The following is a 110795-nucleotide window of genomic DNA, read 5'->3' as shown; positions in this document are numbered from 1 at the left end:
CGTGAATGTTTTCCCGTGATCGGGACAACACAACACGAGAGCGGAACGACCGGACGGAATAAGACCGGTCGTTCACAGCGTCCTCGCTGTGTAATTGCCCACCGGGTCAGTGACCCCGTGGGACTTTCAAAGGAACCTCCAACCTGCCGAAGCAGGCCGGGGTATCAACATATCTGGCGTTGACTTTTGGCACGCTGTTGAGTTCTCAAGGAACGGACGCTTTCTTTGTACTCACCCTCTCGGGCTTTCCTCCGGGCTTTCCCTTCGGTCTTGCGTTTCCGACTCTATCAGACTCTTTCGTGTCCGATTCCCGGTCGAAGCGGGTCCTGCTCCGCTTTTCAGTTCTTCGCTTTCGCGTTTCCCTTTCCGGCGGTTCCAACCTTACCAGACTCTCTTTCGTTCCGTTTCCGGTTCGAATTTAGATTCTGATGACCGCTGGAGTGGTCTTTGCCTTTCGGCTGATTCGACTTTACCAGAAACATTCGGCCGAAAAATCGGCTTCGCGATTCGGATTTAAGGAATCAATGGCTCTGCGGAAATTCAATTTCCGACGAGAGCGATACAGACAGTAACCGCTGGGCCCGGACTTGTCCAGTCCGAGGCAACCGTTAAAATCTACCTCCCCATGTCGGCCATGTCAATGGCTTTTTTGGGGCGAGGAGGAGACTAGCAGGTCAGCGGGGTCGTACGCACATCAGGCTGCGACCGGAAGCTCGGCGCTCCGTTCGGTGGCATCGACATCGCCGCCGTCACCGGCTCGCGCCGCTCGGCCGCCCAGGATGTAGACGTAGGCGAGGAAGGCCAGCTCGGCTGCGATGCCGATGGTGATGCGCCCCCATGTCGGGAGGTCGGAGGGGGTGACGAACCCTTCGATGACACCGGAGACGAACAGGACCAGCGCGAGGCCGATGGCCATGCCGATCGCGGCGCGGCCCTGCTGTGCGAGGGCGGAGCGCCGGCTCTGCGGGCCCGGGTCGATGACCGTCCAGCCCAGGCGCAGGCCCGTACCTGCGGCGACGAAGACGGCGGTGAGTTCGAGCATGCCGTGCGGGAGGATCAGCCCCAGGAAAGTGTCGAGCCGTCCGGCCGAGGACATCAGGCCGATGCCGACCGCCAGGTTGAGCACGTTGATGAACAGGATCCAGATCACCGGGATGCAGAGAAACGCTCCCAGGACCAGGCACATGGCTGCGGCCTGGGCGTTGTTCGTCCATACCTGGGCGGCGAACGAAGCGGCCGGGTGGCTGGAGTAGTAGGTCTCGTACTCCCCGCCCGGGCTGGTCATGCGGCGGAGGTCTTCCGGAGCCGCGATGGCGGACTGTACTTCCGGATGCGTGCCGATCCACCAGCCGATGACCGCTGCCAGCACGGTGGAGAGAACCGCTGTGGGTATCCACCAGTACCGGGACCGGTAGACAGCGGCGGGGAAACCCGCGGTGAGAAAGCGTGTGGCGTCGCGCCAGGATGCTCGGCGGGTGCCGGTGACCGTGGCCCGGGCGCGGGCCACGAGCTGGGTGAGGCGCGCCGTGAGCATCGGGTCCGGGGTGCTGGACTGGAGGAGCGAGAGATGGGTGGCCGTGCGCTGGTAGAGCTCGACGAGTTCGTCTGCTTCCGTGCCGGTGAGCCGGCGCCCGCGGTGCAGGAGATGGTCCAGGCGGTCCCACTCGGTGCGGTGGGCGGTCACGAAGACATCGAGATCCATGATCGGCTGCTGCTCCAGGCATGGGTGCGTACGGGTTCGTACTACGGCGGCGCGCTGCGGGTCAGCTTGGCAGACTGAGGCCCCGAGGGGCAGGGATGGTCGGCGAAGGGTGGGGCGGCGATGAGTGAGCTGGTGACCGGGGACGCGGTCGTGCTGGGGCTGCGGTCGGCGAAACTGCCGAGTCGGGCGCTGGCGCTGGCCATCGATCTTGCTGTGGTGGGGGCGGCGTTCGTCCTGGTGTCGATCGGTCTGGCCATCGCGACGGCGACGCTGGACGACGCGGCACTCGCGGCAGTGTCCGTGGCGGCCTTCCTGCTGGTGCTGGTGGGCGGGCCGATCGCGGTGGAGACGCTCAGCCACGGGCGTTCGCTGGGGAAGCTGGCGTGCGGGTTGCGGGTGGTCCGGGACGACGGGGGGCCGATCCGGTTCCGGCATGCGCTGGTGCGGGGGGCCATGGGGGTCGTCGAGATTCTGATGACGCTCGGGGTCGTCGCGTGCATCGCCTCGCTGGTGTCGGAGCGGGGGCGGCGTCTCGGGGATGTGTTCGCGGGGACGCTCGTCGTACGGGAACGGGTGCCCGCGGGGCGGGCGGCTGCCGTGCCGCCTCCGCCGCCTTGGCTGGTCGGGCGGTTCGCGGGGCTGGATCTGTCGGCGGTGCCGGACTCCCTGTGGCTGGCCGTACGGCAGTACCTGACCCGTATGCATCAGCTCGATGCTCAGGTGGGCTGGTCGATGGCGGAGCGGCTGGCCGGGGAGCTGGCGGCGCGGACCGGAGTGCCGGTGCCGGAGGGGGTGCCGGCCGGGGCGTATCTGGCGGCGGTGGTGAACGAGCGGCAGGCGCGGGATGCCCGGAAGGTGTTCGTCACCGCCCAGGACGGGGCTGCTCGCGGTGGTTCCGAGGGGCAGACCGGGCGGCCGGTGAGCGGGGCTCCGGTGACTGGGGCTGCTGCCGGCTGGGCGCCGGTCGGGGCTGTGCCTTCCGCGGGGACTGCCGAGGCGGGTACGCCTGTGCCGGCCCCGGGGGCGGAGGGCGGGCGGGTGCCGCCTGCCGCCACGGGGTTCGCACCGCCTGCCTAGAGCGGTGAGGGCGGGGACTCCAGGTCTTCGAGCTCGATGCCCGGGGCCGCGAGGACCACGTCGCCGGCGATGTGAACGGTGTGCTGCTCGCCGGTGTCCAGTGCGCTGACCTGGTATTCGTCCACGGTCAGGGGGCCGCTGTCAGTGGCGTGCGCTTCACTGTTCACCAGGGCCCAGGACTGGTCGACGGTGCGGGGTGCGAGGACCGGGTCGGTGAAGGCGACCAGGCGGACGCGCGTCGCGGGGGAATCGGGGGTGAGGCGCAGCAGTCGTGCGGTCGCGATGAGAAACGCGGGGGATGTGCCGGTGAAGGCGTGGGCGCGCACATTGCCTTCGGTGGCATGAGTGCCGGTCGGATCGGTGCGGACCCAGGTGACGCCTTCGAGGGCGGCGCCGCGGACCTGCCAGCTCGCGGCATGGAGTTCGAGGCGGATGGGACGGCCGAGCTCGTCGAGGGTGAGGTCGACGGAGCCGAGGTGGTCGCCCGAGGGGGTGGTGGTCCGGGAGAGGTAGCGCCAGCCGGAGGGTCCGGGTGCGCACTGGAAGTGTTCTTCGCCGAGGGGGGTGTGATCGTGGAGATCGTGGAGCGAATATCGGCCGCGGGGCATGGGGTCCTTCGGGGTTCCTCGGGCTGAGCCGACGCGGTACGGGGCAGGCCCCCGGCACGGGGGTGCGGGGGCCTGCGCTCGTACTGCTGCTGAGGCTGTTCCGTCTGTCAGCGGCCGGTCGTCACTGACCGGTGGTGACGACCGGCCGCTGACGGGCGGGATCAGTAGCGGTAGTGGTCGGGCTTGTACGGGCCGTCGACCTCGACACCGATGTACGCGGCCTGCTCGGGGCGGAGCGTCGTGAGCTTCACGCCGAGCGCGTCGAGGTGGAGACGGGCGACCTTCTCGTCCAGGTGCTTGGGCAGCACGTAGACATCGGTCGGGTACTCCTCGGGCTTGGTGAACAGCTCGATCTGGGCCAGGGTCTGGTCCGCGAACGAGTTGGACATGACGAACGAGGGGTGGCCGGTGGCGTTGCCCAGGTTCAGCAGGCGGCCCTCGGACAGCACGATGAGGACCTTGCCGTCGGGGAACGTCCAGGTGTGGACCTGCGGCTTGACCTCGTCCTTGACGATGCCTTCGATCTGCGCCAGGCCGGCCATGTCGATCTCGTTGTCGAAGTGGCCGATGTTCCCGACGATGGCCTGGTGCTTCATCTTGGCCATGTCGGCGGCCATGATGATGTCCTTGTTGCCCGTCGTGGTGACGAAGATGTCGGCCTGGCCGACGACGTCGTCGAGGGTGGCGACCTGGTAGCCGTCCATCGCCGCCTGCAGGGCGCAGATCGGGTCGATCTCCGTGACGATCACCCGGGCGCCCTGGCCGCGCAGGGACTCCGCGCAGCCCTTGCCCACGTCGCCGTAACCGCAGACGACGGCGGTCTTGCCGCCGATCAAAACGTCCGTGGCGCGGTTGATGCCGTCGATCAGCGAGTGGCGGCAGCCGTACTTGTTGTCGAACTTGGACTTGGTGACGGCGTCGTTGACGTTGATCGCCGGGAAGAGGAGGGTGCCGTCGCGGTGCATCTCGTACAGCCGGTGCACGCCGGTCGTGGTCTCTTCGGTGACACCGCGGATCTCGGACGCCAGCTGGGTCCACTTCTGCGGGGACTCGCCGAGGGTGCGGTTCAGCAGGGTGAGGATGTGGGCGTACTCCTCGCTGTCCGCGGTCGACGGGTCCGGGGCGGCGCCGGCCTTCTCGAACTCGACGCCCTTGTGGACGAGGAGGGTGGCGTCACCACCGTCGTCGAGGATCATGTTCGGGCCGCCGGTGGGGGTGTTCGGCCAGGTCAGGGCCTGCTCCGTGCACCACCAGTACTCCTCCAGCGTCTCGCCCTTCCAGGCGAAGACCGGGACGCCCGCCGGGGCCTCCGGGGTGCCGTTCGGGCCGACGGCGATGGCCGCGGCGGCGTGGTCCTGGGTGGAGAAGATGTTGCAGGAGGCCCAGCGGACCTCGGCGCCGAGGGCGACCAGGGTCTCGATCAGCACGGCCGTCTGCACGGTCATGTGCAGCGAGCCGGTGATGCGGGCGCCGGCCAGCGGCTGCGCTGCGGCGTACTCCTTGCGGATCGACATCAGGCCGGGCATCTCGTGCTCGGCGAGGGTGATCTCCTTGCGGCCGAACGCCGCGAGGGAGAGGTCGGCGACCTTGAAGTCCTGGCGATTGGCGACCGTCGTCATAACGGGCTGCTCCTCGTAATGGGGTCGAGGTGGGGCACGGATGGCTCTGCGGCGGCGGGCACACGAATGCCCGGGCGCTCGCAGCGCAGTCCGTCGGAGGCCCTCTCTCCCTCGGCCGGTCCGCGCGTACGGACCGATCGACCGCCATCAGCAGCGACGTCTGACACTGCCGTCGAATCTACACCGATCGGCCCAGCCGCTCCCAGTCCGCCCGGGGCTGGACGCGGCCGGTAGGCGATCGGGAAGCGGTCGGGACCACGTACCGGGAGCGGGAGGAAGGACGGGTGGAGGGGGTGGTCAGTGACCGGATTCCGTCGGGGTGTCCGGGGTCTCGCCGGGGGTTCCGCCCGGGGCCTTGCCGGGGTTGGTGCCGGCTGCGGCGGCGGCCTCGTTGAAGATGTCCGGTTCCAGATAGATGACCCGGGCGATCGGGACCGCGGCGCGGATCCGGCTCTCGGCGGCGTTGATGGCGTTGGCGACCTCGGTGGCCGTGTCGTCGTGCTGCACCGCGATCTTGGCGGCGACGAGCAGTTCCTCCGGGCCGAGGTGGAGCGTACGCATGTGGATGACGCGAGTGACCGTGTCGCCGTCGACGAGTGCGGCCTTGATCTTCTCGACCTGGTCGGTGCCGGCGGCCTCGCCGAGCAGGAGGGACTTCGTCTCGGCGGCGAGCACGATCGCGATGATGATCAGCAGGACGCCGATGCAGAGGGTTCCGATGCCGTCCCAGACGCCGTTGCCGGTCGCGAGGGCCAGGCCGACGCCCCCGAGAGCGAGCACCAGGCCGACCAGTGCGCCGAGGTCCTCCAGCAGGACGACGGGAAGCTCGGGGGCCTTCGCCCGGCGGACGAACTCCTTCCAGGAGAGCGAACCGCGGGTCTGGTTGGACTCCTTGATCGCCGTACGGAAGGAGAAGCCCTCGGCGATGATCGCGAAGACCAGCACCCCGACCGGCCAGTACCAGGCCTCGATCTCATGGGGGTCCTTGATCTTCTCGTAGCCCTCGTACACCGCGAACATGCCACCGACCGAGAAGAGCACGATGGAGACGAGGAACGCGTAGATGTAACGCTCGCGGCCGTAGCCGAAGGGGTGCTGGGGGGTGGCCTCGCGCTGGGCCTTCTTGCCGCCGAGCAGCAGCAGGCCCTGGTTACCCGAGTCGGCGACCGAGTGGACGCTCTCCGCGAGCATCGACGACGAGCCACTGAACAGGAACGCCACGAATTTGGCCACTGCGATCGCGAGGTTGGCGCCGAGTGCCGCCACGATCGCCTTGGTTCCGCCTGACGCACTCATGGGTGCCTGGTGTCCCTTCTTCGATGCCGCGGCCCTGGCGCCGCGGTACGGCCGGACATTGTTGCAGTCGCTGGTGCGGACGGTACGTCAGGCCACCACTGTGGCTCGGAACAGGGTTCCCGTACCGGACGCTTCGGCCCTTTCGCCTGAGGGTACGAACACGGAGGTGCCGGGTGCGAGGTCGAGCTCGCCCGCCCTCGGGGCTCCCCCGGTGCAGAGCAGGATCTGCGGGGTGTCCCTGGTCAGGTCGACGGGGGCGGCGCCGGGCGAGAGGTCGAAGCGCGAGAGCCGGAATTCGTCCACGGGCGTCTCGTACAGCTCCTCGCCGGACGGTGAGGCCTCGGGGCGCAGGATGCCGGGCTCGGTTGCCTCGAAGCGGACGATGCGCAGCAGTTCGGGTACGTCGATGTGCTTGGGCGTGAGTCCACAGCGCAGCACGTTGTCCGAGTTGGCCATGATCTCGACGCCGAGGCCGTCGAGGTACGCGTGCGGGACGCCCGCGCCGAGGAACAGGGCCTCGCCGGGCTGGAGTTCCACGTAGTTCAGCAGCATTGCCGCGATGACACCGGGGTCGCCGGGGAAGTGGTGGGCGATCCGGGCGTACGGGGCGTGGGCGCCGCCGAGGCGTTCGGCGGCGGCCGCGGCCAGGTGCACCGTTTCGGCCGTCTCCGCGGGGTCGGCGCCGAGGATCGCGGTGAGAACCTCGCGGAGGGCGGCCTCTTCGGGGTGGGCGCCGAGCAGGTCCACGTACGGCTTGAGGGAGTCGACGCCGAGTGCCGCCATCGCCTCGGCCGCCTCGGTGGGCGGGCGGAAGCCGCACAGGCCGGCGAAGGGGGTGAGCGCGCAGATCAGCTCGGGCTTGTGGTTGGCGTCCTTGTACGTGCGGTGGGGCGCGTCGATCGGGACGGACCGGCGCTCCTCGTCCTCGTACCCCCTCTTGGCCTGGGCGAGATCGGGGTGGACCTGGAGGGAGAGGGGGGCGCCCGCGGCGAGCAGTTTGAGGAGGAAGGGGAGGCGGGGGCCGAACTTCTCGACGGTGGCCCGGCCCAGTTCGCGCTCGGGGTCGGCGGCGATGACCTCGGTGAGGGGCTGTTCGGGGCCGGCCTCTCCGGCAGCGGTTGTGCGGGTGAGGAGGGAGGGGGCGCCGGGGTGGGCACCCATCCACATCTCGGCCTGGGGCTCGCCGGTGGGGGCGACGCCGAGCAGTTCGGGTATGGCGGTGATGGAGCCCCAGGCGTAAGGGCGCACGGTGTTGGAGAGCCGGTCCATGGTCTTCGTCCTTGTGAGATGCGTGGATCGGGGGTGCTGTGCTCTGTGCTCGGGTGTGGGGCGCTCTTGGTGCGGGGTGCGATGGGTGCGGTCGGCCGGGGGTTTGTGGGGTCAGGCGCCGGATGCGGAGGCGAGGGCCAGGTAGACGGCGGCGAAGTCGGTGACCGCGAGCAGTTCGGCGAGGGCTTCGAGCTCGGTGCCCTCGTCGGGTTCGAGCTCGCTGACCGCGGTGTCGTGGCCGAGGGCCAGTTCGCGGGCGGCGGGGGCCGCGCTCAGGCCGCCGGTGGGGCGGTCGCGGATCAGTACGACGCGGGCGTGCAGCGGCTCCGGCTCGTCGACCCGGTCGCGGAAGAAGTCGTCGGGGTCGGCACCGGCGGCGAAGGTGCCCGCCAGCAGCGTGCCGTGGGCCGGAAGCGCCTCGGGCAGTTCGGCGGCGAGGGCCGGGCGGCCGGACAGTTCGGCCAGGACGGCGGCGAATCTGCGGCCGACCGGGGCGGCGGAGTCGCCCTCCGTCCAGATGAGGGGCAGGCTCTCGGCGAGTTCGGCCGCGAGGGTCTTGGCGGGGTTGCTGTACGTGGCGATGGACGGGCCGCAGCGTTCTGCGGTGCGGTCCAGGCGGTCGGCGACGCTCTGCAGCGCCTCGGCGGGCGCGGTGAGCAGGCCGACCCGGTCCAGCAGCGCGAGCAGCGGGGTGAACAGGGCCCAGAGCGTGCCGGGGCCCGCGGCCGAGGTCTCGGCGTCGTACTCGCCGTGCGGGGCGGAGGCCATCGGTATGACGAGGCCGTGCGCCCCGTCGATCGCCTCGCGCAGCGGTGACTGGCGTGGGGCTACGGCGACGACGCTGCAGCCCCGGCGGTACGCCTGTTCGGCGAGGAGGGAGAGGCCCGGCTCGGAGCCGTCGGCCGTGACGATCAGCAGCAGGTCCACGGAGCCGGCCCAGCCGGGCAGCGTCCAGCGCATCGCGCCCGGGGCGGGGGCGACGCCGGTGGGGTGGATGCGGGTGACGGGCGCGGAGGCGCCTGCCAGGGCGGTGATCAGGTCGGCGACGCCGGACGCGGCGGTGCCGGAGCCCGCGACCAGTACGGCGCGGGGGCGGCCCTCCGGGTTCAGCTCGGCGATCCCCGCCTCGGCGGCGTGCAGGGCGGCGGTACGGACCCGGGCCCCGGCCTCGGCGGCGCCGCGGAGCAGGCCACGGCGATCGGCCCGGGCCAGGGCCTCCGGGGCGTCGAGCAGCGACTCGTCGAGCATGGGGACGGTCCTCCGATCACATGCTGATCACCGTGCGGGGTGCGGGGCGAGGCCGTCGCGGGCCCCGGTGCCGTTACGCGGGGCGGCGGGCCTCGTCGACGAGGAGGACGGGGATGCCGTCCCGTACCGGGTAGGCCAGGCCGCAGTCCTGGCCGGTGCAGATCAACTCGGGGCTGTCGGCTGCCGACCGATCGTCGAGCGGGGAGTGACAGGCCGGGCAGGCGAGGATCTCCAGGAGGCCGGCTTCGAGCGGCATGGGGTGGGTCCCTTCGGGCAGCGGATCAGGCGACGTCAGCCTACCGCTGGGGGCGGTGGGGTGCGGGGCGGGCCGGGGGCCCGCGGGTGGGGGCGGGGCGGTGCGGTGTGTGGGTGCGGTGCAGGTGGGGGTGGTGCGGGTGGGGGTGGTGCGCCTGCGGCGGGCTTGGCCCCTGCCCGCCCCTTCCCGTAACCGGGGGCTCCGCCCCCGGACCCCCGCTCCTCAAACGCCGGAGGGGCTGGAGGGGTCGCCGGAAGGGTCAGGAGTGCCCGGGGAGTCCGGGGCTCGGACCAGGGCCAGGACCTCGTCCCGTACCGCCCTCATCGTCCGTTCGTCGCGGGCCTCCACGTTCAGGCGCAGCAGGGGCTCCGTGTTGGAGGCGCGGAGGTTGAACCACCAGTCCGGGGACGTGACCGTCAGGCCGTCCAGGTCGTCGGCCGTGACGCCGTCGCGGGGTGCGAAGGCGGCGCGTACCGCTGCCGCGCGGCCCGGCTGGTCGGCGACCGTGGAGTTGATCTCGCCGGAGCCGGCGTAGCGGTCGTAGCGGGCCACCAGTTCGGACAGGGGGCCGGGCTGACCGCCCAGCGCGGCGAGGACGTGGAGCGCGGCGAGCATGCCCGTGTCGGCGTTCCAGAAGTCGCGGAAGTAGTAGTGCGCGGAGTGTTCGCCGCCGAAGATCGCGCCGTGCTCGGCCATCTCGGCCTTGATGAAGGAGTGGCCCACGCGGGTACGGACCGGGGTGCCGCCGTTCTCGCGGACGACCTCGGGGACCGAGAGGGACGTGATCAGGTTGTGGATGACGGTGCCCTTGCCGCCGTTGCGGGCGAGCTCCCGGGCCGCGACCAGGGCGGTGATCGCCGACGGTGAGATGCCCTCGCCCCGCTCGTCGACGACGAAGCAGCGGTCCGCGTCGCCGTCGAAGGCGAGGCCGAGGTCGGCCCCCTCGGCCACGACCCGGGCCTGGAGGTCGACGAGGTTCTTCGGGTCGAGGGGGTTGGCCTCGTGGTTGGGGAACGTGCCGTCGAGTTCGAAGTACATCGGTACGAGGTCGACGGGCAGGCCCGCGAAGACGGTGGGAACGGTGTGGCCGCCCATGCCGTTGCCCGCGTCGACGACGACCTTCAGCGGCCGGACGGACGTCAGGTCGACCAGGGACAGCAGGTGGGCCGCGTAGTCGGCGAGCGTGTCGCGCTCGGTGACGGTGCCGGGGACGGCGACCGGCTGCGGGGCGCCCGTTTCGGACCACTTCTCGACCAGGGCGCGGATCTCCAGGAGCCCGGTGTCCTGGCCCACGGGTGCGGCGCCCGCCCGGCAGAGCTTGATGCCGTTGTACTGCGCCGGGTTGTGCGAGGCGGTGAACATCGCGCCCGGGAGGCCCAGGCTGCCCGAGGCGAAGTACAGCTGGTCGGTCGAGCAGAGGCCGATGAGGGTGACGTCCGCGCCGCGCGCCGCGGCTCCCCGTGCGAAGGCTCCCGAGAGGCCGGGCGACGAGGGCCGCATGTCGTGGCCGATCACGATCGCGTCCGCGCCCGTCACCTCGACGAACGCCGCCCCGAACCGCTCGGCCAGCGGCTCGTCCCACTGATCGGGCACCACTCCGCGCACGTCGTACGCCTTCACGATCTGCGACAGATCAGCAGCCACGGGCCGGTCCTCCTGAGAATTCTACGGACCGCCCAAACTACCCGGAGGGCTCGTAGGCCGAGCTCAGGAGTCCGGGGAGCGCAGCACTCGCAGATGGCCGCGGCGGGCGACCTCCATCGGATCGGCGGCGTGCGGGCCGCCCCTCCTGTCGGCACCGCGGTCCTGCGGCCGCGCCGCTTCCCTTACGGCATTGGCGAGCGCTTCGAGGTCGTCGCCGCTGGGGCGGGTGGGTGCGGAGGGGTCGGAGAGCCGGACGACTTCCCAGCCGCGTGGTGCCGTCAGCCGCTCACTGTGCTCGGCGCAGAGGTCGTAGCAGTGGGGCTCGGCATAGGTGGCGAGCGGGCCGAGGACCGCAGTCGAGTCGGCATAGACGTACGTCAGTGTCGCGACGGCAGGGCGGCCGCACGCAGTGCGCGAACAGCGACGTACAGGGCTCACGATGTTGGACGGTACCGCACTCTTGAGCGGGCTGCGACGACTCTCCCTCAGGTCACCCCACCGTGTCGCCCCGTGAACTCCCGCACAAGCGCCTTCCGGACAGTTGTTCTGACCTGCGCGGGAACGGAGAAGTGCCAGCACTGCCGACAACGATTCCGGTCACCAATCGACACAAAATCCGTCATACAGCAAGGGATCAACAGTCAGGAGCAGGGCCAGAAACGGGCCCTGATTGGCCGGATCGTTCAGGATTGGAAAGGCGGGGAGCTCTGTCCCTGATATGCCGGTGCGCTGTCGCGGAAACGGCGATGCCCTGTCAGGGAGCAGCGTTCCACTTGCGCCTCGGAGAGTTACGCTGCGTCAGTGATGGACAGTCCCGTACCACCGCACGCGTCCGAACCGCGCCCGCGCCGTCGTGACCGCCATGGCCGCGGCATGCGCGGGCCCGTCGCCCCGCCCCAGGTGCCGCTCTCGGTCAGCAGGGCGGAGAATTTCCGCGATCTCGTGCAGGACTCGGTGGAACGGCTGGAGCGGCGCTGGCCGCAGCTGACCGATGTCGACTTCATGGTGCTCGACGTACCGGGGACGCAGGAGGAGACCGTGCCGCTGGGGCGCGCGATCTCCGCGGAGAAGGGCCGGCCTGCGCAGATCGTGATCTACCGGCGGCCGGTCGAGATCCGCACCAAGAGCCGCGACGAGCGCGCGCTGCTGGTGCACGAGGTCGTGGTGGAGCAGGTCGCGGAGCTGCTCGGGCTCGCGCCGGAGTCGGTGGATCCGCGGTACGGGCAGGAGTAGCGGACCTCCCGCGTCCCGCCCGTACCGACTGCTCAGTCGTCGAGGACCGACAGGTCCTGCTCGGCGGTGGGCACCTCGACCGTGCCGCGGTCGTCCGGCAGGGTCTGCACGGTGAACATCTGGATGCCGTTCTGCGTGAGGGTGAGCGTGCGCGCGGCGTGGACCGGGCCGCCCGACTCCGTCTCGACCGTCAGGGCGTAGCCGCCCTTGAGGCCGGACGGTACGGGCGGGGTGACCGCCAGCGTCGTACCGCCCTTGACCGTGTACTTCTTGACGGTCTGTTCGCCGCCCTCGCTGCCCGCCGACGCGGTGACCTTCACGGTGGCGGTGGCCCCCGGCGCGGTGAGCGAGAGGACCGATCCCTTGTCCCGGTTGTCGGCCACGGTCGCCCGCGCGCCCACCGGGCCGGTCGCCGGGATGTAGCCGACCTCCTGCTTGTCGCCGGTGCCGCGGACCACGCGCAGTGCGGCGACCACGGGGGCGTTCTTCTTCCCCTGGGCCGGGGTCAGCAGCAGGGAGCCGGCCTCGCCCTTGGTGATGTCCTTCAGGTCGACGCCCGCGGTCATCCGGGACTTGACGTGGAGACTCTCGTTGCCTACCGGGGAGATCGCGCCGGTCTTGCCGATCAGTTTCACCGTCAGATCGGCGTCGTCGTCGCCCGTCGCGAAGGCCACGAGACGGACCGAGGTGGCGTCCGCGGGGATGCCGGGGAGCACCAGGGTGCCCGTCGGGCCGGTGGAGGCGGCCAGCCAGTCGCTGCCGGTCTCCTCGTCCGCGGTCCTGACGACCGCGCCGACGCGTCCGGTGCGGGTGGTGACGTGGACGGTCACATCCTCGGCGACCTCGCTCGTCAGCGTGGAGATCAGCACCGGCACGCTGGAGCGGGCGGGCACCGTGATGCCCTCGCCGACATCGGACTTGAGGGAGCCGTCCGGACCGTACAGCTCGATGTCGGCGACGGCCGCGGTGTCGTCCGGGTTGGTCAGGTGGACGTAGTCCTCGCGGGACTTCGCGGTGCTCGCGGCCGGGAACCAGAAGTCCGTGTCGGGCCCGGTGCAGCTGACGCCGAGCAGGCCGCGGCCGCCGCCCGCCTCGACCGTGGTGGTCTGCTGGGCGGTCCAGCCGGAGGCCAGGCGGCCGGTGGCGGTGCCGACCAGCGCGGGGGCGTCGGCGCCCGATGCCTCGGCGGTGGCCGGTTTGCCGGGCTCCTTGAGCGCGACGACCGGCTTTCCGGGATCCGCCTTCTTCTTGTCCTTCTTGTCCTTCTTCTCGTCCTTCTTGCCGCCGTCGGACGTGGTGGCGGTGGACATCAGCAGTTCGGCCGTGCCGGCCTCGCCACCGCTGCCGCCCGCCGGGGAGAAGGAGGTGTAGGTCGTCTCCGCCAGGTCCGAGAGGCCGGGGGCCGGGCAGAGCAGGCTGGACCGTTCCACCGGCAGCCGTGCGGCGGTCTTCGCCGGTGCGGTGTCCCCGTCGCCGGGCGCGGTGAGCGCGGCGAATCCGGTGACGGCGGCGAGGGCGACGGTGCCCGCGATGAGGGACAGGCTGGTGGACTTCACTCGGACTCGCCTCGCGATGCGTTACCGGTCGGCCACGGGTTGTGGCCCGGGGCGGGGTTCTCGTCGGGGTTCTGCGGGTCGTACTGGCCCTGCGGTGCGACCTGCTGGCCGTAGGGGGCCTGGGGGTCGTACGGGGCCTGGGCCTGCGGGTCGTACTGCTGCTGCGCGGCGTAGCCGTACGGGTCGTAGGTGTTCTGCTGGTACGGGCCGGCGGCCAGGTGGTTCTGCTGCGGGGCGTACTGGCCGTCCTGCTGCGGGGCGTACCGGCCGTCCCCGTACTGCTCGCCCTGGTACTGCTGGTAGCCGGCGTCCTGGTACTGCTGCGCGTCCCATTCGCCGTACTGCTGCTGCGGCACCGCCGCGTACTGGCCGGTGTCGGCCTGCGGGGCGAAGGCGTCCTCGTCGCCGGTCTGCGGGGCGAAGATGCCCTGGTCGTCGCTTCCGTGCGGTTGCGGCTCGGCGGTCTGTTCGGCGGGGGTGTAGTCCCCCGTCTGCTGGGCCGGGATGTACTGCCCCGCCTCCTCGGCCGGCTCGGCCTCGGCCTCCGCTTCCGCCTGGGCGGCCGCGCGCAGCCTGCGGGCCCGGCGTCCCTCGCCGACGACCGGCTCCGCGGGGACCGTCACGGCCTCCTCGGGCAGGTCGTCGTCGATCTCCCGGCGGCGGCCGGGCAGGGCGAGTACCAGCAGGAAGACGGCCAGCGCGGACTGGACCCAGATCCAGGCGGTGTGGGTGAACGGGGTGTCGTACGTGAGGTCCAGCGTGCCGCCCTCGGCGGGGAGCTCGAAGCCCTGGGCCCAGCCGTCGACGGTCTTCGGGGTCAGCGCCCGGCCGTCGAGCGTGGCCTGCCAGCCGGGGTCGGCGGCGTCTGCGATCCGCAGCACGCGGCCGGAGCCGCCCGCCGGGACCTTGGTGTGCGCCTCGACGGGCAGCGAGCCGACGGGCAGCGGTTCCTCGTCGGCTCCGGACGGAATGATCATGACTCGGGCGACCTGGCGGTCGACCCGCCACAGCGCGCTGCCGTCCAGCTGGCTCAGCCGGCTGAGCCCCGGAGTCGCGTCCAGGACCCGGCTCATCGCCTTCGGAGCGCCGTCGCGGACCAGTACGTAACGGATCGCGAAGCCGCTGAGCTGTCGGCCCTGGTCGGCTCCGGAGCCCGCGACGAGGTTGGCCACGACCTTGTCGAGGTGGCTGTTGCTGCCGCCCGCCTCGACCAGCTCGGCGTCACCGAGCCGCGCGCCGGAGCCGCGTACCAGGGTGTACGAGACGGTGGCGGGCGAGGTGCCGCCGAGAACCAGGGTGCGCGGCTGGTCGCGGGTGGCGCTCTCCTCGGCGACGAACGCGGGCACCTGCACCGGGTCGCGCCGCTCCAGCGGACCCGCCGCACCACCGATCATCCAGCCCGCGGCGGCCAGCACCGGGGCGAGCGCCGCGGCGAGGGCGATCAGCACGGCGACCGGCTGCCGCCAGCCGAAGCTGAGCTCGGCGACGCGCACCCGGGCACCGTCCGCGCCGACCAGCGCGGCGGCGATCAGCGCGATGCCGTAGACGAGGGTGGCGGGACCGGCCCAGCCCGAGCCGTTGGCCAACGCGGCGAAGACCAGAGCCACGAGCGCGACCGCCCACGCGGTGCGTACCGCGAACTGCCGCTCCCCGCGCAGCAGCGCGGCGAGCGCGGCGAGCACGATGCCGAGCAGCAGCACGCCGCCCGCGGCCTTGGGGCCGCCGGGGCTGATGCCGAGCAGGTCGAGCGCGGAGGCCGTGCCCGTACCGATGTCCAGGCCCACCTCCTTCAGGAAGGCGGACGGACTGGTGAGGAGCGAGAGCGACCAGGGCGCGAGAACGAGCAGCGGGGTGCCGATCGCGGCGAGGAAGCGGAGCCCGTACGCGGTGATGTCGCCGCGGCGCAGTACGAGCACGCCGATGCCGAGGACCACGGCGAGCGGCCAGACGATCGGCGTGAACGCCATCACGAAGGTGAGGAGCAGGGTGTACGCCCAGGTCGCACGCCAGCTGCCGCGGGCGTCGCCGCCGGCCCGCATGCCGTGCGCGGAGACGGCGGCGCGGGCGATCAGCGGGAGCAGGACGGCCAGTACGGCGGTGCCGAGACGGCCGGTCGCCAGGGCGCCGGTCGCGGCGGGCAGGAAGGCGTACGCGACGCTCGCCCAGGCCCGCAGCAGCCTCGATTCGAGCAGCGGCCGGGAGGCGAAGTACGCGGTGAGTCCGGCGAGCGGTACGGAGCAGACCAGCAGCAGGGTGAGCGCGAAGCCGGTCGAGCCGAGGAACAGTGCGGACAGGGCGGAGAGCACGGCGAGGTAGGGCGGCGCGGTCTGCGTGCCGCCGGTGCCGACCGTGTGCCAGCCGTCCGCGTACTTGTTCCACAGGTCGGAGACGTCGCCGGGGGCGGGCAGCAGTGCGCCGCCGGTCAGCGCGCCGCCTCCGAGGAGGCCGCGGCAGGCGACGAGCGAGACCAGGAGCAGGACGGCGAAGAGCACCGGGCCAGGCTTGCGCCCGATCCGCTTGAGCCGTGCGAACTGCTCGATCTCCAGGAAGTCGGCGTCGTCACCACCGGGGCCGGACTCCACTGCGCCGTGCCGGGAGCCGCCCGGGTCGGCGTCGGAGCCGCTGCCGAAGTTTCCGGTGACCTGGTCCACGGTGGCGCGGACGGTGGCACCGGGCGGTGGGAAGAGGCCGCGCAGCTCGGTCTGGTCGACGGTGCCCTTGCCGCGGCTGCGCCGGGCCGCGAGGATCCGTCCGGGGCGCAGCAGGGTGCCGAAGAGCCCGGTGACCTCGTCGACGGCCTGGCCGGGCACCTTGCCGACGAGATAGGCGAGGGTGCGCAGCAGGGTGCCGACGACGAGCCTGAGCAGCACCCAGGGCAGCACCTTGGCGCGGGCGTTGACCAGCATCGTGTAGACGGCGCCGGCCTTGTCGACGCGGTGCGGGGAGGCGACCGAGCGGCCCGCGCAGTCGATCGGGCGGCGCTCGCGGGCCGAGGCCTCGGCATGCCTGAGGACGGCGTCGGGGGCGACGAGCACCCGGTGTCCCGCGACGTGCGCGCGCCAGCACAGGTCGACGTCGTCACGCATCAGGGGAAGGCTGCGGTCGAACCCGCCGAGCTCCTCCCAGACATCACGGCGGATCAGCATGCCGGCGGTGGAGACGGAGAGCACGGTACGGACCTGGTCGTGCTGGCCCTGGTCCTGCTCGCGGCGGTCGAGCCCGGTCCAGCGGCGTCCGCTGTTGGCGATGGAGACACCGACCTCCAGCAGCTGCTTGCGGTCGTACCAGCCGCGGAGCTTGGGGCCGACGATCGCGGCGTGCGGGTCGGTGTCGACGACGCGCAGCAGCTCGGCGAGCGCTTCGGGCTCGGGTGCGCAGTCGTCGTGGAGCAGCCAGAGCCACTGCACCGGTTCGCCGTGCGGCAGTTCGGGCAGGTCGTAGGCGTCTTCTCGCCAGGCCCTGCTGACGGGGTCCCAGCTGCTGGGGCGCTTCAGGTACGGCAGGTCCTCGGGGGTGAGGATGCCGGCCGTGCGGGTCGCCTCGTCGACGGCGGTGCCGAAGCTCGTACGGCGCGCGAGGTGCAGGACCCGTTCGGCACCGAGCGCCTCGGTGACCAGCTGCGCGGAGTCGTCGGCGCTGCCGGTGTCGGCGGCGACGGCGTTCTGTACGGGGCGTTCCTGCCCGAGCAGCCCGGCGAGCGCGTCGGGCAGCCAGCGTGCGCCGTCGTGGGAGACGAGCACGGCGGTGACGACATGCCGGGGGAACTCTGGGGCGGTGGCGGCCGCGTACGGCGCCGCCGATTGGCTGTGCACGGACATCGAGGTACGGGCCCTCCGGCCGGGTCCGGGGGGCGTCACCCCGGGGGCTGCATCGGTGTACACGCGCGCCCTGTCGGGGCGTTGGCGCGTCTCGGACGGGGCCCCACACTAACGGTACGGATAACCGCGGTGGCGCCGAGCGCTCGAACGGGGCCGCGGCCGGGCGGTGGTGGAGTCGCGGCGGGTACGGCGATGGCCCGTCGTCTGCGGGCAGGGCGCAGGCGGCGGGCCATGGTCGGTCGCGGTCCGGGTCTTCGGTTGTGGGAATGCTCGGTGGCCGGGGTGTCCGGCGGTGAGGCGTTCTCGTCGCCGCGGTGTTCCGCGGGCGGTTGTCGCGGTGTTCCGCGGTCAGATGGCGGCCTTCTTCAAGCGGCGCCGTTCACGTTCCGACAGACCGCCCCAGATTCCGAAGCGTTCGTCATTGGAAAGGGCATATTCGAGGCACTCGGACCGGACTTCACAGGCGAGACAGACCTTCTTGGCCTCGCGGGTGGATCCGCCCTTCTCGGGGAAGAAGGACTCGGGATCGGTCTGGGCGCACAGTGCGCGCTCCTGCCAGCCGAGTTCCTCGTCCGCGTCCTCGACCAGCAGTTGCTGGAACAGCTCGGTCATGTGCGCCCCTCGTCTGTCTCTTGCGTCCCGTCATGCAGCCGTTACTGATCACGGCCGAACGACACGAGTGAAATTACAAGTGTGTAGCTCCAGGCCAGTCAAGCGAAGATCTGCTATTGGCCCAGGTATTCACTCTGCGGAACCAAGCCTACGCGGAAAGTGTGCAAATCACCAAAAACCTGACATATGCCACGGGTCTCGCCGCGCCCCGGCTTCTCATTGAGTGAGACGGGCGGAGCCACCCCGATGTTTCGATTCGATCACCGAAGCGACCAAGATCACAGTCGGGTCACGGTGCGCCAATGACGTTTGAGGGCACGGCTGATGCGCCACATCTCCGTCACGGCGACTGCATAAACCCCCCTCCGGACCCAGTAGCCGGATGAGGTGAAACATTACCCCCAAATCGGGCATTGGGTTGACAGCGGCGGATCGAGCCGGTCTCCTTTAACGCATGCCAGCGACTGCCGCGATGTACGCCACCCACGTCCGTGGGTTCCGCACCGCTGTCCAGGCTCGCTGTTGCTGTTCCAGCTGTCACAGCTGTTGATGCCCCCAGGGCGCCGGCTCTGATCCAGCTCCTCTCGCAGAGGCTCTCCGCAGTACTTCCGCATCCGCGGGACGTCTTTCCCGACGTTCCCCGCGACCGAGGTTCTCCGGTCTCCGCGACACCCCGCACACGCCCCCCCCATGCCGAGGAACCACCTCACCCATGAACAGCGACAGCGACCTCCAGATCGCCGGCGACATCCTCGAGGTCCAGCACCTCCTCCAGCCGGCCCGCGAGCACCCCTCCACCGTCTCCGAGTTCGTCGGCCTCGCCCGCTCCATCGCCGCCGATCGCGCCCAGTGGGCGCCGCTCGTCCGTTACGACACCACCACCCGCTGGTACCACCGCCTGCGCACCGGACTCGGCTACGAGGTCTGGCTGCTCAGCTGGGTGCCCGGCCAGGGCAGCGGGCTCCACGACCACGGCCTGTCCTCCGGCGTGCTGACCGTCCTGGAGGGCCGGCTGACCGAGCGCACCGAGCGCGCCACCCGCGCGCTGGACCCGGGTGCGCAGCGGGTCTTCGCGCCCGGCTACGCGCACGAAGTGGTCAACGACTCCCTCGAACCGGCCGTCAGTCTGCACATCTACTACCCGGGTCTGACCGAGATGCCGATGCACGCGGCCCAATGCGCCCCGGCAGCCGTGGATGTCGTGCCCGCCTGACAGCCCACCCGTCGCCCGCCACCGCCCCGGCAAGGATCAGGCTTCGCCTGACAGACTGTCTGCATGCGCATTGTGGTTCTGGCCGGCGGTATCGGTGGTGCTCGTTTTCTGCGTGGCCTCAAGCAGGCCGCGCCCGACGCGGACATCACGGTGATCGGCAACACCGGTGACGACATCCATCTGTTCGGGCTGAAGGTCTGCCCCGACCTCGACACCGTGATGTACACCCTCGGCGGTGGCATCAACGAGGAGCAGGGCTGGGGACGTACGGACGAGAGCTTCCACGTCAAGGAGGAGCTCGCGGCGTACGGCGTGGGGCCGGAGTGGTTCGGGCTCGGCGACCGTGACTTCGCGACGCACATCGTCCGCACGCAGATGCTGGGCGCCGGCTATCCGCTGAGCGCCGTCACCGAAGCGCTCTGCGCGCGCTGGAAGCCCGGGGTGCGGCTGCTGCCGATGTCCGACGACCGGGTCGAGACCCATGTCGCGGTCGACATGGACGGCGAGCGCAGAGCGATCCACTTCCAGGAGTACTGGGTGAAGCTGCGCGCCTCGGTCCAGGCGCAGGCGATCGTGCCGGTCGGCGCCGAGCAGGCGAAGCCGGCCCCGGGAGTGCTGGAGGCCATCGCCGAGGCCGATGTGATCCTCTTCCCGCCGTCCAACCCCGTCGTGTCGGTGGGGACCATCCTCGCCGTGCCCGGGATCCGGGAGGCCATCGCCGAGGCCGGGGTGCCGGTCGTCGGCCTCTCCCCCATCGTCGGGGACGCGCCGGTGCGCGGCATGGCGGACAAGGTCCTCGCCGCGGTGGGCGTCGAGTCGACGGCGTCGGCCGTGGCCAGGCACTACGGCTCCGGGCTGCTCGACGGCTGGCTCGTCGACACGGTGGACGCCGGGGCGGTCGGCGAGGTGGAGGCCGCGGGCATCCGCTGCCGTCCCGTGCCTCTGATGATGACCGATGTCGACGCGACGGCGGAGATGGCCCGGCAGGCGCTGGTGCTGGCCGAGGAGGTACGGGCGTGAGCGCCGGCGCGGCGCCCTCGTACCGGGTCTGGGCGCTGCCCGGGATGCCCGAGGTGCGGGCCGGGGACGACCTGGCGAAGCTGATCGCCTCGACCGGGCCGGGTCTGGTCGACGGCGACGTCCTGCTGGTCACCTCGAAGATCGTCTCCAAGGCGGAGGGCCGGATCGTCGAGGCCACCGACCGCGAGGCGGCGATCGACGCCGAGACGGTACGGGTGGTGGCGCGGCGCGGCACGCTGCGGATCGTGGAGAACCGGCAGGGTCTGGTCATGGCCGCGGCCGGGGTCGACGCCTCGAACACCCCCGCCGGGACGGTGCTGTTGCTGCCCGAGGACCCGGACGCCTCGGCGCGGGCGATCCGCGACGGGCTGCGGGACACCCTCGGCGTGGAGGTCGGGGTCGTCGTCACGGACACCTTCGGGCGCCCGTGGCGCAACGGGCTGACCGATGTGGCGATCGGGGCGGCCGGGGTCCGGGTGCTGGACGATCTGCGCGGCGGCACGGACGCGTACGGCAATCCGCTGAGCGCCACCGTGGTCGCCACCGCCGACGAGCTGGCCTCGGCCGGTGACCTGGTCAAGGGCAAGGCGGACGGGCTGCCCGTCGCGGTCGTGCGGGGGCTCGGTCATGTGGTGGACCCGGCCGATGCCGGTGGTGCCCGCGCGATGGTGCGGGTCGCGGCCGACGACATGTTCCGGCTCGGTACGTCGGAGGCGGTGCGGGAGGCGGTGACCCTGCGGCGTACGGTGCGCGAGTTCACCGACGACCCGGTGGACCCGGGTGCGGTGCGGCGGGCCGTGGCCGCGGCGGTGACGGCGCCCGCGCCGCATCACACGACGCCGTGGCGGTTCGTCCTGCTGGAGTCCGAGGAGTCGCGGACCCGGCTGCTCGACGCGATGCGGGACGCGTGGATCGCGGATCTGCGGCGCGACGGCAGGAGCGAGGAGTCGGTCGCCAAGCGGGTGCGGCGGGGCGATGTGCTGCGCCGGGCGCCGTATCTGGTGGTGCCGTGTCTGGTGATGGACGGCTCCCACGCCTACGGGGACGAGCGGCGGGACACGGCGGAGCGCGAGATGTTCGTGGTCGCCGCGGGGGCCGGCATCCAGAACTTCCTGGTGGCGCTGGCCGGTGAGCGGCTGGGCTCGGCGTGGGTGTCGTCGACGATGTTCTGCCGCTCCGTGGTGCGCGAGGTGCTGGAGCTGCCGGAGAGCTGGGATCCGCTGGGGGCGGTGGCGGTGGGGCGCGCGGCGGCCGAGCCCGCGGCACGGCCGGGGCGGGACGCGGAAGGGTTCATCGAGGTGCGCTGAGGCCGGGCACGGGTTCTACAGGCGGGCGATGTCGCCGCGGGTCATGCGCGGGGCACGGCGGGCCGGGGTGTGGCCCGAGAGCAGGATGAGGCGGGTCGCCCGGTGGCGCTGGCCCTCGTACGGGGCCAGGAGGGCCAGCATCTCCTCGTCGTCGGCGTCCCGGTTGCCCGCCAGGGCGTGGCCGACGATGCCGGGGAGGTGGAGGTCGCCGACGGTGACCGCGTCCGGAGCGCCGTTCGAGCGCTGGAGCGTCTCGGCCGAGGTCCAGGGGCCGATGCCGGGGATCAGTTGCAGCCGGGCCATGGCCTCCGGGAGCTCCATGGCCGCCGCCTCCTCCAGGCGGCGGGCCACGCGTACCGCGCGCAGGATCGTGCCCGAGCGTTTGGCGTCGACGCCCGCGCGGTGCCATTCCCAGGACGGGATCAGGGACCAGGTGCGGGCGTCCGGCATGACGTGCAGCCCCAGCGCGTCGAACGCGGCGTGGTCCGTGGGGCCGGGCGCCGGAGTGCCGTGCCCCCGGACCAGGAGGCGCCAGGCGCGGTAGGCCTCGTCGGTGGTGACCTTCTGTTCCAGGATCGACGGGATCAGCGACTCCATGACCAGGCCGGTGCGCAGCAGCCGCAGGCCGGGGCGGCGGTGCCGGGTCAGGGCGAGCAGGCGGTGGCGCGGGCGGAAGGCGTCCGGGTCGTCCGTCGCGCCGAGCAGTGTCGGGAGCCGGTCCAGCAGCCACGGTGCGCCGGGGCCCCAGGCCGCCGCCTCGATCCGGCCGCCCCGGGGGGTGAGGCGGAGGGTGCCGGGGCCCGCGGGTGTGCGGCTGGCCCGCCAGGCCGTGCCGTCCGCGGTCATCCGGTACGTGGGGTCGGCGGGGCCTCGGCGCAGCGGGCCGACGACCAGGCGCAGGTCGAAGGGGCCGGGCGGGGTCCACTCACGGGTCAGCGCGTCCGGCGCCGGAGCCGCCGCCTGGTGCGGGACGGCCGCGCGGGGAGCGCTGCGGGGGGCGAATCGTCCTGCCACGGTGAGGTCCTCGGTCGTCGGGGTGCCTGTCGAGGGTAAGCGCTGCGGCCGCTGCCCGGTTGTTCGCCGTACCGCGCCCGGCTACTCGTCGGAGGAGAAGCGCACCGCCGCGTCCGGGAGGACCGCCCCGCACCGTCTAGCGGCCCTGGAGCTTGGCGGAGCTGGAGCGGGCCGAGCCGAGCTTCTTGTAGAGACGCGCTCCGGGGCATTCGGTTGCGAAGCCGTCCCGGTGGCCGGAGATGACGTTGAGTTTGACCTTCTTGCCCTTCTTGTACTTGTTCCCGCCGCCGGAGACGAGCGTGGCCTTGCCGCGCGGGTCGGCGCCGAACAGGCCGAGCTTCCAGGCGGTGAGCTTCGCTACGGCGTTCACCGCGGCGGCGGGCGGGTTCGACTTGGTGAAGGTGCCGAGCACCGCGATGCCCATGCTGTCGGTGTTGAAGCCGAGCGTGTGCGCTCCCAGGACGGCCTTCGTCACGCCTCCGGCCCGTCCTTCGTAGATGTTTCCGCACTTGTCGACGGCGAAGTTGTAGCCGATGTCGCGCCAGCCGCTGCTCTTGACGTGGTAGCGGTAGATGCCGCGCAGGACCGAGGCCGCCTGGGAGCACTTGTAGTTGTTTCCGGTGGCGCTGTGGTGGATGAAGGCCGCCTTGACCTTGCTGGTGTAGACGAACTTGCGCTCCCTGAGCTTCTCGTCGGCGCCCCAGCCCTTGCGGGTGACGATGCTCGGACGGGGGCCGATGTACGGCCGGGCGCCGGGTACGAGGCCGGCCTCGGCCTCGTACCGCACCTCGGACTCCGCCTTGCCCAGGGCGGGGAGCACGCTCGGGGCGAGGGATGAGGTACGGCCGTCCCCGGTGGCCTGGGTGCCTGCCGCGGCCTGGACATCCTCCTCGGTCCCGGCGTCCGTCGCGGGGGCCTGCTGCGGGTCCTTGCCGGGGTCGACGAGTTCGAGGCGCAGCCCGCCGGGCAGCGGTACGGCGGTGGCGGTCCGGTCCTGCGGGTCCGGGGCCTCGGGGCGTACGCGGACCGCGACGCCGTCCGAGTCGCCGACCCAGAGCGGGGCGGTGGAGCCCCGGACGGCGCCGGATTCGCGCTCGGCGGTGCCGGGGTCGGCGCCGTGCTCGGCGTTGTGGGTCTCCAGGTCCTGCCACTGCGACCACTCCCCGGTGCCGGTGGCACGGGTGCGGACCTGGACGGAGCCGTGGAGTTCGGTGTTCGCGTCGTCCCAGACGACGCCGACCAGGGAGAAGGGGCGGACCTCGCGTTCGGGCAGCCCCTGTTCGGGGGCGGCCGTGGCCCGGGTGGGTTCGTCGGTGGCCCGGTCGGAGGGTGCCGGCAGGGTCCGCATCGGCAGGGACTGCGTCGAGCCCGGCACATCGACGGGCTCGGCCGACTCGGCGGGGACGGTGCGGGTGTCGGGGGCGGCGCCCGCGGGCACGGCCGACGGCAGTACGAGAACGGCCGCGCAGGTGACACCGATCGAAGATGCTAGGAAGGCACGCATGCGAATAATCCTGGGCATACACGGGCAACTCCGGCCACCGGGGTGTCCCGACGCAATTGACGGCCCGTCTGCCGAACCGGTGCACCCGGCACCCTTCTCCTCCCGCCGGACCGGTCGCCGCCGCGTACTCTTGCGCGGATGAACGCCACCGACCGCACCCCTGCCGACCTGCTGCGTTCCGCGCTCGCCGCGGACCCGGCCCGCCCCTTGGTCACTTTCTACGACGACGCCACCGGAGAGCGCGTCGAACTGTCGGTGGCCACCTTCGCCAATTGGGTGGCCAAGACCGCGAATCTCCTGCAGGGCGACCTCGCCGCCGAGCCGGGCGACCGGCTCGCGCTCCTGCTGCCCGCGCACTGGCAGTCCGCGGTCTGGCTGCTCGCCTGTTCCTCGGTCGGCGTGGTCGCCGAGGTGCAGGGCGACCCGGCCGCGGCCGACCTCGTCGTCAGCGGCCCCGGCACCCTGGAGGCCGCGCGTGCCTGCCGGGGCGAGCGGGTCGCCCTGGCACTGCGCCCGCTGGGCGGCAGGTTCCCGCAGGCGCCCGAGGGCTTCGCGGACTACGCGGTCGAGGTGCCGAGCCAGGGCGACCGGTTCGCCCCCTTCGCCCCGGTGGACCCGGACGCCCCCGCGCTGGCGGTGGACGGCGTCGAGCTGACCTCGGCGCAACTGGTGGCACGGGCCCGCGAGGATGCCGCCGCACTCGGCCTGGCCGCCGGATCGCGGCTGCTCACGGGACGTACGTACGGCAGCTGGGAGGGGCTGAGCACGGGGCTGTTCGCGCCGCTGGCCGCCGGTGGGTCCGTGGTCCTCTGCCGTCACCTGGGGCAGTTGGGCGAGGAGGGGCTGGCGAAGCGCGTGGAGAGCGAGCGGGTCACCAACAGCGCGGTATGACAAGCACGCTGAGGACCACTCTTCCGGCCCACACCGCGTCGAGTCCTCGGGGGCTGCGCCTCAACTCCGGTACATGATCGGCGTTACGGACCACCGAGGACACAACCAAGCGTGAGGTTCAGCCGTCTACTCCTGCGACCGGCGGCCCGACGCGCCGCCGAACGTGAAGGATGGACGCAGACGTGAGCGAAAGCGCCGGCCCGCCGGACGACCCGGCGGCGGGCGGGGACAAGTCGCGGCCCGGGAGCGGATCCGGCGCCACGCCGGTGACCGGAGCCCGGCACCGGCGCCACTGGCTGCGCTGGACCGCGCTCGGCGCCTCGTTCGTCGTGCTGGTCGCGGCGGGCGTCGGCGCGTGGCTGTACCGGAAGCTCGACGGCAACATCAGGACCGACACGTCCGCCGCCGCCGAACTCAAGGCGTACGAGCGGGAGCGGCCCGCCTCCGTGGTGCACAACGCGGAGAACATCCTGCTCATCGGCTCGGACAGCCGGGCCGGCGACAACCGCAAGTACGGCCGTGACGACGGCGGCAGCCAGCGCTCGGACACCACGATCCTGCTCCACCTCCCCGCGGACCGGAAGAGCGCCACGGCGATGTCCCTGCCGCGCGATCTGATGGTGGACATCCCGGTCTGCCACAGCGCGGACGGTACGGCCACGAAGAAGCAATTCGCCCAGTTCAACTGGGCCTTCGAGCTCGGCGGCACCGCCTGCACGATCCGTACGGTCGAGAAGATGACCGGCGTCCGGATCGACCACCACATGGTCGTCGACTTCAACGGCTTCAAGGACATGGTCGACGCCGTGGACGGGGTCGAGGTCTGCCTGAAGAAGCCGGTCGACGACGCCGACGCCCATCTGAAGCTCCCCGCCGGCCGCCAGAAGCTCGACGGCGAGCAGGCGCTGGGGTACGTACGGGCCCGCAAGTCGATCGGCAACGGCAGCGACACCGAACGGATGGACCGCCAGCAGCAGTTCCTGGGCGCGCTGGTGAACAAGGTCCAGAGCGACGGCGTACTGCTCAATCCGACCCGTCTCTACCCGGTGCTGGACGCGGCCACCAAGGCGCTGACCACCGACCCGGGGCTCGACAGCCTCAAGGACCTGTACGAGCTGGTGCGCGGCATGCGCAACGTACCGACCGACAAGGTGCAGTTCCTGACCGTGCCCCGGCAGCCCTACGTCGCCAACCGGAACCGGGACGAACTCGTACAGCCCGATGCGAACCGGCTCTTCAAGCGGCTGCGTGAGGACGATCCGGTCGCCGTGGTCCCGGCGGACGAGCTCAAACGTGACGACGAGAAGAACAACGGGAAAAACAATGCCGCGACCGATCCCCCGGAAGCCTCGGGCCCCAGCCCCACGCCTACTTATTCGGGCAACAACGCGGCGGCGGACCTGTGCAAGCAGTAAAGCAATTCCCAAACAGAAGCCGGTGATCGGCGTGTAATGAGCAGTATGACCAGTTGTAAGGACCGTGGAATTTGTCACGCACGTCGCTCGACGCCGAACTGGGCCGATAGTGTGACGCGATCCGGTGCTGCCGGCCGCCAGGCCGTGCACTTCTGGAGCGAAAGATCGAGCGCCTGATCGGGGGAGGCGCCTCGCGTGGCACCGACGGAGGACTCAAGCAACCGTGGATGCGCAAAGCCGTGGGCGGGCGGACGGAATGGACCCCGCAGACCAGTGGGTCCTCAACCCGCACACCGGTGATTACGAACTGCGACTGAATCATTCCGGAGGGGATTCGGACGCCCCTTCCCGTACTTCCGGCGCGCGTGTTCCCCATAGCAGAGAGCCGGTCCGGGAAGATTCCGGCGGGCGCAGGGGCGACCGCCGGAATACCCCACGCGAGGGTCAGGGGTCCGGTCCGAGCCGCGAGGTACCTGGTCAGCGCAGCCGCCGTTCGGCCAACGGCGCGCGCGGCCAGGAGAGTTCCGGTCCGGCGGGCCGCCGCAGCCGCAAGGCCCCCAAAGCGCGCCGCAAGAAGGCGCTGCTGTGGACGGGCGGCACGATGGCCTTCGTGCTGGTCGGCCTGTCGGTGGGCGGGTACGCGTTGTACCAGCACTTCAACGGCAACCTGAACACGGTCGACGTGGGCGGGGCCGGCAACAAGAACGTCTTCGACACCGACGCCCCGATCAACATCCTGATCATCGGTACCGACAAGCGCACCGGCAAGGGCAACGAGGGCTACGGCGACAAGAACAGCGTGGGCCACGCCGACACCAACATCCTCTTCCACGTCTCCGAGGACCGCACCAACGCGACGGCGCTGAGCATCCCCCGCGACCTGATCACCGACATCCCGGCCTGCAGGACCAAGCAGCCGGACGGCTCGGAGAAGGTCATCCCCGGTACGCGGAACGTCCGCTTCAACCAGAGCCTCGGCCAGGAGGGCCGGAACGCCGGCTGCACCATGGAGACGGTCGAGAAGATCACCGGCCTGAAGGTCGACCACTTCATGATGGTCGACTTCAACGCGGTGAAGGAGCTGTCCACGGCGGTCGGCGGGGTCGAGATCTGCCTGGCCAAGCCGGTCAAGGACCCGGACTCGCACCTGGACCTGCCGGCCGGCGAGCACCGCATCCAGGGCGAGGAAGCCCTGGCGTTCGTACGGACCCGGCACAGCTTCGGCAACCATGGCGACCTGGACCGGATCAAGGTCCAGCAGCAGTTCATCGCGTCGATGATCCGGCAGATGCAGTCGGACGAGACCCTGACCAGCCTGCCCAAGCTGTACAAGCTGGCGGACGCCGCGACCAAGGCGCTCACCGTCGACACCGGCATCGGCACGGGGAAGAAGCTGGCATCGCTGGCCCAGGAGCTCGGCAAGGTCAACACGAAGAACATCACCTTCACCACGGTGCCGGTGAAGGACAACCCGGCCGAGAAGACACCGGTCACCGTCGTACTGAACCCGCCCAAGTCCGACCCGCTGTTCGCCATGATGCGCGACGACACCTCACTGACCGAGGTGAAGTCGAAGAAAAAGGCCGCGAAGAGCAAGCAGGACGCGCTCCTCAAGGGCCCCAAGGCGGCCTCGGGCGACGTACGCGTCGATGTGTACAACGGCGGCAAGGTGCCCGGCGCCGCGCAGGCGACGGTCACCTGGCTCCAGAACGAGCAGGGCGTACTCAAGTCCACCAACAAGGCCAACGCCCCGGCGAAGGCCGCGAAGACGACGCTGGAGTACGCGCCGAACCAGGCGGACCAGGCCCGCGCGCTGGCCGCCATGATGGGCCTGCCCGGCTCGGCCATGAAGAAGGGCACCACGGACGCCGAAGGGCTCCAGGCGATGGTGCTGACCCTGGGGGACGACTTCAAGGGCGCGGGTACTCCCATCACCGGGCCGGCAAAGGTGCCGACCGACATTCAGCAAGCAAACGCCGACAAGGCAGAGTGCGCCAAGTGACACCGGGTCACTGCGCGGAACCACGAGTCTGAGCAGCAGGGGGGTCTTGGTGGCACGGAGCAGTACGCCCGGGGAGGGGACGCGACCACGCGTCCGGCACGCCGGCCAACTCGGCTGGGACGACGGGCTGTACGAGGAGGGGCCGGAGGAGAGCGAGGACTCCGGCCCCGGGGAGCAGCGGGCCGCTTCCGGGGAGAGCGGTCACCGGCGCGGTGGCCCCAAGCCACGCGGCAAGAAGGGCAAACGCCGGGTGCTGCGCTGGGTCGCGTCGGTGACCGCGCTGCTCATAATCGGCGGCGCCGGCGCCGGATACCTCTACTACGAGCACCTCAACGGCAATCTCAAGAAGGCCGATCTGACCCTCGGCGACAAGAAGATGGCCGACCACAAGGCCAATGCCGCCGGTCAGACCCCGCTGAACATCCTGCTCATAGGCTCGGACGCGCGGGACTCCAAGGCGAACCAGAAGCTCGGCGGGGCCAAGAACACCTTCGGGGCGCCGCCCCTGGCCGACGTACAGATGCTGCTCCACCTCTCCGCCGACCGCAGCAACATGTCGGTGATCAGCATGCCGCGCGACACGATGCTGAAGATCCCGAAGTGCACCGACCCGGAGACGAAGCGCGTCTACCCCGCGACCACCGGCCTGGCGATGACCAATGAGACGCTCGGCCGCGGCGGCCCCGGTTGCTCCGTGGCCACCTGGTACGAGCTCACCGGCATCACCATCGACCACTTCATGATGATCGACTTCGCCGGTGTGGTCTCGATGGCGGACGCGATCGGCGGTGTCCCGGTCTGCGTCAAGGGCAACGTCTACTCGCACACGAGCGAGGGCAAGGGCTCCGGGCTGAAGCTGGAGAAGGGCACCACGAAGATCAAGGGCAAGCAGGCCCTCCAGTGGCTGCGCACCCGCTACGGCTTCGAGGACGGCACCGACCTCGGCCGTACCCACGCCCAGCACATGTACATGAACTCGATGGTCCGCGAGCTGCGCAAGGGCACCAAGCTCACCGACCCGGGCAAGCTGATGGGTCTCGCCGAGGCGGCGACGAACGCGCTGACGGTCGACAAGGGCCTCGACACGGTCAAGAAGCTCTACGACCTCGCGGAGGAGCTCAAGAAGGCGCCCACCAAGCGCATCACCATGACGACGATGCCGAACGTCTACGGGACGGGCACGCTCAAGGAGCGGGTGCTCCCCAAGCCCGGCGACGCCGACCAGCTCTTCCAGATGGTCCGCGACGACATCCCGCTCGACGGCAAGACGTCCAAGCGCAAGGCACCGGCCGCCGCCAAGAAGCCCACGGCTTCCCCGGCCGAGATCCCGGTGACCGTCCGCAACGGAACGCGTACCGAGATCGATTACCCGGCCAAGGGCCGCGCCTCGGCGGTCAAGGAGCTGCTGACCGGGAAGGGCTTCACCCAGGCCGCGATCGACGCGCAGAGCACCGAGCCGGCGAAGCGGACCGGGATCCTCTTCCCCACCGTGGACATGGAGGGCAACGCCCAGGCGGTCGCCAAGGCGCTCGGCATCCCGCTGTCGGCGGTGAAGAAGTCGACCGACGTCTCGGGCATCACGCTGACCGTGGGGGCCGACTGGCGCGAGGACGGCGACTACCACGCGCCCTCCGCCGAGAAGAAGACCCCGGACAGCGCACGGGCGCTCAACGGCGACGACGAGACGGCCTGCATGGACGTCCAGCCGGGCTTCGGCTGGTAGGCAGCGGGACACGACACACCGCGGGGGCCCTCCGGCACATCGGAGGGCCCCCGCGGTGTTCGTGGTGCTCGGGCCTGTCGGGTGACCTGCGACCGGGCGGCTCTCAGACGGTCATGGCCGGGCGGCGGCTGGCGATGACCTTCTTCGCGAGCGAGCGCGGGCTGGTCAGGAAGCCGTACCCCCACGACATGTGCATGGTCGCGAGGGCCACCGGGATCTGCGCCCGCGCCTTCAGCGACAGGCCCTTGCCCGCCGGTACGGAACCGGCCACGATCGCCGCGGCGTACCCGGCGGGGACGACGAAGGCCCACGGGGTGACGGCCGCGCCGGCCACGATGCCCGCCGCGATCGCGCAGACGGCGGTGGGCGGCGCCAGGTAGCGCAGGTTGATCGATCCGGAGTGGTAGCGGGCGACGACGTGCCGCCAGCGGCCGTAGTCCTTGTACTGCTTGGCCAGCGCCCGCACGGAGGGGCGCGGCCGGTACTGCACCTTCAGCTCGGGCGAGAACCAGATCAGGCCGCCGGCCTCGCGGATGCGGTAGTTCAGCTCCCAGTCCTGGGCCCGGATGAACTCCACGTTGTAGCCGTCGGCCTTCTCCAGCGCCTCGCGGCGGAAGACGCCGAGGTAGACGGTCTCCGCCGGGCCCGCCTGGCCGCCGGTGTGGAAGGCCGCGTTGCCGACGCCGATCTTCGACGTCATGGCGGCGGCGACGGCGTCCTCCCAGGCGTTCTCGCCCTCGGCGTGCATGATGCCGCCCACGTTCTGCGCGCCGGTCTCCTCCAGGAGGCGGACGGCGGTCGCGATGTAGTTCGGCGAGAGCATGCCGTGGCCGTCGACCCGCACGACTATCGGGTGGCGGGAGGCCTTGATCGCGGCGTTGAGGGCGGCCGGGGTGCGGCCGGTCGGGTTCGGGACGGTGTGGACCCGGGGGTCCTCGCGCACCAGCTCCGCGGCGATCTCGTCCGTACGGTCCGTGGAGGGACCCAGTGCGATGACCACCTCCATCTCACCTGCGTACTCCTGCTCCAGGATGTGCCGGACGGAGTTCCTGAGGTGACGTTCCTCATTGAGCACCGGCATGATCACGGAGACGGCGGGGTGCTGCGCGGCAGACATGGTGGTCCTCGGGTGGTCCTCGGGAGCGCCGGGGGTTCGCACCCCACCAGGCGGCATGATTCGGCCGCCACGTTACCGCGAATGGGGGACACCGGCGCGCCCCCGCCGAGTTGCGCACCGGGCCGTTGATCGTATGGACCTACTGTGCGAACGGTCCCCCTCGCACCGCGGAGGTCCCCCAAGTGCCCACGCCGCACCGCTCCCCCCGTCCGCCGCAGTCCCGCGCGGTTCCGCCGCAGCGCAGGTCCAGAAAGCAGGACGAGCGACCACGCTGGGGCATGCGGATGGTGACCGGTCTCTCCGTGCTGGTGCTGGGAGCCGGCGGGATCGGCCATGCGGTGGTGACCAATCTGGAGACCGGGATCGACCGGATCGATCCGTTCAAGGACATGAAGAACCGGCCACGCGCGGGCAACGGCACGAATCTGTTGCTCGTGGGCACCGACGGCCGCGACCGGATCACCCCGGAGGAGAAGCAGAAGTACCGGCTGGGCGGTGCGCCCTGCAACTGCACCGACACGGTCATGCTGGTGCATCTGTCGGCGGACAAGGAGCGCGCGAGCATCGTCTCGCTCCCCCGCGACAGCTACGCCGAGGTCCCCGAGCACACCGACCGGAACACCGGGAAGCAGCACTCCGCGCACCCGCTGAAGCTGAACGCGGCCTATGCCGAGGGCGGGCCGAATCTGACCGTACGGACCGTCGAGCACATGACGGGTGTCAAGGTCGACCACTATCTGGAGGTCGATTTCACCAGCTTCATGAAGACGGTGGACACCCTGGGCGGGGTGAAGATCTGCACGACCCGGCGGATGAAGGACTCGTACACCGGTCTCGACCTCGCCGCGGGCACCCATGAGCTGGACGGCGGCCAGGCCCTTCAGTACGTACGCTCCCGGCACATCGACGGGGCCGCCGACCTGGGCCGGATGCAGCGCCAGCAGAAGTTCCTCGCCTCGCTGATCAAGCAGGCGACCAGCAGCGGTGTGTTGCTCAATCCGGTGAAGTTCCGCGACGTCGCCTCGACGATGCTGAGCTCGGTCCGGGCGGACAAGGGGTTCGGTACGGAGCAGATGCTGGAGCTCGGCCAGGCGATGCGCGGCTTCTCCCCCACCTCGTCCGAGTTCGCCTCCGTGCCCGTGGGGAACGCCTCCTACCCGGTCAAGGGCATCGGCTCGACGGTCAAGTGGGACGCGGCGAAGTCGAAGAAGCTCTTCCAGGCACTGCGCGAGGACAAGCCGTTGGCCCCTGCGCGGCCCAAGCGGCCGAAGGCGGCGAAGGTCGACGTCGACCCCCGGCAGATCCGGGTCCAGGTCTACAACGGGACCCCGAAGGACGGGCTCGGCAAGACGGTCGACGACGCACTGCGCGCCACCGGCTTCGACACCACGCGCACCCCGTTGAACGGGGAGCTGCACGGTCTCAAGCACACGCTGATCACCTACGACCCGCGCTGGGACCGGTCCGCGAAGTCGCTGGCCGTCGCGCTGCCCGGGGCCGAGCTGCGGGCGGTGCCGGGGCAGGGCGCCACGATGCGGGTGACGGCGGGCGCGGAGTTCGAGACGGTGCAACGGGTTCGGGCCGAGGAGGCCGACAAGGGCGAGTTCGACACGGTCACGGGCGACCAGGTGGCCTGCCCGTGACCGCGGTGGCGCGGCTTGCGGGACTCAGTCCTCGATGCCTTCCGCCGCGCGCTTCTCGCGCAGCTCCCTGATCGCGCGGCGGCGGGCGAGGCGGTGGGTGCGCCGGATCTGCGCCTCCTGGTAGCGCCGCTTGTCGCGCTCCGTCTCCGGGATCACCGGCGGTACGGGGCGCGGCTTGCCGTCCGCGTCGACCGCGGCGAACACCAGATAGGCGCTGCCGACCTGCTGGGCGGGGGTGGATTCGTTCCAGCGCTCGGCCATGACCCGGACGCCGACCTCCATCGAGGAGCGGCCGGTCCAGTTCACCTGGGCGCGGACGTGCACGAGGTCACCGACGCGGACCGGCTCCAGGAAGACCATCTCGTCCATCGAGGCCGTCACGGCGGGGCCGCCGGAGTGCCGGCCGGCCACGGCGCCCGCCGCGTCGTCGACCAGTTTCATGATCACGCCACCGTGCACCGTGCCCAGCAGATTGGTGTCGTTGCCGGTCATGATGTGGCTGAGGGTGGTCCGGGAAGCGGCGGTCGGCTTGCCCGGAATGTCGCCCTCCGGGCGCGGGGCCTGATCTGTCATACCGTCCACCTTATGCGGGGGCTTCCGTCCGGCCGCAATGCATCAGCTTCGCAACAGCCCTGATGCGATTTCCCGCACCCCCTGTAATACCAGCACACCTGGCCTGCACACTGGACCGCATGAACGATTGGCCCGAGGGATCGTCCGACGACAACCGTGGCAACAACCGCTACGGGCAGGGCAGCTCCGGCGAGCGGCCCGAGGGCGCCCGCGTCATGCGGCACGTCCAGCGCCCTCCCGCCCCGCCCCGGCACCGCCCGGCCCCGCCCCGGCAGCGCCAGGGCGAGCCGCAGCAGTACGCCGGCGGCCATGACGACGCCGGAGCGTACGACAGCGGCTACAACACGGGCCAGGTCTACAGCGGCGGCCGGGGCAACGGCCATGGCGGCGGCCAGGGCGGCGGCCAGGGCGGCGGTTACGCCCAGGGACGCTCGGCGCCCGACTGGCGCCGCCGGATCAAGATAGGCTCGCTGACCCTGGTGGTCGTGGTCCTCGGGGTCTCCATAGGCACGTACTTCTGGGCCGACTCCAAGCTCAAGCGCGAGGTGGACCTCTCCAAGGTCATCGAGCGGCCGGAGAGCGGTGACGGCACCAACTACCTGATCGTCGGTTCCGACAGCCGCGAGGGCATGACGGCCGAGGACAAGAAGAAGCTCCACACGGGCTCCGCGGAGGGCAAGCGGACCGACTCGATGATGATCCTGCACGACGGATCCAACGGGCCGACGCTGATCTCCCTGCCGCGCGACTCGAACGTCGAGATCCCCTCGTTCAAGGGCTCCGACTCCGGCAAGCTCTACCCGGGCCGCGGCCGCTTCACCAAGCTGAACGCCGCGTACGCCATGGACGGCCCCGAACTCCTCGTCCGCACCGTCGAGTTCAACACCGGCCTGCACATCGACCACTATGTCGAGATCGGCTTCGGCGGCTTCGCGAAGATCGTGGACGCGATCGGCGGCGTGGAGCTGGACATCCCCAAGGCATTCAAGGACAAGAAGTCCGGCGCCGACTTCCAGGCGGGCAAGCAGACGCTGAACGGCGAGCAGTCGCTGGCCTTCGTCCGCACCCGGTACGCCTTCGCCGAGGCGGACCTGGCCCGTACGAAGAACCAGCAGAAGTTCCTCGCGGCGCTGGCGAGCCAGACGGCGACGCCCTCCACGATCCTCAACCCGTTCAAGCTGTACCCGACGATGGGCGCCGGCCTGGACACCCTGATCGTGGACGAGGACATGTCGATCTGGTCCCTGAGCCAGATGTTCTTCGCCATGAAGGACGTCACGGGCGGCGACGGCAAGTCGATGAACATGCCGGTCGCGGGCTTCAGGAACGGCAACGTGCTCTGGGACAAGACCAAGGTCAAGCAGCTGGTGGAGCAGCTCAACAACGACGAGAAGGTCACCGTCACCGAGAACTGACGACGCCTCGCAGCAGGGCCCGGACGGTTCGCCGTCCGGGCCCTGCTGCTGTTCGCTCATGCTGTCAGTGGCGGCGCCTACAGTCGCACGCATGATCCAGGAGCCCCAGCCCCCGAACCTCATGCTCGATCTCGACGCACTCACCGCGGCCACCGGAGAGCAGCCCGACAGACCGGCAGCATGGCGTTTCATCCGCGCCTTCGCCCGCGACTGGAGCCAACGCCCCCTCACCGGGACCGACGGCTACGCCCCCGCCGATCTCGACGCGGCACAGGCCCGGCTCGGCCTGCCCCTGCCCACGGCGCTGCGCGAGGCCCACCAACTGCTCGGACGACGCAAGGACCTGACTGACAATCAGGACACGTTGCTCGCCCCGCAGGACCTCTACCTGGACGAGGACCGCGGCGTGCTGGTCTTCCGCGTCGAGAACCAGTCCTGCGCCTACTGGGGCATACGCGTCACGGACCTCGACCAGGAGGACCCGCCGGTCGTCGTACGCGCCGACCTCGTCGGGCCCACCGCCGACGACTGGGCCGCGTGGCTGGGCCGGGTCAGCGTCGCGTTCGTCGAGATCGTCCTGTCCGAGGCCCTGTGCGCCGATGAAGACCTGATGGGATGGGTGACCCCCGACGACGACACCGGCCTGCCCGAGGACATCGCCGCCACCTTCCGGCGCCTGCCGTTCCCGGAGTACCCGATCAGCCAGCAGCCGGGCTCACGTTGGTACGCGCACGACGAGATCATCCTCCGCGACGATCGCGGGACCGCGATGTTCCGCGCCCGCACGGAGGCGGCCCTCGACCGCTTCGACGGGGAGAGCGAGGAGGACGCGGAGGACTGACGGGAGTCGTCCCGTCAGGGCCGGCGGCCGAGCGGGATCAGTGCTCGGCCGCGTACGAGACGAAGCCCGCCCAGGCGTTGGGGCCGAAGGCGAGGCGTGGGCCTTGGGCGTTCTTGGAGTCCCGGACGTGAACCGCACCGGGGGCCGCGGCGACCTCGACGCAGTCGGCCTCGCTGCTGTTGCTGCTGTAGCTGCTCTTGTGCCACTCCAGCTCGTGGCCGCCCCTGGCGGAGAGCTCGCTGATCATGTTTCTCCCAGAAGTTGCTCGATGAAGGCCAACGACTCACGCGGAGTAAGAGCCTGGGCCCGGATCATGCCATGCCGCAGCTCAAGGATTCGGAGCTGCTTCGGATCGGAGACCGCCCGACCGTTGAACGCCCCTTCCGACCGCCCCATGGCCGTACCGTCCTTGAACTTCAGCACCTGCGTCTCCCCTTGCATTCCGGCGTGCTCCTCTCGGGCAGTTGGCATGACCTGGATCGACACATTCCGCAACTGTCCGACCAACAGGAGGTGTTCGAGCTGCCGACGCAGAACCATTGTGCCCCCGAGCGGGCGCCTCAACGTCGTTTCCTCCTGCACAAAACTGAGCGCGGGAGCCGGGGCTCGCTCGAAGATCGCCTGCCTGGCCATACGTCCCGCAACGGCCCGCTCGATCTCGTCCGGCTCGTACGGCGGCAGTCGCATCTCGAACAACGCCCGTGCGTACTCTGCCGTCTGAAGCAGCCCGTGCAAATTGTGGTCCCCGTACGCCGACAGTTCGACGGCTCGCCCCTCCAGCTTCGCGAGGTCCCGGATCTTCTTCGGGTACCGGACCTCCGCCACGTCCTGCTTCATCGCCGCGATCTTCCCGCGCGCCCCGAGCACCTCGTCCGCCCTGTCCAGGAGCTCCGGGCGAGGGATGCGGCGACCGCCCTCCACCTTGTAGATCTGGTCCTCCCCGTACCCGATCGCGGCCCCGAACTCGCCGGCCCGCAGCCCCGCCGCCTCCCGCCACGCCTTGATCTGGCGGCCCACCGCCGCGACCACGGCCGCCCCCGACTCGTCATCGGGATCGACATCCCAGCCCGACTCGTCCGCCCCGGCGTCGCCGCGTTCCGTACCGGTCTCATCCACGCTCATCCGTGCCTCACTTCCGACGCGTTTTGCCGTTCTTGGCTCAACCCCCGGTCTCCCCGACACGTCACCCCGGACAGCCGGGACAGCACTGGACAAGCACGGGACAATCGCCGTACGTAAGGGGCTCGTTGCTGTTCACGGTATGCATGCGCAGCCACGCTGAGTGACGTGACCCAAGAAATCACCCGAACCGAACATTCCGCTCCCGTCCGGCAGTTCACCGTGTTGCTCTCCCCCACCCGCCGGGGTGCCAGGCTCGCCCGCCTCCTGGCCACAGCGCATCTGGGCGATTGGGGGATCGTCTGCGAACCGGCCGCGCACATCGTCGCCGAGCCGGCCGCCAACGCCGCCGTCCACGGCCGTGTACCGGGCCAGAACTTCCAACTCGGCCTCACCACCCACCGCGACGAGCTCCTGCGGATCGAGGTGACCGACACCCGGGGCGAGCAACTGCCCGCCGTGTCCACCCCCGACCAGCAGGCGGGAGCGGTCGCGGACTCCTCATCGTCGAGGCACTCGCCGACCGCTGGGGCATCGACGTCGGACCCGTCCCGCGCAAGACGATCTGGGCCGAACTCGACCTCGTACCACGACCGCTCCACCGGGTCGCGGAAACCCACGACCCGGTGCCCCACGTCCCCGCGCTCCACGACGCATAAAGCTTTTAAGGACCTGGGGAAATTACCCTCCCCACCCAAACCCGACCTCGTCACTCACTCGGGTGACATGGGGCAACTGGGCTGGATTTCATGCGGGTTCGCTGGCATATGCTCGCCGCGACAACTCCAGACATGCGACGGCCCCCGACCGAGATTCACAGTCTCAACCGGGGGCCTGACCACCGAGGAAGTAGAGGCTTCCCGATGGATACCCCGCAGATTACCGCGCCCCCGTGCGCCCCGCCCCCCGTACCCGGAGACATCACACCGTCACCCGGTGTCATCCACATCAACTTCCGGCACGCCGCAGGCTTCACCGTCATCGGCAACCACCTCACCCAGCACCGTGGACTCTCCCTCGCCGCGATCGGGCTCGCCGCGCACATCCAGTCGCTCCCCGCCGGAGCCAGGATCGGCATCAAGCGCCTCGCCGAACGCTTCCCCGAGAGCGAGACCCGCATCGCCGCCGCCCTGCGCGAACTCGAAGCCCACGGCTACCTCCACCGCAGCCGCGTACGCCTCGCCGACGGCCGCATCGTCACCCGCACCGTCTCGTACAACCAGCCCGGCGCGGTCACCCACCCCGTCGCAGTTCCCCGGCCCCGGACGGCCCCCAGCAAGCCGACCCCACAGACCGCCCCGCCACCACGCGCAACCACTCCCGAACCGCATCCGGCTCCGACCCCCGCACCACCCCCGGCACCCACGCCACAGCCCGCCCCCGCCCTCGTACCGGCCCCCACCGCGCGCACGACGCCGCCTCCGCCACTCCCCCAACCGCAGGAGCTCACGCCGGAGCTTCAGCGCGCGGCCACCGCACTCCTCGCCGACCTGCGCCGCCACGCACCTCGACTGGTCCTCTCCGAGAGCGACATCCGCACCCTCGCCCCCGGCGTCGCCACCTGGCTCGAACGCGACGCCCACCCCGACACCATCCGCCACGCCCTCACCACCGACCTCCCGAACCCCCTGAAACACCCCGCCAAGCTGCTGCGCCACCGGATCACGGCGCTCCTGCCACCACCGCTGCCGGGAGCCCAGGACGTCGTCGCACGCGCACGCCCCGGCGTCATCGTCATCCCGCTCCAGAACTGCGACCGCTGCGACCGCGCCTTCCGCTCCCGCCACCCCGGCCACTGCCGCGACTGCCGGACAGGCCTCCACACAGCCGCCTGACCGGAACATCACCACAACCCGAACGGATCTGCATGGTCAGCTCGCCCCACGAAGCAATGCACCGCATCTTCCAGCAGTACCCCGACCTCTTCTCCCGCGTCTCCGAAGTGCTCGGGGTCGACATCCCACCACCCACCTCGGCCACCGCGCTGCCCACCGACCTCACCGAAGCCCGTCCCGTCGAACGCCGGGTGGACACCCTCCTGCGCATCGAAACAGAGCACGACGGGCCCTTCGTCCTCGCCATCGAGGCCCAGGCAAAGAAGGACCCGCGCAAGACCGCCAGCTGGCCGTACTACGTCAGCTATCTCCACAACAGGTACGGGCTGCCCGTCCTGTTACTGGTCGTCTGCCAGGACCGCGCAACCGCCGAATGGGCCGCGCGACCCATCGCCATCGGCATCCGTCAATGGCAGACCCTCGCCCTGAACCCCCTCGTCGCGGGACCGCACAACATGCCGGTGATCACGGACGTGGCCGAAGCCCGCAAAGACCTCGCGCTCGCCACCCTGGCCGCCATCACACACGCCGACAATCCGGACGTCGGTGCCATACTGAAAACCCTGTCCGCCGCGCTGCGGGACACGCCGGAAGCAATCGCCGACCCCATCGTCGAACTCACCGCACAGGGCCTGGGCAACCGCCCGGCCGCACAACAGTGGAGGAACCTGGTGGCCGTGGACCTCTCTTTCTACAAGTCCTTCATGTCGGAGGAAATCCGGGACGAAGGCCGAGCCCAAGGCCGAGCACAAGGCCGTACACAAGGCCGTGCAGAAAGCCTGCGGCTGGTCCTCGAAGCACGCGGTATCACCATCACCGACGAGATCCGCGAGAAGATCGACAACTGCAATGACCCCCAGCTCCTGCACGTGTGGCTCAACCGCGCCGCCACCGCCGCCTCCGTCGAGGAGGTCTTCGCCGGGGAGTGATCCAGCTCCTGCCTCCCCGCCCGGACAAACGACCGGCCCCCGACGCGTGTGTCGGGGGCCGGACACCGAAGCAACAACCGCTACGGCAGGTTCCTCGCCATCACGATGCGCTGGACCTGGTTCGTGCCCTCGTAGATCTGGGTGATCTTCGCGTCGCGCATCATCCGCTCCACCGGGTAGTCCCGTGTGTAGCCGTAGCCGCCGAGCAGCTGGACCGCGTCCGTGGTGATCTCCATGGCGACGTCGGAGGCGAAGCACTTGGCCGCGGCGCCGAAGAAGGTGAGGTCGCCGTCGAGACGCTCGGACTTGGCGGCGGCCGAGTAGGTGAGCTGGCGGGCCGCCTCCAGCTTCATGGCCATGTCGGCGAGCATGAACTGGATGCCCTGGAAGTCGGCGATCGGCTTGCCGAACTGCTTGCGCTCCTGGACGTAGCCCTTGGCGTAGTCGAGGGCGCCCTGGGCGATGCCGAGGGCCTGGGCCGCGATGGTGATGCGGGTGTGGTCCAGGGTCTTCATCGCGGTGGCGAAGCCGGTGCCCTCCTCGCCGATCATGCGGTCGGCGGGGATGCGGACGTTGTCGAAGTAGACCTCGCGGGTCGGGGAGCCCTTGATGCCGAGCTTCTTCTCCGGGGCGCCGAAGGAGACGCCCTCGTCCGACTTCTCGACGACGAAGGCCGAGATGCCCTTGGAGCGCTTGGTCGGGTCGGTGACGGCCATGACCGTGTAGTACTCGGAGACGCCCGCGTTGGTGATCCAGCGCTTCACGCCGTTGAGCACCCAGAAGTCGCCGTCGCGCACGGCCCGGGTCTTCATACCTGCCGCGTCGGAACCCGCGTCGGGCTCGGAGAGGCAGTACGAGAACATGCCGTCGCCCTTGGCCAGCGGGCCCAGGTACTTCTTCTTCAGGTCCTCGGAGCCGGAGAGGATCACCGGGAGGGAGCCGAGCTTGTTCACGGCGGGGATGAGGGAGGAGGAGGCGCAGACACGGGCCACCTCCTCGATCACGATGACCGTGGCGAGGGCGTCGGCGCCCGCGCCGCCGTACTCCTCGGGTACGTGCACCGCGTGCAGGTCCGCCGCGGTCAGGGCGTCCAGCGCCTCCTGCGGGAAGCGCGCCTCCTCGTCGACCGCCGCCGCGTGCGGGGCGATCTTCGCCTCGGCGAGCGCACGCACCGTCTCCCGGAGCATCTCGTGCTCCTCGGCCGGACGGTACAGGTCGAAATCGGTCGAACCCGCCAAGACGCTCACTCCCCAAGACGCTAACTACCGTTAAGTAACCCAATTTTAGAGCGCGGCTCCCGAGATGGCCTACGCAATGCCCGCGTGAGCTTCACGACAGGGGTGGGCGAAAAGGGGGGAAAGGGGGCGGGGAAGGGGTGGGCAAGCTGTGCGGACGGGCGGAAAACCAGGTCTTCGGGGGCACGACTATGCTCGTTCACCGCACGTCTGTCCGCATCTCACAGGAGCACTTCATGGCCCTCAGGATCACTGTGATCGGCACCGGCTACCTCGGCGCCACCCACGCCGCGGCCATGGCGGAACTGGGCTTCGAGGTGCTCGGCCTCGATGTCGTGCCCGAGAAGGTCGAGATGCTGAGTGCCGGCCGGGTCCCGATGTACGAACCGGGCCTGGAGGAGCTGCTGAGCAAGCACGTCGAGGGCATCGAGGGGTCCACGGGACGGCTGCGGTTCACCACCTCTCCGGAGGAGGTGGCGGCCTTCGGCGATGTGCACTTCGTCTGTGTGAACACTCCGCAGAAGCATGGTGAGTACGCCTGCGACATGAGTTACGTGGACGCCGCGTTCGAGTCGCTGGCGCCCCACCTGACCCGTCCCGCGCTGGTCGTCGGGAAGTCGACCGTGCCGGTGGGCTCGGCGGCCCGGCTCGCGGCGCGGCTGGCGGAGCTGGCACCGGTGGGCGCCGACGCGGAGCTTGCCTGGAACCCGGAGTTCCTGCGCGAGGGCTTCGCCGTGAACGACACCCTGCACCCGGACCGGATCGTCGTCGGGGTGGCGAGCGAGCGGGCCGAGAAGCTGCTGCGCGAGGTGTACACGGTGCCGGTCGCCGAGGGGTCGCCGTTCGTGGTGACGGACTTCCCGACCGCCGAGCTGGTGAAGACCGCGGCCAACTCCTTCCTGGCCACGAAGATCTCGTTCATCAACGCCATGGCGGAGGTCTGCGAGGCCGCCGACGGCGATGTGAAGAAGCTGGCCGAGGCGATCGGGCACGACGAGCGGATCGGCTCAAAGTTCCTGCGGGCCGGCATCGGCTTCGGCGGCGGCTGCCTGCCGAAGGACATCCGGGCCTTCATGGCGCGCGCCGGTGAGCTGGGCGCGGACCAGGCGCTGACCTTCCTGCGCGAGGTCGACTCGATCAACATGCGGCGCCGCGGCCACATGGTGGAACTGGCCCGGGAGGCCGTGGGCGGCGATTCCTTCCTCGGCAAGCGGGTGGCGGTGCTGGGCGCGACGTTCAAGCCGGACTCGGACGACGTACGGGACTCGCCGGCGCTGAACGTGGCCGGGCAGATCCATCTGCAGGGCGGCCAGGTCACGGTCTTCGACCCCAAGGGCATGGACAACGCCCGGCGGCTCTTCCCGACCCTCGGTTACGCGGACACGGCGCTGGACGCGGTGCGCGGTGCCGATGTGGTGCTGCATCTGACGGAGTGGCGCGAGTTCCGCGAACTGGACCCGGCGGCGCTCGGCGAGGCCGCGTACCGCCGGATCATCCTGGACGGCCGCAACGCGCTCGACAGCGAGCTGTGGCGCGGGGCCGGCTGGACGTACCGGGCGATGGGCCGTCCGACGGCCTGAGCCGGGAAGAAGACCCTCAGCCCTCAGCCGCGCTTCGCGCGGTAGGTGCGCATTTTGGCGCGGGCGCCGCACACCGACATGGAGCACCAGCGGCGGCGCCCCGCCGGGCTGCGGTCGTAGTAGGCCCAGCGGCAGTCCTCCGCCTCGCAGGCCTTGAGCCGGGCCCAGGTGCCCTCGGCCGCCGCGGTGGCGATGGCCGACGCCACGCGTGCGGTCAGCCCGGCCGGTTCGGTGACGGGGCGCAGTGCGGCGGCGCCCGCCGCGTCCACGGTGACGCGCAGGGGCGCCTCGGCGAGGAGCCGGTCGAGCGTGGCCGCGGCGTCGTCCGGCGAGCGGTGGCCGGCGTGGGCGAGGCAGGCGGTACGGAGCGCCTCGCGCAGTTCGCGCGCGTCCGGGACCTCGGGTTCGGTGAGGCCGAAGGCGGCGCGTCCGTCCGCCGTGCCGAGAGTGTCCGCGCCCGTCTCGACGTCCAGCGTGTTGACCAGCGCCTCGATCAGGGCGAGTGCGCCGGGCGCGGGTTCCTTCTCACTCATGACTGCGACCTCACGATTGCGACCTCATGGTTGCGACGTTACTTCCTTTGCGGCAGCATGCAGTAACGGTTACCTGTTGAAGGCGTTTACAGGTAACCCCAGTGCATCCATCTGCCCGAGGAGGAATTGTCATGGCTGTCGCCACCCTGGGATCGGTCGTTCTGGACTGCCCCGACCCGGCCGCGCTCGCCGGTTTCTACGCGGGGCTGCTCGGCGGAGAGATCGTGCCCGGCGGGGAGGACTGGGTGGAGCTGACCGGAGTCGGGGGCACGCTCCTCGCGTTCCAGGCCGCACCCGGTTACGTACCGCCGCGGTGGCCGAGCGCGGACGCATCGCAGCAGGTCCACCTGGATCTGACCGTGGCGGATCTGGACGCGGCGGAGAAGGAGGCGCTCGCGCTGGGCGCGACCGTGCTGGAGGCGGAGGACCGGGAGCGGAGCTTCCGGGTGTACGCGGACCCGGCGGGGCACCCGTTCTGCCTCTGCGCGGGGTAGTGGACGACGTGTGGGGGCGCCCCGGAGGGCGCCCCCACACATGACGTGACGGGACCGGGTCAGCCGGTCCGGCCGTCCAGCTGCTCGATCGTGGCGTGCGACGGGCCGCGGCGGGTGCGCAGCTCGCGCGCGACGGCCTCGGCGTCGCGCAGCACCCGTACGGCGTTCTGCCAGGTGAGCTTGGCGAGATCGGCGGTGGACCAGCCGCGGCCGAGCAGCTCCGCGATCAGGTTCGGGTAACCGGCGACGTCCTGGAGGCCCTGAGGGAGAAAGGCCGTTCCGTCGTAGTCGCCGCCGATGCCGATGTGGTCGATGCCCGCGACCTCGCGCATGTGGTCGAGGTGGTCGGCGATGGTCGCCACGGTGGCCATCGGGCGCGGGTTGGCCGCCTCGAAGGAGGCGTGGATCTTCATGGCCTGCGCGGTGGTGTCGAGGTGGTGCAGACCGTGCGCGCGCAGGTTCTCGTCCGCGGCCCGGGTCCAGGCGACCGCCTCCGGCAGGACGAACTTCGGTACGAAGGTCGCCATGGCGATGCCGCCGTTGGCGGGGAGCCGGCCGAGGACGTCGTCGGGGATGTTGCGCGGATGGTCGCAGATCGCCCGCGACGAGGAGTGCGAGAAGATGACCGGCGCCGTGGAGGTGTCGAGCGCGTCGCGCATCGTGGTGGCCGCCACGTGGGAGAGGTCGACCAGCATGCCGGTGCGGTTCATCTCCCGTACGACCTCGTGGCCGAACGGCGAGAGGCCGCCGACGCCGGGCTCGTCGGTCGCCGAGTCCGCCCAGGCGATGTTGTCGTTGTGCGTGAGCGTCATGTAGCGGACGCCCAGGGTGTGCAGGGCGCGCAGGGTGCCCAGCGAGTTGTTGATGGAGTGGCCGCCCTCGGCGCCCATCAGGGAGGCGATACGGCCCTCGGCGCGGGCCGCCTCCATGTCGTCGGCGGTCAGCGCGCGCCGCAGGTCGGCGGGGTAGCGGCCGATCAGCTCGGCGACCACGTCGATCTGTTCCAGGGTGGCGCTGACGGCTTCGTCGCCCGCCATGTCGGTCCGTACGTAGACGGACCAGAACTGGGCGCCGACGCCGCCCGCGCGCAGCCGGGGGATGTCGGTGTGCAGATGGCCGGACTGGTCGGTGGCGATGTCGCGGGCGTCGAGGTCGTAGCCGACCTGTTCGCGCAGCGCCCACGGCAGGTCGTTGTGCCCGTCGACGACGGGGTACTCGGCGAGGAGTTCCCTCGCACGCTCCAGCTGCGCCACCGTCGCCTACTTCCCGAAGCCGAAGGAGTCGGCGCCCTGGACCTTGCTGCGGAGCCGCTTGCCCTTCTCCGTCGCCTGGTCGTTCAGCTCCTGCTGGAACTCCCGCATCCGGGCCAGCAGTTCGCCGTCGTGGGCGGCGAGGATGCGGGCGGCGAGCAGGCCCGCGTTGCGCGCGCCGCCGACCGAGACGGTCGCGACCGGCACACCGGCGGGCATCTGCACGATGGAGAGCAGGCTGTCCATGCCGTCGAGGTACTTCAGCGGGACCGGCACACCGATGACGGGCAGCGGGGTGACGGAGGCGAGCATGCCGGGCAGGTGGGCTGCGCCACCCGCGCCCGCGATGATCGCCTTGAGGCCGCGGTCCGCCGCGTGCTCGCCGTACGCGATCATCTCGCGCGGCATGCGGTGGGCGGAGACGACGTCGATCTCGTACGGGACCTCGAACTCGTCGAGGGCCTTGGCCGCCGCTTCCATGACGGGCCAGTCGGAGTCCGAGCCCATGACGATGCCGACGAGCGGCGCGGCGGTGCCGGGGGAAGTCATTCGGTGATCGTTCCTCGCAGGTAGTCGGCCGCGTGCCGGGCGCGCTCCCGCACGTCCGCCAGGTCGTCGCCGTAGGTGTTGACGTGTCCGACCTTGCGGCCGGGCTTCACGTCCTTGCCGTACATGTGGATCTTGAGCTGGGGGTCGCGGGCCATGCAGTGCAGGTACGCCTGGTACATGTCCGGGAAGTCGCCGCCGAGGACGTTGGACATGACCGTCCAGGTGGCGCGCGGGCGCGGGTCGCCGAGCGGCAGGTCGAGCACGGCGCGGACGTGGTTGGCGAACTGCGAGGTGATCGCGCCGTCCTGCGTCCAGTGGCCGGAGTTGTGCGGGCGCATGGCCAGCTCGTTGACGAGGACGCGCCCGTCACGGGTCTCGAAGAGTTCGACCGCGAGGTGGCCGACGACACCGAGCTCGGAGGCGATGCGCAGGGCCAGCTGCTGGGCCTCGCCGGCGAGCCGCTCGCCCAGCTCGGGGGCCGGGGCGATCACCGTGTCGCAGACCCCGTCGACCTGGATCGACTCGACGACCGGGTAGGCGACGGCCTGGCCGTGCGGCGAGCGGACGATGTTGGCCGCCAGCTCCCGTACGAAGTCGACCTTCTCCTCGGCCAGGACCGCGACGCCGGCCCGGAAGGGCTCCGCCGCGTCCGCCTCGGAGCGGACCACCCAGACGCCCTTGCCGTCGTAGCCGCCGCGGACCGTCTTGAGGACGACGGGAAAGCCCCCGGTCTCCTCGGCGAAGGCGGCGACATCGGCCGGGTCCTCCACGATGCGGTGGCGGGGGCAGGGCGCGCCGATCTCGGTGAGCTTCGCGCGCATCACCCCCTTGTCCTGGGCGTGCACCAGCGCGTCGGGTCCCGGGCGCACGGGGATGCCGTCCGCCTCCAGGGCCCGCAGGTGCTCGGTCGGTACGTGCTCGTGATCGAAGGTGATCACGTCACAGCCGCGCGCGAAGGCACGCAGCGTGTCCAGGTCGCGATAGTCGCCGACGACGACTTCGCTCACCACCTGGGCCGCCGAGTCCTGGGGGGTGTCGCTGAGGAGCTTGAACTTGATGCCGAGGGGGATGCCCGCCTCGTGGGTCATTCGGGCGAGCTGACCGCCACCGACCATGCCGACTACCGGGAACGTCACTCCTCCAGGGTATCCGCCGCCCCGGGGAGCTCCCGACGACGCCCTCCGGCTGCCCGCTCAGGCGCTCGTGTCACAGCACCGCCACACCACTCACCACATCCACGGGCGACGCGTGGACGGGCTGGTTAGCATGACCGGGTTGACGTAACCGACAGACGGGCTGAGCGATCACCATGAGCGAACGGGGCGCACTGCGGGCGCGGCTGGAGCTGCTGGCCCGGGAAGTCGCCAAGTTCGGCGCGGTCGGCGCGGTCGGCCTGGTGGTCAACCTCGCGGTGTCCAACCTGCTCTGGCGCTACACGGACATCCCGACGGTGCGGGCCGGTCTGCTGGCCACCGTCGTCGCCGCCCTCGGCAACTACCTGGGCTTCCGCTACTGGACGTACCGGGACCGCGACAAGAGCGGACGGACCCGCGAGCTGACGCTGTTCCTGCTGTTCACCGCGGTGGGCGCGGTCATCGAGACCAATGTGCTGTACGTGGCGACGTACGGCTTCGGCTGGGACAGCCCGGTCCAGAGCAATGTCTTCAAGATCCTCGGGATCGGCATCGCGACCCTGTTCCGCTTCTGGTCCTACCGGACGTGGGTGTTCAAGGCGCTGCCCGTCGAGAAGCCCGCGCCGGCCGCCGAGCAGCCCGTGGCCGGTGGGGCCGAGAGGTTTCTGAAGCAGGGGCGTACGGAGCCGGTGCCGCGGGTCGGCGCGGATTCCGTACGGCGGTAGCGGACGTCCTCCGCCGCTCGCCGCTCACCGCACCGGGCGTTCCGGTTCCTTCCTCTTCAGGGCCACCCGGCTGAGGAACAGGGCGAAGACGGCGGGCTGCTGCTGGAGCAGTTCGAGGCGGCCGCCGTCCGCCTCCGCGAGGTCCCTGGCCACCGCGAGTCCGATGCCGGTGGAATTGCGGCCGCTGATCGTCCGCTCGAAGATCCGGGCGCCCAGATCGGACGGAACCCCGGGGCCCTCGTCCGTGACCTCGATGACCACCTGGTTGCCGGTGACCCGGGTGCGCAGCGCGACCGTACCGCCGCCGTGCATCAGAGAGTTCTCGATCAGCGCGGCCAGCACCTGGGCGACCGCGCCCGGCGTGCCGACGGCCCGCAGCCCCTGCTTGCCGGAGCGGACGATGGCGCGGCCCGCGCTCCGGTAGGCGGGACGCCACTCCTCGACCTGCTGCTTGACGACCTCGTCGAGGTCGAAGACGACGGCGGAGCCGGTACGCGGATCACGGGCGTTGGTCAGCAGCCGCTCCACCACGTCGGTGAGCCGCTCGACCTGGGTGAGGGCGATGTTCGCCTCCTCCTTCACCGTGTCCGGGTCGTCGGTGACCGAGATCTCCTCGATGCGCATGGAGAGCGCGGTGAGCGGCGTACGGAGCTGGTGGGAGGCGTCGGCGGCCAGCCGGCGTTCCGCGGTCAGCATCCGGGCGATCCGTTCGGCGGAGGCGTCCAGCACGTCGGCGACCCGGTCCAGCTCCGGCACCCCGTACCGCTTGTGGCGCGGGCGCGGGTCGCCGGAACCCAGGCGTTCGGCGGTCTCGGCCAGGTCGGTCAGCGGCGAGGTCAGCTTGTTGGCCTGGCGTACGGCCAGCAGTACGGCGGAGACGATGGCCAGCAGCGCCACCGCGCCGATGATCATCAGGGTGCGGCCGACCTCGCGGGTGACCGCGGAGCGGGACTCCTCGACGGTGACCTGCTCGCCGTGCTCCCCCTCGGCGGTGCTGCTGATCACACTCCCGGTGGGGCGCTTGCCGACTTCGAGCGGGGGCCGGCCGGGGATCTTGATCAGGGCGTAGCGCTTGCTGGTGATCTGCTGGGAGAGCAGCGCCGAGCTGATCCGCTCGTCCTCCAGCAGCCGGCTCTCGACGACGCTGATCAGCCGCAGCGCCTCGGAGTCGATGCTCTCCTGGGCGCTGTTGCTGATGGTGCGGGTCTCGACGATGACCAGGGAGACGCCGAAGACGGCGATCACCACGAGCACCACGGCGAGCGTGGAGTTGATCAGTCTGCGGCGCATGGATGCTCGTTCTCAGCTCTTCTCGGAAGGTCGGCCCCCCTCGGAACGAGCGTCAGCTCTTCTCGAAGCGGAAGCCGACGCCCCGTACGGTCGCGATGTAGCGGGGGTTGGCGGCGTCGTCACCGAGCTTCTTGCGGAGCCAGGAGATGTGCATGTCGAGGGTCTTCGTCGACGACCACCAGGTGGTGTCCCAGACCTCGCGCATCAGCTGGTCGCGGGTGACGACCCGGCCGGCGTCGCGGACCAGGACCCGCAGCAGGTCGAACTCCTTGGCGGTGAGCTGGAGTTCCTCCTCGCCCATCCAGGCACGGTGCGACTCGACGTCGATCCGGACGCCGTGCGTCGCGGGCTGCGGCGCGGGCTCGGTGGCGCCGCGGCGCAGCAGGGCGCGGACCCGGGCGAGCAGCTCGGCGAGGCGGAAGGGCTTGGTGACGTAGTCGTCGGCACCCGCGTCGAGACCGACGACGGTGTCCACCTCGTCGGCGCGGGCGGTCAGCACCAGGATCGGCACGGTGTGACCCTCGGCACGGAGCCTGCGGGCAACTTCGAGGCCGTCCATCCCGGGCAGACCCAGGTCGAGCACGACCAGGTCGATTCCGCCCTGGAGACCGGCGTCGAGTGCGGTCGGACCGTCTTCGCGGACCTCGACCTCGTAACCCTCCCGACGCAGGGCGCGGGCCAGCGGCTCCGAGATGGATGCATCGTCCTCGGCGAGCAGTACACGGGTCATGGAGTGATGGTAGTCCGCGCGGAGCGGATGCCGTGAGGTGCTCCAAGAGCCCTGCGGGTCTGTGGAATAAGCGAGTGAATACCTTTGAATATGGGAGCGCGGCTCCATCAGAACCTGTGATCCATCTCTCAAGTCCATTCATATCCGGCTCTGTCGTGGCGTATGGTGTCTCGACGCCTGTTGCACTACTCAAGGACCCTTGGGCAGCTTTTAGCGCCAAGGGTCCCTTTTGTTGGCCGACTGGTACCCGCCAGTCGCGGAATCAGTGAATGACCTGTGGCCGGGCCCGGAGCGCGAGGATGCGCACCGGGCGTGGATCCCGGCACGGTCGGTCCCCGTCCCCTTCAGCCGGCTCCTTGGTGAGTCCGGCGAGCGGGACGAATCCTCTCCCGGGCGTGAGGGGTGGGGCGCGCCCGTGCCGGTGCCGGCCTCCCCCCACCGGGCGCACCACGCTCACAAGGCGTCGCGTCCCGAGCACACAAGGATCGACCATGGCGTCCAGCCTGACGAAGGACCCGGCCAGTACACCTGGATCCGCGAAGACCTTCTTCGGCCACCCCCGCGGCCTGGCCACTCTCTTCATGACCGAGATGTGGGAGCGCTTCAGCTTCTACGGCATGCGGGCCCTGCTTCCGCTGTACCTGGTCTCCAATTCCGGCCTGCACATGAACGCGGCCACGGCCACCGCGATCTACTCCATCTACATGGCGATGGTGTACCTGCTCGCCATGCCCGGCGGCTGGTTCGGCGACCGGGTCTGGGGGCCGCGCAAGACGGTCACCATCTCGGCCGCGGTCATCATGCTGGGCCACCTGACGCTCGCGCTGCCGGGCTCCGGCACCTTCTTCGCCGGTCTGGCGCTGGTCGCGCTCGGATCCGGGCTGCTGAAGGCCAACATCTCCACGATGGTCGGCCACCTCTACAACGGCCCGGACGACCCGCGTCGCGACGGTGGCTTCACCGTCTTCTACATGGGCATCAACCTCGGTGCCTTCGCCGCGCCGCTGATCATCGGCACGGTCGGCGAGAAGGTGAACTGGCACCTCGGCTTCGCCATCGCCGCGGCCGGCATGGCGCTGGGCCTGGCCCAGTTCCTCATCGGTACGCGCCACCTCAGCGCGCGCAGCAGCGTCGTCCCGAAGCCTCTTTCGGCCGAGGAGCGCCGTACGACCCTGCGCAAGGGCCTGCTGTGGCTGATAGTGGCCGTCGTCTTCTACGGCGTCCTCGTCGCCACCGACGTCTACACGCTGAACTGGGCGCTCGTCCCGATCACCGTCGCCGGTCTGCTCATCCCGGTCGCGGTGCTGGTGCGGATCAAGCGGGACCGGGACCTCTCGAAGGCCGAGCAGTCGAAGATGTCCGGCTACATCTGGTTCTTCGTCGCCGCGGCCGTGTTCTGGATGATCTACGACCAGGGCGGCTCGACGCTGTCGCTCTTCGGTGAGTCCTCCACCACCAACAGCCTGCTCGGCCTGCACTTCCCGACCTCCTGGTACCAGTCGGTCAACCCGGTCATCATCATGGCGCTGGCCCCGGTCGTCGCCTGGATATGGCTGGCGCTGAACCGGCGCGGCAAGGAGCCGAGCACGGTCGTCAAGTTCGGCTCGGGTCTCTTCCTGGTCGGTACCTCCTTCCTCGTCTTCATGCTGCCGCTGACCATGGCGACGGACGGCGACAAGGTCAGCCCGATGTGGCTGGTGTCGATCTACTTCCTGCAGACCGTCGGTGAGCTCTGCCTCTCCCCGGTCGGCCTGTCGGTCACCACGAAGATGGCGCCCGCGAAGTACGGCAGCCAGATGATGGGTGTCTGGTTCCTCGCGGTCACCGCGGGCGACTGCACCACCAGCCTGCTGTCGCTGGCCGGTGTCGACCTGAACAAGACCGGGATGGTGGGTCTGGAGGCGGCGCTCGCGATCGTGGCGGCGTTCTCGATCTGGATGTACCGCAAGAAGGTCAGCCGGCTCATGGGCGACGTGCGCTGATGCACTGATGTGCTGCTGACGCACTGATCGCTTTCCGCCCGTACACAGGGGCCGCCGCACCGTCGACCGGTGCTGCGGCCCCTGTGCCGTTGTCACGGCTGTCGCGACCCCTGTGCCGTTGCTACGGCTGTCGCGGCCCTTGTGCCGGGGTCACGGGATCCGGCTCACCTGGTGCCGCGCAGCCTGCGCCACGGGGTGAAGGTGAACACGGCGCCGCCGAGCAGGATCGCCGTGCCCGCGACCAGGCCGAGGGCGCGCAGGGTGCCGGTGTCCTCGGCCCCGGTGGCGGCCAGTCCGCCGCCGGAGGCCGTACCGCCGGCCGCGGAGCCCGCGCCCGTGGAACCCGTGGTGGCGGAGCCGGAGGCGCCGCCCTGCTGGGCGGTGGTGTCGAGCTCCAGCGACGGGGTCACCGAGCCCTTGACCTTGCACGGGATGTTGATCTTCGAGGCGCCCAGGGTGACGTCGATCGTCAGGGTGCCGGGGCTGAGAGTGGACTTGCCGGACGCGCCGGGCGTGTAGGTGCCGGTCATGTCGGACAGGTCGACCGGCTTGCCCTGCTCCAGCGGTTCGGCGTTGGCCGGGCCGGTGACCTTCACCGAGCCCTTGTCGGCGCCGCCCAGGGTGATGTCCATGGACGGCTTCAGCGCGCCGGCCGGCAGCGCGGCCGGGCTGTCCATCACGCCCTTGGCCGTCTTGACCGTCAGGGCGTAGCTGCCACCGCTCTTCTTGGCGTTGATCGTCACCTTGGAGGAGATGTCGGCCGGTCCCGGGGACGTACAGGTGAAGTGGACCGCGACCTCCTTGCCGGGGAAGTCGGTCTGTCCGCTGCCGCCGCCGGAGCCCGAGGTCGTGGAGCCGGAGTCACCGCCGCCCGTCGTACCGCCCGCGGTGGTGGAGCCCGAGGTCGAGCCGGAGGTCGTACCGCCGGCGGTGGTCGAGCCGGAGGTCGTACCGCCCGCGGTGGTCGAGCCGCTCGTCGTACCGCCCGTGGTGGATCCGCCGCCGTCCGTGACCTTGATGGTCACGCCCGGCTGCACGGTCTCCTTCGGGGTGCACTTGGTGTCCGTGGAGATCGGCTTGGAGACGTTGATGTTGTACGCGTCCGGTGTCAGCGTGATCTCACCGGCCTTCTCCAGCTTCAGCGTGCCCTTCATGTCGGGCAGCACCATGGCGCTGTTCTTGGGGATCGGCGGGTTCTGCCGCGGCCCTTCCATCTGCACGGTGCCCGTGGCGGCGCCGCTCACCTTGAGGGTGCCGGTCGGCTTGACCGTGTCCTTGTCCAGATCGAGCACATCGGGGTTCTTGGAAGCGGCCTCGACCGTCTTCCACACCACCTCGACGGTGTCCCCGACCTTCGCCTCGGCGGGCGCGGTCAACTGCACCTTGGTGGTGCCCTGCATGGCCGGCAGCCCCGAGATGGGCGGCGGAATGCACTCCGTGCTGTAGGAGACGTCGGCGGCCTGGGCCGGACTCGCGGCCAGCAGCAAGCCCGCGCCGCCGAGCATCATCGCGACTCCCGCCGCGACCGTCCTGCGTTGCGTACTCACGAATGTCCCTTCGTCGTCGGTCTGTTCTCTGACGGTGCGGAATCGGGTGTGAACCACGGCAGCGTGGCCGTGGTGGTGGACGAACTGCCGGTGGGCGCGGCCGTGGGGTCCTCGGCGGGCACCGGTGTACGGCGCGGCTTCGGGGTCTTCGCGGACTTACCGGCCCCTCGCCGGGGGCGGCGGCGTCCGGCGCGGCCCGGGGCGCGCGAGGAGCGGGGCCGTACCTTGTCGACGACCGCCATGCCGATCCGGAACACGGCGGCCGGCACGACGAGGCACAGCAGGATCCAGAAGAGCGTGACGCCCCAGGGGCGGCCGACCCCCCACGGCTGTTCGGCCAGCACCTTGCCGCCGTACTTGAGCGAGACCTGGTGGTCGCCGTGGGCGCCCGCCGTCAGTTCGACCGGGAGCTCGATCTGCGCCTTGCGGCCGGAGGCGATGGTGCCGCGCCACTGCCGCTCCTCCCACTGCGGGGCGAAGACGCCGTGCGAGGTGCCGATCTCGAAGACGGGGTCCTTGACGGGGTCGGAGCCGAGGTTGCCCACGGTGAAGACCAGCTTCCGGGCGGGCGGGGCGCCGAACCAGGTGAGGAGCCCGCTGTCGCCCTCCAGCCGGGTGGTGGCGAGCACCGCGAGCCTGCCGCCCCCGGTCTCCTTCGGCAGCGCGGCGATCGGGTGGCCCGCGACGACGAACACGGCGTCGGCGGTGGCCTGTTCGCCGGTGACGGTGGCGACGTGCACCACACAGGGGCAGGGCACGGGCGGTTCGGCGACCGGCAACTTCTTGCGGAAGGCGCCCTTGGCGTCGGTGGTGACGGCCCGGCCCTCGGCGTTGGCGCAGGAGTTCGTACCGCCGATCACACCGCGGTCGGTTGTGGAGCGCCCGCAGATCAGCACCATCAGCAGTGCCTTCGGGCGCCAGCCGCTGCCCTTCACGGTGATCTCGCCGCCCTTGCCCGCCTGTTGCTTGGAGAGGGTGACCCCGGGCTTCGCGTCCGCGGCCCGCGCGACCGCCGCTTCGGCCCGGGGCGCGGGGAGCGCCGGCGGGGCGGACAGCAGTGCTGCGAGCAGCGCGACGAACAGCGCGGCGGCCCACCGGTGGTGGGCGCTGCGGGGTGCTGCCGGTCCGGCCTGTCCAGTCACGATTCCGCTCCCGCCTTCGCCAAGTGCCTGCTCCCGGAGTGCTGTCGGTCGCCCGGTGACCGTCCGGGCCGTTCGTCGTCGTCCGGCCGCCGGTCTCGCGCCCGCCTGCGCCGGAGTGCGTACGCGCCCGCTCCGGCGGCGACCGGGACCAGCAGTGCGCCGGCGGTCAGCGGCGCCCACGGGACGAAGACCGCGCGGGCCGTCGCCTCGCCATGTGCGCCGCCCGCCGCCGTGACGCGCAGCCGTACGGTCGCCGAGTCGAGCGCGGGGACGTCCCGCCACGGCTCGGTGAGTCTGACCCGCTGTCCGGGCCGTACCCGCACCGGCAGGGTGCGGGCCTCGCGCCGCAGCAGCGTCCCGAACAACCCGTCGGCCCGGACGTCGATCCGCGGCGCGAGGACCGCGTTGCCCCGGTTGACCAGCGTGTAGTGGATGGCCCTCCCGGACACGGTGACGTCCTCGACGGTGAGCGCGGCCAGCGTCGGCCCGCCGACCCGCAGCCGGACCCGTACGTCCACCGAGCGGTCGCCGCCGCGCACGACGATCGCACCGGAGTGGTCGCCGGGCGTCGCACCGGCCGGCACCGTGACGGTGAACGGCACATCGGCCCGGGTGCGGGCCGGGACGGTCACCTCGGTGGCGGCGGTCCGCAGCCAGCGCCCGGTCCCGGTGGCGCCGCTGCCCCCGGTGCCGTCGGCGCCGCCCAGTCGCACGGTGACCGGGGACCGGCCCGGGTTGGTGACGGAGAGCCGGTCCTGCAGAACGGTGCCGGGCGGGCCCTCCAGATAGAAGTACGGTCTGCCGCCCGTGCCGGAACCGCTCCCCGCGGGCCGCGCCGTCCACGCAGCGGCGCCCGGGTGCGAGGCGGGCCCCGTCGCGGCGGCGGCCACCGGTGTCATGACGAGGGCGCACAGCAGTACGGCAAGGGCGAGTCGGGCGACGTGACCGGTCGGCGACGGCATGGGCGGCTCCCTGGTGCGTGACGGCGGCGGCTGGGTCCGGCAACGCCTATCGGCCCACGGCCCCCTGCCCGCGCCTGGTCAGCCAGAGCACCCCGGCCGCACCGGTCAGCAGTACCGTGCCGCCCAGCGTGCCGAGTGCCACGGCCGAGTCGAGCGGGCCGGTCTTCGGCAGTTGCCCGCCACTGTCGTCCGGGGTGGTCTGCGGGTTGCCCGCGGCCGTCACATCGAGCTGGAGCGACGGTCCCGGGTTGTTGGAGGGGGTGCACGTCGTGGTCGTACCGAGCGCCTTGATGGTGAGCACCCCGGCGGTGAAGTCGACCTTGCCGCTCTTCTTCGGGGTGTACGTACCCGACAGGTCACTGATCTTGATGGGGGTGTTGGCGGGTATCGCGGCGGAGTTCGGCGGGCCGGAGACCTGGAGCTGCCCCTGGTCGGCGCCGCCCACCTCGATGACCGCGCTGGGGCTCATCGCGCCCTTGCCGAGTTCGACGGGGCTGGAGGAAACGCCTTTCTGGAAGGACATCGTGAGCCGGTAACCGCCGCCGCTCTTCACGCTCTTGATGTCGATGGGAGACACGGCGCTCTTGTCGCCGATCGGGGTCTTGCACTTGTAGTCGACGTCCACGACGGTGGCGTGGGCGGCGGGCGCGGCCATCAGCACCACCGTGCCCGCCAGCGCGGACGCCAGCGCGAGAGCTGTTCGCTTCTGGTAGGACACCTGAGTTCCCCTCATGCCGGAAGTCGCCGCACGCCGGTGCTGACCGACGCAAGTTACTGACGACACATCAGATCGGGCGCTCAAGGTACGCCCGGCGCCTTGTGGAGGGAAGACAAAGAGCGCGCCGATCCGGCGCGCTCTTCGGTGGTGCGAACGGCGGGGCGATACGCCCCCGGGTCGGGCCCTGCGCCTACGCGGGTGCGGCCAGCTCCGCCCAGACGGTCTTCCCGGACCGGCCGGGCACCCGCAGGACGCCCCAGTCCAGGCAGAGCCGCTGCACGATGAACATGCCGTGCCCGCCGGGCCGCCCGGCCCGGTGCGGGGTGCGCGGCGCGGGCTGTCCCGCGCCCGAGTCGACGACCTCCACCCGCAGCACCTTCGCCGTGCAGGCGATGCGCATCTCCTCCGGGCCCTCGGCATGCAGGCAGGCGTTGGTGACCAGCTCGGAGACGACCAGCAGGACGTCCTCGGCGGCGGCCCGGCCGTCGGCGCTCGTCGCGGGGAGCCAGCCCCATTCGTGAAGCGCCTGGCGGGCGAAGTCGCGGGCGGTCGGCACGATGCCGGCGACACCCCGCAGCGACAGGGTGCGCCACTGCCGCTCGGCCGGCTCGGGGGAGGCCGCGCCGGTGCCCGCGTCCACGCCGGCGCCCTGCGGCTCCCGGCCGAGGTCGCCCGGCGGATGCTGCCGGGTGGTGCTCATCAGCGCTTCACCTCACCGATTCACCATGTCGCCGTCGAAACAATTCGACAGTTGCAGTTACAGATACAGAGTGTGCGGGTCGCCCGTGGCCCCGCCGGATGTCTTCTGCCCGGCCGAATCGTGACAACACCCACTTCGTCCGCGCGGATCACGTGACACGGGCAACACATGGGGCGCCCGGGGCCGCGACACGCGCCGCGGTCACGTGTCCAGGGCCGCTTCGAGGGAGTCGTGGACGGTGAAGACCGCCTCGGCCCCGGTGATCTCGAAGACCCTCGCCACCACCGGCAGCATGCCGGCCAAATGGACCCCTCCCCCGGCCGCCTCCGCCTTCAGGCGGGCACCGAGCAGCACATTGAGCCCGGTGGAATCACAGAATTCGAGGCCCGAGCAGTCGACCACCAGGCGCACCCGCCCCTGCTCGACCGCGTGCTCCAGAGGCTCCCGCAAGAGATCCGCCGTGTGGTGGTCCAGCTCACCCACCGGCGTCACGACCTCGCTGCACCCTTCGGTCCGGACCTCGACCTGAAGCCGACCCCGGTTCGCACTGCCGACCGTCCCGCGGTCCATGCCCGTCCCTCTTCGCCGTTCGTCACTGCCTGCGCCTCAGCGTGCGCAGATGCGTATGTGCTGTCTCTGACGTTCTTGAAACAGTACGCGGTCTGTGCGCCACGCGATACCCGAAGACCTCAACAAACCGGACATATAGCGTCAATTGGCGCTTGTAACTGCCCGTCCGGAGCGGGTAAGGGTAGGGGGACACCCAAAACACGACCGGCTTCGGAGGCGCCGCTTCACCGCAGGAACACGTATGGGCATCGGCAGCCATATGCCGAGAACGATGGAGGAGACCATGTCGCCCCGGCTCGACGGACCGCGTCCCCACAACGCGACGTCAGCATGTCCTCAGGGACTGACCCACTCAGACTCCCCTGCCGCGACCGCCGAAGACGGCGTCCGCAGCAGCACCGGTACCACCAGCAGCATCAGCACCACCAACACCAGTGGCACCGGCCACATCGGTGGCTACGACCGCATCGGCGCCGACGACCACGGCACGAGTGACGGTCTCGAAGGACTTCCCGAGATCCCGCCCTTCGACGAGGTGGGACCGCTGGACGCCAGGGCGTTGTCGAAGACGCTCTTCGCACGGCTCGAATCCCTCGAAGAGGGCACCCACGAGTACGCGTACGTCCGCAATACGCTCGTCGAACTGAACCTGGCGCTGGTCAGGTTCGCCGCCTCCCGGTTCCGCTCCCGCAGCGAGCCGATGGAGGACATCGTCCAGGTCGGCACCATCGGCCTGATCAAGGCGATCGACCGTTTCGAGCTCAGTCGGGGCGTGGAGTTCCCCACGTTCGCGATGCCGACCATCGTCGGCGAGATAAAGCGCTTCTTCCGCGACACCAGCTGGTCCGTGCGCGTCCCGCGCCGGCTGCAGGAGCTGCGGCTCGACCTGGCCAAGGCGGGCGACGAGCTCGCCCAGCGACTGGACCGGTCGCCCACCGTGGGCGAGCTCGCCGACCGCCTCGGCATCACCCACGACGAGGTCGTGGAGGGCATGGCCGCGAGCAACGCGTACACCGCGAGCTCACTGGACGCCAAGCCCGAGGAGGACGAGAGCGAAGGAGCGCTGGCGGACCGCATCGGCTACGAGGACCACGGACTCGAAGGCATCGAGTACGTGGAGTCCCTGAAGCCGCTGATCGCCTCGCTGCCATGCCGCGACCGAAAGATCCTCTCGCTCCGGTTCGTCGCCAACATGACGCAGTCGGAGATCGGTGAGGAGCTGGGCATCTCCCAGATGCATGTGTCGCGGCTGCTCTCCCGGACGCTGATCAAGCTGCGCAAGGGCCTGACGCTGGAGGAGTGAACGGGCCGGCGCCGGAACGGCACGGAAGGACCCGCCCCGGCAACGGGGCGGGTCCTTCCGCATGTTTGACGCCGTGTCACGGGCCCGGAGCGGCGCCGGGCGGGCACAGTGGTTGCTCAGACGACGCGTTCGCCGCGCTGCCAGACCGCGTGGACCAGCGGCACACCCGGCCGGTAGGCGAGGTGGACATGGCTGGGCGCGTCGAGGAGCACCAGGTCGGCGCGGGCGCCGGGGGCGATGCGGCCGATGTCCGTACGGCGCAGGGCCGCGGCGCCGCCCGCGGTGGCGGACCAGAGGGCCTCGTCCGGCGTCATGCCCATGTCCCGTACTGCGAGGGCGATGCAGAAGGGCATGGAGGACGTGAACGACGAGCCCGGGTTGCAGTCGGTCGAGAGCGCGACGGTGACGCCCGCGTCGAGGATGCGGCGGGCGTCGGGCCAGGTGGCGCGGGTGGAGAACTCGGCGCCGGGGAGCAGGGTGGCGACGGTGCTGCCCTGGGCCAGGGCGTCTACGTCGGCGTCGGTGAGGTGGGTGCAGTGGTCGGCGGACGCGGCGTCGAGTTCGACGGCGAGCTGGACGCCGGGGCCGTGGCCGAGCTGGTTGGCGTGGACGCGGGGGTGCAGGCCCTTCGCGATGCCCGCGGTCAGGATCGCGCGGGCCTGGTCGCCGTCGAAGGCGCCCTTCTCGCAGAAGACGTCGATCCAACGGGCGTACGGGGCACAGGCGTCGAGCATCGCCCCGGTGACCAGGTCCACGTAGCCGGCCGGGTCGTCGGCGTAGTCCGGGGAGACGATGTGGGCGCCGAGATAGGTGACCTCCTCGGTGTGCCGGGCGGCGATGCGCAGGGCGCGGGCCTCGTCCTCGACGGTGAGGCCGTAGCCGGACTTGGTCTCGAAGGTGGTGGTGCCCTGGCGCAGGGCCTCGGCGAGGTAGCGGGCGACGTTGGCGGCGAGTTCTTCGTCGGTGGCGGCGCGGGTGGCGGCGACGGTGGTCCGGATGCCGCCCGCGCTGTAGGCGCGGCCGGACATCCGGGCGTTGAACTCCTCGGTGCGGTCGCCCGCGAACACCAGGTGGGAGTGGGAGTCGACGAAGCCGGGGATCATCGCCCGGCCGCCCGCGTCGACGGCGTTGTCAGTGGCGGGTGCTTTGCTTGATTCACCGGTCCAGACGACCCGGTCGCCCTCGATGACGACGGCCGCGTCCTGGATGGGGCCCAGGGGGGAATCCGCGCACAGGGAGGGGTCGTTGGTGACCAGACTGGCGATGTTGGTGATGGCGGTCGTCGTCATCGGGGTGCTGCTCTCCTTGCGGGAATCCGGTCTCAGCCGTGCAGGGCGGCGATGGCCGAGGCGAGTGCTGCGGGTACGTCCTCGACGAGTGCGTGCCGACCGTCGCGGACGATGTGCCGTCCTGCCACGACCGTGTGCCGTACATCGGCCGCGGAGGCGGCGAATACGACCGCTTCGGCAGCGAGTCTGGGCACCGGTCCCGCTGTTCTGACGGAGTCCAGGGCGACGGTCGCCAGATCGGCGGGCGCACCGGGTTCGATGATGCCCGCCTCCGGCCGGCCGAGCGCCGCGTGGCCGTCGACGGTCGCGGCGCGCAGCAGGGCGGCCGCCGTCCAGTGACCGCGCGCCCGGGTGCGCAGGCGCTCGTCGAGCTCCATCGCGCGGGCCTCCTCGAAGAGGTCGATCACTGCGTGGCTGTCGCTGCCGAGGGAGAGCGGCGAGCCGGCGCGCTGGAGGGCGACGGCGGGGCCGATCCCGTCGGCGAGGTCGCGTTCGGTGGTGGGGCACATGCAGGTGCCGGTCGCCGAGGAGCCGAGGAGCGCGATGTCCTCGGCGGTGAGGTGGGTGTTGTGGATGCCGGTGGTGCGCGGGCCGAGGACCCCGTGGTCGGCGAGGAGCCGGGTGGGGGTGCAGCCGTGGGCGGCGAGGCAGGCGTCGTTCTCCGCGGTCTGCTCGGAGAGGTGGACATGGAGCGGGGCCTGCCGCTCCTCGGCCCAGGCGGCCACGGTGGCGAGCTGTGCGGCGGGCACGGCGCGCACGGAGTGGACGGCCGCGCCGATCAGTGCGTGGTCGCCGCCCTTGAGGAGGGAGGCGCGTTCGGCCCAGGCGTCCGCGGTGGTGTCGGAGAAGCGCAGCTGGTGCCGGTCGGGCTGCTGGTACTGGGTGGGGCGCTTGCCGAATCCGGCGGAGAGGTAGGCGGTGTCCAGCAGCGTGATCCGGATGCCGGCCTCGCGCGCCGCCGCGATCAGGGCCTCGCCCATCGCGTTCGGGTTGTCGTACGGGGTGCCGCCCGGTGCGTGGTGCAGATAGTGGAATTCGCCGACCGCGGTGATGCCGGCCAGCGCCATCTCGGCGTACACGGCACGGGCGAGGTCGTAGTACGAGTCGGGGGTGAGCCGGGCGGCGACCTGGTACATGATCTCGCGCCAGGTCCAGAAGGTGCCGGAGCCGACCTGGACGGTGGAGCGCAGGGCGCGGTGGAAGGCGTGCGAATGGGTGTTGGCGAGCCCGGGAACGGTGAGCCCGCGCAGCACGGTGGCGCCCGGCGGCGGGGTGGCGACGCCGGTGCGGACGCCCGCGATCAGCCCGCCGGAGACGTCCAGGGCGACACCCGGCTCGACATGGGTGCCGAGCCAGGCGTGGGACAGCCAGTACGTCACGGTGGCGGGCCTGGGGCCGTTCGTTGTCAGCTGCACGCGAGACCTTCCAGTACGTCGGCGAGTGCGATCACCCCGGCCACGCAGTCGTCCTCGCCCGCGTGCTCGGCCGGCGAGTGCGAGATCCCGGTGGGGTTCCGTACGAACAGCATGGCGGTGGGGACCGAAGCGGACAAAATACCCGCGTCGTGTCCGGCGCCGGTACCGAGGACGGGTACGGCACGACCGGCGTCGTCCCGACTCGCGAGGATCTTGCCGAGCTCGTCGCGCAGGGCGTGCTCGAACTCGACGACGGGCGTGAAGGACTCCCGTACGACATCGAGGTCGATCCCGGCGCGCTCGGCGTGCTCCCTGGCGGCCCGTTCGATGCCGGTGACCACGGCGTCGAGAGCCTCCTGGTCGGCGGCGCGGGAGTCGAGCCAGCCACGGACGAGGGAGGGGATGGCGTTGACCCCGTTCGGCTCGACGGAGATCTTGCCGAAGGTGGCGAGGGCTCCGGCGAGCTCCGCCTCGCGGCGGGCGGCGAGCACGGTCTCGGCGTACGTGAGCATCGGGTCGCGGCGGTCGGCGAGGCGGGTGGTGCCCGCGTGGTTGGCCTCGCCCCGGAAGTCGAACCGCCAGCGTCCGTGCGGCCAGATCGCGGAGGCGATGCCGACCGGGTCGCCGGTGAGGTCGAGGGCCCGCCCCTGTTCGACGTGGAGCTCGACGAACGCGCCGATGCGGGCGAGCCGTTCGGGGTCCGGGCCGATGGTGTCGGGGTCGTATCCGGCCGCCTCCATGGCCTGCGGCAGCGTGATGCCGTCGCCGTCGCGGAGCCGGTGGGCGGCCTCCACGGTCAGCTGTCCGGCGGCGAGCCGGGAGCCCACACAGGCGAGCCCGAAGCGGGCCCCCTCCTCGTCGCCGAAGTTGCTGATGGCCAGCGGCCGGGTGAACTGCGCTCCCCTGCGGCGGAGTTCGTCGAGCGCGGCGAAGGAGGAGACCACACCGAGCGGCCCGTCGAAGGCGCCGCCGTCCGGTACGGAGTCGAGATGCGATCCGGCGACGACGGCGTCCCCGGCGAGGGGGTCGCCGAGCCAGGCCCACTGGTTGCCGTTCCGGTCGACCTCGTAGGTGAGCCCGCGCGCCTCGGCCTGCGCCCGGAACCAGGTGCGGCAGTCGGCGTCGGCCCCGGTCCAGGCGTAGCGGCGGTAGCCCCCGCTGTCCTGGTGCCGTCCGACCGGCAGGAGCTCCCGCCACATGGCCCGGAACGAGGACGAGCCGCCGGCAGCCGCGGCCGTGCCCCCGGCCACGGCCCCGGTCCTGATCCCGTCCCCGGCCGGAAGGCTCACTGTCCGTCCTCGGTCATCGGCACGCGCACGCCCTTGTCCGCGGCGACCGACTCCGCGATGTCGTACCCGGCGTCGACGTGCCGGATGACGCCCATGCCCGGGTCGTTGGTGAGCACCCGGCGGATCTTCTCGCCCGCCAGCTTCGTACCGTCGGCGACGGTCACCTGCCCGGCGTGGATGGAGCGCCCCATGCCGACGCCGCCGCCGTGGTGGATGGAGACCCAGGAGGCCCCGGAGGCCACGTTGACCATGGCGTTCAGCAGCGGCCAGTCGGCGATCGCGTCGGACCCGTCGAGCATGGCCTCGGTCTCCCGGTACGGGGAGGCCACGGAGCCGCAGTCCAGGTGGTCGCGCCCGATGGCCAGCGGCGCGGCCAGCTCACCGCTCGCCACCATGTCGTTGAACCGCTCACCGGCCCGGTCGCGCTCGCCGTAGCCGAGCCAGCAGATCCGGGCGGGCAGTCCCTGGAAGTGGACGCGTTCGCCGGCCATCTTGATCCACCGGTGCAGCGACTCGTTCTCGGGGAAGAGTTCGAGCATCGCCTTGTCGGTCTTGTGGATGTCGGACGCCTCGCCGGAGAGCGCGGCCCAGCGGAACGGGCCCTTGCCCTCGCAGAAGAGCGGCCGGATGTAGGCGGGTACGAAGCCCGGGAAGTCGAAGGCCCGGTCGTAGCCCGCGAGCCGGGCCTCGCCGCGGATGGAGTTGCCGTAGTCGAAGACCTCGGCCCCGGCGTCCATGAAGCCGACCATCGCCTCGACGTGCGTGGCCATCGACTCCCGGGCGCGCTGTGTGAAGTCGGCGGGCTTCTCGGCGGCGTACGAGGCCATGTCGTCGAAGTCGACGCCGAGCGGGAGGTACGACAGCGGGTCGTGGGCGCTGGTCTGGTCGGTGACGATGTCGATCGGGGCGCCCTCGGCGAGCATCCGGGGCAGCAGCTCCGCCGCGTTGCCGAGCAGGCCGATGGAGAGCGGCCTGCGGGCGTCCCGCGCCTCGGTGGCCAGCTGGAGCGCGTGCTCCAGGGAGTCGGCGCGCACATCCAGGTAGCGGTGCTCGATCCGGCGCTCGATGGCGCGCGGGTCGCAGTCGATACAGATCGCGACGCCGTCGTTCATGGTCACGGCGAGCGGCTGGGCGCCACCCATGCCGCCGAGTCCGGCGGTCAGCGTGATCGTGCCGGCCAGCGTGCCGCCGAACTTCTTCGCCGCGACGGCCGCGAAGGTCTCGTAGGTGCCCTGCAGGATGCCCTGCGTACCGATGTAGATCCACGATCCGGCGGTCATCTGGCCGTACATGGTGAGCCCGAGCGCCTCCAGGCGGCGGAACTCCTCCCAGTTCGCCCAGTCGCCGACCAAGTTGGAGTTGGCGATCAGGACGCGCGGCGCCCACTCGTGCGTCTGCATGACGCCGACCGGGCGGCCGGACTGGACGAGCATCGTCTCGTCCTGCTTGAGCGTCCGCAGCGTGCGCACCATCGCGTCGAAGGAGCGCCAGTCACGGGCGGCCTTGCCGGTGCCGCCGTAGACGACGAGCTTGTCGGGGTGCTCGGCGACCTCGGGATCGAGGTTGTTCTGCAGCATGCGCAGGGCGGCCTCCTGCTGCCATCCCAGGGCGCTCAGTTCCGTACCGCGCGGTGCCCGTACGGGGCGGGGTCCTGACATGGCGGTGCCTCCTCGCGACTGTAAGCCTTCTATTCACATCCTGATGGTCTGAATACTCGTAGTCAACAGCTCCGCGCCGTCGCATGGGGGCAACGACTCGCGCCCACCCGCGCACAACGTCGCCCGGGTGCTCCTGTCGCGCGCCCTCCGCGCACCTCCGTACGCTCCAGCATGTGCCGCTGGAAGATGCCCGAACTCTCTCCAGGGGCAAACACGTTGCGTAGCCTCATGGTCACACGGACACCGCACGCCGAGCCGGGCCGGGAGGGGCGTCCACGCACCCTCGACCGCTCAGCCCGCCGGCTCGCACACACATGGGAGGCCCCTGTGATCCGAGCACTCAGACTGCGCGCCGGGACGAACCAGCCGATGGAGCCCGGCACCCGGGCGCAGGACGTCCTGGCCGAACTCCAGCGATTACGGACCGGGGTCCCGCTCCTGTCCGGCGCCCTGGTCGCCGGTACCGACGGAATCGTCCTGGCCCATGACACCCCGGACGTGGAGCCCGAGGAGGTCGCCGCGCTGACCGCGTCGGCCCTCGGCGTCGCGGTCCGGATGACGGAGGCGACCGGCCGGGGCGACTTCGACGGACTTCTCGTACAGGGCGAGTCCGGCCGCGTCGCCTCGTACGCCGCAGGCCCCTCGGCCGTCCTCACCCTGCTCGCCGACGACCGGCTCGATGTCGACGCCCTCCATGCCGAGGGCCGCCGGGCGGCCGCCCGCATCGGCGAGCTGCTCGACCCCGCACCGCACCGCGCCACCTGTCCGGCACCCTCGGTCCCCTCCTCCCGGCAGCGGCCCCCGCAGTCCGGCCCACTGCCGCCCCGCCCCTGACGGCCGGAGGCCGACGGGCGGATTCAGCGCCTGCGCCGCGCCCCGCCGGGCGCGGCGTCACCCGCCATCGGACCGGTCGACCGGTAGCCCTCGACCTGCTTGCCCGCGGGCCGGCCGCGCTCCGCCCAATCGGTCCGCACCCAGTACAGGGCGTCGTCCCGGTGCTCGCGCTGCCCGATCCGGACGGCCTTGATCCAGAGCCCGGCGCCCGCCCCGGCGAGCACCATCCCGCCGGCCCCGGGCAGCAGGAACGCGCTCGCCACCGCCACGAGGAACGCCCCGAGCAGCCACCACCGGTGCCCCCGCCGCCAATTGCGTACGGTCACGGCGCGGTCCTGGAGGAAGTCGGAGCGCCCGGCACGCGTGGCGCCCCCGGCCAGCTCCGCGTACCTGCGGCTCCGGACGAGCGCCACCACGGCCGCGGTGATCAGGAACAGTGCGGCCCCGGACAGCAGACCGATCCGGCGTCCGGTGAGCCCCGGCACCAGCGCGCCGATCGCCGCGGCCAGCAGCCCCGGCCACCAGAGCGGTGCGGCTCCGGCCCGTACGATCACGGCCACTCTCGCCAACGACTGCGCTCCGCGCCCCACGTCCGTACCCCTCTCCGCAGCTCCTCGTGAGCCTTTCCGGCCCGGAGGTTAATGGCCGTAGATGAGCGATGCCTGAGAATCGGCGAACTCGCGGCAGCCGCCCCGTCGCACGCCCCTCCCCTCAGCGCATGATCCCCACCAGTCCGTCGCCGCCCTCGGCGCAGTGGAACCGGCCGGCGGCCCAGGTGGACTCCGGGTGCCGCCGCCGTCAGCAGGTCACGGGCCGCGTCGGCGCCCGTCCCGAATCGCAGCACCCCGGCCCCGCCCGGCAGCAGAACACCGATTCCCGGCAGCAGTTCCAGCACCGTGTCATTGTCCACCGGCCCATCGGGGTGGCAGGCCCCTTGGTCCGTCGCTCCGATCGGGGCGGCCGGCCCGGGCCCGTCACTCCACGAACAGTCCCCGCGCCGCCGCCGTCGCGTCGAACTCCTCCAGCCGCGCCTGCGCGTCGGGCAGGCCGTCGCACATCGCCTCCAGCAGCACCCGGCCCAGCAGCATGGGCGCGCACGCCGTGTCGAAGGCGAGACCGGTGCCGACGGCGGCCGGGATCAGCAGATCGCTGTGCTTGGCGACGGGCGCGAACGCGGAGTCCGCCACCGACACCACGGCCAGCCCCTGCTCCTGCGCGTACGCGAGGGCGTCCACGACCTCCTTCGGGTGCCGGGGCAGCGCGAAACAGATCAGCGCGGAGGCGCCCGCCCGCCGCGCGGCGTCGATCCGGTCGCGCAGCATGCTGCCGCCCTCGTCGAGCACCCGGACATCGGGGTGGACCTTGGCCGCGAAGTACCCGAAGCCGCGCGCCTGCGAGGAGGCGGCCCGCAGCCCGAGCACCGGCAGCGGCCGCGAGGCCGCCAGCAGCCTGCCCGCCCGCTCGACGGGCCCCGGGTCGGCGAGCAGCTCGGCCAGGTGCCGCAGGTTCTCGATCTCGCCGAGCACCGCCTGCTGGTACTCGTTGTACGCGTCGTCCCCGCCCACCGGTTCCGGCTCGGCCGGGGCGACCTCCCGCAGGTGCTTGCGGAGCGCCGGATAGCCGTCGAAGCCGAGCGCCACGGCGAAGCGGGTGACGGACGGCTGGCTGACCCCGGCGAGCTCGGCCAGCTCCACGCTCGACAGGAACGGGACGTCCCCCGCCCTGCGCACCATCGAGTGCGCGATGCGGCGCTGGGTGGGTGTGAGCCGGCGCCCCTCGAAGAGCTGCTGCAACCGCGCGGCCGGGCTGCTCCCGCTCATGCTGTCCCCTCGGTAGATCCGGCGCACCATGATCCGGCGCCGACAAATCCATTCAGCCAGCAAGGCGTCTGCATGTCCATATGCAGCCGGAACCCGGTACGGAGGCCACGGCGGGGCTGCTGAGAGCGGCAGCTAAGACCGACCGGCAATAGGGGGCGGGGATGGCTCCACGGCGATTGGCGCTGGTTACGGCTCCGCGGGCGGGTGAGGCTTTCACTTCGCGGGTCGACCGGATGGCACAGCTGAACCAGTGCCCGCCTGCCGAGGTCGCGGATCTGATGGGGCTGCGCCTGTGGGGGGTCTCTGCGGATGTCCGGCCTCGGGTGGTCGGCGTGCAGCGAAGTTCCCGGACCTGGCGCGCGGGGTGCTGTTTGCAGGTCAGGTCCGCGGCTCCCAGCGGAACCTCCGCATGGCGATCCACGCGAACAGTGCTGTCCACGCAATGGCCAGGATGCCTCGGGCCAGCCCTGCACCCAGCGCCAGCTCGCCGGTCCAACCCGAGCGCATCAGATCCACAGTAGGCGACAGTGGCGCGAACATCAGAGCATCGCCGAGTGCTTGTGGCAGGACTTCACGAGGGATGTAGATACCGGAGATCATCGGCAGGACGAACACCGCGGGCAGTGTGGCGACCAGGACGGACTCGACGGTGCGGCACAGCGCCGCGGTCGCCGCTGCCATGGCCGTCATCAGAAGGATCCCGGTGACAAGTCCCCCGAGTGCCGCGAGCGGCTGCTGGGGGACGGCGCCGAACATCAGCGAGAGCAGCGCGGACACGGCAACGATCTGCACCACACACACCGCGATGTACATGGACGCCCCGCCGGCCAGGATCACCGGGTCCGAGACTTCTCCCGTACGCAGCCGCTTGAGGACGAGCTCCTCCCGACGTGCGACGTACAGGCCCGTGACCGACGAGTACAGGGAGAAGATCAGCAGGATCCCGCAAGCGGTCGACACCATCAGCGGCCCCGCATCGAGCCCGTGCTCGTCGAGTTTCATCTGCTCCTGCACGAACTGCATCGCCATCAGCAGCATCACCGGAAGGAGCACTACGAAGATGTAGTTGGACTTGATCCGGTTGAACAGCTTCCACTCGATGCCGAACAAGGTCTTCATGTGCTGCATGGCCAGGCTGTTCACTCGTCGTCCTCCTGCCGCTGGGCGCCTGCGTCGCCGGCCACACGGATGAACGCCTCTTCCAGAGAAGCCGGCCGTGCGGTGAACCGATCCAGCGCGATGTCATGGTCCTCGGCCCAGGCCAGCAGCCGGGCTGCGTCCTTCTGCAACTGCCCTGTCGTCACCGTCACCCGGCTGTGATGCTGCTTCACCGCCCCGCTCACGGGCAGGTCGTGGATGGTCCACGGCGCAGGCAGGCCGAATGACAGCATCGACGGGTGGTCCGCGACGATCTCCGATACGGAGCCGGAGGCGGCGATCCGCCCGCAGTGCATGATCGCCAAGTGATCGGCCAGCGACTCGGCCTCTTCCAGATAGTGCGTCGTGAGCAGGATCGTCGCCCCTTGTTCCTGCAGCTCCCGTATCAACTGCCATGTGGCGTGGCGCCCTTCTGCGTCCATACCGGCGGTGGGTTCGTCGAGGAACAGCAGCTCGGGGCAGGACAAGGTCGACACGGCCAGGTCAAGCCGTCGCCGCTCGCCCCCGGACAAGTTCTGGACCATCACGTCGGCGCGGTGGGCCAGGCCCACGAGGTCCAGAGCTTCCGGGACGGGACGAGGACCGGACGTGAGTTTGGCCCACATGCCGGCGGTCTCCCGCACTGTCAGGTGCGGGATGAAGCCGCCTTCCTGAAGCATGGCGCCGGTTCGTGAACGGATCTGCGCACGGTCGGCGATCGGATCCAGGCCGTCGAACAGTCGGATACTGCCTCGGCTCGGGGCTGCCAGCCCTTCGAGCAGTTCGACGGTCGAGGTCTTGCCGGCGCCGTTGGTTCCGAGGAGCGCGAACAGCTGACCCGGACGAACGGTGAAACTCACACCACGGACGGCATCGAACGTTCCTCTCCCCCGTCCATAGCGCCGCCAGACGTCGCTCACCTGGATATGACTTCTCTCTACTTGCGGCATCGAACCTTCCTCAAGGTGGGGGGCTGCAATCGATCCTGACACGACCAACAACTCGCAGGGAACCGGAACCAAGGAGTCCGGAGACTTTTATTTGCTTTCTACTAAACGCACGCCAATTTGAGGTTCCCTTGAGTATTCGCAATTTGAGACTCCCCCGAGGCTTCACGAAAGTGGACATATGCCATGATCGTTAACGTTCCCGGGCGGTTCCACTTTGCATAAAAGAAAGTCTTGACCTGCCCATGGGTTCGAGTTAGCGTTCCCGTCACGCGCCCCGACCAGGGCGAGTACGGGGAGTAAACAGGGATCGACCATCAAAGCGGCAGTGCGTGACTTTGCTGCACTCTGGCTTCATTTCTTGGATTCAGCGACCCTTTTTTCGCTGCACCCTGCCCACGTCCTGGATGACGCGCGTAATGAAACCCCTGTGGGGGTTTCTCGCCACAGGCACTGCACCACCAATTCAGAACGACCAAAGGGGACTTTCCCGTCTGCCGTTTCTATTGCACGTGCGGCGGGATTCTCCGTGGCCTTCCATATGGAGAGGAACAACTCATGCTTACGCAGAAGGTCCACGCCAACCCGTCCCTGAACGGCGTTCTGGAGGCCGGCACGCCCACCGGTGGGGCGGCGCCGGTCATGGCCACCCCGGCCCTGATCGCTACTCCCGTGATCGCCAAGGCGGCCGGCGCCGTCGTGGGTGCCGGCGCGGTGACCGGCGCGGCCTACGTCGCCTACAAGGTCGCGACCGGCTGAGTCCGCCGAGGCCGACTTCGTCCGCACGCGCCTCACACCGGAGCCGGGCTACCCGCTGTTTCAGGTGCTGCTGGTGCGCTACTCCGGCTACGACCACAGCGAGGACCCCAAGTACGACCTGGTCTTCGACTACGAAGAGGTGAACCCGTGAACCAGGACGTGCAGTACGGCACTGCGGTGGCATCCGTCTACGACTCGCTCATCGCGCCCGCCATGCCGGCCGAGGAGGCCGTCGACCGACTGCGTCCGTACGTAACCGGTGCACGCGTACTGGAAATCGGTGTGGGCACCGGCCGTGTCGCCATCCCAGTGGCCGCCATCGCCGCTGAAGTGGTCGGCGTGGACAACTCCAGGCCGATGCTGGACGGGTTCCGTACCAAGGGCGTCCCCACCAACGTGTCCCTGGTGGAGGCCGACTTCCGTCAGCCCCTGGCTCTTCGGGGATCGTTCGACGCGGCCTATTCCCCCGCGCCGCCATCGACCGGGTCCAGGACCTGGCCGGCATCGAGCAGGAGAGCACCGACGGATCCGCCCGGCGGCCGTCGACCGGACTGCTCCCGCAGTCGAGTTCGAGAACGTGACCTTCTCCTACGCAGATGTCGGCATCCCGGCTGTGAACGCGGTGTCGTTCACGCTTCCCGCCACCGGAGTGACCGCGATCGTCGGCCCGTCCGGTGCCGGCAAGACCACTCTGTTCCAGCTCATCGAGCGCTTCCACACACCCGACCAGGGCTCGATCCGCATCTCGGGCAGCAACACGGCAGCCATGCCGCTTTCCGAGCTGAGAGCCCGTATCGGCCTGGTCGAACAGGAAGCTCCGCTCATGCGCGGCACCGTGCGGGAGAACCTCGTGTACGCCCAGCCCGATGCCACCGCGGAGGACGTCGCTCAGGCGGTGGAAGCGGCTCACCTCACCGAGGTGATCGCGGCCCTGCCCAAGGGGCTGGACACCGAACTCGGGGAAGGCGGCACCGGCTTGTCCGGTGGGCAGCGCCAGCGCCTGGCTATCGCCCGCGCCCTGTTGACCCGGCCTGATGTATTGCTGCTCGACGAGGCCACCTCGAACCTCGACTCCGATTCCGAGACTGCCTTGCGAGACGCCCTCAGCACCATCGGTGCCCGCTGTCAGGTCCTCACCATCGCGCACCGCATCTCCACCACCATCGGCGCCGACCGCATCCTCGTCATCGAGGGCGGGCAGTTGCGCGCTCGTGGCACCCATGCCGAGTTGATGGACCATGACGACACCTACCGACGGCTGGCCAGCCAGCAGCTCACTCCCGCGGGAGCCTCTTCATGACCGATGCCGCGATCGTCGGCACCGGGCCCAACGGCCTCGCCGCCGCAGTGACCCTCGCCAGAGCCGGACTCAAGGTCTCCCTGTTCGAGAAGGCCAACACCATCGGCGGCGGTCTGCGCACCGCGCCGCTGTTCGACCTCGACGTACCGCACGACATCTGCTCGGCAGTCCACCCGATGGCAGCCGCCTCCTCGTTCTTCCGCCAGTTCGGCCTGGAAGCCCGCGGCGTACGGCTGTTGCAACCCGACATGCCCTACGCGCACCCCCTGCCCGACGGCAGCGCGGCAGCGGCATGGCGCAGCATCACCCGCACCGCCGAGCACCTCGGCGCCGACGGCCCGCGCCGGACCCGCGTCATGGCCCCCCTGGCCGCTCGCTCCGGTTCCGTCGTCGATCTGCTCCTGTCCCATCAACGGTCCCTGCCGCAGGACTTGCGTGCGGCACTGCTGCTCGCGTCCCGTGCACTGGCCCACGGCACCACCCGTACGGCATTCACCAGCGAACCGGCACGGGCTCTGCTGACCGGAGTGGCCGCGCACGCCGTCGGGAAGCTTCCCTCGCTGGCCTCGGCAGCGGTCGCGATGCTCCTCGGCCATGCCGCCCACAGCACCGGCTGGCCCCTCTCGGAAGGCGGCAGCGCACGCATCGCGGAGGCCATGGCGGCCGACATCACCGCACACGGCGGTGTCTTCCATACCGGCCATCACGTTCGTGACCTGGCCGAACTCGGCGATATCCCACTGGTCATGCTGGACATCAGCCCCAAGGAATTCCTCTCCATCGCCGGGCAACGGCTCCCCGCCCGGTACGCGCGCGCCTTGTGCCGATACCGATATGGACCGGGAGCGGCAAAGGCTGACTTCCTCGTCAGCGAGCCCATCCCCTGGAGCAACCCGCTCGTACGCCAGGCCGGCACGGTGCACCTCGGCGGCACCCACGCCGACATCGTCCGACAGGAAACCGCCACCGCCGCAGGAGAACGCGTCGCCGACCCCTTCGTGCTGGTCGTCGACCCGGCCGTCACCGACCCGTCCCGCACCTCTGGTGGCAAGCGGCCCGTATGGGCGTACGCCCACGTCCCCAACGGCGACACCCGCGACCCCGTCGACCTGATCCGCCGGCGCATCGAGGAGTACGCGCCCGGGTTCAGCGACACCGTCATCGCCTCCCGCGGGCTCTCGGCCATGCAGTACGAGACGTACAACCCGAACTACGTGGGCGGTGACATCGCTTCCGGCGCCATGACCCTGCGTCAGTCACTGGCACGCCCGACCGTGCGCCGGGACCCGTACAAGACACCCCTGCCTGGCGTGTTCCTGTGCTCGTCGGCCACCCCGCCGGGGCCGTCCGTGCATGGCATGTGCGGATACTTCGCCGCGCAGTCCGCACTCCGTAAGCACCACGGACTGCGCACTCCACCCGATCTGTCCCCGCAAGAGAAGGAGTTGATCTAACGCGCAGACGCGTCTGCGTGGTTGCGACAGCAGCAGCCGGTGCCCTGCTCACCCACCACCGGCTCCCTCATCACCGTGTGCAGAGGCACCGAGCACGCCAAGGCCTGCACACCGTGGCAGAGCATCACCTCTTGGTCAGTCAGCCTAGACTGACCATCCCCCACAAAACGGAGATAAGAACATGAACGGCATCGACAAGAACACCCTGGACGCGACCATCGCCAAGACGTTCAAGGAGGTCAAGACCGCCGTCGACGCCCACAACGAGAAGAGCATCCAAATGTACAGCCAGGCACTGCGGGCGCTTGTGGAACTGCGTCAGCAGATCGTGTCCGAAGAGCACGCCGAAGGCTGACTCACCTCGTACAGTGCCGGTTCCCAAGCACAGCCAGTGCTTGGGAACCGGCACTGCCGTGCGTGCGGTGGCTTACCCGCTCCCACGGTGCGGGGAGGTCGCAGTCTCCCCATCCGGCCCTCACTGTCATCTTCAGACCGAAACCGCGTTGCGTTGACGTCTGTCCCATTGATGGCGGGCAGGTCGAAGCCCCTGTCAACTCTCACTTTCTCGCTGGTTCTGGCCGTCCCGCTGTCGGCGATCGGCGCCTCGACCGCCCACACCGGGGGCCTGGTCGTCGCCTGGCTCGGGATCGTCGCGGTCAATGCCGTGCACGCCGCCCGTAACCGGCCGTGGTTCTCCCGCCGTCCCGGACGTGCGGACTCCGACTGGGAGGCCTGACGGCCGTGGGCTGCGGAGCGGCCCCCGGGATACTGAGGCGCCCGGGGGCCCGCAGGTCCCCAGGACATGGATGTGTCGCGGGGACCGCCGCACCCCCGGTTGCCCAGGGGGCGGGACGACGGCGGTCCCCGCGAGGAACACGGTCCGGGTCAGGGCCGGTCACCGCGTCCTGGCGACGATGGAGGTCCGGGAGCCGCTCCGTTGTCCGTGTCGCCGTATCGGATGTCGGCGGGTCTCCCTGCCGACACCCGTCAATCTGCCGGACCCGTGTTAAGCCGGTGCTGCGTGAACGTGTCGCGCTCGTACCGTTTTCGCGAAGCCCGGACCCACGGCGCCGGGCGCTACGCCTTGCCGGTCGTCGCGTCCTTGGCGAGGAACGCCAGCAGGTCCTGGCGGCTGACCACACCCTTCGGCTTGCCCTCCACCAGCACGATCGCCGCGTCGGCGGTGTTCGTGCCGCCGAGCACCGCCATCAGGTCCTCGACCGGTTCGCCGGAGCCGACCTGCGGCAGCGGCGGCGACATGTGCTTCTCCAGCGAGTCGGAGAGCGAGGCGCGCTGGGCGAAGAGAGCGTTGAGCAGCTCCCGCTCCACCACCGAACCGATGACCTCGGCGGCCATCACGTCCGGGTGTCCGGCGCCCGGCTTCACGATCGGCATCTGCGAGACGCCGTACTCGCGCAGCACGTCGATCGCCTCGCCGACGGTCTCCTCCGGGTGCATGTGGACGAGCGTCGGGATCGGACCGGCCTTGTGGTCGAGCACATCGGCGACGCGCGCGGACGGGCCGGTGTCCTCCAGGAAGCCGTAGTCCGCCATCCACTCGTCGTTGAAGATCTTGCTCAGATATCCGCGGCCGCTGTCGGGCAGCAGGACGACGACCACGTCGTCCGGGCCCAGGCGCTTGGCCACCTCCAGTGCGCCGACCACCGCCATGCCGCAGGAGCCGCCGACCAGCAGGCCCTCCTCCTTGGCGAGACGGCGGGTCATCTGGAAGGAGTCCTTGTCGGACACGGCGACGATCTCGTCCGTGACCGTACGGTCGTAGGCGCTCGGCCAGAAGTCCTCGCCGACGCCCTCGACGAGGTAGGGGCGCCCGGAGCCGCCGGAGTAGACCGAGCCCTCCGGGTCGGCCCCGATCACCTTCACCGAGCCGCCGCTGACTTCCTTCAGATAGCGGCCGGTGCCGCTGATCGTGCCGCCGGTGCCGACGCCCGCGACGAAGTGGGTGATCTTCCCGTCCGTCTGCTCCCACAGCTCGGGACCGGTGGTCTCGTAGTGGGAACGCGGGTTGTTGGGGTTGGAGTACTGGTCGGGCTTCCAGGCTCCCGGTGTCTCGCGGACCAGGCGGTCGGAGACGTTGTAGTACGAGTCGGGGTGCTCGGGGTCAACGGCCGTCGGGCAGACGACGACCTCGGCACCGTAGGCGCGCAGCACATTGATCTTGTCCGTGGACACCTTGTCCGGGCAGACGAAGATGCACTTGTACCCCTTCTGCTGGGCGACGATCGCGAGGCCGACGCCCGTGTTGCCACTGGTCGGCTCGACGATGGTGCCGCCGGGCTGCAGGTCGCCGCTCTGTTCGGCGGCCTCGATCATCCGCAGGGCGATGCGGTCCTTGACCGAACCGCCGGGGTTGAAGTACTCGACCTTGGCCAGGACCGTCGCCTGGATGCCGGCCGTCACACTGCGCAGCCTCACCAGCGGGGTATTGCCTACGAGACTGATCATCGAATCGTGGAATTGCACCGTGTACTCCGGGGTCTCCGAGATGGTGCGGCAAGGGTATGCGTACGGGCACGAGATTGGGTGAAGCGATTGAGCGACGGCCGCTGCGGGGCAGTTAGCTGTATGTACGGCGGTACGGCAACGAGGAGGTGGACCGGACTGTGTCAAGGGCAAGGGTGGCACGGCGGATCGCGGCGGGCGCGGCCTACGGCGGAGGCAGCATCGGGTTGCTCGGCGCCGCGGCGGTAGGCGTACTGCTGGCGGAGGTCCAGCTGGCGAAACGGCAGGTGGGCGGCGGGATCGCACCGGTTCCGCCGAGCGCGGACGGGCAGTACGGGGTGGCGTTCGCCGGCCCCGCGGACCCGTTGCGGCTGGGGTTGCTGGGCGACTCGACGGCGGCCGGGCAGGGGGTGCACCGGGCCGGGCAGACCCCGGGGGCGCTGCTCGCCTCGGGGCTCGCGGCGGTCTCCGAGCGGCCGGTGGATCTGCGCAATGTGGCGCAGCCGGGTGCCCGGTCCGACGATCTGGAGCGGCAGGTCTCGCTGCTGCTCGCCGACCCCTCCCGTACGCCCGACGTCTGCGTGATCATGATCGGCGCGAACGATGTGACGCACCGGATGCCGGCCACCCAGTCGGTGCGCTGTCTGACCACCGCCGTGCGCAGGCTGCGTACGGCGGGCGCGGAGATCGTGGTCGGCACCTGCCCGGACCTGGGCACGATCGAGCCGGTCTACCAGCCGCTGCGCTGGCTGGCCCGGCGGGTGAGCCGGCAGCTGGCGGCGGCCCAGACGATCGGTTCGGTGGAGCAGGGCGGGCGCACCGTGTCGCTGGGCGATCTGCTCGGGCCGGAGTTCGAGGCGAATCCGCGGGAGCTGTTCGGGCCGGACAACTACCACCCGTCGGCGGAGGGCTACGCCACGGCGGCGATGGCGGTGCTGCCGACGCTCTGTGCGGTGCTGGGGCTGTGGCCGGAGTCCGACCGCCTGGACGGGGCCCGGCGCGAGGACATGCTGCCGGTGGCCAAGGCGGCCTCCCAGGCGGCCAGGGAAGCCGGAACGGAGGTCACGGGGGCACGGGCGCCCTGGGCGCTCCTCAAGCACCGCAGGCGGCGGCGCCTGCCCGCGACCACCGAGCCGCACCCGGAGCCGCACGAGGAGACCGGAGAGACGGGGGTGCCCGGGGAAACGGAAGAGGCACGAGAGGCACGAGAGAGAGCAGAGACGGGGGAAACAGGAGAGTCGCACGGGGAGCCGCGCAATCTCCCGGCCAATTGATCGACCACACAATCGGCCGCACCATCGACCGTACAGTCGGACTGAGCGGTCGCTTAGAAAAGAGGTCGGCGTCACATGCGCTGCCCGGTGACCCGGCGCCTACGTACAGGTAACTTCCAAGTCAGCACCAGCCAGAACCCGCCTTCCAGCCCTCTTGGAGCCGCGTGATGCCCGAAGCCGTGATCGTCTCTGCAGCCCGTTCCCCCATCGGCCGGGCCTTCAAGGGTTCGCTGAAGGACCTGCGCGCGGACGACCTGACCGCCACGATCATCCAGACCGCGCTGGCGAAGGTGCCCGAGCTGGACCCGAAGGACATCGACGACCTGATGCTCGGCTGCGGCCTCCCCGGCGGCGAGCAGGGCAACAACCTGGGCCGCATCATCGCCGTACAGATGGGAATGGACCACCTTCCCGGCTGTACGATCACCCGCTACTGCTCGTCCTCCCTGCAGACCAGCCGGATGGCGCTGCACGCCATCAAGGCCGGCGAGGGCGACGTCTTCATCTCGGCCGGCGTCGAGATGGTGTCCCGCTTCTCGAAGGGCAACTCCGACAGCTGGCCGGACACGCACAACCCGCTGTTCGCCGACGCCGAGGCCCGCACCGCGGCCCGCACCGAGCAGGGCGGCGACGACTGGCACGACCCGCGCGAGGACGGCCTGGTCCCGGACGCGTACATCGCGATGGGGCAGACCGCGGAGAACCTGGCCCGGCTCAAGGGCGTCACCCGCCAGGACATGGACGAGTTCGGCGTCCGCTCGCAGAACCTCGCCGAGGAAGCCCTCAAGAACGGCTTCTGGGAGCGCGAGATCACCCCGGTCACCACCCCCGACGGCACGGTCGTCACCAAGGACGACGGCCCGCGCGCGGGCGTCACCCTGGAGGGCGTGCAGGGCCTGAAGCCGGTGTTCCGCCCCGACGGCCTGGTCACCGCCGGCAACTGCTGCCCGCTCAACGACGGCGCCGCCGCACTCGTGATCATGTCCGACACCAAGGCCCGCGAGCTGGGCCTGACCCCGCTGGCCCGGATCGTCTCCACCGGCGTCAGTGGCCTCTCCCCCGAGATCATGGGGTACGGACCGGTGGAGGCCAGCAAGCAGGCGCTGAAGCGGGCCGGGCTGACCATCGACGACATCGACCTGGCCGAGATCAACGAGGCCTTCGCCGCCCAGGTGATCCCCTCCTACCGCGACCTCGGCCTGCCGCTGGAGAAGGTCAACGTCAACGGCGGCGCGATCGCCGTCGGCCACCCCTTCGGCATGACGGGCGCCCGGATCACCGGCACGCTGATCAACAGCCTGCAGTTCCACGACAAGCAGTTCGGCCTGGAGACCATGTGCGTGGGCGGCGGCCAGGGCATGGCGATGGTCATCGAGCGCCTGAGCTGAGCACACCCCCCGAGGCGGCCGGTTCCGAGCCCCGACCGTGACCGAATCTCCCCCAGGATGTGATCTATCTCCTGGGGGAGAGTCATTCCCGCAGGCCACACCCACACCAGGGTTAAACCCCAGGCCCAAAGACCTGTCCAATTCGTGACGTAATGCACTGACACAGGGTGCAGGTAGGGGACAAGCTGATGTAGGAAGTCGGGGAATCAATTGAAACCGGGAGTATGTCAGTGAGCGCCATGTCTCTTGCCCTGTTGCTGACCACCGCCGCCGCCACGGCCGTGGGCGCTGCTGCTCTGCACGCTGCTCACGGGCTGCGCAAGCAGGTCACGGCCCTTCGTTCGGAGCTCGCCGAGGCCCGTGCACACGGCATCGCCGTGCCCGCGCAGAGCCGCGGCACCGTCACCCCCGTCGCCGAGATACGCGCGGCCGTCGCCGAGGCGCTCGCCGAGGAACGCGAGCGCGAGCTCGCCGAGGCCCGGGCCTTCTGGGCCACCCAGGAGGCACGCGATGCCGCCGATGCCCCGTCCCTGCTGGGCGGCCTGACCGGTGCGGGCGAGGACATCCCGTTCTTCATGCCCCGCCAGGCCGACTTCGTGGGCCTGGACGCGATGGACCTCGACGCCGGCGAAGCCCTCGACGAGCTGGCGGAGCTGACGGAGCTGGCCGACGTGACCGAGCTGCCCGGGACGGCGGAGTTCGCCGAGGACTCCCCCGAGCTGGCCGCCGCCCGTCGCCGGCACCCCTCGCACCCCGACTTCGTACCGGTGCAGACCCCGGTCGTCACCGACCACGAGCGCACCGTGAACCGCCTCGAAGAGCTCGCCGACAGCCGTACGGAGCTCGCCGATGTGCGCCCCGGCCCGCTCGGCACGCTCGACGTCTATGTCTTCGCCGACGGCACCACGCTCTGCATGACCCCCGGGCACCGCGAGACGGCCGAGCGTCTGGCCGGTTCGCTGCGCGACGGTGAGCACCCGGTGCTGCTGGGCGGCTCCGGTGTCTCCGGCGCGTACGCCCTGACCTTCTCCTGCGGCAAGGAGAACGTCTACATCCTCGCCGACCGCGTCATCGCCTCGTTCTGACACCGCGGCATCCGGGCACAGCGGCTCTCGCCGGCCGCCGCCCCGGGCCGGGTCCCCGCACTGCCGACCGCCGCTACGCGAAGGCGCGCGCGGCGGCCTCGTCCACGAATTGCACGGCCTCGTCGAGCTCCTCCGACGGGGCCATTTCCAGTGCCGTCGCCAGATCGCGCCCCGCCACGGCGAGTTGGTCGCCGATCGAGAAGATCCCGGCGTCCGGCATGACGCGCGGCTCCCGGTCCGGCGCCTCGATCCGTTGGGCGCGCAGCGCGAGTTCCCGCGCCGTGGCCAGTCCTTCGGCGGCGGCGCCGCGCTGGAGACGGCTCTGCGGGGTGGCGCGCAGCCGGTCGGCGAATCGGTCCACGGCGGTGATCAGCGGGGTCGTATCGAGCACTCCGCGACCCTACGCGCCCCGGCAGGACGGTTGCCAACGGGCCGATGCCCGGGGAAACGCGGAACGGCCCGCAGGCGGTGCCTGCGGGCCGTTCCCGTCGTGCGGGTGCGGGCGGATCAGTCGTCGCCGCTGAGGATGGAGAGCAGACGCAGCATCTCCAGGTAGATCCACACCAGGGTCATGGTGAGGCCGAAGGCCGCCAGCCAGGACTCCTCGCGGGGGGCACCGTAGGCGATGCCGTCCTCGACCTGCTTGAAGTCCAGGGCCAGGAAGCACGCACCGAGGACGATCCCGATGACTCCGAAGAGGATGCCGAGGCCGCCGCTGCGGAAGCCCAGGCCGTCACCGCCGCCGAAGACGGCGAACAGCAGGTTGACCACCATCAGGAGCATGAAGCCCATGGCAGCGGCCATCACGAAGCCGTAGAAGCGGCGGGTGACACGGATCCAGCGCATCTTGTACGCGAGCAGCACACCGGCGAAGACACACATGGTGCCCATCACGGCCTGCATCACGACGCCCGGTCCGATGTACGTGCTGACCGCGCTGGAGATCACTCCGAGGAAGACACCCTCGAAGGCCGCGTACGCGACGATCAGCGCCGGCACCGGCTTGCGCTTGAAGGACTGGACGAGCGACAGGACGAACGCCACCAGGGCGGCGCCGATCGCGATGCCGTACGACTTGCCGAGGTTCGCCTCGTCGACCGGCAGCAGCGCCCAGGCGAGCACGGCGCCGAGCACCACGGTGCCCAGCGTGATCGCCGTGCGCGTGACGACGTCGTCGATCGTCATCGCGCCGGTGCGCGCGGGTGCCTGCGGGGCGCCGTACTGGGCGTCCGGCTGGGCGTAGGGGTTGGTGGCGTACGGGTTGGCGGCGGTGCCCTGCGCGTACGGGTTGGCGCCCGCTGCGGGGGCCCCGGCCTGCGGCGCCGCGTTGAAGCCCGCGTATCCGTTGTCGCGGCTGAAGCCCCGTCGCGAGAAGACCGGGTTGCTGCTCCTCATCTCACTCCTCCATGGCCACCCTGCGTGGCCTTCCCACAAGAGTAATGGGTAGGCAAAAGCATCAGACTAGTGCTTGGGGAGGATCTTTGCGGAAGTCCGTCATCGGCGGTACCCGCCCGTCGGCCATCCGGCTCCGCGCAGAAAACCGGCTCGCCCCATACCGTCCGGGCCCGCGGTCCAGTAACGTGCCGACCGACCGGTTTACGGCGCCGTCGCGCCGGGAAGACGGGAGGGGCGGCCACGTCGTGGGAAATACACCGAGAGCGGCCCGCCGTCCCGGAGAGCCGCGGTCCGAGGGGCTTCGCCGGCTCGGCCGCCAAGTGAGAAGTGGTGCCTGGAACCGGACTCGAACCGGTACGCCCCCGAGGGGCAGCGAGGTTTAAGCTCGCCGTGTCTGCATTCCACCATCCAGGCCTGGCGCGCGGCTCCGCGTTGGCACATGACCCTATCCGGGGACTTCCCTCGAACAGCGGATCAGGGGCGCGATGTTGTCTTATTTTATTGACCGTTTGAGGGGTCGTCAGCACTCGTGAAAGGGCATCGCCACATGCCTGGGCGGGGTAGAGGTCACGGCGGTCGGCAATCCGGATTGACGTAAAGTCGCCGCACCCGGACGGCGCATTCCCCGGGCGCGCGACGGCGGCCGCCGCAGGTGCGCCATCGGGCCGGGCGCGGGAGCCCGAAGCACCGGGCCGGACGATGACCCCCGGACCGACGCCTCAGGGGCGGTGTCATACCGGAGGAGGACCCGACGCCCTCCCGGTGCGACTCAAGACTGCCCCGGGAACGGGCACGCGGACTGACGACCGGCGGCGGAACGGCGGTGACGATTGAAGGGTTCCGAACAAAACCCCGGACGAGCCCTCGGCCGGAGCCCCGAAACAGGAGATTCCCGTGACCACTTCCACCGCACCCCGCGTCACCACGGTGGCCGCCCGCGCCACGGATCTGTCGAAGGTCTACGGAGAGGGCGAGACCAGGGTCACCGCCCTGGACCGGGTCACCGTGGACTTCCCCCGGGGCGAGTTCACCGCGATCATGGGCCCGTCCGGCTCCGGCAAGTCCACGCTGATGCACTGCGTGGCCGGCCTCGACAGCTTCAGCAGCGGTTCGGTACGGATCGGCGACACGGAGCTGGGCTCCCTCAAGGACAAGCAGCTCACCCAGCTCCGCCGGGACAAGATCGGCTTCATCTTCCAGGCGTTCAACCTGCTCCCCACGCTGACGGCGCAGGAGAACATCACGCTCCCCATGGACATCGCGGGCCGCAAGCCCGACGCCGCATGGATGCGCCAGGTCATCGACATGGTCGGCCTCTCCGACCGGCTGAACCACCGGCCGACCGAGCTCTCCGGCGGCCAGCAGCAGCGCGTCGCGGTGGCCCGTGCCCTGGCCTCGCAGCCGGAGATCATCTTCGGTGACGAGCCGACCGGCAACCTCGACTCCCGCTCCGGCGCCGAGGTCCTCGGCTTCCTGCGCAACTCGGTGCGCGAGCTGGGCCAGACCGTGGTGATGGTGACCCACGACCCGGCGGCCGCCTCCTACGCGGACCGGGTGATCTTCCTCGCGGACGGCCGGATCGTCGACCAGATGCTGCACCCGACCGCGGACGGGGTCCTCGACCGGATGAAGGCGTTCGACGCCAAGGGCCGCACCAGCTGAAGCCCGCCCTTCCCCGCGCCCCTTTCCGGAACCCCTCCCCATCCCAGGACTGACAGACATGTTCCGTACCGCCCTGCGCAATGTGCTCGCGCACAAGGCCAGGCTGCTGATGACCGTCCTCGCCGTGATGCTCGGCGTGGCCTTCGTCTCCGGCACGCTGGTCTTCACCGACACCCTCGGCAACGCCCTGCGCAACCAGTCGGCGAAGAGCTACGACGACGTCGCCGTCGCCGTCACCACCTACGCCGACCAGCGCGACGAGAAGACACCCGGCATCACCGCCGCCACCCTGAAGAAGATCCAGGGCCTGGACGGCGTCGACACCGCCACCGGCCGGGTCTCCGGCTTCGCCGGGGTCGCCGACCCCGGCGGCAAGCTGATCGGCAACGGCTGGTCGAACACCGGCGGGAACTACTCCCCCGGCAAGAACGGCAAGGACTCCGCGTACACCTTCGTCGACGGTACGGGCCCGGTCGCGGCCGACCGGATCGCGCTCGACAAGGAGACCGCGAAGCGGGGCGAGTACCACGTCGGTGACCGGGTCCGGGTCGCCACGAACGGGCCGGTGAAGGAGTACACCCTCTCCGGTGTCTTCACCACCGAGGACGGCGCGGTCAACGCGGGCGGCAGCCTGGTCCTCTTCGACGCCGAGGTCGCCCAGAAGCTCTACCTCAGGCCCGGTGTGTTCCAGGACGCCAATGTGTCCGCCGCGCCCGGTGTCTCCGCCGAGAAGCTGCTGGCCGGAGTGAAGCCGCTGCTGCCCAAGGAAGCCGAGGCCCAGACCGGCCAGGCGCTCGCGGACGAGCAGGCCGAGCAGATCGAGTCCGGTCTGAGCGGCCTCAACGGAATGCTGCTCGCCTTCGCCGGCATCGCCCTGTTCGTCGGTGTCTTCCTGATCGCCAACACCTTCACCATGCTGGTGGCCCAGCGCACCAAGGAGCTGGCACTGATGCGCGCCGTCGGCGCCTCCCGCCGCCAGGTCAAGCGCTCGGTGCTCATCGAAGCGGCCGTCGTCGGCGTGATCGCCTCGGTCGTCGGCTTCGCCCTCGGTCTCGGCCTGGCCATCGGGCTGCGCTCCGCGATGGGCCTGTTCGGCGGGAAGATCCCGGCCGGGCCTCTGATCGTCTCGCCCACCGCGGTCCTCGCGGCGTTCGCCGTCGGTGTCCTGATCACCGTGCTGGCCGCCTGGCTGCCCGCCCGCCGGGCCGCCAAGATCCCGCCGGTCGCGGCGATGAGCAGCGTGCACGCCACGGCCACCGTCAAGTCCCTGGTGGTGCGCAACTCGATCGGCGCGGTGCTCACCCTGCTGGGCGGGGCGGCGATCGTGGCAGGCGCGTCCAAGTCCGGATCGACCGGCCGGACCGTCATCGCCACGGGTGCCTTCCTCACGCTGGTCGGTGTCATCGTGCTGATCCCGCTGCTGTCGCGGCCGGTGATCGCGCTGGTCCGCCCGCTGCTGAAGCGGCTGTTCGGGGTCTCCGGCAAGCTGGCCGCGCAGAACGCGGTCCGCAACCCGCGTCGTACCGGCGCCACCGCCTCCGCGCTGGCGATCGGCCTCACCCTGGTCACCGGTATCTCGGTCCTCGGCGTCACCCTCGGCCAGGCGGTCGACCGGATGACCACGGACAACATCAAGGCCGACTACATGGTGACGATGGCGAGCGGCGGTTCGCTCGACGAGTCGGCGCTCACCGCCCTGGAGAAGGCCGACGGCGTCTCGGCGGTCTCGCCGCAGCAGGCCATCTCGCTGGAGGTCAAGGGCGAGTACCACTCCGCGTCCGGCGTAACCCCCGGCGATGTGCAGCAGCTCTTCGCGCTGCCGATCGTCTCCGGCTCGATCGACACGCTGGGCAAGGGCGAGATCGCCGTCGACGAGAAGACGGCGAAGTCGAGCGGCTGGAAGACCGGCGACACCCTGCGGGTGAAGTTCGACGACGGGAAGAACGGCGAACTGAAGGTCGGAGCGGTCTTCCAGGGGAACGAGATGCTCTCCCCGGTCCTGATGCCGAAGAACATCGCCGAGGCGCACGGGAGCCGGTCGAACATCCGGGAGATCTGGCTGAAGATGGACGGCGGCGCGTCCGAGACCAATGAGCAGGCCCTGGTGAAGGCGCTGGGCGACAACCCGGCGATGAGCATCATGGACCGTCAGGACATCCGTGACATGTTCGGCGGCTCGGTCAACCTCGCGATGAACATCATGTACGGGCTGCTGGCGATGGCCCTGATCATCGCGGTGCTCGGGGTCATCAACACCCTGGCGATGTCGGTCTTCGAGCGCCAGCAGGAGATCGGCATGCTGCGGGCGATCGGCCTGGACCGGCGCAGGGTGAAGCGCATGATCCGGCTGGAGGCCGTGGTCATCTCGCTCTTCGGCGCGGTGATCGGTGTCGCGCTCGGCATGTTCCTCGGCTGGGCGATCGGACAGACCCTGTCGTCGGACATCCCGGACTACACACTGGTCATCCCGTGGGACCGGATCGCGGTCTTCCTGGTGCTGGCGGGGGCCGTGGGTGTGCTGGCCGCGCTCTGGCCGGCCCGCAGCGCCGCGAAGCTGAACATGCTGACGGCGATCAAGACCGAGTAGGACCGGGCGGGGCCCTGGGTCCTGCCCGACACGCCCGAGGGCCGGTACGCGCAGCGAAGGAGCTGCGCGTACCGGCCCTCGGTCCGTTTCCGGTGTCAGCCGGTCGCGGACGCCGTCCAGTCGCGGGCCCGCAGCGGCATGCGGGAGGCCCCGCCCTCCGCCGGACGCACCACGAGGATCTGGTTGACGCCGATCTTGTTGTGCTCGAAGGAGAGCGCCGAGGCGGCCATGTAGAGCCGCCAGACCCTGGCCCGTCCGGCCGAGGTCATCCGGACCGCGCGGTCCCACTGCTTCTCCAGGTTGGTGACCCAGCGGCGCAGGGTCAGCGCGTAGTGCTCGCGGATCGACTCGACGTCGCGGGCCTCGAAGCCGGCCTCTTCGAGAGTGGCCACGGTCCGGCCCACCGGGGCCAGTTCACCGTCCGGGAAGACATAGGCGTCGATGAAGTCGTCCACGTGGTAGGCGGACTCGTCCTTCTCGGGGCGGCGGGCGATCTGGTGGTTGAGCAGCCGGCCGCCGGGCTTGAGGAGTGCGTAGAGGTCGTCGGCGTACTCGCGGAAGCGGGCCGCGCCGACGTGCTCCGCCATCCCGATGGACGAGATGGCGTCGTACGGGCCGTCCCTGACGTCCCGGTAGTCCTGGACCCGGATCTCGATCCGGTCGGTCAGGCCCTCCTGCGCGATGCGCTTCCTGGCGAAGGCGGCCTGTTCGACGGAGAGGGTGACCCCGGTGACCCTGGCGCCGTACTCGCGGGCGGCGTGGATGGCCATGGAGCCCCAGCCGCAGCCGACGTCGAGGAGGCGGTCGCCCTCCTTCAGCGCGAGCTTGCGGCAGACCAGGTCGAGCTTGTCGCGCTGGGCGTCCTCAAGATTCCCGCCGTCCTCCCAGTAGGCGCAGGAGTAGACCATGGACGGGCCGAGGACCAGTTCGTAGAAGTCGTTGCCCACGTCGTAGTGGTGGCTGATGGCCTCCTTGTCGCGGCGTTTGGTGTGGAGGGTGCCGGCGCGGCGGCGTACCTCCTCGGGCGGCGCGGGGGGCGGGGGCCAGGGACCGGCCAGTCGCAGCAGCCCCTTGGCGAAGGCCCGTACCTTGGGGTCGCGGACCGGGTGGACGCCGTCCTCGGCGTCGGCCCCGCGCTCCCAGATCAGCGAGGCCATCAGGTCCAGGGCCTCGTAGAGATCGCCCTCGATGTCGAGCTCGCCCGCCACCCAGGCACGGGCCAGGCCCAGTTCGCCCGGCTTCCAGAGCAGCCGGCGCAGCGCACGGCGGTTCCGGATCACAAGTACGGGGGCACCGGGCGGTCCGGATTCGCTGCCGTCCCAGGCCCGGATACGGACCGGCAGCTTTTCTCCCAGAAACTCCTCGGCGAGAGCGGTCAGCCGCAACGCGGCGTCTGCCATGGCGCACACCTCCGTGATGGTGTTCCCAATGTGCCCAAACATGGTCGAACTTGCCTGCAACCACGCCGGGCACCCGTGCGCCGCGACGAGGTACGTACCCGACAACAGTCTGCGAGGCACCCGCCATCCCGCTACAGCGCAATGGAAGGGCAAAATGGCTGTACACCACACGCATTCGGGGCCGGGCACGCCGAAGGGGCCGCCCGCACCACGGATGGCGGACGGCCCCTTCGGGCGTTGTGCGTGTAACCGCGCGGGCGAGTGGGCCCGCGGTCGGACTAGGAGGCCTTGGCCTTCTCGCCCTCGGCCTTGGCGGCGGCCGGTGCCGGGGCCGGCTTGGCGGCCTCGTAGAACTCCTCGCGCGGCGTCTCCATGGCGCCGAGCGAGACGACCTCGCGCTTGAGGAACATCGCAAGGGTCCAGTCGGCAAAGATCCGGATCTTACGGTTCCAGGTCGGCATCGCCATGCCGTGGTAGCCACGGTGCATGTACCAGGCGAGGCGTCCCTTGAGCTTGATCTTCATCTTGCCCATGACGATCATCGCGACGCCCTTGTGCAGCCCCAGACCGGCGACGGCACCCTTGTTGGCGTGGCTGTACTCCTTCTGCGGGAAGCCCCGCATACCGGAGATGACGTTGTCGCCGAGGACCTTGGCCTGCCGCAGCGCGTGCTGGGCGTTGGGCGGGCACCAGGCGTTCGGGTTGCCGGCCTTGCGGCCGACCATGTCCGGGACCTGGGCGTTGTCGCCCGCGGCCCAGATGTAGTCGGTGCCCTGCACCTGGAGCTTCTCGGAGGTGTCCACGTGGCCGCGCGGACCGAGCGGCAGGCCGAAGCGGGCCAGCGCCGGGTTCGGCTTCACGCCGGCCGTCCACACGATGGTGTTGGAGTCGACCTCGAGGCCGTTCTTCAGGACGACGTGACCATCGACGCAGGAGTCCATGGAGGTCGAGAGGAAGACCTCGACACCACGGGCCTCCAGGTGCTCCCGGCCCCAGGTGCCCAGCTTCGGGCCGACCTCGGGAAGGATCTTGTCGGCGGCGTCGACGAGGATGAAGCGCATGTCCTCGCGCTTCACGTTCGTGTAGTACTTCGCCGCGTCGCGGGCCATGTCCTCGACCTCGCCGATGGTCTCCGCGCCGGCGAAGCCGCCGCCCACGAAGACGAACGTCAACGCCCTGCGGCGGACGTCCTCGTCGGTCGTCGAGTCGGCCTTGTCCAGCTGCTCGAGGACGTGGTTGCGCAGGCCGATGGCCTCCTCGATGCCCTTCATGCCGATGCCCTGTTCGGCGAGGCCGGGGATCGGGAAGGTGCGGGAGACCGCGCCCATCGCGATGACCAGGTAGTCGAAGGGCAGCTCGTAGGCCTCGCCGACGAGCGGCGCGACCGTGGCGACCTTGCGGTCCTGATCGATGGTCGTGACGCGGCCGGTGAGAACCTCGGCCTTCGGCAGTACGCGTCGCAGCGGGACGACGACATGCCGAGGCGAGATGCTGCCGGCGGCGGCTTCGGGGAGGAAGGGCTGGTAGGTCATGTACGACCGGGGGTCGACGACCGTGACGGTCGCCTCGCCGTAGCGCATCTTCTTCAGAATGCGCCGAGCTGCGTACAGGCCTACGTACCCACCGCCTACTACGAGGATCCTGGGACGCTCCGTGGTGCTCATGCCATCGAGTATCCACCCCCCTCGGAGGGCATGCTCGTGAGCCCCTTCACAAGCTACGGGCAACCTTCTGCTACACTTCGCCGCCCACGTGACCGAGGTCATGATCCCGCAGGGGAACCACGGTGTGACGGCGAACGTTGTTCACCGCTTGTGAGCTGGCCCTTGGCCCTCCGGACGGGGTGAACCGCCGCTCCGATTCACCCGCCGGCATCATGCCCGGAACACTCCCGTGCGGACACACGACGGCCCCGCGAACGCCTCCGGGCACCCATACGGACCAGAACTGCCCTCCACAGGGCCGAATTCCTTGTGAAGAAGTTCACGAACTTTGTCGCGACGTGTCTCGCGAACCACCGTCCGGGCGGCCCATGGAGGCTCAAAGGTGCAGGCCAAAGCACGCATGTGCATCGGCCTCAGGCGATCGACCAGCCGATTCCGTCGAGGATGTCGTGCTCGCTGACCACGACCTCCCGGGCCCCGGTCCGCTCCATCAGGGCGAGCAGGATCAGCGCCCCGGACGTGATCACATCGACCCGTCCCGGGTGCATCGCGCCGATCGCGGCCCGCTCGGCGTGGGTGGAGCCGAGGAGCCGCCCGGTGATCTCCCGTACCTGCTCGACGGAGATCCGGGAGTGGTGGATCGCCTCGGAGTCGTACGCGTCGAGCCCCAGGGCGATCGCGGCGACCGTGGTGACCGTCCCGGCGAGGCCGACGAGGGTGGCGGCCCCGGCGAGCGGGACGGTCTCCTCGGCGAGGTCCAGGGCGGCGTCGATGTCGGCGCGGATCGCGGCGATCCGGGAGGGCGTCGGCGGGTCGGTCACGACGCCGTCGCGCACCAGGTGCCGCTCGGTCATCCGTACGCAGCCGATGTCCACGGAGCGTGCGGCCCGCACATGGTCGTCGCCGACGACGAACTCGGTGGAGCCGCCGCCGATGTCCACGACGAGATACGGCTTGGCGAGGTGGTCGCGGCCGGCGAGCTCCTTGGTGGCTCCGGTGAAGGAGAACTCCGCCTCCTGGTCACCGCTGATCACCTCGGGCTCGACGCCCAGGATCTCCAGCACCCCGCGGACGAACTCGTCCCGGTTCTCCGCGTCGCGGGAGGCGGAGGTGGCGACGAAGCGGATCCGCTGCGCCCCGTACTCCTTGATCACCTCCGCGTACTGGCGGCAGGCGGCGAAGGTCCGCTCCAACGCCTCGGGGGCGAGCCGGCCGGTCCGGTCGACGCCCTGCCCGAGGCGGACGATCTCCATCCGCCGGTCGAGCTCGACGAGCTCACCGGTGGACGGGTCCGCGTCGGCGACGAGCAGGCGGATGGAGTTGGTACCGCAGTCGATGGCGGCCACGCGGCTCATGAAGTACTCCCGAATCAAGCAGACGAAGCCCCTCCGGCGGTCGAGGAGCGGGGGTCCGGGGGCGGAGCCCCCGTGGGAACGGTCAGCCCTCGTCCGGCGCGCCGCACGGCGAGACGCACGGCCCCTTGCGCCACCACTCCGGCAGCATCGCGATCGCCTCGTCGCCCAGCGGATTCACCCCCGGCCCCGCGGCCAGCGAGTGCCCCACCAGGACGTGCAGGCACTTCACCCGGTCCGGCATGCCACCCGCACTCGGGAAGCCCTCCAGCACCTCGATGGCGTCGCGCCGTGCGATGTAGTCCTCGTGAGCGGCCCGGTACGCGGCGGCCAGCTCGGGGTCCGTACCGAGGCGCTCGGTCATCTCCTTCATGACCCCGTTCGCCTCCAGCGTGCCGATCGCGGACGCGGCGCGCGGGCACGTCAGGTAGTACGTCGTCGGGAACGGCGTACCGTCCTCCAGCCGGGGCTGCGTCTCGACCACGTCCGGGTTGCCGCACGGGCAGCGGTGCGCGATCGCGCGCAGGCCGCGCGGCGGGCGGCCCAGCTGCTGCTGGAACGCGGCGATGTCCGCCTCGGTGGGCGCGGTGGGCTCGGTCTGCGGAGGGGGGGTTTCCATGCCTGCCTAGGTTCTGATCGGGCTGCTCGAACTGCGGTTCTGCAGATGGATGAAGAGAGTCAGTCGCGGTCGGCGCTGTCCACGCCGTCCCAGAGGTTGGAGTGCCACGGCCGACCGGACTCGTCCGTCCTGCCCTCGCGCTCCTTGACCGCGTCGGGGTCGATCACCGTGTAACCGGTCTCCCCGGGAAGAAGGTAGTGCAGGTGCGTACGGGCCAGCTGCCTGATGTACGCGTCGTCCTGGAGGCGCGCCTTCTCGTCGCGCAGCTCCTCGGTACGGGCCTTGGCCTCCTGCGCCAGGCGCTCCTGGTCGGCGATCTCGTCCTGCTGCGAGACGTACTGCCGCATCGGGTACGCGAGCGCGACCACCAGGGAGCAGACGACGAGCGCGAGGAAGGCGGCCCGGCCGGTGAGCCGTGAGCGGCGGGCCTGACGGCGGTTCTGGGACCGGTAGACGCGGGCGGCGGTCTGCTCGCCGAGCAGCCGCAGCCGGGTCGCGGTGGAGAACCGGTCCCGGTCCTTCGCGGCCATGTCTCCGCCTCCCCACTACGCACGTCCGTCCCCGCACACGGTACGGGACCGAGTGCGGGGACGGACGGAGGCCGGGGCACTTGCCCCCGCCGGGCTTGTCAGACCTTGAACCGCGGGAAGGCCGAGCGGCCCGCGTACACCGCGGCGTCGTCGAGGATCTCCTCGATGCGCAGCAGCTGGTTGTACTTGGCGACGCGGTCCGAGCGGGCCGGGGCGCCGGTCTTGATCTGGCCGCAGTTCACGGCGACCGCGAGGTCGGCGATGGTGACGTCCTCGGTCTCGCCGGAGCGGTGGGACATCATGCACTTGAAGCCGTTGCGCTGGGCCAGCTCGACGGCGTCCAGGGTCTCGGTCAGCGAGCCGATCTGGTTGACCTTGACGAGCAGGGCGTTGGCGGAGCCCTCCTCGATGCCGCGGGCCAGGCGCTCCGGGTTGGTGACGAAGAGGTCGTCGCCGACGATCTGCACCTTGGCGCCGAGCTTGTCGGTGATGACCTTCCAGCCGGCCCAGTCGTCCTCGTACAGCGGGTCCTCGATGGAGACCAGCGGGTACGCGGAGACGAGCTCCTCGTAGTACTCGGTCATCTCGGCGGCCGAGCGGGACTTGCCCTCGAACTCGTACTTGCCGTCCTTGTAGAACTCGGACGCGGCGACGTCGAGCGCGAGCGCGATGTCCTTGCCCGGGGCGTAGCCGGCCTCCTTGATGGCCTCGATGATGAGGTCGAGGGCGGCGCGGTTCGACTCCAGGTTCGGCGCGAAGCCGCCCTCGTCGCCGAGACCGGTCGACAGGCCCTTGGTCTTCAGGACCTTCTTCAGCGTGTGGTAGACCTCGGCACCCCAGCGCAGCGCCTCGGAGAAGGACTCGGCGCCGATCGGCGCGATCATGAACTCCTGGATGTCCACGTTGGAGTCGGCGTGCGAACCGCCGTTGAGGATGTTCATCATCGGAACGGGCAGCAGGTGCGCGTTCGGGCCGCCGAGGTAGCGGAACAGCGGCAGGTCCGAGGCCTCGGAGGCGGCGTGGGCGACGGCCAGCGAGACGCCGAGGATGGCGTTGGCGCCGAGCGAGCCCTTGTTCTCGGTGGCGTCCAGGTCGAACATCGCCTGGTCGATCAGGCGCTGCTCGGTGGCGTCGTAGCCGACGAGCTCCGGGCCGATCTGCTCGATCACGGCGAGGACGGCCTTCTCGACGCCCTTGCCCTGGTAGCGGTTGGGGTCACCGTCGCGAAGCTCGATGGCCTCGAACGCACCCGTGGAGGCGCCGGACGGAACGGCAGCACGGCCCGTGCTGCCGTCGTCGAGGCCGACCTCTACCTCGACCGTGGGGTTTCCGCGGGAGTCGAGGATTTCCCGGGCTACGACGACGTCGATGGACGGCACGAGGCATCTCCTTCTGGGATATGACGCTGTTTGTGCAGGGTCGCTTTGGCCTTGCGCCAAGAGCCTAACCGGCCCGGCCCGCTCAGCCCGACGACCGCCCGTCCCCTGGGACGAAAAAGGACCCAAGGGCGCACATTGCCGGGCAAACAGCCAGAAATTTACCGGCCAGTAACTACAACAGTCGAACGGTCCGGCGCTCCCCCGAGCACGGACGGCGGAACCCCGGCCCGGCGCGTACGGGGGAATGCGCGCCGGGCCGGGGTGCTCAGGGAGGAGGGAGCCGCGACTACTTCGTCAGGTGCAGCTGCTGACCCGGGTAGATCAGGTCGGCGTTCTTGACGATGTCCTTGTTCAGCTCGAACAGCTTCTGCCAGCCGCCCTCGACCTTGTGGTCGGCGGCGATCTCGCTCAGGGAGTCGCCGGAGACGACCTTGTACTCGCCGTCACCCTTCTTGACCTTCTCGCCGGTCGGGGTGGTGACGGTCTTCTTCGACTCGGCCTGCGGGGCGGCGGAGCGCTCCGAGCGGGAGGCGGCGGGGGCCTCGGTGCGCTCGCTCTGCTTCGGCTGGGCCTGCTGCGACTGCTGCTTCGGGGCGGCCGGGGCGCTCTGCTGCTCGGAGGCGCCGGAGCTCGCGGTGGAGTTGGAGGAGGAGCCGGTGTCGACACCCGGGTCGACGCCGTCGTTGGTCAGGTTGCCGGCGCCGGCGCAGCCCCAGGCACCCGGGCCCTGCATGTCGAGGAGCCGCTCGGCGGTGGCGATCTGCTGGGCCTTGGTGGCCAGGTCGGCGCGGGGGGCGTACTGCGTACCGCCGGCGGCGGCCCAGCTGGACTGCGAGAACTGCAGACCGCCGTAGTAGCCGTTGCCGGTGTTGATGGACCAGTTGCCACCGGACTCGCACTGGGCGACGGCGTCCCAGGTGGCGACGGAAGCGGCGGAGGCGCCGGTCGCACCCATCAGGGGCACGGCGACAGCGGCACCGGCGACACCGGCGAGCGTGGCGATACGGACGGCCTTGGACGGGCGGCGGTGCTTGCCCTTGCCGGAAAGCAGCATGGAACTTCTCCTCACCGACGCCTACGAGGTGAGCTGTCGGGTTCGGGCCAAGTGAGTTGCCCGGTCGCACGTCCTAGCACGCGACTTCACCCCAAGCCGGTCCTGATGCGTCTTTCGACGATCGGGCCCGGCGCTTACCTGGGTCCCCCGCTCCTGCCTACGGCGCTTTACGCGTCTGTTCCCTTCGACCGACGGCAGGATTCGGCGTGACGGTCGACGGGGCCCGCGGTGCGAGCACTTCCGACCGTAAACATACGCAACCCTCACATTCAAAGATGGACACATCGGACAATCTGCCCGTACTCGCATCTGAAGAACCGTCGTTTCCGCAGGTGGGACGCGATGCGGAAGGGGTCCCCGGGCGCGACACGCCAGTTGACGCAAAGAGACCCATGTCTCACTTACGCATAAGTGGACATAGGTCCCTGAACTGCCCCGATTTTCGAGGCATTTTTAGTCGATTATCAGACTGCCTTCACTGGTCCTTCACATCGAGATCGAGGCTCTGGCCAGGGAGGATGAGGTCCGGGTCGGAGCCGACGGCACCCTTGTTGGCCTCGTAGAGCGCGGGCCAGCCGCCGGGAACTTTCTGTGCGTCAGCAATCGACCAGAGGTTGTCGCCGGGCCGGACGGTGTACGTGCCGTCAGCCGCCGGCTCGGCCGTGTCGCGCGCGTCGCCGCCGCCGCGGGAAGCGTGCCGGCCCGACTCACGGTTGCCGCCGTCCGTGCCGCGGCTCCCCTCGGCGGCCGACGCGCCGCGGTGCTTGCCGCCCACGCCACTGGACGAGTCGGGCGCACCGGACGCATCACGGGGCGTACCGGAGGGCGCGTCAGGGGACGGGGTGGTCGATCCGGAGGGCTTCGGGGACGGCGAGGTCTTCCCCGACGGCTTGCCGGCCCCCTGCGCGCCGTCCGCGCCGTCCGCGCCGTCCACGCCGTCCACGGCGTCCGTGCCGTCCGAGGTGCTCCCGGACGGCGTGGCGTCGCCGGACGGGTCCGCCGACGCGCCATCAGCCGGCTTCGCGCTCCCGGCCGGGTCCTCGGCGGGCAGGGAGCCCGGGTCGACCCCCGGCAGCGTCCCGTCCACCGCGAGGCCGGAGATGACCGCGCAGCTGGGCCAGGCCTTCGGCCCCCGGTCGTCCAGGACCTTCTCGGCCACCTCTATCTGCTGCGCCCGGCTGGCGAGGTCGGCGCGCTCCGCGTACGCCTCACCGCCGTACGCCTTCCAGGTCTCCGGCGAGAACTGCAGGCCGCCGTAGTAGCCGTTCCCGAAGTCGGCGCTCCACGCGCCGCCGCTCTCGCACTCGGCCACCCGGTCCCAGGTCGTCGCGTCGGCCGCGTGCGCACCGGACGCGCCGAGCAGCGGGATGGCGATGGCCGATCCGGTCACGCCCGCGGCGACGACGATGGCGGGTGCCTGACGGGGCCGACGGTGTCTGCCGTTCGCGGAGCCCATGGGGTTGCCTTCCGTGTGACTGACGTGTGACTGGTGAGTCGAACGGTGAACCTAGCGGGACTCGAACGCGCGTCACAAGTCGATGCAGCGCAGATCACGTGAAAGTCACAGAATTGACGGGGCGTCATATTCTGCCCGGGTGAGCCCCGGCGTGAACTCCACCGGGAGCGTGCGAAGTCCACGCATGATGAGCCCGCCACGCCACCGCAAATCGGTAGGTTCTACCGCAAGCCGCAGGTCCGGAAGGCGGGTCAGAAGCGTGGCGAGCGCGGTCTGTCCCTCCAGCCGGGCGAGCGGCGCGCCGAGGCAGTAGTGGATGCCGTGCCCGTATCCGAGGTGCTGATTGTCACGCCGTGCGAGGTCGAGCGTGTCGGGATCCTCGAAGCGCTCCGGGTCGCGGTCGGCCGCGGCGAGCACCACGAGCACCGGGTCCCCGGCCGCGATGTCCTCGCCGCCGAGCGTCAGCGGCTCGGTGGCGAACCGCCAGGTGGCCAGCTCCACCGGGCCGTCGTACCGCAACAGCTCCTCGATCCCGGTCTCCAGCAGCCCGCTCTCCCCCGAGTCCAGGGAGAGCTGGAGCCGTTCGCGCTGCCCGGGGTTGCGCAGCAGGGCGTAGACCCCGTTGCCGATGAGGTTGACCGTGGTCTCGAAGCCGGCGAAGAGCAGGATGAAGGCCATGGCCGCGGCCTCGTTCTCGGTGAGGTGCTCGCCGTGGTCGCTGGCCCGGATCAGCCCGGAGATCAGATCGTCCCCGGGGTTCTCCCGCTTGCGGTGGATCAGTTCGGCGAGATAGCCGCGCATCTTCTTCACCGACCGGGCCACCCCGCCGCGCGGGCCGCCGCCGTGGCGGATCATCATGCCCGCCCAGTCCCGGAAGTCGTCCTGGTCCTCGCGCGGGACGCCGAGCAGATCGCAGATCGCGTAGATGGGGAGCGGGAAGGCGAAGTCATGGATGAGGTCCGCCTTCCCCTCCGCGACGAAGCGGTCGATGAGCCGGTCCGTCAGTTCCTGTACGCGCGGTGCGAACTCGGCGACCCGGCGCGGGGTGAACGCCTTGGAGACGAGGCGGCGCAGCCGGGTGTGGTCCGGCGGGTCGATGTTCAGCAGATGCGTCATCAGCTCCGCCTTGCGCTCCCCCGGGATGCCCGTCTTCCCCTTGGCGTGCGCCGGCTCGGCGTGGTGCGCCGGATTCTTGGAGAGCCGGGAGTCGGCGAGCGCCTGCCGCGCGTCCGCGTACCGGGTCACCAGCCAGGCCTCGACACCGCTGGGCAGCGCGGTCCGGTGCACGGGACTGTGCTCGCGCAGCCAGGCGTACGCCGGGTACGGGTCGGTGGCGAACTCCCAGGTGAAGAGTTCGGGCGCGCCGGCGGGGCAGGCGGCGGGCTGATCGGCGGGGCGGTCGGCGGGGCTGTGGTTCACCCCCCGACGTTATCCGCTGCCCCCGGACGCCCTCCGGCGCCCTCCGCCGCTGTCCGGCGTCAGGCGTTGCCCTCCGCCGCCCTGATGGCGTCCCGGTAGGCGCGGCCCGCGGCCCGCAGTGCGGCCTCGGGGTCGATGCCGTCCTGCTCGGCCCGTACGGCGAGGGCGAGGAGCTCGTAGCCGATGCCGTCGCCGGTGGGGAGCGGCACGTCGAGCCTCGCGGTACGGACCCGGCCGGCCAGCTTCGCCGCCAGCGCCAGGCCGGGCTGGCCGAGCGGGACTCCGTCGGTGACCGAGTCGCGCCGCTTCTCGATGGCCTTGGTGCGCAGCCAGTGCGCGTGGACGTCCTCCGGGGTCTCGGCGCTCTCGTCGCCGAAGACATGCGGGTGGCGGTGGATCAGCTTCTCGACGAGGGTCGCGGCCACGTCGTCGACGGAGAACGGCTCCGCCCCGTCCTCGGGGCGGCCTTCCTCGGCGATCCTGGCGTGGAAGACGACCTGGAGGAGTACGTCGCCGAGCTCCTCGCGCAGCTCGTCGCGGTCGCCGTCCTCGATCGCCTCGACGAGTTCGTACGCCTCCTCGATGGCGTACTTGGCGAGGCCCTTGTGGGTCTTCTGCGAGGTCCACGGGCATTCGATCCTGATCCGGTCCATGACCTGGACCAGATCGAGGAGCCGGGCGCCCGGCAGGTCGTACGAACCGGGCAGCAGCTCCAGGTCCGGCATCCGCACCCGGCCCGAACCGGCGAGCCGTGCCAGACCGTCGGTCAGCGGCTGGTCGCCCTCGCCGCCCGCCAGGACGACGACGGACCGGCCGCCCGCACAGGCGTCGACGAGCTCCTGCGCGGAGGGCGCGGAGTGCTCGACGGTGACGCCCGCCTCACGCAGATACGGCAGCTGCGGGTGGTCCGGCTCGGCGCAGAGCACCCGGTCGGCGGCGTGCAGCGCCTGCCAGGCGGGCCAGGACAGGAGTCCGGGCGCGACACGGTGGCTGGCGGTGAGCAGAACGATACGGCCGGGGTCTTCAGCGTTCACCGTTCGAATCTACCGCGGTCGCTCCCGCCGCCCGTGCCGCGGCCGGTCAGCACCCTTCTAGGGCGTGTTTCGAAAGTAGCGTCGTCCGCCCGGAGGGCGGGGTCGGGGGCGTCCGGCGCGTGCGATCGCAAGGCGGAGGGAGGAGAGCGCAGCGGGCTGCGCCGACGACCGACAACGCGGCGAGCGTGCGTGCCGGACGCCCCCGACCAGGCGGGACTTTCGAAACACGCCCTAGGCGTTGGCACCGGCCGGCTTGGTGACCCGGTTGATCCAGGGGGCCTTGTAGTCGGCGAGCTGGGTCTGCTTGTCGTCCCAGGCGCCGTAGCGCGGATTGACGTCGACGCGCAGTGCCTTCGACGCCTTGCTGAGCGCCTCGCCGACGGCCTGCTGACCGGCGGGCTGCTGGAGGTCGGCGCCGAGCGCCTGGGCCAGCTTCGTCAGCTGGACCTGCTCGCGCAGGACGGAGTCGATCTGGTCGGGGGCGACCCAGCTCTGCTGGAGCATCGCCGTCCGCAGCCCCGCCTCGCCGCCGGTCTGTGCCGCCGCGGCCTTGCGCATCTGCTGGATCTCGTTGCGGCTGACGCTCACGCCCGCGTCCTGTGCGGCCCGGTCCACGACCCGGTCGAAGATCATGCTGTGCAGCTTGGCCCGGCTGAGCTGCCCGGACTTGTCGATGAGCTGGGAGGCGTCCCTCGAATCGCGCTGGGCCTCGCGTACGGACGCCACCTGGCTCTGCAGCGTGGAGACCTCGATCCGGTCCCCGCCGACGACGGCCGCGGCGCCCGGGTGGGCCTCGCTGCCGCAGGCGGTCAGGAGTGGGGCGCCGACGAGCAGGGCGGCGGAGACGGTGAGCGCGGTGCGACGGCGGCGGTGCAAAGGAACCTCCCGGGGAGACTTTGTGCATCAGTGCACAAGACCTTGCGGTGATCGATGTTAGGCAGTGGACGTGGCCGGGGCCACCGATTCGACCAACGATTCGGGAGGAGTTGGGGATGTGGGCCCGGTCCGGGCCGCTCAGGGCACGCGTTCGGCCGACGGGGCCGGGGTGTCCGGCCGCAGCATGATCGTGCGCGAGACGACGAAGGTGATCGGGATGGCCGCCGCGGCCGCGACCAGTGGCGCGTACCGGCTGCTGAACCCGGCGAGGTCGACCAGCAGATAGACACCGCCGGTCGTGATGACGAAGTTGGCCGCGTTGGTGAGCGGGAAGAGCAGGAACTTCCGCAGGGTGGGACGGGTCCGGTAGGTGAACCAGCAGTTCAGGAAGAAGGAGCCGGTCATGCTCAGCGCGAAGGCGATCACATGCGCGGCGATGTAGGGCAGCCACGTCAGCAGGACGAGGTAACAGCCGTAGTACGTGCCGGTGTTCACCACTCCCACGAGGGCGAATCGGGCCATCTGTGCCGTGACCGTCATCGGCGTACGAACTCCTGGGGCTCTCGTATCCTCTGCGGCGCCTCGGTGTTCGTGGCCTTCACCAGGAAGTGCGGGCGCCTCTTCACCTCGTAGTAGATACGGCCGACGTACTCGCCGACCACCCCGGCCATCACCATCTGGACCCCGGCGAGCGCCGTGACCACGACGATCAGGGTGACATAGCCGGGGGTCTCCACTCCCTGCACCAGGGCGACGCCGACGATCCACGCCGCATACGCGAAGGCCACGGACAGCAGCAGCATGCCCAGGTAGAGCGCGGCACGCAGCGGTTTGTTGTTGAAGGACAGCAGCCCGTCGAGACCGTAATTGAGCAGCTTTCCGAAGGTCCAGGCGGAACTGCCCTGTTCGCGGACGGCATTCTCGTAGCTGAAGGTCGTCGTACGGAATCCCACCCAGGCGAAAAGGCCCTTGGAGAACCGGTTGTATTCGGTGAGTTCCAGTACGGCGTCGACGGTGCGGCGGGACAGCAGCCGGAAGTCCCCGACGCCGTCGACCAGCTCCACGTCCACCAGGCGGTTGATCAGCCAGTAGTAGGCGCGGGCGCTGAAGGTGCGGGTGACACGGTCGCCCTTGCGGGTGCGGCGGGCGATCACCTGGTCGTAGCCCTGCGCGTGCTCCTGGAGCATCCGGCCCACGAGCTCGGGCGGGTGCTGCAGGTCGGCGTCCATGATGACCACGGCGTCGCCCTCGGCGTGCTGGAGACCGGCCAGCATGGCGGCCTCCTTGCCGAAGTTGCGGCTGAAGGAGACATAGCGGACCCGCGGGTCGGCGGCGGCCAGCTCCTGGAGGATCACCAGGGTCCGGTCCGCACTGCCGTCGTCGACGAACACCAGCTGGAATTCATGTCCGAGCCCGGTCATTTCGTCCGTGACACGTTCATGGAAGCGTTCGAGGATCTCTTCCTCGTTGAAACAAGGCACCACCAGCGAGATCAGCACGGATGTACATCAGCGCGGCCAGATGTCGGAACTCGATGCAGCACGTGGCCGAGGGACGTCCATTACGTGAACTGACCTATTCCGGAACGGGTTTGAGCGTTCGGAGCTGGCATATTCCTGCGTATGCCGACTTCCCGTCCCCGCCTGTGCGCGGGCTCGCTCGCCGCGCTGCTCACCGTCGCCGCGGTCTGCGCGGGTGACGCCGTGGCGCGCGTCTTCCCGTTCGGGCCGCACACGCGCAGCGTCAACGACCTGGGCAATCAGTTCGTGCCGTTCCACGCCCGGCTGTGGGACCTGCTGCACCAGAACGCCGACGGCGGGCTGCTGCTCAACTGGTCCTCCGGGTACGGGACGAGCTTCCTGCCGGATCTCGGCACCTATCTGACCAGCCCGTTCGCCCTGCTCGTCGGGGTCTTCCCGCGCGACCGGATCGATCTCGCGGTCTATGTGGTCACGGTCCTGAAGATGGCGTCGGCGGCGGCGCTGATGGCCCTGTTCCTGCTGACGCTGCGCGGTGGGCGCTGGTGGGCGGCCGGGGCGCTCGGCGCCTCGTACGCGCTGTGCGGCTGGTCGGTCGCCGAGGCCTCGTACAACCCGATGTGGCTGGACGGGCTGGTCGCCCTGCCGCTGCTCTGCCTGGTCGCCGAGTGGGCCCGTACGGGACGGCACCGGATCGCCGGTCCGCTGCTCGTCGCGGTGGTGTGGGCGGCCAACTTCTACACGGCGTACATGGCGACGCTCGGTGCCGCCCTGGTACTGGCCGTCCGGCTCTTCACCGAGCGGGACGACCGGCGGGCGGTGGTCCGGGGGCTGGTGCGGGCCGTCTGCACGGTCGGGGTGGGCGTCGGGCTCTCGGCACCCGTGCTGCTCCCCGTCTACCTGGGCACCAAGCACGCCTACCCGGGCTGGGACCGTACGTTCGCGCCCGCCGCCTGGCCCGATGTCCTCGCCCGGCTGCTGCCCGCCACGTACAGCTTCTTCACCCCGGCCCTCTTCCTGGGCACCGGCACCCTGCTGCTGGCCTGTGCGCTGGCCTTCCAGCGGTCCGTGCCGGGGCGCGAGCGGTGGGCGTGGGCGGGGCTGGTGGCCGTGGTCGCGCTGTCCTTGCAGTGGGGCCCGACGCATCTGCTCTGGCACGCCTTCGCCACGCCCAACGGCAGTCCGTACCGGCAGACGTTCGTGCTGGCCGGGCTGGTGGTGATCGCCGCCTGGGTCTCGGTCTCGTACGGCCGGCCGGGGCGGCGGGCGCTGCTCGGCGGGGTCGTGGTCCTGGTGCTGCTCGCGGCCGGGGCCGGTTTCAGCGACCTGGTCACCGGGTGGACGTATCCGCTGTTCGCGGTGGGTCTGGTGGCTGCGGCCTGCGCTCTGGTGCTGGTCGGGCGGGGCCGGAGGCTCGCGGCGCTGGCCGCCGTGCTGCTGATCGGCGCACAGGCCGGGCAGGCCGCCGCGGCCACCGCGTACTTCGACCGGCAGCGGCTGAACCGGCTCGACGACTATGCGCCCTGGGGCGAACGGCAGCGGACCCAGGCGGCCGTGGTCGCGGGCGCCGACGGCTGGCCGGGCTACCGCACGGACCCCGGCCGGGAGCAGACCACCGCGAACGATCCGCTGCTGGTGGGCGGGCAGGGCGGCGCGTACTACAGCAGCCACACGCCCGCCGTGCTGACCCGCACGATGCGTGCGCTCGGCGGCGGGTGGACGTCGAACGGCCGGGCCGTGCAGAGCCTCGACAACCCGGTCACGGACGCGGTCTTCTCGGTCGGCGCGCGGGTGCGCGGGCCGCGCGATCCGCACCAGGGGGCGAACGTCCCGGACGACCGGCCGGTGACGGTGAGCCGTGCCGAGGCGCCGCCGCTGGTGACGGTGCGCGGGCCGGGCGGGCCGGTGCCGTACGGCCGTTCGCCGTTCCGGAACCAGGAGCAGCTGCTCGGCTCGCGGGTCTACACGGTGCCGACGACGGCGCTGCGGGCGGCGGACGGCGGCGCGGTGACCGACAGGGGGGCGTACGACTACCGGGTGGGGCGCGGCACGTACACGCTGACCGCCGCCTGCCCGGCGGGCACCGAGGCGTATCTGTGGTCGCCCGACATGTTCGGCCGGGCACGGCTCGGCGACGGCCCGGAGGTCGAGTTCAAGGGGCAGCTGCCGGCCAGGCGTGCCGCGATGCAGCACCTGGGCACGGTCGGCGGGGCCGGGAGCGTGCGGGTCACGCTGACCCCGGTGCGCGCCGGGACCGTGCCGCACCGGGCGATCGGCTGTCTGGACCGGTCCCGGCTGGCCTCGGCGGTCACCGGGCTGAAGCGCACCGGCGCGACCGCCGTCCACGTCACCGGCCACGGCGTCCGGGCCGAACTGCCGCCCGGCACCACCGGAACGGTCGTCATCGCCGCGCCCCGGATCGCGGGCTGGAGCTGTCAGGGCCGCCCCGCGGACAGCTATCTGGGCCTGGTCGCCACCCCGGCCCCGGCCGGCGGCACGGCGGTCGACTGCACGTTCCGGCCCCCGGGCCTGCGGGCGGGCGCGGTGGCCGGGGCGGGCGCGCTGGCCGTCCTCGTACTCGGCGGGCTGGTCCTCGCGCACCGGCGACGGGGCGCGGGGGCCGGGCGGCCCGGCCCCGACCGCTCGCCGCAGCACGCCGGGGCTCCGCAGCCCGTGGACGCCTGACCGGGCCGGTGGTCAGCCGCCCCGCACCTCCACCTGCCGGTCGAGCCGGCGGCGCAGCTCCACCGGCAGCGGGTGGTGGGGCCCGTAGGCCCGCTCGGCGTCGTACAGCAGCGCCTGGAGCTGTACGCGCGCCGTCACATGGTCGCCGAGCGCGAGCAGCAGGTGCGCGATGCGGTTGCGGATCTCGAAGGAGCGGGCCGGGTCGCCGCCCGTGCCGCGGTGGTTCTCGTAGTACGGGAGGACCGCGCGGTACTCCGCGAGCGCGGCGGCCGGTTCGCCGAGCTGTTCCAGGCACTGGGCCGCGTCGTAGCGGAACTGGAGCGTCTGCGCGTCGGCCGGGCCGGCCTCCGCCGCGCGGTCGTCGGCGAGGCGGCGCAGCTCGGGCAGGGCGCGGCGGTACTGGCCGTCGTCCATCAGCGTCGCCGCGTACTGCTTGCGCAGGATGCGGACCACGGCGGAGTCCTCGCCGTGCTGTTCGGCTGCGACCGGGAGGATCGAGCCGAGGATGTCCACGGCCTGGGTGATCCGGCCCTCGCCGAGCAGCTTCTTGACGTCGTCGACGGCGGCGGCCACGTCGGGCCGGGCCGCGGGGGCGGGCGGGGCCGGCGGCGGGGGCGGGGCGGCGGCCCGGTCGGGCCACGGGGCGTGCGGGCGCAGGAACGGGCGGGTCGGGTCGAGCGGTCCGACGGAGAGCCCGGTGCCCGGCGAGGGGAGCAGCGGGGCGAGGTGTTCGTACACCTCCTGGGCGCCGGACGGGCGGTGCTGCGGGTCCTTGGCCAGCAGCCGCAGCACCAGTGCTTCGAGCGGCTCGGGGATGTCGGGCCTGATCCGGCGGACCGGGACCGGCGGCTCGTAGAGGTGGCGGTGCAGCACCCCGAGGGCGGTGGTCCCGGCGAACGGCACCTCGCCGCTGAGCAGCTCGTGGAGGAGCACGCCGAGGGCGTACAGATCGGTGTACGGGCCGACGGCGCCGCCCATCGCCTGCTCGGGGGCCATGTAGGCCGGGGAGCCGATCGGCGAACCGGTGTGGGTGAGCCGGGTGGTGTCGGTGTCCAGGACGGAGGCGACGCCCAGGTCGAGGACGGTGACGGTGCCGTCCGGGCGCACCATCACATTGCGGGGCTTGAGGTCGCGGTGGACGATCGGCACCGCGTGCACGGCGCACAGGACGGCGCAGAGCTGGGCGGCGACCGCGACGGACCACTGCCAGGGGTACGGGTCGTGCTCGGCGAGATGGTCGGAGAGGTCGGCGCCCTCGACGTACTGCATGACGAGGAACAGGTCGTCGCCGTCGCTGCCCGCGTCGTGGACGGTGACCAGGCCCGGGTGGTCGACCTGGGCGGTGACGCGGCACTCGCGGACGAAGCGGCGGCGCAGCTCGCCCGCGGCCTCGCTGCCGATGGGGCCGGTGACCCGGTCGGGGCGGAGCAGCTTCACCGCGACGCGGCGGTCCAGGCGCTGGTCGTAGGCCGTCCAGACCTGGCCCATGCCGCCCTGGCCGAGGATGGTCGCCAGTTGGTACCGCCCGCCGATGAGTCGTCCGCTCACCGGCCCTCCTCCTTGCGGAGGTAGTCGCTCAGCTCGTCGAGCTCGGCGCGGACCTGGTCGATGCGGTGAGGCTGGGGCTGGGGTTGGGGCTGGGGTTGGGGGTGCGGCTGCGGCTGCGGCTGCGGCTGCGGCTGCGGCTGCGGCTGCGGCTGCGGCTGCGGTGAAGGCTGGGGCTGCTGTGAAGGCTGGGGCTGCTGTGCCGGTTGTATCGGCGGCGCGGGGGCGGGCGCGGGCATGGGTGCGGGTCCGGGGACGGGGACGGGGACGGGGGCGGGTTCGGAGGCGGACATTCGCATCGGCACCGTGGGCGCGTACCCGTAGCCATAGCCGTATCCGTTGCCGTATCCCGGCACCGGGGCCCCGTACCCGCCCGTCCGATGCTGCTTCGAGAGCCGTTCGTAGTGGCGGACGTCTCCGACCAGGTAGTACGCGATCGAGCCCGCCATCGTCACCAGCAGCAGCGGGATGAGGACGTTGTCGATGCCGGTCGGCTCGTCGCTGCCGTCCCGGCCGAGGATCGGCAGGAGCACGCAGACGAACACGAATCCGGCCCCGGTCAGCCACCAGTCGGACGCCCGGCGGCGCACGATCGCGAGCCGGAGCAGCGGGCTCCACAGCAGGATCCCGAGCGAGCACACCGAGAGCGCGACGAAGAGCACGCGCATCGAGACGATCCAGGCCCGGCTGGGAACCCGGCGCGGCGGCGTCGGCGGATGACCCGGGGCGTACATGGCTGCTCCTGGAGACCTGGTCGTTGAACATCCGCGCACACGCTCCGTGCGCGCAGATCCGAGCGTAAAGGGCGACACCGACAACCGGCCCCGGGTTGTACGGATCCGCTGTGGTTCACCTCACCCCGGCGCGACCGTGCCGTCCGTCAGCCCGTCGTACATCCCCTGGACGAGTTGTCCGCCGAGCCGGCCGGTCAGCCTCAGGGCGTCCTCGAACTCGGCCAGGGCACGGAACCGTTGCCCGTAGCGCTGCTGCTCGGCGAGCGGCAGCCGCGGCAGTTGGAGGCGGCGGGCGTCCAGCCGGGTGGCGGTGGAGGCGTAGCTGCTGGCCTGGCGGTTGTTGGCGGTGCCGCGCAGGAACCCGGCCAGGAACCAGGGGTCGATGGCGGTCGGATCGGGGCGCAGCAGCTGGAGGTTGCGGCCCAGCGCGGCGCCCGCGGTGGCGTCGTCGACGACGCGGGCGACGGAGCCGCCGCCGAGCACGGGCACGACGACGTCGCCCGGTTCGACGAGGACCGGCTCCTCGGCGGGCCCGTCGACGGGCAGGCTTCCCGAAGGGGCGGTGGAGCCGAGGACGTCGTGTTCGGTGAGGACGGGCCCGGGGCCGGTGCCGGAGCCGCCGGTGCGGAGCTGGAGGGCGCCGGCGCGGGCGAGTTCGCCGACGGTGGTGAGCGGCCAGTGCGCCGGTTCGGAGGGGGTCACGGCCGAGGGGGTGAGGGTGCCGGTGAGGCCGAGCGTCTCGGTGAGCCGTTCCCGTACGCGGATCAGCTCGGCGGGACCGCCCGCGGCGGCCGGCGGCGGCAGATGGCGGGCGGGGGCCAGGTCCACGTCGTCGTCGAGGAGTTCGATGACGGGTACGGCGCGGCCGGCGCCGGGGCGGTCCGCGGCTGGGTGACCGGCGTCCTCGAAGGACTTCCAGGCGTCGAGCACGGCGCCGTGCACCGCCTGCCAGTCGAGCCGGTCGCGCCCGCCGGCGGGGGCGGCCGGAGCCGGGCCCGCCGAAGGCGATTCGGCGGGTTCGGCGGTGTCGACGAGCAGTAGTTCGGGCGAGGGGTGCAGGCCGCTGCCGGGCTTGCGGAGCACCCAGAGGTGGAGCGGGATGCCGTACGGGGGTGCGGCGCCGGCCGGGAGCGCGATGACGGCGCGCAGGGCGCCGCGGCGCAGCAGATCGGCGCGGATCCGGCGGCCGGAGCGGCGGGAGGCGGCGGCCGGGGGCATCAGGAGTACGGCGGTGCCGCCCTCGCGCAGATGGGCCAGGGCGTGCTGGACCCAGGCGAGTTCGGACTCGGTACGGGCCGGGAAGCCGTACTCCCAGCGCGGGTCGTAGGCGAGCTCGTCGTGGCCCCAGTTGCGTTCGTTGAACGGCGGGTGGCAGAGCACGGCGTCGGCGGCGAGCTGCGGAAAGGCGTCGGCGCGCAGGGTGTCGCCGGTCCGTGCCGCCAGGGCGCAGCCGGTGTCGGTGTGCAGGGCGAGTCGCAGCGCGGTGAGCGCGGCGAGGTCGAGGTCGTTCTCCTGGGCGTACAGGGCGGCCGGGCGGCCGACGGCGCGCAGCAGGGCGCCGGTGCCCGCGGCCGGGTCGAGGACCGTGCGGGCGGGCCGCTCCCCCGTCTCCACCAGGGCGGCCATGAGTTCGGCGAGTCCGGGCGGGGTGAGGGTGTACTGGCGCGGGTTGGCGTCCAGTTGACGGCCGAGCAGGAACTCGAAGGTCTCCTGGATCCCGGTCCCGGCGGCGAGTTCGGCGGCGGCGCGGAGCAGCGGAACGGACGGGAGCAGTTCGGCGGGGCTCGGGGCGTGTACGGCTCGCCCGGCTTCCGCCGCCGGTCCGAAGCGGGTGGTGAGCACCTTGTCGACGGCGAGGGAGAGCACGCCGGCCATCCCTTCGTCCGACACGGCGGTGATCTCCGGCCAGGTCCTGGGGCTGGTCCGCAGGAGCAGCAGGGCGCAGCCGGTGTGGACCAGGGCGGGGACGGCACCGGCGGGGTGGCCGGCGAGCTGCTGCCAGACCCGTTCGCGCAGCGGGACCTCGGCGAGCTTCCCCTGGTCGCGGAGCCATCGCTCGACCTCGGGCAGCGCGAAGGACGGGCTCGACTCGGTGCCGCCGACGGGCTTGGGGAAGTCGGCGTGGCGGCGGCGCCAGTTGCTGACCGCGGCGCGTCCCACCCCCGCCAGCCGTGCGATCCCGGCCGCGGTCACCTCTGTCGAGTTCTCCGACACTGACTGTCTCCCTGGTCCTGGCGCTCGTCCCGGTACTGGCTTGTCGGCGAGCATACCGACCCGGTTCACACGACATCGATTCACAGCGTGCATCAACCCATCCATCGTGAATCGTGTTGACTCGGTTCACAAGCCCTGGTCTTATTGACTCGTCGCTGCACGACAGCGATGCACGGAACCGCTCACCACTCATCTCTGTTTTTGCCGGAGGGCACAGCCATGTCCCAGTTCACGCAGCCGCCGCAGTCCCCGCAGCCCCAGCAGCCGTACGCCCCGGCCCAGACGCCGGGCGTGCGCCCGGCCCGCAACGGACTGGGCATCGCCGCCCTCGTCCTGGGTGTCATCGGCGCCGTGTCCGGCCTGATCCCGTTCCTGTTCTGGCTGGCGGGCATCCTCGGCCTCATCGCCCTGGTCCTGGGCCTGGCCGGCCGGGGCCGCGCGAAGCGCGGCGAGGCCACCAACAAGGGGATGACCACCTTCGGCGCCGTACTCGGCCTGATCTCGCTGATCCTCGCGGTGGTGGGTGCGGTGATCACGTTCAAGGCCGTGGACGACGCCGTGAACGACCTCAACAAGGCGGTGTCGGACACCACGGCCTCCGCGAAGCCGAAGCCCGGCGGGGACTCCGCCAAGGGCGGGGGCTCGGACAAGGGCGACGCGGACAAGAAGAAGGAGACCGGCGAGGCGCTGGAGGCCGGTGACTCGGCCGTGTACGACGACGACCTGACGGTCACGGTCGGCGACGCCACCTCGTACACCCCGGACGCGTACGCCGCCGGACACACCAAGGGCCAGAAGGCCTACCGGGTCGCCGTCGTCATCGAGAACGCGGGCAAGGAGAAGTTCGACTCCGCGCTCGTCAGCGTCTCGGCGCGGGCCGGCCAGGACGGCGTGGACGCCGAGCAGATCTTCGACAACAAGGTCGGCGCGGGCTTCAGCGGCACGGTCCTGCCGGGCAAGAAGGTCACGGTCCAGTTCGCCTTCGACGCCCCGGCGGACGCCAGGAACCTGACCGTCGAGGTCAACCCCGGCTTCACGTACGACGCCTCGCAGTGGGACCTGAAGCTCTGACCGTCCTTCTGGGACCGGACAGAACGAACCGGAGAGACCGGAGCCGCCCGGTCACCCTCTCCATGGGCGCGGCAGGCACGATGGAGCTGGTACGGACGGGCGGCACCGTCCGCACCCGGTCGGACGCCGCGATGCTCCGGACGACCGCCACCACCGGCCTCGCCGGCCACTGGGTGAGGCCCACCACCGCCGACCGGCACGCGAAGCCGGCCGAACACTACTGCGACCGGGAGACCTTCCTCGGCCTCCTCGCACCGAAGACCGGAACGGCCCGCAAGAGGCACCCTGACCGTCACCGGCGGGACGGCCGACGGAAAGTGGACGGCGGACATCGCCACCGACGGCAAACCCTTCCTGCTCAAGCTGAACCTGAAACCGCCCCACCCACACGGCGCATCGGGACACGACACCGACCACACCGCCCCCGTGACAGTCGAATTCTCCGAATTCGACAAGCCGTTCAAGGCAACCAAGCCGAAGCCCTGAACCCTTCAAGCCACACAACAGAGCAACGGAACCCGCCCACCCCAGGGCGGGTTCCGTGCACCCCGGACTCCCTGGCCCCTCTGCTCACCCGCCGCACTGCTCCAGCATCGCCGTCTTGTCGGCGGCGGTGACCGGCAGTCCGTACTTCAGGGACACCTGCGCGAACCGCACCGCGTACGAGCAGCGGACCGGCTTGTACGGCGGCAGCCAGGAAGCCGGCCCCGAGTCGCGCTTGGCGTTGTTGGCCGGCCCGTCCACCGGGATGAGGTTGAGCGGGTCGTTGGCGATCTGCTGCCGCTTGGCCTCGTTCCAGCGCGAGGCACCCATCTGCCAGTCGTACGAGAGCGGCATGACGTGGTCGATCTGGACCTTGGTGGCCTGCTGCTTGCGCCAGTCGATGGTGGAGCCGGTGTACGGGTCCTTGAGAGTCATCGACACGACCACACAGTCCGAACCGGACCGGAAACGGAGGTTCTGGCCATCGCGACGAATCAGATCGTTTCGAGTGTCGCACCCGTTCCTCGCAAGTGGCACGCCGTCGGCCGTGTCCATCCACGCATAGCCGAACTTGTCCCGCGCGTAACCGGTCTTCGGCCCTCGCCCCTTCGTCGCCACCTTCTCGATGACCTTCCGCCCGGCTGCCCGGTCCGCCTCGGACGTGAGCGGCGCGAGCCCCGGCTTCGTACCGTCGGCGTTGTCGAGCGGACTGGCCCCGAACCCGGTGACGGCCTGTCCGCCGTCGTCCCCCTCGGAGGGCGAGGGCTCCGGGTCACAGCCGGCCAGGGCCAGCACCGCCGCCACGCCGAGGGCGGGCAGCATCACTCGGTAAGCGCGGGGAGATATCACTCGGAACCGTCCTGACGGAGAGAAAGCCGAACCTGGGAATCCTACGGAGGCCTTCTCCCGGCGGACATGCACATGCCGATGGGCCAGGCGATTGCGACCTGAATCACACATCAACCGAGTCGCCGGACCGCCGGGGCACTTAACATACATCCATGTATGTTACCTAGATGTATGATTCTCCCGTACGCACCCCCTCCGTCCCCGGAAGGTCAGACACATGGGCTTCTACGGCCGCCAACGCACGCTTGCCGATCTGGAACGCCGCACACTGCGCATCCGGGAGTCCGGAACGGGACAGCTGCTCGCCGTACGCGGCCGCCGGCAGGTGGGGAAATCCCGGCTCTTCACACGCTTTGTCGAGCAGTCGGGACTGCCGTACCTCTACTTCTCCGCGGTGAAGAACGCACCGCCCGCCACCCAGCTCCAGGCCCTCACCGCCGAGCTGCACACCTCGACGACCCCGCTCGCCGATGCCGATTCCCTCTTCTCCGCTCCCCCCAGCGACTGGCGGGACGCACTGGGCAGGATCGCCGTCGCCTGCCGCAGCACCCCTTCCGTCGTCGTCATCGATGAGTTCCCGTGGGCCGCCGGGGCGGATCCGACCCTGGAGGGGCAGCTCCAGAACGCCTGGGACCGTCGGCTGGAGAGCACCCCCGTTCTCTTTGTACTGATCGGCTCCGATGTCGGAATGATGGAGCGGCTGACCGAGCACGACAGGCCGCTCTACGGCCGGGCCAGGAGCACCACCGTCGCCCCCTTCGACCCCGCCGAATGCGCCGAAGCCCTGGGCAGCGGAGGGAACCCGCTGGCCGCCTTCGACACCGCGCTCATCACAGGGGGTTACCCACGCCTCGTGCTGGACCGCGCACGCGCGCACAGCACCCGGGCGTTCGTGCACGAACAACTCGGTGACGAGAACAGCGATCTGGCCGTGATGGGGCAGCGGTCCCTCGACGCCGAATTCCCCGACGCACAGCAGGCGCGGCGCGTCCTGTCCGCGATGGGGGGTGCCGACATCGGAGTCAGCACTTTCACCCAAGTCGTCGGAAGGCTTCCCGAGGAAGGGGGCACCGCGCACACAGCAGTCACCAGGGCCATAAAGATGCTCGCCGACAAAGGGGTGGTCAGCGTCGACGTACCGGTCGGCGCGCCGGCGAATAGCAGGCTGCGGCGCTACCGCATCGACGACCCGTACCTGCGTTTCTGGTTCCGCTTCGTCGAGGAACAGCAGGCCCACATCGCCCGCGGCCGACCGGACATCGCCCGCGCGGCCTTCGACCGGGGCTGGCCGAGCTGGCGGGGCCGCGCCGTCGAGCCACTCATCCAGGAAGCGGTGTACCGGCTCAGCCCGGAGCTACCGGGCCTGGAGGACGCCGGGCGGGTGGGGAGCTGGTGGAACCGCGGCAACAGCCAGGAGTACGACATCGTAGTCCCCGCCGCCTCGGGGAAGCGCACGCTGCTCCTCGGCTCGGTCAAGTGGCGCGAGACCAAGCGTTTCAGCGACCGCGAACTCTCCCACCTCGCCGAGGCCCGATCTGCTGTACCGGGCGCCTCGGCGGCCCCGCTGCTGGCAGTGTGCCCGGCAGGGGTCGCGGACGGCGTACACCCGGATCTGACACTCACCCCTGCGGATCTGCTGGGCGCCTGGGGCGCGTGAGGAGTTCCTCCCCCGGGGTGGCGTAGTCACGTTCCGCACACCCCCGGACCTTTACGGGTAACTGTCTCCTCCGGCGCGGCAGACCACAGCATCGATCTCAATCCGGAAACGTTGCTCGGTTCCGCTCCACACGAGTTGCCTCGCCCGAACGACCATGCATGGAATGGAACCAAGCCAACCCCCGCCACAGAGAGCAACTTTGAAAGGGTAAATCGCCAACCATCCTTTATTCGACGCGAGCGTCCTTCGCCAACTACGTGCGGACAGGAAAGTGGGCGGGCGCCTCCTCAGCGCCGCAGACCTTGCAGGCTTGCTGAAGACATCCAAGGCACGCGTACTGGCCTACGAACGGGAGACATCCGTCCCCGAGCCTGCGCGGGTACTCCAGATAGCGAACATATTCAACGTCAATCCCCGCGAGCTCTACCAAGCCCGCCCCGCCGGGCACGTCGACCAGATCAGGGATCTGCGTTGCTACGCGGGGCTGACCGCGGCCGAGTTCGCGAAGACGATCGGCCTCAGCCGTACGACATACCGCGACATCGAGAGTCTGGCGATACTCCCGGCACGCGACGACGGCACCCTTCCCCTGAAGATGGCAAGCGCGTTGGGACTTCCACTGGGCATGATTCACCGCGCCCTGGACCACCACCCCGCGGCCGCCGAACGGCGAGCCACGATCGCAGCGCATTTGGTAGAGGTCTTCAAGCGCGCCGAAGTGATACACCACCCTGCCCTGATCGATCCGGACGACGAGATGCTCACCCGGATCGCCGAACAGCTCAGGCGTCCCGCCAGCGTGGTTTGCCGACTGGTCAACTACGACTTGGGAAGGTACCGGGACCTTCTTCGCCGGTACGAGATCGCGAAAGTCAACATCGCGTACGCCCAAGGCGGGCGCGAGACCCGAGCCAGGGCCAGGGAGGTGGAAAAGCTCAGGGGGAACATCGACCGCCAGCCCAGCGCCGTCGCCTCGTCCCAACTCCGCTTCCTCGCAGAGGCGATGAGTTCCCAGCAATGGCGAACATTGGTGGACCTTCCACGACGAAGCGGCCCCATGTACGACTTCGGAGCCACTCTGAATGATCCGAACGTGAGGCATATCTGGAATGGCTTGCTGGCTCGGGGCTTCGTCAAGGTAGAGAGGAGGCTGAACAGCATCCTGTCCCTCTCCGTCACGAGCTATGGACTGGACATATGCCGAAATCAGCGTCCCTGCTACGCGTGTCTCTATCCGAGGATCACCGCTCCTTAACCTCGCCGTTTCGGTTGGGGTGATGAGTCGTCGCTGATCGTCAGCCGCCGGGTGGGCGAGGTGATTTGGCTGTTTGGGCATGGCGGAGGCCCGGCGCGGTGGTCGGGTTCTCCAGGGTCCTTCGGGTCGTGGGCGGGCAGGGGGTTGTCGGTCAGCCGGCTGGTCGGGGCAGCGCGGCAAGGCGATGGAAGGCGTCGGCGAGTTCGTTTCTCCATGGCCAGGTCGCCGATATCCGCAGGCGGAGGCGCCGCCCGCCTCGGGTGAGGCGGGCGGCGACGTGCAGCAGTCGGTAGCGGAGCTTTTTCGGTTCGGCAGTGGCCAGTTCGCCGTTCAGCAGCAGGAC

General features: G+C 70.6%; 94 protein-coding genes, 1 tRNA gene, 2 pseudogenes and 1 riboswitch. Of the genes and pseudogenes, 36 read left to right on the top strand and 61 right to left on the bottom strand.

Going from position 1 to position 110795, the window contains the following annotated elements; translation table 11 throughout:
- Positions 1-694: 694 nt before the first annotated feature.
- A complete protein-coding gene (locus BT364_RS29945; protein WP_072488369.1) occupies positions 695-1702 on the bottom strand; it encodes a stage II sporulation protein M in 1008 nt (335 codons plus the stop codon).
- A 120-nt stretch (positions 1703-1822) separates the two neighbouring features.
- Between BT364_RS29945 and BT364_RS29940 the strand changes: the two genes are divergently transcribed.
- Positions 1823-2779 carry an RDD family protein gene (locus BT364_RS29940; RefSeq protein WP_072488368.1) on the top strand — a complete coding sequence of 319 codons (957 nt, stop codon included), beginning with the start codon at positions 1823-1825 and terminating at the stop codon, positions 2777-2779.
- Here BT364_RS29940 and BT364_RS29935 read toward each other — a convergent pair.
- The 8 genes from BT364_RS29935 to BT364_RS29900 form a co-directional block, all read right to left on the bottom strand.
- On the bottom strand, positions 2776-3387 hold the full coding sequence (locus BT364_RS29935; protein WP_072488367.1) for a hypothetical protein: 612 nt from the start codon (positions 3385-3387) through the stop codon (positions 2776-2778). The genes BT364_RS29940 and BT364_RS29935 overlap by 4 nt on opposite strands.
- Positions 3388-3548: 161 nt before the next feature.
- On the bottom strand, positions 3549-5006 hold the full coding sequence (ahcY, locus tag BT364_RS29930) for an adenosylhomocysteinase (protein ID WP_072488366.1): 1458 nt from the start codon (positions 5004-5006) through the stop codon (positions 3549-3551).
- Positions 5007-5303: 297 nt separating this feature from the next.
- Positions 5304-6302, bottom strand: coding sequence for a cation diffusion facilitator family transporter (locus BT364_RS29925; protein WP_072488365.1), 999 nt, complete (start codon positions 6300-6302; stop codon positions 5304-5306).
- 87 nt (positions 6303-6389) lie between these two features.
- Complete coding sequence (manA, locus tag BT364_RS29920) at positions 6390-7571, bottom strand: mannose-6-phosphate isomerase, class I (RefSeq protein WP_072488364.1); 1182 nt, start codon at positions 7569-7571, stop codon at positions 6390-6392.
- Positions 7572-7682: 111 nt separating this feature from the next.
- Positions 7683-8819, bottom strand: coding sequence for an SIS domain-containing protein (locus BT364_RS29915; RefSeq protein ID WP_072488363.1), 1137 nt, complete (start codon positions 8817-8819; stop codon positions 7683-7685).
- Positions 8820-8892: 73 nt separating this feature from the next.
- Complete coding sequence (locus BT364_RS29910; RefSeq protein WP_072488362.1) at positions 8893-9075, bottom strand: Trm112 family protein; 183 nt, start codon at positions 9073-9075, stop codon at positions 8893-8895.
- A 222-nt stretch (positions 9076-9297) separates the two neighbouring features.
- The gene (locus BT364_RS29905; protein WP_072488361.1) at positions 9298-10719 is read right to left on the bottom strand and encodes a phosphomannomutase/phosphoglucomutase; all 1422 of its coding nucleotides are present in this window, start codon (positions 10717-10719) and stop codon (positions 9298-9300) included.
- Positions 10720-10782: 63 nt separating this feature from the next.
- Positions 10783-11157, bottom strand: coding sequence for a DUF3499 domain-containing protein (locus tag BT364_RS29900; RefSeq protein ID WP_218172462.1), 375 nt, complete (start codon positions 11155-11157; stop codon positions 10783-10785).
- Between the two features lie 366 nt (positions 11158-11523).
- Between BT364_RS29900 and BT364_RS29895 the strand changes: the two genes are divergently transcribed.
- Positions 11524-11952: a metallopeptidase family protein gene (locus tag BT364_RS29895; RefSeq protein ID WP_072488360.1), complete on the top strand. Its 429-nt coding sequence runs from the start codon at positions 11524-11526 to the stop codon at positions 11950-11952.
- Between the two features lie 32 nt (positions 11953-11984).
- Here BT364_RS29895 and BT364_RS29890 read toward each other — a convergent pair whose 3' ends face one another.
- From BT364_RS29890 to BT364_RS29880, 3 genes are all read right to left on the bottom strand, one after another.
- Positions 11985-13508: a DUF5719 family protein gene (locus tag BT364_RS29890; protein WP_072488359.1), complete on the bottom strand. Its 1524-nt coding sequence runs from the start codon at positions 13506-13508 to the stop codon at positions 11985-11987.
- Positions 13505-17326 carry a glycosyltransferase gene (locus BT364_RS29885; RefSeq protein WP_072488358.1) on the bottom strand — a complete coding sequence of 1274 codons (3822 nt, stop codon included), beginning with the start codon at positions 17324-17326 and terminating at the stop codon, positions 13505-13507. The genes BT364_RS29890 and BT364_RS29885 overlap by 4 nt, the downstream gene beginning before the upstream one ends.
- A 348-nt stretch (positions 17327-17674) precedes the next feature.
- Positions 17675-17938 carry a WhiB family transcriptional regulator gene (locus BT364_RS29880; protein ID WP_003968728.1) on the bottom strand — a complete coding sequence of 88 codons (264 nt, stop codon included), beginning with the start codon at positions 17936-17938 and terminating at the stop codon, positions 17675-17677.
- Between the two features lie 712 nt (positions 17939-18650).
- Between BT364_RS29880 and BT364_RS29870 the strand changes: the two genes are divergently transcribed.
- The 3 genes from BT364_RS29870 (at position 18651) to BT364_RS29860 (ending at position 21478) form a co-directional block, all read left to right on the top strand.
- Entirely contained in the window at positions 18651-19151 is a 501-nt protein-coding gene (locus BT364_RS29870; protein WP_072488357.1) for a cysteine dioxygenase, read from the top strand.
- A gap of 63 nt (positions 19152-19214) precedes the next feature.
- On the top strand, positions 19215-20171 hold the full coding sequence (gene cofD / locus BT364_RS29865; protein ID WP_072488356.1) for a 2-phospho-L-lactate transferase: 957 nt from the start codon (positions 19215-19217) through the stop codon (positions 20169-20171).
- Positions 20168-21478, top strand: coding sequence for a coenzyme F420-0:L-glutamate ligase (locus BT364_RS29860; RefSeq protein ID WP_072488355.1), 1311 nt, complete (start codon positions 20168-20170; stop codon positions 21476-21478). Before cofD ends, BT364_RS29860 begins: the two co-directional genes overlap by 4 nt.
- A gap of 15 nt (positions 21479-21493) precedes the next feature.
- Here the strand turns inward: BT364_RS29860 and BT364_RS29855 are convergent, their stop codons facing one another.
- On the bottom strand, positions 21494-22492 hold the full coding sequence (locus BT364_RS29855) for a DNA-3-methyladenine glycosylase family protein (protein WP_072488354.1): 999 nt from the start codon (positions 22490-22492) through the stop codon (positions 21494-21496).
- A 136-nt stretch (positions 22493-22628) separates the two neighbouring features.
- A complete protein-coding gene (locus BT364_RS29850) occupies positions 22629-23996 on the bottom strand; it encodes an N-acetylmuramoyl-L-alanine amidase (protein WP_072488353.1) in 1368 nt (455 codons plus the stop codon).
- A gap of 138 nt (positions 23997-24134) precedes the next feature.
- On the opposite strand from BT364_RS29850, the gene BT364_RS29845 reads away from it, so the two are divergent.
- The 4 genes from BT364_RS29845 (at position 24135) to BT364_RS29830 (ending at position 30027) form a co-directional block, all read left to right on the top strand.
- A complete protein-coding gene (locus BT364_RS29845; RefSeq protein WP_072488352.1) occupies positions 24135-24887 on the top strand; it encodes a TIGR03089 family protein in 753 nt (250 codons plus the stop codon).
- A gap of 170 nt (positions 24888-25057) precedes the next feature.
- Positions 25058-26302 (top strand): LCP family protein, encoded by a 1245-nt coding sequence (locus BT364_RS29840; RefSeq protein ID WP_072488351.1) that lies wholly within the window; start codon positions 25058-25060, stop codon positions 26300-26302.
- 223 nt (positions 26303-26525) lie between these two features.
- Entirely contained in the window at positions 26526-28304 is a 1779-nt protein-coding gene (locus BT364_RS29835) for an LCP family protein (RefSeq protein WP_177328285.1), read from the top strand.
- A 49-nt stretch (positions 28305-28353) separates the two neighbouring features.
- Entirely contained in the window at positions 28354-30027 is a 1674-nt protein-coding gene (locus BT364_RS29830) for an LCP family protein (RefSeq protein WP_072488349.1), read from the top strand.
- A 103-nt stretch (positions 30028-30130) separates the two neighbouring features.
- Here the strand turns inward: BT364_RS29830 and BT364_RS29825 are convergent, their stop codons facing one another.
- Positions 30131-31144, bottom strand: a complete 1014-nt coding sequence (locus tag BT364_RS29825) for a glycosyltransferase family 2 protein (RefSeq protein ID WP_072488348.1) — start codon at positions 31142-31144, stop codon at positions 30131-30133.
- A 182-nt stretch (positions 31145-31326) separates the two neighbouring features.
- Between BT364_RS29825 and BT364_RS29820 the strand changes: the two genes are divergently transcribed.
- Positions 31327-32787 carry an LCP family protein gene (locus BT364_RS29820; protein WP_442759028.1) on the top strand — a complete coding sequence of 487 codons (1461 nt, stop codon included), beginning with the start codon at positions 31327-31329 and terminating at the stop codon, positions 32785-32787.
- A gap of 24 nt (positions 32788-32811) precedes the next feature.
- On the opposite strand, the gene BT364_RS29815 is transcribed toward BT364_RS29820, so the two are convergent.
- Entirely contained in the window at positions 32812-33360 is a 549-nt protein-coding gene (locus tag BT364_RS29815) for an acyl-CoA thioesterase (protein WP_072488346.1), read from the bottom strand.
- Positions 33361-33479: 119 nt separating this feature from the next.
- On the opposite strand from BT364_RS29815, the gene BT364_RS29810 reads away from it, so the two are divergent.
- Together BT364_RS29810 and BT364_RS29805 are read left to right on the top strand one after the other, a co-directional pair.
- Positions 33480-34775, top strand: a complete 1296-nt coding sequence (locus BT364_RS29810; protein WP_072488345.1) for an LCP family protein — start codon at positions 33480-33482, stop codon at positions 34773-34775.
- Positions 34776-34866: 91 nt separating this feature from the next.
- Positions 34867-35616 carry an SMI1/KNR4 family protein gene (locus BT364_RS29805; protein WP_256260272.1) on the top strand — a complete coding sequence of 250 codons (750 nt, stop codon included), beginning with the start codon at positions 34867-34869 and terminating at the stop codon, positions 35614-35616.
- A gap of 37 nt (positions 35617-35653) precedes the next feature.
- On the opposite strand, the gene BT364_RS29800 is transcribed toward BT364_RS29805, so the two are convergent.
- Together BT364_RS29800 and BT364_RS29795 are read right to left on the bottom strand one after the other, a co-directional pair.
- Positions 35654-35863 (bottom strand): DUF397 domain-containing protein, encoded by a 210-nt coding sequence (locus BT364_RS29800; protein ID WP_072488343.1) that lies wholly within the window; start codon positions 35861-35863, stop codon positions 35654-35656.
- Positions 35860-36738, bottom strand: a complete 879-nt coding sequence (locus BT364_RS29795; RefSeq protein ID WP_072488342.1) for a helix-turn-helix domain-containing protein — start codon at positions 36736-36738, stop codon at positions 35860-35862. The genes BT364_RS29800 and BT364_RS29795 overlap by 4 nt, the downstream gene beginning before the upstream one ends.
- A gap of 165 nt (positions 36739-36903) precedes the next feature.
- Between BT364_RS29795 and BT364_RS43425 the strand changes: the two are divergent.
- The 3 genes and pseudogenes from BT364_RS43425 (at position 36904) to BT364_RS29780 (ending at position 39499) form a co-directional block, all read left to right on the top strand.
- Positions 36904-37394, top strand: a pseudogene (locus BT364_RS43425) (ATP-binding protein).
- 204 nt (positions 37395-37598) lie between these two features.
- Positions 37599-38570, top strand: a complete 972-nt coding sequence (locus tag BT364_RS29785) for a helix-turn-helix domain-containing protein (protein WP_072488341.1) — start codon at positions 37599-37601, stop codon at positions 38568-38570.
- A gap of 32 nt (positions 38571-38602) precedes the next feature.
- The gene (locus BT364_RS29780; RefSeq protein ID WP_072488340.1) at positions 38603-39499 is read left to right on the top strand and encodes an RpnC/YadD family protein; all 897 of its coding nucleotides are present in this window, start codon (positions 38603-38605) and stop codon (positions 39497-39499) included.
- A gap of 80 nt (positions 39500-39579) precedes the next feature.
- Here the strand turns inward: BT364_RS29780 and BT364_RS29775 are convergent, their stop codons facing one another.
- Positions 39580-40737 carry an acyl-CoA dehydrogenase gene (locus BT364_RS29775; RefSeq protein ID WP_072488339.1) on the bottom strand — a complete coding sequence of 386 codons (1158 nt, stop codon included), beginning with the start codon at positions 40735-40737 and terminating at the stop codon, positions 39580-39582.
- Positions 40738-40970: 233 nt separating this feature from the next.
- Here BT364_RS29775 and BT364_RS29770 point away from each other — a divergent pair, with 233 nt between their 5' ends.
- Complete coding sequence (locus BT364_RS29770; RefSeq protein WP_072488338.1) at positions 40971-42314, top strand: UDP-glucose dehydrogenase family protein; 1344 nt, start codon at positions 40971-40973, stop codon at positions 42312-42314.
- A gap of 23 nt (positions 42315-42337) precedes the next feature.
- On the opposite strand, the gene BT364_RS29765 is transcribed toward BT364_RS29770, so the two are convergent.
- A complete protein-coding gene (locus BT364_RS29765; protein ID WP_072488337.1) occupies positions 42338-42847 on the bottom strand; it encodes a CGNR zinc finger domain-containing protein in 510 nt (169 codons plus the stop codon).
- 131 nt (positions 42848-42978) lie between these two features.
- Here BT364_RS29765 and BT364_RS29760 point away from each other — a divergent pair, with 131 nt between their 5' ends.
- Positions 42979-43341: a VOC family protein gene (locus tag BT364_RS29760; protein ID WP_072488336.1), complete on the top strand. Its 363-nt coding sequence runs from the start codon at positions 42979-42981 to the stop codon at positions 43339-43341.
- A 59-nt stretch (positions 43342-43400) separates the two neighbouring features.
- Here the strand turns inward: BT364_RS29760 and BT364_RS29755 are convergent, their stop codons facing one another.
- Genes BT364_RS29755 through BT364_RS29745 form a run of 3 tightly spaced genes read right to left on the bottom strand, consistent with a single transcriptional unit; the run spans position 43401 to position 46276 of the window.
- Positions 43401-44594: a dipeptidase gene (locus tag BT364_RS29755; RefSeq protein WP_072488335.1), complete on the bottom strand. Its 1194-nt coding sequence runs from the start codon at positions 44592-44594 to the stop codon at positions 43401-43403.
- A 6-nt stretch (positions 44595-44600) separates the two neighbouring features.
- A complete protein-coding gene (gene purE / locus BT364_RS29750; RefSeq protein WP_072488334.1) occupies positions 44601-45140 on the bottom strand; it encodes a 5-(carboxyamino)imidazole ribonucleotide mutase in 540 nt (179 codons plus the stop codon).
- Positions 45137-46276 carry a 5-(carboxyamino)imidazole ribonucleotide synthase gene (locus tag BT364_RS29745; RefSeq protein WP_218172461.1) on the bottom strand — a complete coding sequence of 380 codons (1140 nt, stop codon included), beginning with the start codon at positions 46274-46276 and terminating at the stop codon, positions 45137-45139. The genes purE and BT364_RS29745 overlap by 4 nt, the downstream gene beginning before the upstream one ends.
- A 173-nt stretch (positions 46277-46449) precedes the next feature.
- On the opposite strand from BT364_RS29745, the gene BT364_RS29740 reads away from it, so the two are divergent.
- The gene (locus tag BT364_RS29740) at positions 46450-46998 is read left to right on the top strand and encodes a GtrA family protein (RefSeq protein WP_072488332.1); all 549 of its coding nucleotides are present in this window, start codon (positions 46450-46452) and stop codon (positions 46996-46998) included.
- Between the two features lie 24 nt (positions 46999-47022).
- Here BT364_RS29740 and BT364_RS29735 read toward each other — a convergent pair whose 3' ends face one another.
- Both BT364_RS29735 and BT364_RS29730 read right to left on the bottom strand, forming a co-directional pair.
- The gene (locus BT364_RS29735; protein WP_072488331.1) at positions 47023-48288 is read right to left on the bottom strand and encodes an ATP-binding protein; all 1266 of its coding nucleotides are present in this window, start codon (positions 48286-48288) and stop codon (positions 47023-47025) included.
- Between the two features lie 52 nt (positions 48289-48340).
- Entirely contained in the window at positions 48341-49018 is a 678-nt protein-coding gene (locus tag BT364_RS29730; RefSeq protein WP_072488330.1) for a response regulator transcription factor, read from the bottom strand.
- 491 nt (positions 49019-49509) lie between these two features.
- On the opposite strand from BT364_RS29730, the gene BT364_RS29725 reads away from it, so the two are divergent.
- Positions 49510-51000, top strand: a complete 1491-nt coding sequence (locus BT364_RS29725) for an oligopeptide:H+ symporter (RefSeq protein ID WP_072488329.1) — start codon at positions 49510-49512, stop codon at positions 50998-51000.
- Between the two features lie 164 nt (positions 51001-51164).
- On the opposite strand, the gene BT364_RS29720 is transcribed toward BT364_RS29725, so the two are convergent.
- The 6 genes from BT364_RS29720 to BT364_RS29695 all read right to left on the bottom strand — a co-directional run bounded on the left by BT364_RS29720 (position 51165) and on the right by BT364_RS29695 (position 56639).
- Positions 51165-52505 carry a hypothetical protein gene (locus tag BT364_RS29720; protein WP_072488373.1) on the bottom strand — a complete coding sequence of 447 codons (1341 nt, stop codon included), beginning with the start codon at positions 52503-52505 and terminating at the stop codon, positions 51165-51167.
- A gap of 38 nt (positions 52506-52543) precedes the next feature.
- The gene (locus BT364_RS29715) at positions 52544-53689 is read right to left on the bottom strand and encodes a hypothetical protein (protein WP_072488328.1); all 1146 of its coding nucleotides are present in this window, start codon (positions 53687-53689) and stop codon (positions 52544-52546) included.
- Positions 53686-54651, bottom strand: coding sequence for a COG1470 family protein (locus BT364_RS29710; RefSeq protein ID WP_072488327.1), 966 nt, complete (start codon positions 54649-54651; stop codon positions 53686-53688). The genes BT364_RS29715 and BT364_RS29710 overlap by 4 nt, the downstream gene beginning before the upstream one ends.
- A gap of 46 nt (positions 54652-54697) precedes the next feature.
- On the bottom strand, positions 54698-55369 hold the full coding sequence (locus tag BT364_RS29705; RefSeq protein WP_072488326.1) for a peptidase: 672 nt from the start codon (positions 55367-55369) through the stop codon (positions 54698-54700).
- Between the two features lie 190 nt (positions 55370-55559).
- Positions 55560-56069, bottom strand: a complete 510-nt coding sequence (locus BT364_RS29700; protein WP_072488325.1) for an ATP-binding protein — start codon at positions 56067-56069, stop codon at positions 55560-55562.
- A gap of 201 nt (positions 56070-56270) precedes the next feature.
- On the bottom strand, positions 56271-56639 hold the full coding sequence (locus BT364_RS29695; RefSeq protein ID WP_072488324.1) for an STAS domain-containing protein: 369 nt from the start codon (positions 56637-56639) through the stop codon (positions 56271-56273).
- A gap of 283 nt (positions 56640-56922) precedes the next feature.
- On the opposite strand from BT364_RS29695, the gene BT364_RS29690 reads away from it, so the two are divergent.
- Entirely contained in the window at positions 56923-57942 is a 1020-nt protein-coding gene (locus BT364_RS29690) for an RNA polymerase sigma factor SigF (protein WP_072488372.1), read from the top strand.
- 116 nt (positions 57943-58058) lie between these two features.
- Here the strand turns inward: BT364_RS29690 and hutI are convergent, their stop codons facing one another.
- From hutI to hutU, 4 genes are all read right to left on the bottom strand, one after another.
- Complete coding sequence (hutI, locus tag BT364_RS29685; protein ID WP_072488323.1) at positions 58059-59231, bottom strand: imidazolonepropionase; 1173 nt, start codon at positions 59229-59231, stop codon at positions 58059-58061.
- A 32-nt stretch (positions 59232-59263) separates the two neighbouring features.
- Complete coding sequence (locus BT364_RS29680) at positions 59264-60646, bottom strand: formimidoylglutamate deiminase (RefSeq protein ID WP_072488322.1); 1383 nt, start codon at positions 60644-60646, stop codon at positions 59264-59266.
- Positions 60637-61845, bottom strand: coding sequence for an allantoate amidohydrolase (locus tag BT364_RS29675; RefSeq protein ID WP_072488371.1), 1209 nt, complete (start codon positions 61843-61845; stop codon positions 60637-60639). The genes BT364_RS29680 and BT364_RS29675 overlap by 10 nt, the downstream gene beginning before the upstream one ends.
- An 86-nt stretch (positions 61846-61931) precedes the next feature.
- Positions 61932-63593: a urocanate hydratase gene (gene hutU, locus BT364_RS29670; protein ID WP_072488321.1), complete on the bottom strand. Its 1662-nt coding sequence runs from the start codon at positions 63591-63593 to the stop codon at positions 61932-61934.
- A gap of 369 nt (positions 63594-63962) precedes the next feature.
- Between hutU and BT364_RS29665 the strand changes: the two genes are divergently transcribed.
- Complete coding sequence (locus tag BT364_RS29665) at positions 63963-64427, top strand: roadblock/LC7 domain-containing protein (protein ID WP_072488320.1); 465 nt, start codon at positions 63963-63965, stop codon at positions 64425-64427.
- 23 nt (positions 64428-64450) lie between these two features.
- Here BT364_RS29665 and BT364_RS29660 read toward each other — a convergent pair whose 3' ends face one another.
- The 4 genes from BT364_RS29660 to BT364_RS29645 all read right to left on the bottom strand — a co-directional run bounded on the left by BT364_RS29660 (position 64451) and on the right by BT364_RS29645 (position 68304).
- Positions 64451-64987, bottom strand: a complete 537-nt coding sequence (locus BT364_RS29660; protein ID WP_079179691.1) for a hypothetical protein — start codon at positions 64985-64987, stop codon at positions 64451-64453.
- Between the two features lie 414 nt (positions 64988-65401).
- Positions 65402-66247, bottom strand: coding sequence for a MurR/RpiR family transcriptional regulator (locus tag BT364_RS29655; protein WP_072488370.1), 846 nt, complete (start codon positions 66245-66247; stop codon positions 65402-65404).
- 378 nt (positions 66248-66625) lie between these two features.
- On the bottom strand, positions 66626-67390 hold the full coding sequence (locus tag BT364_RS29650) for an ABC transporter permease (RefSeq protein ID WP_072488318.1): 765 nt from the start codon (positions 67388-67390) through the stop codon (positions 66626-66628).
- On the bottom strand, positions 67387-68304 hold the full coding sequence (locus BT364_RS29645) for an ABC transporter ATP-binding protein (protein ID WP_256260271.1): 918 nt from the start codon (positions 68302-68304) through the stop codon (positions 67387-67389). Before BT364_RS29645 ends, BT364_RS29650 begins: the two co-directional genes overlap by 4 nt.
- A gap of 585 nt (positions 68305-68889) precedes the next feature.
- Here BT364_RS29645 and BT364_RS29640 point away from each other — a divergent pair.
- The 6 genes and pseudogenes from BT364_RS29640 to BT364_RS29620 all read left to right on the top strand — a co-directional run bounded on the left by BT364_RS29640 (position 68890) and on the right by BT364_RS29620 (position 72580).
- Entirely contained in the window at positions 68890-69090 is a 201-nt protein-coding gene (locus BT364_RS29640) for a hypothetical protein (RefSeq protein WP_072488316.1), read from the top strand.
- A 213-nt stretch (positions 69091-69303) separates the two neighbouring features.
- Positions 69304-69543: pseudogene (locus BT364_RS43420) on the top strand (methyltransferase domain-containing protein); the annotation flags it as partial.
- 160 nt (positions 69544-69703) lie between these two features.
- Entirely contained in the window at positions 69704-70390 is a 687-nt protein-coding gene (locus BT364_RS44620) for an ATP-binding cassette domain-containing protein (protein ID WP_256260270.1), read from the top strand.
- Positions 70387-71844 (top strand): phytoene desaturase family protein, encoded by a 1458-nt coding sequence (locus tag BT364_RS29625; RefSeq protein WP_072488314.1) that lies wholly within the window; start codon positions 70387-70389, stop codon positions 71842-71844. The genes BT364_RS44620 and BT364_RS29625 overlap by 4 nt, the downstream gene beginning before the upstream one ends.
- A gap of 181 nt (positions 71845-72025) precedes the next feature.
- Positions 72026-72199 (top strand): hypothetical protein, encoded by a 174-nt coding sequence (locus BT364_RS41830; protein WP_177328283.1) that lies wholly within the window; start codon positions 72026-72028, stop codon positions 72197-72199.
- 171 nt (positions 72200-72370) lie between these two features.
- Positions 72371-72580, top strand: a complete 210-nt coding sequence (locus BT364_RS29620) for a hypothetical protein (RefSeq protein WP_072488313.1) — start codon at positions 72371-72373, stop codon at positions 72578-72580.
- A 341-nt stretch (positions 72581-72921) separates the two neighbouring features.
- Here the strand turns inward: BT364_RS29620 and BT364_RS29615 are convergent, their stop codons facing one another.
- Positions 72922-74328: a cystathionine beta-synthase gene (locus tag BT364_RS29615; protein ID WP_072488312.1), complete on the bottom strand. Its 1407-nt coding sequence runs from the start codon at positions 74326-74328 to the stop codon at positions 72922-72924.
- A gap of 155 nt (positions 74329-74483) precedes the next feature.
- On the opposite strand from BT364_RS29615, the gene BT364_RS29610 reads away from it, so the two are divergent.
- From BT364_RS29610 to BT364_RS29600, 3 genes are all read left to right on the top strand, one after another.
- Positions 74484-75581 carry an SGNH/GDSL hydrolase family protein gene (locus tag BT364_RS29610; protein WP_256260274.1) on the top strand — a complete coding sequence of 366 codons (1098 nt, stop codon included), beginning with the start codon at positions 74484-74486 and terminating at the stop codon, positions 75579-75581.
- Positions 75582-75748: 167 nt separating this feature from the next.
- Positions 75749-76969: an acetyl-CoA C-acetyltransferase gene (locus tag BT364_RS29605; protein ID WP_072488311.1), complete on the top strand. Its 1221-nt coding sequence runs from the start codon at positions 75749-75751 to the stop codon at positions 76967-76969.
- Between the two features lie 254 nt (positions 76970-77223).
- Positions 77224-78054, top strand: coding sequence for a hypothetical protein (locus tag BT364_RS29600; protein ID WP_072488310.1), 831 nt, complete (start codon positions 77224-77226; stop codon positions 78052-78054).
- A 73-nt stretch (positions 78055-78127) separates the two neighbouring features.
- On the opposite strand, the gene BT364_RS29595 is transcribed toward BT364_RS29600, so the two are convergent.
- The 3 genes from BT364_RS29595 to BT364_RS29585 form a co-directional block, all read right to left on the bottom strand.
- Positions 78128-78445, bottom strand: coding sequence for a hypothetical protein (locus tag BT364_RS29595; RefSeq protein WP_072488309.1), 318 nt, complete (start codon positions 78443-78445; stop codon positions 78128-78130).
- 116 nt (positions 78446-78561) lie between these two features.
- A complete protein-coding gene (locus BT364_RS29590) occupies positions 78562-79449 on the bottom strand; it encodes a Bax inhibitor-1/YccA family protein (protein ID WP_072488308.1) in 888 nt (295 codons plus the stop codon).
- 328 nt (positions 79450-79777) lie between these two features.
- Positions 79778-79863 (bottom strand) — tRNA-Leu (locus tag BT364_RS29585).
- A gap of 480 nt (positions 79864-80343) precedes the next feature.
- Here BT364_RS29585 and BT364_RS29580 point away from each other — a divergent pair.
- Entirely contained in the window at positions 80344-81111 is a 768-nt protein-coding gene (locus tag BT364_RS29580) for an ABC transporter ATP-binding protein (protein WP_072488307.1), read from the top strand.
- 58 nt (positions 81112-81169) lie between these two features.
- Positions 81170-83698, top strand: coding sequence for an ABC transporter permease (locus tag BT364_RS29575; RefSeq protein WP_072488306.1), 2529 nt, complete (start codon positions 81170-81172; stop codon positions 83696-83698).
- 95 nt (positions 83699-83793) lie between these two features.
- Here BT364_RS29575 and BT364_RS29570 read toward each other — a convergent pair whose 3' ends face one another.
- The 13 genes from BT364_RS29570 to BT364_RS29510 all read right to left on the bottom strand — a co-directional run bounded on the left by BT364_RS29570 (position 83794) and on the right by BT364_RS29510 (position 97980).
- Positions 83794-85098, bottom strand: a complete 1305-nt coding sequence (locus BT364_RS29570; RefSeq protein WP_072488305.1) for an SAM-dependent methyltransferase — start codon at positions 85096-85098, stop codon at positions 83794-83796.
- Between the two features lie 278 nt (positions 85099-85376).
- Positions 85377-86762, bottom strand: a complete 1386-nt coding sequence (locus BT364_RS29565; RefSeq protein ID WP_072488304.1) for an NAD(P)/FAD-dependent oxidoreductase — start codon at positions 86760-86762, stop codon at positions 85377-85379.
- 413 nt (positions 86763-87175) lie between these two features.
- Positions 87176-88117, bottom strand: a complete 942-nt coding sequence (locus tag BT364_RS29560) for a Ppx/GppA phosphatase family protein (RefSeq protein ID WP_072488303.1) — start codon at positions 88115-88117, stop codon at positions 87176-87178.
- Between the two features lie 82 nt (positions 88118-88199).
- Entirely contained in the window at positions 88200-88733 is a 534-nt protein-coding gene (locus BT364_RS29555) for a DUF501 domain-containing protein (protein WP_072488302.1), read from the bottom strand.
- Positions 88734-88792: 59 nt separating this feature from the next.
- Complete coding sequence (locus BT364_RS29550) at positions 88793-89263, bottom strand: FtsB family cell division protein (RefSeq protein WP_072488301.1); 471 nt, start codon at positions 89261-89263, stop codon at positions 88793-88795.
- A gap of 98 nt (positions 89264-89361) precedes the next feature.
- Complete coding sequence (gene eno / locus BT364_RS29545) at positions 89362-90642, bottom strand: phosphopyruvate hydratase (RefSeq protein ID WP_072488300.1); 1281 nt, start codon at positions 90640-90642, stop codon at positions 89362-89364.
- Positions 90643-90928: 286 nt separating this feature from the next.
- Positions 90929-91696, bottom strand: a complete 768-nt coding sequence (locus BT364_RS29540) for a LysM peptidoglycan-binding domain-containing protein (RefSeq protein ID WP_072488299.1) — start codon at positions 91694-91696, stop codon at positions 90929-90931.
- 3 nt (positions 91697-91699) lie between these two features.
- A riboswitch (cyclic di-AMP (ydaO/yuaA leader) is annotated at positions 91700-91871 on the bottom strand.
- A 300-nt stretch (positions 91872-92171) separates the two neighbouring features.
- Positions 92172-93152, bottom strand: a complete 981-nt coding sequence (locus BT364_RS29535; protein ID WP_072488298.1) for a LysM peptidoglycan-binding domain-containing protein — start codon at positions 93150-93152, stop codon at positions 92172-92174.
- Positions 93153-93257: 105 nt separating this feature from the next.
- Positions 93258-94571: a cytochrome P450 family protein gene (locus tag BT364_RS29530; protein WP_072488297.1), complete on the bottom strand. Its 1314-nt coding sequence runs from the start codon at positions 94569-94571 to the stop codon at positions 93258-93260.
- Positions 94572-94630: 59 nt separating this feature from the next.
- Entirely contained in the window at positions 94631-95605 is a 975-nt protein-coding gene (locus tag BT364_RS29525; protein WP_072488296.1) for a nucleoside triphosphate pyrophosphohydrolase, read from the bottom strand.
- 231 nt (positions 95606-95836) lie between these two features.
- Positions 95837-96481 carry a SurA N-terminal domain-containing protein gene (locus BT364_RS29520; RefSeq protein WP_072488295.1) on the bottom strand — a complete coding sequence of 215 codons (645 nt, stop codon included), beginning with the start codon at positions 96479-96481 and terminating at the stop codon, positions 95837-95839.
- A gap of 138 nt (positions 96482-96619) precedes the next feature.
- Positions 96620-97021 (bottom strand): GtrA family protein, encoded by a 402-nt coding sequence (locus BT364_RS29515; protein WP_072488294.1) that lies wholly within the window; start codon positions 97019-97021, stop codon positions 96620-96622.
- On the bottom strand, positions 97018-97980 hold the full coding sequence (locus tag BT364_RS29510; RefSeq protein ID WP_072488293.1) for a glycosyltransferase family 2 protein: 963 nt from the start codon (positions 97978-97980) through the stop codon (positions 97018-97020). The genes BT364_RS29515 and BT364_RS29510 overlap by 4 nt, the downstream gene beginning before the upstream one ends.
- Positions 97981-98103: 123 nt before the next feature.
- Here BT364_RS29510 and BT364_RS29505 point away from each other — a divergent pair, with 123 nt between their 5' ends.
- The gene (locus tag BT364_RS29505; protein ID WP_079179690.1) at positions 98104-100644 is read left to right on the top strand and encodes a YfhO family protein; all 2541 of its coding nucleotides are present in this window, start codon (positions 98104-98106) and stop codon (positions 100642-100644) included.
- Positions 100645-100656: 12 nt separating this feature from the next.
- Here the strand turns inward: BT364_RS29505 and BT364_RS29500 are convergent, their stop codons facing one another.
- The 3 genes from BT364_RS29500 to BT364_RS29490 form a co-directional block, all read right to left on the bottom strand.
- On the bottom strand, positions 100657-102192 hold the full coding sequence (locus BT364_RS29500; protein ID WP_072488292.1) for a serine/threonine-protein kinase: 1536 nt from the start codon (positions 102190-102192) through the stop codon (positions 100657-100659).
- Positions 102189-102923 (bottom strand): hypothetical protein, encoded by a 735-nt coding sequence (locus BT364_RS29495; RefSeq protein ID WP_072488291.1) that lies wholly within the window; start codon positions 102921-102923, stop codon positions 102189-102191. Before BT364_RS29495 ends, BT364_RS29500 begins: the two co-directional genes overlap by 4 nt.
- 120 nt (positions 102924-103043) lie before the next feature.
- The gene (locus BT364_RS29490) at positions 103044-105137 is read right to left on the bottom strand and encodes an N-6 DNA methylase (protein WP_072488290.1); all 2094 of its coding nucleotides are present in this window, start codon (positions 105135-105137) and stop codon (positions 103044-103046) included.
- Positions 105138-105356: 219 nt separating this feature from the next.
- Here BT364_RS29490 and BT364_RS29485 point away from each other — a divergent pair, with 219 nt between their 5' ends.
- Positions 105357-106208: a DUF4190 domain-containing protein gene (locus BT364_RS29485; protein ID WP_072488289.1), complete on the top strand. Its 852-nt coding sequence runs from the start codon at positions 105357-105359 to the stop codon at positions 106206-106208.
- 570 nt (positions 106209-106778) lie between these two features.
- Here the strand turns inward: BT364_RS29485 and BT364_RS29480 are convergent.
- Complete coding sequence (locus BT364_RS29480) at positions 106779-107513, bottom strand: HNH endonuclease family protein (RefSeq protein WP_177328286.1); 735 nt, start codon at positions 107511-107513, stop codon at positions 106779-106781.
- 244 nt (positions 107514-107757) lie between these two features.
- Between BT364_RS29480 and BT364_RS29475 the strand changes: the two genes are divergently transcribed.
- On the top strand, positions 107758-109197 hold the full coding sequence (locus tag BT364_RS29475; RefSeq protein ID WP_072488287.1) for an ATP-binding protein: 1440 nt from the start codon (positions 107758-107760) through the stop codon (positions 109195-109197).
- Positions 109198-109507: 310 nt separating this feature from the next.
- The gene (locus tag BT364_RS29470) at positions 109508-110452 is read left to right on the top strand and encodes a helix-turn-helix transcriptional regulator (RefSeq protein WP_143166568.1); all 945 of its coding nucleotides are present in this window, start codon (positions 109508-109510) and stop codon (positions 110450-110452) included.
- 151 nt (positions 110453-110603) lie between these two features.
- Here BT364_RS29470 and BT364_RS29465 read toward each other — a convergent pair.
- Positions 110604-110795, bottom strand: a 192-nt coding sequence (locus BT364_RS29465) for a transposase (protein WP_177328152.1), incomplete at its 5' end; no start/stop codon positions are given.

It is taken from the genome of Streptomyces atratus, assembly GCF_900119365.1.
GTDB classification, from domain to species: domain Bacteria; phylum Actinomycetota; class Actinomycetes; order Streptomycetales; family Streptomycetaceae; genus Streptomyces; species Streptomyces atratus_B.
This window is presented reverse-complemented; position numbering and strand designations above follow the sequence as displayed.

What these genes read in the sequence shown, in the direction of transcription:
- BT364_RS29780 (WP_072488340.1), top strand. Translation starts at nt 38,603, where the DNA reads ATGGTCAGCTCGCCCCACGAAGCAATGCACCGCATCTTCCAGCAGTAC.
- BT364_RS29885 (WP_072488358.1), bottom strand. Translation starts at nt 17,326, where the DNA reads ATGTCCGTGCACAGCCAATCGGCGGCGCCGTACGCGGCCGCCACCGCC.
- BT364_RS29590 (WP_072488308.1), bottom strand. Translation starts at nt 79,449, where the DNA reads ATGAGGAGCAGCAACCCGGTCTTCTCGCGACGGGGCTTCAGCCGCGAC.
- cofD (WP_072488356.1), top strand. Translation starts at nt 19,215, where the DNA reads ATGCGCATTGTGGTTCTGGCCGGCGGTATCGGTGGTGCTCGTTTTCTG.
- BT364_RS29475 (WP_072488287.1), top strand. Translation starts at nt 107,758, where the DNA reads ATGGGCTTCTACGGCCGCCAACGCACGCTTGCCGATCTGGAACGCCGC.
- BT364_RS29565 (WP_072488304.1), bottom strand. Translation starts at nt 86,762, where the DNA reads ATGAGCACCACGGAGCGTCCCAGGATCCTCGTAGTAGGCGGTGGGTAC.
- BT364_RS29735 (WP_072488331.1), bottom strand. Translation starts at nt 48,288, where the DNA reads ATGCGCCGCAGACTGATCAACTCCACGCTCGCCGTGGTGCTCGTGGTG.
- BT364_RS29665 (WP_072488320.1), top strand. Translation starts at nt 63,963, where the DNA reads ATGGAGCCCGGCACCCGGGCGCAGGACGTCCTGGCCGAACTCCAGCGA.
- purE (WP_072488334.1), bottom strand. Translation starts at nt 45,140, where the DNA reads ATGACTTCCCCCGGCACCGCCGCGCCGCTCGTCGGCATCGTCATGGGC.
- BT364_RS29620 (WP_072488313.1), top strand. Translation starts at nt 72,371, where the DNA reads ATGGCGGGCAGGTCGAAGCCCCTGTCAACTCTCACTTTCTCGCTGGTT.
- BT364_RS29700 (WP_072488325.1), bottom strand. Translation starts at nt 56,069, where the DNA reads ATGAGCACCACCCGGCAGCATCCGCCGGGCGACCTCGGCCGGGAGCCG.
- BT364_RS29540 (WP_072488299.1), bottom strand. Translation starts at nt 91,696, where the DNA reads ATGCTGCTTTCCGGCAAGGGCAAGCACCGCCGCCCGTCCAAGGCCGTC.
- BT364_RS29535 (WP_072488298.1), bottom strand. Translation starts at nt 93,152, where the DNA reads ATGGGCTCCGCGAACGGCAGACACCGTCGGCCCCGTCAGGCACCCGCC.
- BT364_RS29895 (WP_072488360.1), top strand. Translation starts at nt 11,524, where the DNA reads ATGGACAGTCCCGTACCACCGCACGCGTCCGAACCGCGCCCGCGCCGT.
- BT364_RS29575 (WP_072488306.1), top strand. Translation starts at nt 81,170, where the DNA reads ATGTTCCGTACCGCCCTGCGCAATGTGCTCGCGCACAAGGCCAGGCTG.
- BT364_RS29880 (WP_003968728.1), bottom strand. Translation starts at nt 17,938, where the DNA reads ATGACCGAGCTGTTCCAGCAACTGCTGGTCGAGGACGCGGACGAGGAA.
- BT364_RS29815 (WP_072488346.1), bottom strand. Translation starts at nt 33,360, where the DNA reads ATGACAGATCAGGCCCCGCGCCCGGAGGGCGACATTCCGGGCAAGCCG.
- BT364_RS29935 (WP_072488367.1), bottom strand. Translation starts at nt 3,387, where the DNA reads ATGCCCCGCGGCCGATATTCGCTCCACGATCTCCACGATCACACCCCC.
- BT364_RS29655 (WP_072488370.1), bottom strand. Translation starts at nt 66,247, where the DNA reads ATGAGCGGGAGCAGCCCGGCCGCGCGGTTGCAGCAGCTCTTCGAGGGG.
- BT364_RS29550 (WP_072488301.1), bottom strand. Translation starts at nt 89,263, where the DNA reads ATGGCCGCGAAGGACCGGGACCGGTTCTCCACCGCGACCCGGCTGCGG.
- BT364_RS41830 (WP_177328283.1), top strand. Translation starts at nt 72,026, where the DNA reads ATGAACGGCATCGACAAGAACACCCTGGACGCGACCATCGCCAAGACG.
- BT364_RS29770 (WP_072488338.1), top strand. Translation starts at nt 40,971, where the DNA reads ATGGCCCTCAGGATCACTGTGATCGGCACCGGCTACCTCGGCGCCACC.
- BT364_RS29570 (WP_072488305.1), bottom strand. Translation starts at nt 85,098, where the DNA reads ATGGCAGACGCCGCGTTGCGGCTGACCGCTCTCGCCGAGGAGTTTCTG.
- BT364_RS29605 (WP_072488311.1), top strand. Translation starts at nt 75,749, where the DNA reads ATGCCCGAAGCCGTGATCGTCTCTGCAGCCCGTTCCCCCATCGGCCGG.
- BT364_RS29760 (WP_072488336.1), top strand. Translation starts at nt 42,979, where the DNA reads ATGGCTGTCGCCACCCTGGGATCGGTCGTTCTGGACTGCCCCGACCCG.
- BT364_RS29910 (WP_072488362.1), bottom strand. Translation starts at nt 9,075, where the DNA reads ATGCCGCTCGAAGCCGGCCTCCTGGAGATCCTCGCCTGCCCGGCCTGT.
- BT364_RS29840 (WP_072488351.1), top strand. Translation starts at nt 25,058, where the DNA reads ATGGACGCAGACGTGAGCGAAAGCGCCGGCCCGCCGGACGACCCGGCG.
- BT364_RS29505 (WP_079179690.1), top strand. Translation starts at nt 98,104, where the DNA reads ATGCCGACTTCCCGTCCCCGCCTGTGCGCGGGCTCGCTCGCCGCGCTG.
- BT364_RS29800 (WP_072488343.1), bottom strand. Translation starts at nt 35,863, where the DNA reads ATGATCAGCGAGCTCTCCGCCAGGGGCGGCCACGAGCTGGAGTGGCAC.
- BT364_RS29695 (WP_072488324.1), bottom strand. Translation starts at nt 56,639, where the DNA reads ATGGACCGCGGGACGGTCGGCAGTGCGAACCGGGGTCGGCTTCAGGTC.
- manA (WP_072488364.1), bottom strand. Translation starts at nt 7,571, where the DNA reads ATGGACCGGCTCTCCAACACCGTGCGCCCTTACGCCTGGGGCTCCATC.
- BT364_RS29940 (WP_072488368.1), top strand. Translation starts at nt 1,823, where the DNA reads ATGAGTGAGCTGGTGACCGGGGACGCGGTCGTGCTGGGGCTGCGGTCG.
- BT364_RS29485 (WP_072488289.1), top strand. Translation starts at nt 105,357, where the DNA reads ATGTCCCAGTTCACGCAGCCGCCGCAGTCCCCGCAGCCCCAGCAGCCG.
- BT364_RS29850 (WP_072488353.1), bottom strand. Translation starts at nt 23,996, where the DNA reads ATGCGTGCCTTCCTAGCATCTTCGATCGGTGTCACCTGCGCGGCCGTT.
- BT364_RS29675 (WP_072488371.1), bottom strand. Translation starts at nt 61,845, where the DNA reads ATGTGGCGGGAGCTCCTGCCGGTCGGACGGCACCAGGACAGCGGGGGC.
- BT364_RS29560 (WP_072488303.1), bottom strand. Translation starts at nt 88,117, where the DNA reads ATGAGCCGCGTGGCCGCCATCGACTGCGGTACCAACTCCATCCGCCTG.
- BT364_RS29640 (WP_072488316.1), top strand. Translation starts at nt 68,890, where the DNA reads ATGCTTACGCAGAAGGTCCACGCCAACCCGTCCCTGAACGGCGTTCTG.
- BT364_RS29720 (WP_072488373.1), bottom strand. Translation starts at nt 52,505, where the DNA reads ATGCTCGGCGGCGCGGGCTTGCTGCTGGCCGCGAGTCCGGCCCAGGCC.
- BT364_RS29845 (WP_072488352.1), top strand. Translation starts at nt 24,135, where the DNA reads ATGAACGCCACCGACCGCACCCCTGCCGACCTGCTGCGTTCCGCGCTC.
- BT364_RS29555 (WP_072488302.1), bottom strand. Translation starts at nt 88,733, where the DNA reads ATGGAAACCCCCCCTCCGCAGACCGAGCCCACCGCGCCCACCGAGGCG.
- BT364_RS29945 (WP_072488369.1), bottom strand. Translation starts at nt 1,702, where the DNA reads ATGGATCTCGATGTCTTCGTGACCGCCCACCGCACCGAGTGGGACCGC.
- hutI (WP_072488323.1), bottom strand. Translation starts at nt 59,231, where the DNA reads ATGACGACGACCGCCATCACCAACATCGCCAGTCTGGTCACCAACGAC.
- BT364_RS29710 (WP_072488327.1), bottom strand. Translation starts at nt 54,651, where the DNA reads ATGCCGTCGCCGACCGGTCACGTCGCCCGACTCGCCCTTGCCGTACTG.
- BT364_RS29805 (WP_256260272.1), top strand. Translation starts at nt 34,867, where the DNA reads ATGATCCAGGAGCCCCAGCCCCCGAACCTCATGCTCGATCTCGACGCA.
- BT364_RS29495 (WP_072488291.1), bottom strand. Translation starts at nt 102,923, where the DNA reads ATGTACGCCCCGGGTCATCCGCCGACGCCGCCGCGCCGGGTTCCCAGC.
- BT364_RS29795 (WP_072488342.1), bottom strand. Translation starts at nt 36,738, where the DNA reads ATGAGCGTGGATGAGACCGGTACGGAACGCGGCGACGCCGGGGCGGAC.
- hutU (WP_072488321.1), bottom strand. Translation starts at nt 63,593, where the DNA reads ATGTCAGGACCCCGCCCCGTACGGGCACCGCGCGGTACGGAACTGAGC.
- BT364_RS29785 (WP_072488341.1), top strand. Translation starts at nt 37,599, where the DNA reads ATGGATACCCCGCAGATTACCGCGCCCCCGTGCGCCCCGCCCCCCGTA.
- BT364_RS29725 (WP_072488329.1), top strand. Translation starts at nt 49,510, where the DNA reads ATGGCGTCCAGCCTGACGAAGGACCCGGCCAGTACACCTGGATCCGCG.
- BT364_RS29825 (WP_072488348.1), bottom strand. Translation starts at nt 31,144, where the DNA reads ATGTCTGCCGCGCAGCACCCCGCCGTCTCCGTGATCATGCCGGTGCTC.
- BT364_RS29765 (WP_072488337.1), bottom strand. Translation starts at nt 42,847, where the DNA reads ATGAGTGAGAAGGAACCCGCGCCCGGCGCACTCGCCCTGATCGAGGCG.
- BT364_RS29690 (WP_072488372.1), top strand. Translation starts at nt 56,923, where the DNA reads ATGTCGCCCCGGCTCGACGGACCGCGTCCCCACAACGCGACGTCAGCA.
- BT364_RS29915 (WP_072488363.1), bottom strand. Translation starts at nt 8,819, where the DNA reads ATGCTCGACGAGTCGCTGCTCGACGCCCCGGAGGCCCTGGCCCGGGCC.
- BT364_RS29625 (WP_072488314.1), top strand. Translation starts at nt 70,387, where the DNA reads ATGACCGATGCCGCGATCGTCGGCACCGGGCCCAACGGCCTCGCCGCC.
- BT364_RS29810 (WP_072488345.1), top strand. Translation starts at nt 33,480, where the DNA reads ATGAACGATTGGCCCGAGGGATCGTCCGACGACAACCGTGGCAACAAC.
- BT364_RS29740 (WP_072488332.1), top strand. Translation starts at nt 46,450, where the DNA reads ATGAGCGAACGGGGCGCACTGCGGGCGCGGCTGGAGCTGCTGGCCCGG.
- BT364_RS29870 (WP_072488357.1), top strand. Translation starts at nt 18,651, where the DNA reads ATGAACAGCGACAGCGACCTCCAGATCGCCGGCGACATCCTCGAGGTC.
- ahcY (WP_072488366.1), bottom strand. Translation starts at nt 5,006, where the DNA reads ATGACGACGGTCGCCAATCGCCAGGACTTCAAGGTCGCCGACCTCTCC.
- BT364_RS29515 (WP_072488294.1), bottom strand. Translation starts at nt 97,021, where the DNA reads ATGACGGTCACGGCACAGATGGCCCGATTCGCCCTCGTGGGAGTGGTG.
- BT364_RS29730 (WP_072488330.1), bottom strand. Translation starts at nt 49,018, where the DNA reads ATGACCCGTGTACTGCTCGCCGAGGACGATGCATCCATCTCGGAGCCG.
- BT364_RS29480 (WP_177328286.1), bottom strand. Translation starts at nt 107,513, where the DNA reads ATGCTGCCCGCCCTCGGCGTGGCGGCGGTGCTGGCCCTGGCCGGCTGT.
- BT364_RS29925 (WP_072488365.1), bottom strand. Translation starts at nt 6,302, where the DNA reads ATGAGTGCGTCAGGCGGAACCAAGGCGATCGTGGCGGCACTCGGCGCC.